100 protein-coding genes and 1 tRNA gene (1 of these 101 running past the window's edge) are annotated in these 115,343 nt (G+C 32.9%); 35 read left to right on the plus strand and 66 right to left on the minus strand.

Annotated features, from left to right (window positions below):
* Nucleotides 1-196 precede the first annotated feature (196 nt).
* Nucleotides 197-793 carry a DUF937 domain-containing protein gene (locus tag SD960_RS08570; RefSeq protein ID WP_318802256.1) on the plus strand — a complete coding sequence of 199 codons (597 nt, stop codon included), beginning with the start codon at nucleotides 197-199 and terminating at the stop codon, nucleotides 791-793.
* A 90-nt stretch (nucleotides 794-883) separates the two neighbouring features.
* On the opposite strand, the gene SD960_RS08575 is transcribed toward SD960_RS08570, so the two are convergent.
* From SD960_RS08575 to SD960_RS08605, 7 genes are all read right to left on the minus strand, one after another.
* Complete coding sequence (locus tag SD960_RS08575) at nucleotides 884-1,792, minus strand: pseudouridine synthase (RefSeq protein WP_318802257.1); 909 nt, start codon at nucleotides 1,790-1,792, stop codon at nucleotides 884-886.
* A 344-nt stretch (nucleotides 1,793-2,136) separates the two neighbouring features.
* Nucleotides 2,137-3,093: a geranylgeranylglycerol-phosphate geranylgeranyltransferase gene (locus SD960_RS08580; protein WP_318802258.1), complete on the minus strand. Its 957-nt coding sequence runs from the start codon at nucleotides 3,091-3,093 to the stop codon at nucleotides 2,137-2,139.
* 63 nt (nucleotides 3,094-3,156) lie between these two features.
* Nucleotides 3,157-3,747: a DUF502 domain-containing protein gene (locus SD960_RS08585; protein WP_318802259.1), complete on the minus strand. Its 591-nt coding sequence runs from the start codon at nucleotides 3,745-3,747 to the stop codon at nucleotides 3,157-3,159.
* Nucleotides 3,748-3,820: 73 nt separating this feature from the next.
* Nucleotides 3,821-4,759: a mevalonate kinase gene (locus tag SD960_RS08590; RefSeq protein WP_318802260.1), complete on the minus strand. Its 939-nt coding sequence runs from the start codon at nucleotides 4,757-4,759 to the stop codon at nucleotides 3,821-3,823.
* Nucleotides 4,760-4,761: 2 nt separating this feature from the next.
* On the minus strand, nucleotides 4,762-5,067 hold the full coding sequence (locus SD960_RS08595) for a type II toxin-antitoxin system RelE/ParE family toxin (protein ID WP_318802261.1): 306 nt from the start codon (nucleotides 5,065-5,067) through the stop codon (nucleotides 4,762-4,764).
* The gene (locus SD960_RS08600; protein WP_318802262.1) at nucleotides 5,067-5,285 is read right to left on the minus strand and encodes a hypothetical protein; all 219 of its coding nucleotides are present in this window, start codon (nucleotides 5,283-5,285) and stop codon (nucleotides 5,067-5,069) included. Before SD960_RS08600 ends, SD960_RS08595 begins: the two co-directional genes overlap by 1 nt.
* Nucleotides 5,286-5,315: 30 nt before the next feature.
* Nucleotides 5,316-6,416, minus strand: a complete 1,101-nt coding sequence (locus SD960_RS08605) for a diphosphomevalonate decarboxylase (RefSeq protein WP_318802263.1) — start codon at nucleotides 6,414-6,416, stop codon at nucleotides 5,316-5,318.
* 142 nt (nucleotides 6,417-6,558) lie between these two features.
* On the opposite strand from SD960_RS08605, the gene SD960_RS08610 reads away from it, so the two are divergent.
* Nucleotides 6,559-7,035, plus strand: coding sequence for a TspO/MBR family protein (locus tag SD960_RS08610; protein WP_318802264.1), 477 nt, complete (start codon nucleotides 6,559-6,561; stop codon nucleotides 7,033-7,035).
* A 3-nt stretch (nucleotides 7,036-7,038) separates the two neighbouring features.
* Here the strand turns inward: SD960_RS08610 and SD960_RS08615 are convergent, their stop codons facing one another.
* The 17 genes from SD960_RS08615 to SD960_RS08695 all read right to left on the minus strand — a co-directional run bounded on the left by SD960_RS08615 (nucleotide 7,039) and on the right by SD960_RS08695 (nucleotide 28,378).
* Nucleotides 7,039-7,785 carry a hypothetical protein gene (locus SD960_RS08615; RefSeq protein ID WP_318802265.1) on the minus strand — a complete coding sequence of 249 codons (747 nt, stop codon included), beginning with the start codon at nucleotides 7,783-7,785 and terminating at the stop codon, nucleotides 7,039-7,041.
* Between the two features lie 20 nt (nucleotides 7,786-7,805).
* A complete protein-coding gene (locus SD960_RS08620; RefSeq protein ID WP_318802266.1) occupies nucleotides 7,806-8,543 on the minus strand; it encodes a hypothetical protein in 738 nt (245 codons plus the stop codon).
* Between the two features lie 292 nt (nucleotides 8,544-8,835).
* Nucleotides 8,836-10,209, minus strand: a complete 1,374-nt coding sequence (locus SD960_RS08625) for a hypothetical protein (RefSeq protein WP_318802267.1) — start codon at nucleotides 10,207-10,209, stop codon at nucleotides 8,836-8,838.
* Between the two features lie 51 nt (nucleotides 10,210-10,260).
* Nucleotides 10,261-11,337, minus strand: coding sequence for a hypothetical protein (locus SD960_RS08630; RefSeq protein ID WP_318802268.1), 1,077 nt, complete (start codon nucleotides 11,335-11,337; stop codon nucleotides 10,261-10,263).
* Between the two features lie 60 nt (nucleotides 11,338-11,397).
* Entirely contained in the window at nucleotides 11,398-12,045 is a 648-nt protein-coding gene (locus tag SD960_RS08635; protein ID WP_318802269.1) for an HAD family hydrolase, read from the minus strand.
* A 4-nt stretch (nucleotides 12,046-12,049) separates the two neighbouring features.
* A complete protein-coding gene (locus SD960_RS08640; protein WP_318802581.1) occupies nucleotides 12,050-13,258 on the minus strand; it encodes an NAD(P)/FAD-dependent oxidoreductase in 1,209 nt (402 codons plus the stop codon).
* A gap of 111 nt (nucleotides 13,259-13,369) precedes the next feature.
* On the minus strand, nucleotides 13,370-14,047 hold the full coding sequence (locus tag SD960_RS08645) for a glycerophosphodiester phosphodiesterase (protein WP_318802271.1): 678 nt from the start codon (nucleotides 14,045-14,047) through the stop codon (nucleotides 13,370-13,372).
* A 174-nt stretch (nucleotides 14,048-14,221) separates the two neighbouring features.
* Nucleotides 14,222-15,811 (minus strand): alpha-amylase family glycosyl hydrolase, encoded by a 1,590-nt coding sequence (locus SD960_RS08650; RefSeq protein ID WP_318802273.1) that lies wholly within the window; start codon nucleotides 15,809-15,811, stop codon nucleotides 14,222-14,224.
* 463 nt (nucleotides 15,812-16,274) lie between these two features.
* A complete protein-coding gene (locus tag SD960_RS08655) occupies nucleotides 16,275-18,143 on the minus strand; it encodes a glycoside hydrolase family 13 protein (protein WP_318802274.1) in 1,869 nt (622 codons plus the stop codon).
* A 32-nt stretch (nucleotides 18,144-18,175) separates the two neighbouring features.
* Complete coding sequence (locus SD960_RS08660) at nucleotides 18,176-18,721, minus strand: hypothetical protein (RefSeq protein ID WP_318802275.1); 546 nt, start codon at nucleotides 18,719-18,721, stop codon at nucleotides 18,176-18,178.
* A 47-nt stretch (nucleotides 18,722-18,768) separates the two neighbouring features.
* A complete protein-coding gene (locus tag SD960_RS08665; RefSeq protein WP_318802277.1) occupies nucleotides 18,769-19,593 on the minus strand; it encodes a hypothetical protein in 825 nt (274 codons plus the stop codon).
* A 51-nt stretch (nucleotides 19,594-19,644) separates the two neighbouring features.
* Nucleotides 19,645-20,340: a prolyl oligopeptidase family serine peptidase gene (locus tag SD960_RS08670; RefSeq protein WP_318802278.1), complete on the minus strand. Its 696-nt coding sequence runs from the start codon at nucleotides 20,338-20,340 to the stop codon at nucleotides 19,645-19,647.
* 127 nt (nucleotides 20,341-20,467) lie between these two features.
* A complete protein-coding gene (locus SD960_RS08675; protein ID WP_318802279.1) occupies nucleotides 20,468-22,582 on the minus strand; it encodes a glycoside hydrolase family 97 protein in 2,115 nt (704 codons plus the stop codon).
* A gap of 19 nt (nucleotides 22,583-22,601) precedes the next feature.
* Nucleotides 22,602-24,905, minus strand: coding sequence for a glycoside hydrolase family 65 protein (locus SD960_RS08680; protein WP_318802280.1), 2,304 nt, complete (start codon nucleotides 24,903-24,905; stop codon nucleotides 22,602-22,604).
* Between the two features lie 234 nt (nucleotides 24,906-25,139).
* The gene (gene pgmB, locus SD960_RS08685; RefSeq protein WP_318802281.1) at nucleotides 25,140-25,793 is read right to left on the minus strand and encodes a beta-phosphoglucomutase; all 654 of its coding nucleotides are present in this window, start codon (nucleotides 25,791-25,793) and stop codon (nucleotides 25,140-25,142) included.
* A gap of 21 nt (nucleotides 25,794-25,814) precedes the next feature.
* Nucleotides 25,815-27,167 carry an MFS transporter gene (locus SD960_RS08690; protein WP_318802282.1) on the minus strand — a complete coding sequence of 451 codons (1,353 nt, stop codon included), beginning with the start codon at nucleotides 27,165-27,167 and terminating at the stop codon, nucleotides 25,815-25,817.
* 179 nt (nucleotides 27,168-27,346) lie between these two features.
* A complete protein-coding gene (locus tag SD960_RS08695; RefSeq protein ID WP_073394810.1) occupies nucleotides 27,347-28,378 on the minus strand; it encodes a LacI family DNA-binding transcriptional regulator in 1,032 nt (343 codons plus the stop codon).
* 234 nt (nucleotides 28,379-28,612) lie between these two features.
* On the opposite strand from SD960_RS08695, the gene SD960_RS08700 reads away from it, so the two are divergent.
* The 4 genes from SD960_RS08700 (at nucleotide 28,613) to SD960_RS08715 (ending at nucleotide 37,042) form a co-directional block, all read left to right on the plus strand.
* Nucleotides 28,613-31,588 carry a TonB-dependent receptor gene (locus SD960_RS08700; RefSeq protein WP_318802285.1) on the plus strand — a complete coding sequence of 992 codons (2,976 nt, stop codon included), beginning with the start codon at nucleotides 28,613-28,615 and terminating at the stop codon, nucleotides 31,586-31,588.
* A 36-nt stretch (nucleotides 31,589-31,624) separates the two neighbouring features.
* Entirely contained in the window at nucleotides 31,625-33,250 is a 1,626-nt protein-coding gene (locus SD960_RS08705) for a RagB/SusD family nutrient uptake outer membrane protein (RefSeq protein WP_318802287.1), read from the plus strand.
* Between the two features lie 17 nt (nucleotides 33,251-33,267).
* Nucleotides 33,268-34,089, plus strand: a complete 822-nt coding sequence (locus tag SD960_RS08710; protein WP_318802289.1) for a SusE domain-containing protein — start codon at nucleotides 33,268-33,270, stop codon at nucleotides 34,087-34,089.
* Nucleotides 34,090-34,165: 76 nt separating this feature from the next.
* Nucleotides 34,166-37,042 carry an alpha-amylase family glycosyl hydrolase gene (locus tag SD960_RS08715; protein WP_318802290.1) on the plus strand — a complete coding sequence of 959 codons (2,877 nt, stop codon included), beginning with the start codon at nucleotides 34,166-34,168 and terminating at the stop codon, nucleotides 37,040-37,042.
* Between the two features lie 254 nt (nucleotides 37,043-37,296).
* Here the strand turns inward: SD960_RS08715 and SD960_RS08720 are convergent, their stop codons facing one another.
* The 3 genes from SD960_RS08720 to SD960_RS08730 all read right to left on the minus strand — a co-directional run bounded on the left by SD960_RS08720 (nucleotide 37,297) and on the right by SD960_RS08730 (nucleotide 39,452).
* The gene (locus tag SD960_RS08720; RefSeq protein ID WP_042563404.1) at nucleotides 37,297-37,521 is read right to left on the minus strand and encodes a DUF6814 family protein; all 225 of its coding nucleotides are present in this window, start codon (nucleotides 37,519-37,521) and stop codon (nucleotides 37,297-37,299) included.
* 11 nt (nucleotides 37,522-37,532) lie between these two features.
* On the minus strand, nucleotides 37,533-39,029 hold the full coding sequence (locus SD960_RS08725) for an MFS transporter (protein WP_318802293.1): 1,497 nt from the start codon (nucleotides 39,027-39,029) through the stop codon (nucleotides 37,533-37,535).
* A 347-nt stretch (nucleotides 39,030-39,376) separates the two neighbouring features.
* Nucleotides 39,377-39,452, minus strand: a tRNA-Phe gene (locus tag SD960_RS08730).
* Nucleotides 39,453-39,556: 104 nt separating this feature from the next.
* Here SD960_RS08730 and SD960_RS08735 point away from each other — a divergent pair.
* From SD960_RS08735 to SD960_RS08765, 7 genes are all read left to right on the plus strand, one after another.
* On the plus strand, nucleotides 39,557-40,291 hold the full coding sequence (locus tag SD960_RS08735) for a type III pantothenate kinase (protein WP_318802295.1): 735 nt from the start codon (nucleotides 39,557-39,559) through the stop codon (nucleotides 40,289-40,291).
* Nucleotides 40,284-41,510, plus strand: coding sequence for a hypothetical protein (locus tag SD960_RS08740; RefSeq protein ID WP_318802297.1), 1,227 nt, complete (start codon nucleotides 40,284-40,286; stop codon nucleotides 41,508-41,510). The genes SD960_RS08735 and SD960_RS08740 overlap by 8 nt, the downstream gene beginning before the upstream one ends.
* A 52-nt stretch (nucleotides 41,511-41,562) precedes the next feature.
* Complete coding sequence (gene lptC / locus SD960_RS08745) at nucleotides 41,563-42,114, plus strand: LPS export ABC transporter periplasmic protein LptC (protein WP_042566073.1); 552 nt, start codon at nucleotides 41,563-41,565, stop codon at nucleotides 42,112-42,114.
* Nucleotides 42,115-42,124: 10 nt separating this feature from the next.
* Complete coding sequence (locus SD960_RS08750) at nucleotides 42,125-42,319, plus strand: hypothetical protein (RefSeq protein ID WP_318802301.1); 195 nt, start codon at nucleotides 42,125-42,127, stop codon at nucleotides 42,317-42,319.
* Between the two features lie 3 nt (nucleotides 42,320-42,322).
* Nucleotides 42,323-43,582: a hemolysin family protein gene (locus SD960_RS08755; protein WP_318802302.1), complete on the plus strand. Its 1,260-nt coding sequence runs from the start codon at nucleotides 42,323-42,325 to the stop codon at nucleotides 43,580-43,582.
* Nucleotides 43,583-43,690: 108 nt separating this feature from the next.
* Nucleotides 43,691-45,790 carry a peptidylprolyl isomerase gene (locus SD960_RS08760; protein WP_318802303.1) on the plus strand — a complete coding sequence of 700 codons (2,100 nt, stop codon included), beginning with the start codon at nucleotides 43,691-43,693 and terminating at the stop codon, nucleotides 45,788-45,790.
* Nucleotides 45,791-46,196: 406 nt separating this feature from the next.
* Nucleotides 46,197-46,634, plus strand: coding sequence for a hypothetical protein (locus SD960_RS08765; RefSeq protein WP_042566077.1), 438 nt, complete (start codon nucleotides 46,197-46,199; stop codon nucleotides 46,632-46,634).
* 21 nt (nucleotides 46,635-46,655) lie between these two features.
* Here the strand turns inward: SD960_RS08765 and SD960_RS08770 are convergent, their stop codons facing one another.
* Entirely contained in the window at nucleotides 46,656-47,570 is a 915-nt protein-coding gene (locus SD960_RS08770; RefSeq protein WP_318802304.1) for a GYDIA family GHMP kinase, read from the minus strand.
* A gap of 141 nt (nucleotides 47,571-47,711) precedes the next feature.
* On the minus strand, nucleotides 47,712-49,025 hold the full coding sequence (locus tag SD960_RS08775) for a hydroxymethylglutaryl-CoA reductase, degradative (protein ID WP_318802305.1): 1,314 nt from the start codon (nucleotides 49,023-49,025) through the stop codon (nucleotides 47,712-47,714).
* Nucleotides 49,026-49,206: 181 nt separating this feature from the next.
* On the opposite strand from SD960_RS08775, the gene SD960_RS08780 reads away from it, so the two are divergent.
* The 6 genes from SD960_RS08780 to SD960_RS08805 all read left to right on the plus strand — a co-directional run bounded on the left by SD960_RS08780 (nucleotide 49,207) and on the right by SD960_RS08805 (nucleotide 56,507).
* On the plus strand, nucleotides 49,207-51,378 hold the full coding sequence (locus tag SD960_RS08780) for a S9 family peptidase (protein WP_318802306.1): 2,172 nt from the start codon (nucleotides 49,207-49,209) through the stop codon (nucleotides 51,376-51,378).
* A gap of 36 nt (nucleotides 51,379-51,414) precedes the next feature.
* Nucleotides 51,415-53,091, plus strand: coding sequence for a peptide MFS transporter (locus SD960_RS08785; RefSeq protein WP_318802307.1), 1,677 nt, complete (start codon nucleotides 51,415-51,417; stop codon nucleotides 53,089-53,091).
* Nucleotide 53,092: 1 nt separating this feature from the next.
* Nucleotides 53,093-54,580: a peptide MFS transporter gene (locus tag SD960_RS08790; protein ID WP_318802582.1), complete on the plus strand. Its 1,488-nt coding sequence runs from the start codon at nucleotides 53,093-53,095 to the stop codon at nucleotides 54,578-54,580.
* Between the two features lie 56 nt (nucleotides 54,581-54,636).
* Nucleotides 54,637-55,104, plus strand: a complete 468-nt coding sequence (locus tag SD960_RS08795; RefSeq protein ID WP_318802309.1) for a thioredoxin family protein — start codon at nucleotides 54,637-54,639, stop codon at nucleotides 55,102-55,104.
* 220 nt (nucleotides 55,105-55,324) lie between these two features.
* A complete protein-coding gene (locus SD960_RS08800; protein WP_318802310.1) occupies nucleotides 55,325-55,783 on the plus strand; it encodes a thioredoxin family protein in 459 nt (152 codons plus the stop codon).
* A 271-nt stretch (nucleotides 55,784-56,054) separates the two neighbouring features.
* Nucleotides 56,055-56,507, plus strand: a complete 453-nt coding sequence (locus SD960_RS08805; protein WP_318802311.1) for a thioredoxin family protein — start codon at nucleotides 56,055-56,057, stop codon at nucleotides 56,505-56,507.
* Between the two features lie 8 nt (nucleotides 56,508-56,515).
* Here SD960_RS08805 and SD960_RS08810 read toward each other — a convergent pair whose 3' ends face one another.
* The 5 genes from SD960_RS08810 to surE form a co-directional block, all read right to left on the minus strand.
* Nucleotides 56,516-58,552: a ComEC/Rec2 family competence protein gene (locus SD960_RS08810; protein WP_318802312.1), complete on the minus strand. Its 2,037-nt coding sequence runs from the start codon at nucleotides 58,550-58,552 to the stop codon at nucleotides 56,516-56,518.
* Between the two features lie 53 nt (nucleotides 58,553-58,605).
* Nucleotides 58,606-59,091: a C40 family peptidase gene (locus tag SD960_RS08815; protein ID WP_318802313.1), complete on the minus strand. Its 486-nt coding sequence runs from the start codon at nucleotides 59,089-59,091 to the stop codon at nucleotides 58,606-58,608.
* A gap of 10 nt (nucleotides 59,092-59,101) precedes the next feature.
* Nucleotides 59,102-60,217 carry a lipid-A-disaccharide synthase gene (lpxB, locus tag SD960_RS08820; RefSeq protein ID WP_318802314.1) on the minus strand — a complete coding sequence of 372 codons (1,116 nt, stop codon included), beginning with the start codon at nucleotides 60,215-60,217 and terminating at the stop codon, nucleotides 59,102-59,104.
* Nucleotides 60,218-60,283: 66 nt separating this feature from the next.
* On the minus strand, nucleotides 60,284-60,556 hold the full coding sequence (locus SD960_RS08825; protein ID WP_042566086.1) for a hypothetical protein: 273 nt from the start codon (nucleotides 60,554-60,556) through the stop codon (nucleotides 60,284-60,286).
* Nucleotides 60,549-61,328, minus strand: a complete 780-nt coding sequence (gene surE / locus SD960_RS08830; protein WP_318802316.1) for a 5'/3'-nucleotidase SurE — start codon at nucleotides 61,326-61,328, stop codon at nucleotides 60,549-60,551. Before surE ends, SD960_RS08825 begins: the two co-directional genes overlap by 8 nt.
* 215 nt (nucleotides 61,329-61,543) lie before the next feature.
* On the opposite strand from surE, the gene SD960_RS08835 reads away from it, so the two are divergent.
* Both SD960_RS08835 and SD960_RS08840 read left to right on the plus strand, forming a co-directional pair.
* Entirely contained in the window at nucleotides 61,544-63,727 is a 2,184-nt protein-coding gene (locus SD960_RS08835; RefSeq protein ID WP_318802317.1) for a carboxy terminal-processing peptidase, read from the plus strand.
* Nucleotides 63,728-63,814: 87 nt separating this feature from the next.
* Nucleotides 63,815-64,612, plus strand: coding sequence for a DNA/RNA non-specific endonuclease (locus SD960_RS08840; protein ID WP_318802318.1), 798 nt, complete (start codon nucleotides 63,815-63,817; stop codon nucleotides 64,610-64,612).
* On the opposite strand, the gene rpe is transcribed toward SD960_RS08840, so the two are convergent.
* The 11 genes from rpe to SD960_RS08895 all read right to left on the minus strand — a co-directional run bounded on the left by rpe (nucleotide 64,589) and on the right by SD960_RS08895 (nucleotide 78,646).
* Nucleotides 64,589-65,251, minus strand: coding sequence for a ribulose-phosphate 3-epimerase (gene rpe / locus SD960_RS08845; protein WP_318802319.1), 663 nt, complete (start codon nucleotides 65,249-65,251; stop codon nucleotides 64,589-64,591). The two genes, SD960_RS08840 and rpe, sit on opposite strands and share 24 nt — an antisense overlap.
* A 338-nt stretch (nucleotides 65,252-65,589) precedes the next feature.
* On the minus strand, nucleotides 65,590-66,453 hold the full coding sequence (locus tag SD960_RS08850; protein ID WP_007804760.1) for an RNA polymerase sigma factor RpoD/SigA: 864 nt from the start codon (nucleotides 66,451-66,453) through the stop codon (nucleotides 65,590-65,592).
* A 141-nt stretch (nucleotides 66,454-66,594) separates the two neighbouring features.
* On the minus strand, nucleotides 66,595-68,349 hold the full coding sequence (locus SD960_RS08855) for a hypothetical protein (protein WP_318802331.1): 1,755 nt from the start codon (nucleotides 68,347-68,349) through the stop codon (nucleotides 66,595-66,597).
* Nucleotides 68,337-69,512 carry a DUF4249 domain-containing protein gene (locus SD960_RS08860; protein WP_318802332.1) on the minus strand — a complete coding sequence of 392 codons (1,176 nt, stop codon included), beginning with the start codon at nucleotides 69,510-69,512 and terminating at the stop codon, nucleotides 68,337-68,339. The genes SD960_RS08855 and SD960_RS08860 overlap by 13 nt, the downstream gene beginning before the upstream one ends.
* Before the next feature lie 61 nt (nucleotides 69,513-69,573).
* On the minus strand, nucleotides 69,574-70,770 hold the full coding sequence (locus SD960_RS08865) for a DUF4249 domain-containing protein (protein WP_318802333.1): 1,197 nt from the start codon (nucleotides 70,768-70,770) through the stop codon (nucleotides 69,574-69,576).
* Entirely contained in the window at nucleotides 70,771-73,551 is a 2,781-nt protein-coding gene (locus SD960_RS08870) for a TonB-dependent receptor domain-containing protein (RefSeq protein ID WP_318802334.1), read from the minus strand.
* Between the two features lie 5 nt (nucleotides 73,552-73,556).
* Complete coding sequence (locus SD960_RS08875) at nucleotides 73,557-74,300, minus strand: hypothetical protein (RefSeq protein WP_318802335.1); 744 nt, start codon at nucleotides 74,298-74,300, stop codon at nucleotides 73,557-73,559.
* 347 nt (nucleotides 74,301-74,647) lie between these two features.
* A complete protein-coding gene (locus tag SD960_RS08880; protein ID WP_115843934.1) occupies nucleotides 74,648-76,783 on the minus strand; it encodes a polyribonucleotide nucleotidyltransferase in 2,136 nt (711 codons plus the stop codon).
* 176 nt (nucleotides 76,784-76,959) lie between these two features.
* Nucleotides 76,960-77,226, minus strand: coding sequence for a 30S ribosomal protein S15 (rpsO, locus tag SD960_RS08885; protein ID WP_042566099.1), 267 nt, complete (start codon nucleotides 77,224-77,226; stop codon nucleotides 76,960-76,962).
* 252 nt (nucleotides 77,227-77,478) lie between these two features.
* On the minus strand, nucleotides 77,479-78,090 hold the full coding sequence (locus SD960_RS08890; protein WP_318802336.1) for a hypothetical protein: 612 nt from the start codon (nucleotides 78,088-78,090) through the stop codon (nucleotides 77,479-77,481).
* Between the two features lie 100 nt (nucleotides 78,091-78,190).
* The gene (locus SD960_RS08895; protein ID WP_318802337.1) at nucleotides 78,191-78,646 is read right to left on the minus strand and encodes a GAF domain-containing protein; all 456 of its coding nucleotides are present in this window, start codon (nucleotides 78,644-78,646) and stop codon (nucleotides 78,191-78,193) included.
* A 71-nt stretch (nucleotides 78,647-78,717) separates the two neighbouring features.
* Between SD960_RS08895 and xrtF the strand changes: the two genes are divergently transcribed.
* The 6 genes from xrtF (at nucleotide 78,718) to SD960_RS08925 (ending at nucleotide 83,479) form a co-directional block, all read left to right on the plus strand.
* Complete coding sequence (xrtF, locus tag SD960_RS08900; protein WP_318802339.1) at nucleotides 78,718-79,254, plus strand: exosortase family protein XrtF; 537 nt, start codon at nucleotides 78,718-78,720, stop codon at nucleotides 79,252-79,254.
* Nucleotides 79,244-79,690 carry an exosortase F system-associated membrane protein gene (locus tag SD960_RS08905; protein ID WP_318802340.1) on the plus strand — a complete coding sequence of 149 codons (447 nt, stop codon included), beginning with the start codon at nucleotides 79,244-79,246 and terminating at the stop codon, nucleotides 79,688-79,690. The genes xrtF and SD960_RS08905 overlap by 11 nt, the downstream gene beginning before the upstream one ends.
* Before the next feature lie 45 nt (nucleotides 79,691-79,735).
* Entirely contained in the window at nucleotides 79,736-80,134 is a 399-nt protein-coding gene (locus SD960_RS08910) for an HYC_CC_PP family protein (RefSeq protein WP_318802341.1), read from the plus strand.
* Nucleotides 80,135-80,240: 106 nt separating this feature from the next.
* Nucleotides 80,241-82,247: a TonB-dependent receptor plug domain-containing protein gene (locus SD960_RS08915; protein WP_318802342.1), complete on the plus strand. Its 2,007-nt coding sequence runs from the start codon at nucleotides 80,241-80,243 to the stop codon at nucleotides 82,245-82,247.
* A gap of 79 nt (nucleotides 82,248-82,326) precedes the next feature.
* Nucleotides 82,327-82,668, plus strand: coding sequence for a heavy-metal-associated domain-containing protein (locus tag SD960_RS08920; RefSeq protein ID WP_318802343.1), 342 nt, complete (start codon nucleotides 82,327-82,329; stop codon nucleotides 82,666-82,668).
* 130 nt (nucleotides 82,669-82,798) lie between these two features.
* Nucleotides 82,799-83,479, plus strand: coding sequence for a DedA family protein (locus tag SD960_RS08925; protein WP_318802344.1), 681 nt, complete (start codon nucleotides 82,799-82,801; stop codon nucleotides 83,477-83,479).
* 264 nt (nucleotides 83,480-83,743) lie between these two features.
* On the opposite strand, the gene rodA is transcribed toward SD960_RS08925, so the two are convergent.
* The 6 genes from rodA to purH all read right to left on the minus strand — a co-directional run bounded on the left by rodA (nucleotide 83,744) and on the right by purH (nucleotide 91,011).
* Nucleotides 83,744-84,979 carry a rod shape-determining protein RodA gene (rodA, locus tag SD960_RS08930; RefSeq protein ID WP_318802345.1) on the minus strand — a complete coding sequence of 412 codons (1,236 nt, stop codon included), beginning with the start codon at nucleotides 84,977-84,979 and terminating at the stop codon, nucleotides 83,744-83,746.
* Between the two features lie 15 nt (nucleotides 84,980-84,994).
* Entirely contained in the window at nucleotides 84,995-86,968 is a 1,974-nt protein-coding gene (gene mrdA / locus SD960_RS08935) for a penicillin-binding protein 2 (protein WP_318802346.1), read from the minus strand.
* Nucleotides 86,965-87,471 carry a rod shape-determining protein MreD gene (locus SD960_RS08940; protein ID WP_318802347.1) on the minus strand — a complete coding sequence of 169 codons (507 nt, stop codon included), beginning with the start codon at nucleotides 87,469-87,471 and terminating at the stop codon, nucleotides 86,965-86,967. Before SD960_RS08940 ends, mrdA begins: the two co-directional genes overlap by 4 nt.
* Complete coding sequence (mreC, locus tag SD960_RS08945) at nucleotides 87,464-88,288, minus strand: rod shape-determining protein MreC (RefSeq protein WP_318802348.1); 825 nt, start codon at nucleotides 88,286-88,288, stop codon at nucleotides 87,464-87,466. The genes SD960_RS08940 and mreC overlap by 8 nt, the downstream gene beginning before the upstream one ends.
* 111 nt (nucleotides 88,289-88,399) lie before the next feature.
* Entirely contained in the window at nucleotides 88,400-89,428 is a 1,029-nt protein-coding gene (locus tag SD960_RS08950) for a rod shape-determining protein (RefSeq protein ID WP_007804822.1), read from the minus strand.
* A gap of 56 nt (nucleotides 89,429-89,484) precedes the next feature.
* On the minus strand, nucleotides 89,485-91,011 hold the full coding sequence (gene purH / locus SD960_RS08955; protein ID WP_318802349.1) for a bifunctional phosphoribosylaminoimidazolecarboxamide formyltransferase/IMP cyclohydrolase: 1,527 nt from the start codon (nucleotides 91,009-91,011) through the stop codon (nucleotides 89,485-89,487).
* Between the two features lie 164 nt (nucleotides 91,012-91,175).
* On the opposite strand from purH, the gene SD960_RS08960 reads away from it, so the two are divergent.
* Complete coding sequence (locus tag SD960_RS08960; protein WP_318802350.1) at nucleotides 91,176-92,423, plus strand: ABC transporter permease; 1,248 nt, start codon at nucleotides 91,176-91,178, stop codon at nucleotides 92,421-92,423.
* A 421-nt stretch (nucleotides 92,424-92,844) separates the two neighbouring features.
* Here the strand turns inward: SD960_RS08960 and accD are convergent, their stop codons facing one another.
* The 3 genes from accD to SD960_RS08975 all read right to left on the minus strand — a co-directional run bounded on the left by accD (nucleotide 92,845) and on the right by SD960_RS08975 (nucleotide 97,490).
* A complete protein-coding gene (gene accD / locus SD960_RS08965) occupies nucleotides 92,845-93,699 on the minus strand; it encodes an acetyl-CoA carboxylase, carboxyltransferase subunit beta (RefSeq protein WP_042566115.1) in 855 nt (284 codons plus the stop codon).
* A gap of 107 nt (nucleotides 93,700-93,806) precedes the next feature.
* Nucleotides 93,807-94,874, minus strand: a complete 1,068-nt coding sequence (fbaA, locus tag SD960_RS08970; protein ID WP_318802351.1) for a class II fructose-bisphosphate aldolase — start codon at nucleotides 94,872-94,874, stop codon at nucleotides 93,807-93,809.
* A gap of 60 nt (nucleotides 94,875-94,934) precedes the next feature.
* Nucleotides 94,935-97,490: a BamA/TamA family outer membrane protein gene (locus SD960_RS08975; protein WP_318802352.1), complete on the minus strand. Its 2,556-nt coding sequence runs from the start codon at nucleotides 97,488-97,490 to the stop codon at nucleotides 94,935-94,937.
* Between the two features lie 37 nt (nucleotides 97,491-97,527).
* Between SD960_RS08975 and SD960_RS08980 the strand changes: the two genes are divergently transcribed.
* Complete coding sequence (locus tag SD960_RS08980; protein WP_318802353.1) at nucleotides 97,528-98,256, plus strand: RNA methyltransferase; 729 nt, start codon at nucleotides 97,528-97,530, stop codon at nucleotides 98,254-98,256.
* A gap of 9 nt (nucleotides 98,257-98,265) precedes the next feature.
* On the opposite strand, the gene SD960_RS08985 is transcribed toward SD960_RS08980, so the two are convergent.
* From SD960_RS08985 to SD960_RS09000, 4 genes are all read right to left on the minus strand, one after another.
* Nucleotides 98,266-98,979: a porin family protein gene (locus SD960_RS08985; protein WP_073394883.1), complete on the minus strand. Its 714-nt coding sequence runs from the start codon at nucleotides 98,977-98,979 to the stop codon at nucleotides 98,266-98,268.
* A 1-nt stretch (nucleotide 98,980) separates the two neighbouring features.
* The gene (gene ubiE / locus SD960_RS08990) at nucleotides 98,981-99,712 is read right to left on the minus strand and encodes a bifunctional demethylmenaquinone methyltransferase/2-methoxy-6-polyprenyl-1,4-benzoquinol methylase UbiE (protein WP_318802354.1); all 732 of its coding nucleotides are present in this window, start codon (nucleotides 99,710-99,712) and stop codon (nucleotides 98,981-98,983) included.
* A 589-nt stretch (nucleotides 99,713-100,301) separates the two neighbouring features.
* The gene (locus SD960_RS08995; protein ID WP_318802355.1) at nucleotides 100,302-100,784 is read right to left on the minus strand and encodes a dihydrofolate reductase; all 483 of its coding nucleotides are present in this window, start codon (nucleotides 100,782-100,784) and stop codon (nucleotides 100,302-100,304) included.
* Between the two features lie 8 nt (nucleotides 100,785-100,792).
* Nucleotides 100,793-101,137, minus strand: a complete 345-nt coding sequence (locus SD960_RS09000; RefSeq protein WP_318802356.1) for a 2TM domain-containing protein — start codon at nucleotides 101,135-101,137, stop codon at nucleotides 100,793-100,795.
* 239 nt (nucleotides 101,138-101,376) lie between these two features.
* Between SD960_RS09000 and SD960_RS09005 the strand changes: the two genes are divergently transcribed.
* Complete coding sequence (locus SD960_RS09005; protein WP_042566124.1) at nucleotides 101,377-101,673, plus strand: isoamylase early set domain-containing protein; 297 nt, start codon at nucleotides 101,377-101,379, stop codon at nucleotides 101,671-101,673.
* A gap of 36 nt (nucleotides 101,674-101,709) precedes the next feature.
* Here the strand turns inward: SD960_RS09005 and SD960_RS09010 are convergent, their stop codons facing one another.
* The 4 genes from SD960_RS09010 to SD960_RS09025 all read right to left on the minus strand — a co-directional run bounded on the left by SD960_RS09010 (nucleotide 101,710) and on the right by SD960_RS09025 (nucleotide 105,287).
* Entirely contained in the window at nucleotides 101,710-102,561 is an 852-nt protein-coding gene (locus SD960_RS09010; protein WP_318802357.1) for a thymidylate synthase, read from the minus strand.
* 85 nt (nucleotides 102,562-102,646) lie between these two features.
* Complete coding sequence (locus tag SD960_RS09015) at nucleotides 102,647-103,270, minus strand: bifunctional nuclease family protein (RefSeq protein ID WP_059114911.1); 624 nt, start codon at nucleotides 103,268-103,270, stop codon at nucleotides 102,647-102,649.
* Nucleotides 103,271-103,434: 164 nt separating this feature from the next.
* On the minus strand, nucleotides 103,435-104,403 hold the full coding sequence (locus SD960_RS09020; protein WP_318802358.1) for an electron transfer flavoprotein subunit alpha/FixB family protein: 969 nt from the start codon (nucleotides 104,401-104,403) through the stop codon (nucleotides 103,435-103,437).
* 137 nt (nucleotides 104,404-104,540) lie between these two features.
* Complete coding sequence (locus SD960_RS09025; RefSeq protein WP_318802359.1) at nucleotides 104,541-105,287, minus strand: electron transfer flavoprotein subunit beta/FixA family protein; 747 nt, start codon at nucleotides 105,285-105,287, stop codon at nucleotides 104,541-104,543.
* Nucleotides 105,288-105,727: 440 nt separating this feature from the next.
* On the opposite strand from SD960_RS09025, the gene SD960_RS09030 reads away from it, so the two are divergent.
* From SD960_RS09030 to SD960_RS09050, 5 genes are all read left to right on the plus strand, one after another.
* Nucleotides 105,728-106,705, plus strand: a complete 978-nt coding sequence (locus SD960_RS09030) for a pyruvate dehydrogenase complex E1 component subunit beta (protein WP_042566137.1) — start codon at nucleotides 105,728-105,730, stop codon at nucleotides 106,703-106,705.
* A gap of 70 nt (nucleotides 106,706-106,775) precedes the next feature.
* Complete coding sequence (locus SD960_RS09035; RefSeq protein WP_318802360.1) at nucleotides 106,776-109,277, plus strand: DUF5686 and carboxypeptidase-like regulatory domain-containing protein; 2,502 nt, start codon at nucleotides 106,776-106,778, stop codon at nucleotides 109,275-109,277.
* A gap of 255 nt (nucleotides 109,278-109,532) precedes the next feature.
* Complete coding sequence (locus SD960_RS09040; protein WP_318802361.1) at nucleotides 109,533-110,132, plus strand: DNA-3-methyladenine glycosylase 2 family protein; 600 nt, start codon at nucleotides 109,533-109,535, stop codon at nucleotides 110,130-110,132.
* 110 nt (nucleotides 110,133-110,242) lie between these two features.
* The gene (locus SD960_RS09045; RefSeq protein WP_042566140.1) at nucleotides 110,243-110,773 is read left to right on the plus strand and encodes an inorganic diphosphatase; all 531 of its coding nucleotides are present in this window, start codon (nucleotides 110,243-110,245) and stop codon (nucleotides 110,771-110,773) included.
* 111 nt (nucleotides 110,774-110,884) lie between these two features.
* Entirely contained in the window at nucleotides 110,885-113,431 is a 2,547-nt protein-coding gene (locus SD960_RS09050; RefSeq protein WP_318802362.1) for a sodium-translocating pyrophosphatase, read from the plus strand.
* 46 nt (nucleotides 113,432-113,477) lie between these two features.
* Here SD960_RS09050 and SD960_RS09055 read toward each other — a convergent pair whose 3' ends face one another.
* The 4 genes from SD960_RS09055 to SD960_RS09070 all read right to left on the minus strand — a co-directional run.
* Nucleotides 113,478-113,846: a DNA-binding protein gene (locus SD960_RS09055; RefSeq protein ID WP_318802364.1), complete on the minus strand. Its 369-nt coding sequence runs from the start codon at nucleotides 113,844-113,846 to the stop codon at nucleotides 113,478-113,480.
* A 1-nt stretch (nucleotide 113,847) separates the two neighbouring features.
* The gene (locus tag SD960_RS09060; RefSeq protein WP_042566143.1) at nucleotides 113,848-114,144 is read right to left on the minus strand and encodes a type II toxin-antitoxin system HigB family toxin; all 297 of its coding nucleotides are present in this window, start codon (nucleotides 114,142-114,144) and stop codon (nucleotides 113,848-113,850) included.
* A gap of 180 nt (nucleotides 114,145-114,324) precedes the next feature.
* Nucleotides 114,325-114,939, minus strand: coding sequence for a deoxynucleoside kinase (locus SD960_RS09065; protein ID WP_026983862.1), 615 nt, complete (start codon nucleotides 114,937-114,939; stop codon nucleotides 114,325-114,327).
* Nucleotides 114,939-115,343, minus strand: the 3' portion of a protein-coding gene (locus SD960_RS09070; protein WP_318802366.1) for a hypothetical protein. The gene runs 405 nt beyond the window's last position; 405 of the gene's 810 nt are visible here — the last part of the coding sequence; the start codon falls outside the window, past its right edge — the gene reads right to left on this strand; the stop codon is at nucleotides 114,939-114,941. The genes SD960_RS09065 and SD960_RS09070 overlap by 1 nt, the downstream gene beginning before the upstream one ends.

Consider the following 115,343-nt stretch of genomic DNA (forward strand, 5'->3'; position numbering starts at 1 on the left):
TGTGTATAAGAGACAGGGGTTATGTTCATTGAGACTTTTAGAATTCAGACAAAAAAAGCGTTAAAAAAACATTTCTTGTTTTTAACTTAATTTTTGGAAATGTTAAAATATTTTATATTTTTATCACGATAAACGATGAAAAGCCCCACTTAGTCGATTATTTTGAATGGATTTAAATAATTTTAAAACTAAACATATGACTCCTAACCTACAAATCGAACTTAGACGTTTTATTTCTTCTAATGTTGTTTCTAAATTAAATAAGTTTTATTTCGAAAATGATGCCCTGTTAATAAAGGGAATTGATGTTTCAATCGGAACCGTTCTAATGGGATTATACAATAAAGCCGAGGAGTCGGGTTTTTATAAAAACATAGTCACACTAATAGAAGATAATTCAACATTTTACGGTGAAGTTGACTTTACTTCAGGAAGAATTTTATCAGTAGATGATTGTTACAGAATCGAAGGAAACGAGTTACTTAAAGAAATTTTCAGCAATAAAAAAGGAAGAATTTCTGAAATGATCTCAAATGAAGTTGGAATTAAAAGTGAAACAGCACGTGAAATCCTTAATTTTTCTGCACTACTAGTTGTTTCTTATCTTAAAAACAATTCACAGTTAATTAAAAATCTGAAATTATTGTTAGAAGATCAAAAACGTGATATTTTAAACAGTATTCAGCCGGGAATAAAAATTATACTTGGATTCTCTTGCCACGAAACTGTTGAAGAAAAAAACCAGGCAATGGGAAGATCTGTTTTCACACTTTTTGGACATAATTTTTTCTAGATTTCCGTATACACATCCTATACTTAAATAAAAAAAATCCCATTTTACCAAAGTAAAACAGGATTTATATTGCTTAATTTGAAGCGTTTCTTAGACGTTCTTCAAATTGATAATTTCTTGCTCGGTCAAAAAACGCCAGTTACCTCTTGGTAAATTCTTTTTGGTTAAGCCAGCAAATGATACACGATCGATACGTAAAACATCATAGTCAAAGTTTTCGAAAATAGCACGAACCACTTTTACATTTGATGAACGCAGTTTTAAGCCAATTTCGCTTTTAGGTTCATTATCAATATAACTAACCTCTTCAACAAACACACGATGTCCGTCAAGAACTAAACCTTTGCTGATTTTTTCTAAATCTTCAAATTTTAAATTTTTGTCTAAAGAAACCTGGTAAATTTTAGACGATTTCTGGCTCGGTAAAGTAAATTTACGAATCATATCAGTATCGTTCGTAAATAATAATAAACCGGTTGTATTCTTGTCCATTCTTCCAATCGGAGCAATTTTTGCCGTAGTTGAACCACGTACAAGTTCCAGAACGTTACGATATTCCTGACCTTCATCAAGAGCAGTTGTAAAGTTTTTAGGTTTGTTTAACAAGATGTATTCTTTCTTTTCAGGAGTCAAAGTAACGCCGTCAAAATTTACAACATCGTTTAATTTTACTAAATAACCCATTTCAGTAACCGGAACGCCATTTACTTTAACATTTCCAGACTGAATATATATATCGGCATCACGACGAGAACAAACACCTGAATTTGAGATGTATTTGTTCAAACGAATTTCGTCAGATGCTTTTTGTCTTTTCGGAGCCTGATTCTGTTTTTTGATTTTTTCTGCCTTTTCTTCTTCAGCAGCCTTAACAGCAGGTTTCACTTTTTTCGGCCCTTGCGCACGTTTCGCCATAGGAGGTTTTGGCTTGCTAGAGTTTGATCTTGAGCTATTTGGTCTCGATCCGCCTCTTTTATTATTGCCTTCCTTATTGTTCATAAATTCTGTAATTTGTGCAAAGATAGTTTATTCTTGCTAAATAATCCTAAGTTCATTGTTCTTAGATTAATAGCTACCATTTTAAGTGCTTCTGGAGCATCACAAAAGGCTTTTTTTAAACATGGTTTCCCGCTTTTCACTTCAATCTTTTATTTTTTAAAGGAAAAAATAAAAGGATTTCCGTTTCAATCGGGGCTAGTTTCAAACATTAGGCTTCTTTTTAGATATTTTGAAAAAGCTATTTCACAAAGATCCACAAAGTATTCCACGGAGATTCACAAAGAGCAAAAAAAAATCCGAGTAAATCTGCCTAAATCCGCATCATCCGCGTGCCATTTAAAACCCTAAAACCGGGAAATCAAATTCTTCCCATGCCACAAAACACTAGGATTAATTAAAACAATGCAAAAAACACCCGAAACAATCAGGAATTTTAAAACATTATGAAGCAGTAAATATTGTTCCTTAGAGTTTGATTTCCATAAATAAATCAGAAAAAACAACATGGCAATAAAACAGATATAAAAGTAAATGTCCATATAACCCACATCATAAATATTAACCAAAACATAAACCGGAATCACGGTCATAAAAGTCAAAACCGTAATAATTTGTTTTGAAACCGTTTCGTTATACAATATCGGAATCGTTTGATAATCGTTTGCCAAATCACCTTTCAGATTTTCCAGATCTTTGATCATTTCCCGAATCAGTAAGAGCAAAAACAAAAACATGGCATGTGCCGAAATTACAGCAAAATGACTCATGTGATTTTCGATTTCTTCAAATAAAATCTTGTTATAGAAGTACAATAAAATCGCAAAAAAAGGTACAACAGCCAGCAAAGCCGAAGTTAAATTGCCAATAATAGCGTATTTTTTTATTTTATGAGAGTAAAACCAAATCAGGAAAATATAAGCTGAAAAGAACAAAAAAGCACGCCATGAAACAATTAGGGCCATTAATACAGCCAGGAAATTCAAACTAAAATAAACCGATAGTTTTGTTTTCTGGCTCACCAATCTATCGAGCATAGATTTGTTTGGCCTGTTGATTAGATCTTTCTGACTGTCGTAAAAATTATTTATAATATAGCCGGAAGCAATTGTAACCGCAGAAGCAAAAACAATTAAAAACAAGTTGAAATCCAGTAAAATATCAAGGGCTCTTTTTTCCGGAGCCAATATAAAAATGGCCGATAAATATTGCGCCAAAACAATAATAGGAATGTTGTAACCTCTTACTACAGAGAACAGACCAACAATTTTCATTACTAAAAGTTTGTGCTGTCTGCTTAACATTTTTTGATTTAAATTTTGGAATTGAGGTCTAATTTAAGATTTTTTACTGTAGGAAACAGGAGATCAAAGTTTATTTTTTAATAATTCTTTAGAACCGTAGCCTAATTTTCTAATACAGGCCAAAGCTTGTTTTTGCGAGATTTCAACTTCTTTGATATCTTTTTTTTCTACAAAAACCACAGAACCACTCCACGGATTTGGAGCATCGGGAATAAACACGGCAGATTTGTTTTCGTCTATTTGCTCAATCAAAAATGCAAATTGCAAGCCCGCATCTGTAGGAACTAAAATGACTTTTAAATCCTCGTTGGATTCAAATCCCATTATGTTCTCATTCATTTTTTTCATGAACGAATAACCGGGAACAAAGCTTAAAATTCCATTTTCTAATCTGTGAATCAATTTTTGTGCGTAGGTAGTTTTAGCGATTAGACCAGCAGCAAAACAAATAATCACAATAATTAAAATCGCGACAATTTCTTCTATTGCCAATCCTAAAACTTTTACTTTTGGAAATTGATTTACAATTGGATTTGTAATTTTTTGAATAATACCAAATCCCTTTTCTAAAAGAATAAGCAATAAAATTAATGGCGCTAAAAATAGAATTCCTCCTAAAAAAGTTGCTTTAATAATTTTTAAAATGCTTTTCATATTAAATAACTTTTAGAGTGTAATTTAGAAAAGGATATTCAAATAAGCGTCATTTTTAAAGCGGCTTATTTTTTTAGAATTGGTAAACAACTTCTAATTTGTAATCTTTCAAAGATGCTTTAGCACGTTCTAAATCTTCTGTAAAACCCAGAATATAACCACCACCGCCAGAACCACAAAGTTTCAGGTAATAATCGTTTGTGTCAATTCCATTTTGCCAGATTCCGTGAAATTGCTCGGGAATCATTGGTTTGAAATTATTTAAAACCACTTTAGAAAGCTTTTTAGTATTGGTAAACAATGATTTCATGTCGCCATGCAAAAAGTTTTCTACGCAGGCATCGGTATATTTTACAAATTGGTTTTTAAGCATCGTACGGAAACCTTTGTCTTTTAGGTTTTCCATAAAAATGTTTACCATTGGTGCTGTTTCGCCAACAATTCCGGAGTCTAATAAAAATACAGCACCTTTTCCGTCAAAACTTTGAGTGGGAATTCCGGTTGCTTCAATATTATCTTTAGAATTTATTAAAATTGGAATACTCAAATAGCTGTTTAAAGGATCTAAACCAGAACTTTTTCCATGAAAAAAGCTCTCCATTTGAGAAAATATATTTTTTAATTGCAACAGTTTTTCACGAGTTAAATTCTCTAAAACTGTTATTTTGTGTGTCGCATATTTGTCGTAAATAGCAGCAACCAAAGCACCGCTGCTGCCCACTCCGTAACCTTGTGGGATACTTGAGTCGAAATACATTCCCGTTTCAACATCATTTTTCAACGTTGCCAAATCAAAAGAAACCAATTCGGGCTGTTCTGTCTGTAACGTTTCAAGATAAGTTACATAACGTTTTAAACTTGCGTTTGATGCGATTGCTTCTGTCGAAGGATCTTCGATTTTCTTCAAAGCACCATTGTAAAAATTATAAGGAATAGAAAGTCCTTTAGAGTCGCGAATAATTCCGTATTCTCCAAAGAGTAATATTTTTGAGTAAAATAATGGTCCTTTCATGTTTATTTTATGTCTTTCTTAATTTTATTTGGGTCTTGTCGTGTGTCGAAAATGGCGTGGATTCTAATTTCATTTGAACCAAAACTATACAAGAGACTTGATTGTTTTGTTACGACACATTTTCGATATTTTTTATTTATTGATGATTTTGGAAAAATTTCAGGATTCATGCTAATTATTGAAATAGCTTTTTGAAATTTCACCAGAAATATTTCTTTCGATTTTTTAGACCATCTTGCTTCAATAAAATTTAAAACAGCATCTAAATTCTCTTCAGCTGTTTTTGAAATATTTATTTTAAGGTTCACTACTTATATTTTTTCATCACATCTTCAAAGCTTTTAAATTCGCCTCTTTCAAATTCTAATTCACTTTGAGCGACATCTTCTTTCTGGGCTTCTGTCAAATCATCCCACCAATCTTTTTTCTCCTGTCTTAGCAATCTTGCAACAGCCATAATAAGTGACGGATCATTAGTTTGCTTCAACATATCCAGTGCCCTGAGTTTCTCTAATTGAATGTCCATAACCTAAAATTTTAATTAAAGATACAAAAATTATTGCTTCATTGAACCTTCTCCAATTTCGTCGCAAATGTACTGACCATTCTGACAAAATACAACTAATTCGTCCTGAATAAATTGAAGTGCTTTTTCGCTAACGTTTTCGGGATATAAAACATGAACATTCGCGCCCGCATCCAATGTAAAACAAACCGGAATTTTGGTTTCATTCCTGAATTTCCAGATCGCATTTATGATCTGCAAAGTGTTTGGCTTCATCAAAATAAAATACGGCATAGACGTCATCATCATGGCGTGCAAAGTCAAAGCTTCGCTTTCTACAATTTTAATGAATTCGTCTAGATTTCCACTTTCAAAAATGGAAATTAACTGATCCAGATTTTCATGCGCCTGTGCAAAACGTCTTTCGGCATACGGGTGATTGTGCATTAAGTCGTGCCCAACGGTACTGGATACTTGTTTTTCGCCTTTATCTACCAGTAAAATAGTATCCTGATAATTCTTGAAATTGTTATGAATTGCATACGGAAATTCAACTCCATACAAATCAGTACTTCCTTGAATGTTCGTCTGATTTCCCCAAACCACAACATTTCCTTTTACGCTTCGGCAGGCACTTCCAGAACCTAAACGGGCTAAAAATGATGCTTTTTGGTAAAAATATTCCTCTGTCATTTCAGGATTTAATTCTTTCTCCAAACTCATGAAATTCATTGCCAAAGCCGCCATTCCAGATGCCGAAGAAGCAATTCCGGAACTATGAGGAAAAGTGTTTTGAGTATCAATCGTAAAATGATAGTCTTTCAAAAAAGGCAGATAAACTTCTATTCTTTCTAAAAACTTCTGAATTTTTGGTTTAAAATCTTCTTTTGGTTTTCCTTCAAATAATAAATCAAAAGAAAAAGCACTTGTCATGCTGAGCGAAGTCGAAGTATCTCTCTTTTCAAAACCCAATTTCGTAATCGTTTTACAATTATTCAAAGTGAAACTTACCGAAGGATTTGCCGGAATTTGATTGTCTTTTTTCCCCCAATATTTTACTAATGCAATATTGCTGGGAGCGCTCCATTCAAAGTTTCCGTTTTCGATTGTCGAAGTATATTTTTTAGGAATAAAATCAGTTGCTGTAAACATTAATTATAAAATTTTGGCAAAGATAGTTTTTATACTATTTCACCATATAAGTTATATAAGAAAATGTAAGTAAGGTTCAAACTAAAATGAACTATATGGTTTCAAATATCTTTTAACTATTTTTGATGAAAAATAAATTAGAATGAATAAAACAGTCAAAATCGCTATAGCTCTAATCGTTTGTTTATTGGTAGGATATTCTGCAAGTGTGGTTACAAGACCAAGTGTTGAAAGTTGGTATCCAACCTTAATAAAACCAATTTTTAATCCGCCAAATTGGATTTTTATGCCAATGTGGACATTGCTTTATATTTTAATGGCGGTTGCTGCGGGACTGGTTTGGGATAAAATAAAAGAACAAAACGAAAAAGTTAAAAAAGCTTTAGCTTTCTTTTTAATTCAATTGACCTTGAATGCTATTTGGTCCTATTTATTCTTCGGCCTTAAAAACCCGATGTTGGCTTTAATTGAAATTGCGCTTTTATGGTTGATGATTTATGAAACGTATTTAAAATTCATCAAAATAAATAAAACTGCCGGTTATTTATTGATTCCGTATTTGGCCTGGGTTGCTTTTGCTGGGATTTTGAATGCTAGTATTTGGTGGTTGAATAGGTAAAAATTAGTTTTTAAATTCTGTTTTTAATTTCTTAAACATTTCATTTTTAGCATACAAAAAATCCATTGTAGTCAGGATATTATTATTTTCTATAAGTTTTGCTGATCTTGGGTCGGCGTCACAGAACTCAATAAATAAATCAACTTCTTCGGGTTTTAATTTTAGATCTTTGGTGAAAAAATCACGAGGAATTGATGCTGCTATAAGTTTTTTGAAAACAGTTTCCTCAGTTTTCTTTTTGACTTCTTCTTTATCTTTTTTAAATAAATTTATAAGTCCGGTTCCCATTCTGGTAAAGTCCATTCCATTTGCAATAGTTCCGTCGTAAACACCGGTATATTTTTGCAAAGATCTATTGTCTTTAGCAAATTTTATATCGTCAATGTCTTGTTGAGAAGAACTTATTTTATCAAATTTTATATTGGTTACAACAACTTCATTTAATTCCTCGGCTTTTATATTCATATTGACGGTAATATTGTTTTGGTCAATATTTTCCTGTGCTATTTTTAGTCGTGTAAAAAAGTAATCTTTAGCGAAAAACAATAAACTATCTTTTGCCTGAACAGCAATCGAAAATTCTCCCATTTTATTTGTTCTTGTACTTGTTTTGGCTGTTTTATTTATAACTTCTACCTTATCAAGCGGATAGTTGTTGGAAAAGACTCTTCCGTGTAATAATTTTTCTGTTTGAGAAATGGAAAGTTGGTAAATCAAAAAAGAAATTATAGTAAGTAATTTTACTTTCATTTGTATAAATTTATATCGTCTTAGTTTTTAGAATCCATTTTCATTTTCAAAAACTCTTGATTTTTAGCGATTAAAAAATCCATTAGAGACAAAACATTCGGGTGTTCTAATAGTATTTTAGATTTTGGATCGGTATTACAAAAGTTTATGAAAATTTCTTTTTCTTCTTGTTTTAGTTTTAAATTTTTGATGAAAAAATCTAGAGGACAAGAAGCGTTGACAAGTTTCTTAAAACGGTCGTCACGCGGCTCAATTTTTTTCTTGGGTTTATCAAAAATGGGGTAACTGAAATCTAATCCATTTTTAATCTTACCGTCATAAACAGTCACTTTTGAAGTTACTTCATCAAATTTCTTTCGAATTATAATTTTATTTATTTCTTCCTTATTATTAGCGATATTTTTAATTTCAGTTTTATTAAAAACAGATCTAGAAACTACGACATTATCCAATTCTTCGGCTTTCGGAGTCATTTCAACAACCAGATTGTTTTTTTCTAAATCTTTCAAGGTTACTTTCAATCTTGTAAATAAGTAATCCTTTGAATAAAACAACAAGCTGTCCTGCTCTTTTACCGAAATAGCAAACTCACCCAATTCATTTGTTCTTGTACTTGTTTTGGCAGTTTTGTTTATGACTTCAACATTTTTAAGTACCAGTTCTTGATAAATGACTTTTCCATGAAGTAATTTTTCAGTTTGAGAAATACTAACTTGATAAGTGAAAAAAGAAATTGTAGTGAGTAATTTTACTTTCATCTAATAGTTTTTAGTTGAAGTAAAATTATTAGAATCGTCTTAAGGAAAACTTAGCAAACCTGTAAATTCTTGTTAATTATAGTTTACTTACAAAGTTTTCGAGGACTAGTTCTTTAATAATAAAAAGATTTTGTTGCTGATTTTCAGATAGTAGAAGATCTGTTTTTGCACCAATTTTTTCATATTCAAAACACACAGCGATTGTCTCTATTTCATTTTTAGAAAAGGGATAATCGCTGTGATTTGTTTTTGTAATAAATGTTATTATTTTTAAATCAGATCAATAATAGATTTATTCTATACTTATTTTTTCTATTGCCCATTCTTTGGCTAGACCTGCTCCGGTTGCTTTTACTATTACAAATAAATTATTTCCAGCAGAATTGCTAAATACAAAAAATGGCTCGGCATCGTAAAACACTTTATTTGATTCACTTTTTGATACAAGAAATTGCTCTAAAGGTATCTTGTTTTTAAAACTAAGATTTGAGTCATTATACACATAAATGTAGGGAAGTTTCTTCTGAATCCAATTATTATCAGCTACTAGTAGTAAATAAAGATTGTTTTTTACTGATGAATGATCTAACCATTCAATAGGGGAGTATTCGTTCGTTTCAGTATTAATTGTACCGTTATATATCATATCCTGACTTCTAAGTTCGGAGGTTTTAAATACAGTTTTTCCTCTGGTAAATATTCTATTTCCATCTTCAGAAAACCATAGATTTCCGTTCATAATATAATCTCCATGATAAGGGGAATCGTAGCTGTATTCTGCATTTCCATTTTGAATATCATATTTCTCTATATCCATTGGAGATAAACCATTTTCTGCTCCGTATATATATTTGCCTGAGGGATGTAATCGTGCTTTATTGCCTTCGTAAATTTTTTCACCAATATGCTCATATTCATTATCATTTGTTAAGCTTAAATTTATGGATCTTATAACAGTCCATGCACCTTTCGCAGGAAAAACATATGCCCATTTATTGTTTCCAAGTACAATATCATTTGCGTAACAAGATACAGGATAAGTTTTTGTAATAGTTTTGTTAGTTAGATTGATATAAGAAATATGTCCATCATGTCCGGCAACTGCTGTTTTTCCATCAGGGGATAATGAAATGCATGTAGGCGTATATAATAACGGTATGCTTTCAGTTAAGCCAGTATTTGTCGATAGAATATTTACTGCAGCAGGACTTGCTGAGACATATATAAGCTGATTAGTAATTTTAGAAAATTCTGCATCGACAACATCAGAATTTAGTGTTACTTTTTGCTCTACAAAATTGGTTATGCTTACTACTATTGAATCTTTTTTATTATTGATATTTAGATATAATTTTGAATAAGATTTGCCATTTGGTAAGTTTTGTTTATCAGCCGTAACCCCAATTTCATCATGATTTAAGGAAGTAATAGCTCCCTCTTTTTTAGAAAGCTCGACATAGTTTTTTGAACTTGTTATAGTATAATTTAAAGGTGTTTCGCCTTGATTTTCAATATTAAGAACAAGTTTGTTATTGAAAATAGTAAAATTTAATGTGTCAGGTATCGAATAATTTGTCTCTTTTGTTTGTTCATTTGAATCATTAGTAGGACTAGAGCAACCAGTAATCGTTAACAATGTGATTAAGGCTAGTATAATTTTTTTCATATTTAGATTAAAAAGGAAATGTGAATATTAAGTGATTTTAATTTAAAAATATTAGTTGATATTGATCTTTTGAATTGCCCATTCATTAACTAAATCAGAATCAAGTGCTTTTGTTACTACAAATAAACGATTCCCAGTTGAGTTGCTAAAAATAAAATAAGGCACAGCATCATAAGTTTTTACGCTGTTTTTTTTCGTTTGATTGAAATATTTTTCCAAATCAAATTTATTTACATAACTAAGATCAGCATCGTTAAAAACATAAATATTATTCAATTTTACTGGATTCCATTGATCGCCATTTGAAAAGATTACATATAATTTTCCTTTTGAAGAAGAATGATCTAGCCAATTAACTTTATAATTATTTTCAGAAGGAATTTTACCATTATAGATACCATCTAAATTATTAAGTTCAGAGGTCTTTAAAACACTTCTTTCTCCAGTAAAAAGCCTATTGCCGTCTTCTGAAAACCATATGCCGGGAATAGAGTAGTTTTCTTCTTCGAAGTTAGATTCGTATCGATCATCAATATCTCCATTTTTAATTGTAAGTCGTTGAATATGACCTCTTGATGACGGATTTTGTGAATAAATATACTTGCCTGACGAATGCAGTCTTCCTTTAGTTCCCGCATAAACTTGATTGTATATACTTATAGGCATTTCGTAATTATATTCCAAATTCATATTAACGCTTTTTATATACGTCCATTGATCTTTTTCTGGAAAAACATATGCCCATTTATCATTTCCAAGAACAATATCAAGTGCAGAACAAGAAATACTATAAGTTTGGATTATTGATGGGTTTTTTAAATTAACATGTGTGATATGACCATCATGACCTACTACAGCGGTATTGCCATTTTGTGAAATAGAAATACATGTAGGGGGATAAGCTAGGGTAATTTTTTTTAATGACTCTGTATTAGAATCAAAAATGTTTACTTGAGCGGGATTTGATGAGACATATACTAACTGATCAGTTTGTTTTGAATATTCAGCATCTATAACATTTGTTTGTAATATTATTTTTTCTTCTTTGATTTTTTCAGAATCATTAGAGTCATTTTCACAGCTGTATATTGTAAACAAAAGTATAGCACCCAGTAATATTTTACGCATTTTTATGTAAGTTTTATCCTGTTTTAAAACGCAAATATAGACAAGTCTTTTGTAAAATAACTATAGAATTTCAATTAATTCTGAGGGATTATTTATTACTACTTTCGCACCGCTGGCAATTAATTCCTCTTCAGTTCTATAACCCCACGAAACTCCAACGGGAAACATATTTGCATTTACTGCTGTTTGCATATCAATATCAGAATCTCCAACAAACAGAATTTCTTCGGGTTTTAAATTCCATTTTTTGCTTATTTCTAAAGCTTCAAACGGATTTGGTTTTTTAAGCTCTTCAGTACTTAAACCAATGGCTGCATTAAAATGTCCCGGAAATATTTCTAGAGCTATTTTTTTGGTAAGTTCATCGGCTTTGTTTGAAAAAACGGCTAATTTAATATCACGTGAGACCAAGTCGTCTAATAATGCAATAATTCCTTCGTATGGTTTTGTTTTTATAGTACAAACTTCGCGATATTCGTTGATCATACAATCAAAACAAATTTCAATTTGTTCGTCAGAATTGTTTGATGCCGGCAATGCTTTGCTTACCAAATTTCGCAAACCGCTTCCTATGAAATATTGATAAGTATCATAAGTGTGAGTGGGATAATTTAAACCTGTAAGTACAGTATTCATTGCATCCGAAATATCTTCTAATGAGTTAACTAACGTTCCGTCTAAATCAAAAATAATTCCTTTAAATTTCATTCTATTAAATATTATTGGCCAAAATAAATCCGCTTGTCCAGGCATTTTGAAAGTTGAAACCTCCGGTAATAGCATCAATATTGACAATTTCCCCTGCAAAATAAAGGTTTTGGTGAATTTTACTTTCCATGGTTTTAAAATTGATTTCTTTTAAATCTATTCCGCCGGCAGTAACGAATTCTTCTTTAAAAGTACTTTTTCCGTTTACCTGAAACTTGGCTTTTGTCAATTGAGAAGCTAAATCTTGCAATTGAATTTTAGATAAGTCGGCCCATTTTGTTTCCGCTTCAATTCCCGAAGCTAAAACCAAACTTTCCCACAAACGATTAGGGAAATCAAATGGTGATTTTTTAGAAACTGCTTTTTTGGCGTGTTCCTGTTTTAAATCTTTTAGGATTTTCTCTGCATCTTCAGTTTCAACATCATTTAACCAATTGACGAAAATCGTAAACTGATAATTTTTATCGAATAAAATACGCGCTCCCCAAGCTGAAAGTTTTAAAATCGCAGGTCCGCTCATTCCCCAATGGGTGATTAATAAAGGCCCGGTCGATTCGAGTTTGGTGTCTTTTACGTTAACGGTAACCTGTGCCGCAACGCCCGGTAATTCTTTTATGCGTGAATCTTTAATATTGAAAGTAAATAGGGAAGGAACAGGGCTAATAATCGCATGTCCTTTTTCTTGAAGCATTTCCCAGATTTTAGGGTTGCTACCGGTTGCCATGACTAATTTTTCTGCAATAAATTTATCATTTTGCGTATCAATTTTCCAATGATTTTCTGCTTTGTAGATTGATTGTACGCTTTGTCCCGTTAAGACTTTTATGCCTAGTTTTTCGGTTGCTTTTAAGAAACAATCTATGATGGTTTGAGAAGAATTTGAAACCGGAAACATCCTTCCGTCATCTTCTATTTTTAATTCTACGCCACGTTTTTCGAACCATTCAATCGTATCTCCGGAACAAAATTGATGAAAAGGCCCTCGAAGTTCTTTTTCGCCACGCGGATAAAATTTGACCAATTCATTCGGTTCAAAACAAGCGTGTGTTATATTGCATCTTCCACCACCGGAAACGCGGACTTTAGAAAGCACTTCTTTTCCTCTTTCTAAAATGGCAATTTTTAGTTTCGGATTTTTCTCTGCAATATTAATCGCTGTAAAAAATCCTGCAGCGCCTCCGCCAACAATTAGTATGTCGAAATTTTGAATCATATTATTTGGTTTGCCACGAATTACACGAATTGGCACTAATTTTTTATTTGCCACAGATTTGACAGATTAAAAAATCTGGGTTAATCTGTGAAATCTGTGGCTATTCTTTAATTATAATCTATCTGGAAAATCACTAATAATTCCGTCTACTTTATAGCTTTTTATTTTTTGAATGTCTTCATCAGAATCTACTGTCCACGGTAAAACCAGAAATCCTTTTTCCTGAATTTCTTTGGTGTTTTCCTGATTTAATAATTGATAATCCGGATGAATGGCATGCGCTTTTATTTTTTCGGCGAAAGCCAAAGCTGTATCGAGATTTTCTTCTGTTAAAACACCAATGGCAATATTGGGATTTAGATTTCGAACTTCCTCCAACATATTCCAGTCAAAACTTGAAATAATGAAATGCTCATAATTCCAATTTTCATCCGAAATGTATTCTTCAATTAAAGACACAACCTTATTTGAAGTTCCGGTGCCTTTCAATTCAATATTGATTAGGCATTTTTTGTCTATTAAATCAAAAACTTCCTTTAAAGTCGGAATTTCGTATTGGTCGTCAATCAAAAACGATTTTAATTCGGTCAAAGATAAAGTATTTACAAAACCTTTTCCATTGGTTGTTCTGTCGATGGTTTCGTCGTGAATTACGATTATATGTCCGTCAGCGCTTAAGTGTACGTCGAGTTCAATTCCGTCAGCATTTAATTCTAATGCTTTTTGAAAAGATTTTAAAGTATTCTCGGGTTCGTATCCTTTTGCGCCGCGATGTGCTATTTTTAGCATTTTTTTTGTGAGTAAGTTTAACCGCAAAGGTCGCAAAGATTTACGCAAAGTGCGCAAGGTTAGGTAAAAAAAGTTGCCACGAATTTCACAAATTTACACCAATTAAATTCGTGATAATTTGTGTAATTGCTTCGCCTGTTCGCTAGCGCTCGGGTCGTGGCGAAAAATTTTCGGTTAAGCAAGTTCCAATAATACAAGTCCGTATTCAGAATCGATAATAGCTTTTCCATTTTGGACTTCTGTTTCTTGTTCTGAAAAAGCGTCTTTTAATTTGGTTCCATCTTCAAAAATAGAATCAACCGGAAGTTCTTTTCGACCAGTTCCTAAATCCAGGCCAATTACAACTTCATCTTTATAATTAACTTTAGTAAAACTTCGTGAAAAAATATACGGCTTATCTGAAATCATATTGTGTATTCCCGCTCCAACTGCAGGATGATCTCTGCGGAATTGCCCTAGTTTTTGCCAATGCCAAAGTATTCTTTGCGTTTCAGGATTACTCTGAACATCTTCCCAATTCATGAATGATCGTAAAGTGGCGTCGCCTTCTGTGCCTTCAATTTCTAAAGAACGACCCGTTTCGTCGCCATAATAAACCTGAGAAATTCCGGGAGAAAGCAGGAGTTTTGTTCCGGCTTCGAAAGTTCTGTTTCGATTTCCATCAAAAGGAGTGGGATCGTCGTGTGATGATACGTAATTTAGAACGCTAAAACTTTTCAGTTCATTTTGAAGTTTTGCTGAATATTTCGAAAAGATAAGTTCATAATCGTTTTGAGCATCGAGTTTAAATTCAAAATTAATCATGCAGTTAAAACCATTCTCGAAATAGTTTACTTTTCGATCTCCAAAATCATAATCCAGTCCGCTGCTTATTTCATAACCATAAACTTCGGCAATGGTATAAAACGGATTCTGATCTAAAACTTCAAGCGGATGATGCTTTTTCCAGGTTTCAAATGCATAATCGCATTCTTTTCTAAAGTCGACCCAAACATTTTCTTCAGTATGTTTTACGGTATCAGCTCTGTAACCGTCAATTCCGAATTCCAGAATATAATCGGTTAACCACTTTATGATGTAATATTTAGGTGTTCTGGGATAATTTGTTCTTTTGAAGAATTCATTTAACGAATTTATTTCTTTGTCATAACGGCCTTCCTTTTTCCATTTTTCGATTAAAAAAGATGGCAATTCAACTTCCTGATTACTTTCGGTCCTTACATCCGGAAGATTATCGACCAAAGTACACATCGTTGTATTTTCGAATGATTTATAATCGCAGACAATTCCGGTTCTAACCCAGTCTTCCGGCCACATCGGGTCTTCTTCCGTGACAGGTCCGGTGTGATTGATAACGCCGTCGAGCATAATTCTAATGCCTTTTTTGTGTGCTTTTTTAACCAGATTAGCTAAATCTTCTTTTGTTCCGAAGTTAGGATCTAATGCCGTCCAGTCTCTTGCCCAATAACCATGAAAACCATAACTAAGCCCGGTTCCTTCGTCAACGCCATCGTGAATTTGTTCGACAATCGGCGTAAGCCAAATGGCATTTATTCCCAATTCATCAAAATAACCTTCGTCGATTTTTTTTATAATTCCGATGATATCGCCGCCTTCAAATCCGCGTAATTTTCCCGGAGTTTTGGTTCGGTTGAAGTTTAAATCGTTCGATGGATTTCCATTGTAAAATCGATCGGTAAGTAAAAAGTAAACATTTGCTCCTTCCCAAACGAAAGGTGTTTTTGAAGTATTGTCTTTATTCATTGAAACTGATTTTGAGCCAGAATATTAAAGATAAAGAAAGGAAACCATATAATGTAAAAAACCGCCACGAATTCATGAATTTATTATCAGATATAATATAATGAATCTGCCGTAATCAGTGTAGTCCCAACGGGACATTTTCTGTAGTGTCTGTTGTTTTTACCAATATATAATCTCTACGAGATATACTCCGTAGGAGTTAAATATTGGTAGAAATATAATTTGTAAGTTCTCTAATGTCCCGTAGGGACTACACAATTTTAATCAAAAACAAAAACCGCCACGAATTCACGAATTTTATAAACAATAATTCGTGAATTCGTGGCGGAAATATAGTGTGTTAGATTTTACCGTTGTTAGACCTGACAGGTTTTAAAAAGCTGTCAGGTCTCTTTGAACATAAAAAAGACGCACTGCTGTGCGTCTCTACGATATGCGTTGTGTGAAAAAAAACTTTGATGTTTTATTCCAATTCTAAAACGACAGCCGATTTTGGCTCTAAAGTAATTTCAGTAGCTAAATCAAATGTTTTTCCGGTTAAAACATCTTTTCCTGACTTAAAGTTTTTGATGTTTTCTTTAAAACGATTGGTTTTAATAGTTTGGGCTGTAGCATTATTATTAAAAACCACCATCACCGTTTTAGTATCTGTATATCTGAAATAAACGTAATTATTATTTTCCGGAATATAATGTGTCATTTTTCCGAAGTGAACTGCTTCGTTTGTTTTTCTCCAATTGAATAATTTAGAGGTAAAATCGAAATATTTAGCCTGTTCAGGAGTTCTTCCTGCTGCAGTTAAGGCATTGTTTTTATCGCCTGCCCATCCGCCCGGAAAGTCCTGACGAATGTCTGCATCACCTTTGCTTTTATCACCGCCCATTCCAATTTCTGAACCATAATACAATTGTGGAATTCCGCGAACTGTAGCCAATAAAGTCATAGCCAGTTTGTATTTTGGGAAATCGTATTTAAACTTATCATTCATACGATCGGTATCGTGATTTTCGGCAAAAACTAAAATGTTATTGGTATTAGGATAAAGATAATCCATTGCAAAATTGTTGTAGAATTTAATCATTCCGTTGTCCCAGGTTCCTTCGCTTTCATTAAATGCAGAAACCATCTGACTTTGAAGTGTGAAGTCCATTACACTTGGCAAATTCGAATTGTAGTTTTCGATCGCACCAATTTTACTGTCTTTTTGCCAATACGCCAAATTCGCCTGATTGTGCATCCAGATTTCACCCACAATATTAAAATTTGGATATTCTGTTGTAATTGATTTTGCCCAATTTGCCATCGCCGTTGCATCAGAATAATTATAAGTATCTACTCTAAATCCGTCAAGATTGACAAATTCGATCCACCAGATTGCGTTTTGAGTTAGGTATTTTGCTACCAAAGGATTCCTCAAATTTAAATCTGGCATCGAAGGCACAAACCAGCCGTCAACACAAACTTCCTGATCTATTTTTGAAGCGTGAATATCTGTAATAACTTCGCGTCTATGGTGTGTTTGGGTAAAGTTTTCGAACTGATTGAACCATGTTTTAGTCGGAATATCTTTCATCATCCAGTGTGTAATTCCCCAGTGATTGGTTACATAATCCATAACTAGTTTCATGTTCTTTTTGTGCATTTCGGCAGATAAACGAGCGTAATCGTCATTTGTTCCGTAGCGAGGATCTATTTTGTAAACATCAGATTGCCCGTAAGTATGATACGAATGCTGTTTGTCATTGTCTTCGCATAAAGGCGTGCTCCAGATTGTTGTTGCTCCAAGAGACGAAATGTAATCTAAGTTTTTGATAATTCCTTCGATATCTCCTCCGTGACGTCCGCCTGGTTCCTGGCGATTTCCCTTTTCTGTTAAAGATGCGTCGCTGTCATTTTTAGGATTTCCGTTAGCAAAACGATCCGGCATGATTAGGTAAATCATATCCGAAGCATCGTAACTTTTTCTGTCTGCCGAATTTGCTCTTCTTTCTTTAAGCGAATATTTTTGCGTAAAAGCAACTTTATTTTTGATTTTGAAAGAGAAAACTAATTCAGAAGCTTTTAGGTTTTGCGTATCAATTGTAACAAAAAGATAGTTTGGATTTTCTGTTTTTTCTACGTTTTTAATCACAACATTGTTTGAAACTGAAGCTTCGTATTGTGCAATGTTTTTTCCGTAGAACATAATTTGCAACTCAGGATTTTTCATTCCTGCGTACCAAAATGGCGGTTCTACTTTTTGGATTTGCGCTTTCGCGGAAGCGGAAAATAATAGAACTAATAGGATTATTTTATAAAATGAATGATTGAATATTGTTTTTTTTGTATTCATAGTTGGTGTTTTTAAATTGTTATGTACAATTATTATTCATTATGCGGTAATGGCGGAGGAGGTGGAGGTATTGGTGGCATTGTTACTTCAGCACTTCCAAAAAAGAGTTCTTTTTTAGTTTCTTTTAACAAAAGACTTTGTTTTATATTATTTATCCATAGAGAAAGCGAATCTAATTTTTTTGGAGCTTCATAGCTGTGAACAAATATGATCTTACTTTTAAAATCTTTTTCAATATTTATAGCGTACTCACTTCCGTCGCAATAATCTTTGTAATATTCAGATTTATATTTAAATAGATTAATTTTCGCGATGTAATCAAATAGTTTTAATTTTTCTTTTTGATTGATAAGCGCGTAATAGTTTGTGTTATTTTGCGGTTTAGAAATGCTATCGTTGAATCTTCTTCGAATCCAATATTGTCTTACAAATACGGTATCTGATTCTGTAAATTTAATTGAATATAATTCGCTGAATGTTCCTGAAAAACTATAGTCAAATGAATCGAAGGCTTTATTTTTCTCATTGCAACTCAAAAGAGATAAACTTAAGAAAATGGCTATTGGTAAGGTTTTCATGATTTTAGATTTAATTACTTAGTTTGCAATTGAGAACGTAAGATTATTTAATCACAAGGAATTCCAAATAAATCTAAGCCATCAACCCAGAATTTTTTTATGGGTTTATCCTTTTTTACGATATAGATTGTTCTTCCGGGAAATTTACATTTGCTTTTGTCAGGATTTCTTCCCCACATAAAATCATCATTATAGGCAAAATAAGCATCTCCAATGTTGGCAAAAACCTTCGTTTTGATGTCGTCTTTATAATCATAATTTTTGCTTTCCTTTTCATCAAATTCCTGTATTTTTTTTTCAATGTCGAAATAACTTTTTTGATAGTTTATTTTTAATAATTGTTTTGAGCAAAGAAGAGGTTTGCCATTTTTTGTTGTATCAAAATTTTCGATTGGAAAAGCAATTATATTGGTGCGGCATTCATCGAGTCCGCAAACAACTTTGTTTATGGTTACTTTCGAGAATCCTTTTGTGCCATAAACGTAATAGTTTTTGTCGGTGATTTTTTTAATCTCGTTTTCTAATGTTTTGTTTCTTATGAGTTTATAAATCCCTAAAGTGTCATAATATTCAAAATTTTGAACTCTGGTGGTGTCTTGGTATAAAACATTATATAAAGAATCTTTTTTCTCTATTTGATTGAAAACTTCGTCAAATTTAGCGCCGTTATACGTGTTCTTTTCATGTAGATTGACTACAATTGCAGTTGTTGTTTTCGATAAAGCGTAAACACAATGAAGCGTTTTATCAATATCAATTTTATCTAAAGAATCTGATTCTGTGTGCTGAACAGCTGTTTTAGGAATCGTTTCGTTTTTCTGATGACAGGAAATCAATAAAAGACTTAAAAAGAGAGTTGTAATGTTTTTCATTTTATATGAATTGGTTAGGAAAGGCATGTTTTGATATAAATTCTTTACATGTTATTTTGTCTGCTTCAACATCCATTTATATATTTCAGGTTTTTTCTCATATAAATATTCAATTCCGTGACCTTCATTTTCTAAACGAGTAAACTTGAAATTACTTTTGGTTTCACATGATTCAAGACCTTTGGCAATTCTTTCTGTTTCGGTAATTGAAATTTTATCATCAGCCGTTCCGTGAAAAGTCCAAATAGGAATTTTACTCAGATTACAGATTCTTGATAAATCGCTGTCGTTAATTCCTCCACAGAGAGGTACAATTGCAGCAAAAACTTCAGGAAAATCCAAAGCTGTAATATAGGTGCCATAACCGCCCATGCTAATTCCTGTAATGTAAATTCGACTCGTATCTATTCTGTATTTTGCAGATAACTCGGCATATAAAGTTTCAAACCAATTTTCTGTCGACCAATATTTATTGTCAGGACATTGGGGAGAAGCAATTATAAAATCAAAATTTTCTCCTTTTTCGACCAGATAAGGTAAACCGTAAGATTTTAGCTTGTTTAAATCGTTGCCTTTTTGTCCTCCTCCATGAAGATAAATTACAAGTGGATATTTTTTTGTTTCTTTTGAATACTCTTTTGGTAAATACAACAGATAATCATATTTCGCAGCAATCTTTGTTTGAGAATAAATAGTAATTCCAGAAAGCGCGATCAAAAGAATCAAAAATTTCAACTTGTAGTTCATCTTATTAATTTGGGTTTGATGTTATAAAAATCTTGTGAATTTACTTCATCCCAAATTTAATATAGTTTGATAATCTTTTAAAAAAAAGACAAGCAATCTCGGGGAAAATTGCCTGCCTTTTAGAAAATTATTTGGTTTCGATAATACTAATCGCATAACCTCCGCCTGGAGCAGAAAGCTGCGATAATTTTGATTTGTTTGTTACAGCAATTTTCTTGATGGTGTAAGCCTGCGGATTAGTTTTGTAATGCGCATCTTTTGCATCAGCATAAATAGTTGCTGTGTATTTTTTACCTTTTTCAAGGAAACTGAAATCGATGCTTGATGTACGAGGAGTTTCTCCGTTTACGTTCCCAACAAACCAGTTATTTGTTCCTTTTGCTTTACGGGCAACGGTAATAAAATCGCCTGGTTCAGCTTCGATATATTTGCTTTCTGACCAATCTACAGCTACATCTTTAATGAATTGAAATGCATCCGGAAAACGGTTGTAGTTCTCTGGAGTATCAGCAGCCATTTGCAACGGACTGTACATGGTAACATATAAAGCCAATTGATTTGCAATTGTACTGTTTACATGAGATGTGTTTTCAGGATTCATTTTGCTGATATCCATTTCGAAAATTCCCGGAGTATAATCCATTGGTCCACCAATTAAACGTGTAAATGGTAAAACCGTAACGTGATTTGGTTTAGAACCTCCAAAAGCCTGGTATTCTGTTCCTCTTGCTGCTTCGTTTCCAATTAAATTTGGATATGTTCTTGCGATTCCTGTTGGGCGAACGGCTTCGTGAGCGTTTACCATAATTTTGTAATCAGCTGCTTTTTCGATTGCGTATTGGTAATGGTTTACAATCCATTGATCGTAATGGTTTTCACCGCGAGGTAAAATATCTCCAACATAACCGCTTTTTACAGCATCATATCCGTTGTCATTCATGAATTTATAAGCAGCATCCATGTGGCGCTCGTAGTTACGAACAGAACCTGAAGTTTCATGGTGCATGATAATTTTTACACCTTTAGATTTTGCGTATGCATGCAAACCTTTTACATCAAAATCAGGATAAGGTGTTACGAAATCAAAAACATAATCTTTTGAGTGTCCAAACCAGTCTTCCCAACCTTCGTTCCATCCTTCGACCAAAACAGCATCGAAACCATTTGCAGCAGCAAAATCAATGTATTTTTTTACGTTAGCATTGTTTGCACCGTGTGTTCCGCTTGGTTTTGCTTTTGAGAAATCAGAAACTCCCAATTGTACCGTTGGAAAATCGTTTGTGTACGACCAAGAGCTTTTTCCTGTAATCATTTCCCACCAAACACCAATGTATTTTACCGGTTTAATCCAGGAAGTATTATCAATTTTTGACGGATCGTTTAAGTTATATGTCATTTTTGAAGCTAAGATTTCTCTCGCGTCATCGCTTACCATAATGGTTCTCCAAGGTGAGTGACTTGGTGCCTGCATATAACCTTTGTCTCCTTTTGCATCTGGCGTTAACCAAGAAGTGAAAGTCATGTTTTTATCATCTAAATTCAAGTGCATACAAGAATAGTTGATCAAAGCAGCTTCATGTAAGTTGATGTAGATTCCGTCATTTGTTTTTAACATCAAAGAAGTCTGAACTCCTGTTGGTGAAAAGTTTTTTTGCGAAACATTTGCTGTATATGCTTTTTGAGATAAACCTCTGATTTCAGATAATTTCGATTTTGTATAATCGTATTCCTGAGTATCATAATCTCCCGGAATCCAGAAAGCAGTATGATCGTCGGTCATCGCAAATTGAGATCTTTCTTCTTTGATTACGAAATAAGTCAGGTTTTTTTGAGCAGGGAATTCATATCTAAATCCAAGTCCGTCATCAAATAAACGGAAACGAATTATGATTTGTCTGTCAGTTCCTTTTTGGTTTAAAGTTACAGCCAGTTCATTATAATGATTTCTAATGTTATCAACTTCTCCCCAAACCGGTTTCCAGGTTTCGTCAAAAGTGGATGTTTTTGTATCAACAACAGTAAAGTCATTCAATAAAGATTTTTTATCATCTTTAAGTTCAAGACCTAATTTACTGGTTTTTACAACTTCTTTATTTTTGTATTTTAAATTATAAGTTGGAGTTCCGTCGTTTTCCAGCGAAAATTCCATTACGAACTTTCCTTCGGGTGATTTTAATTGCTGTGCATTTGCGATCGAGCTAAATGCAAACAAGATTAAACTTGCGAAAAATAAGTTTTTCATGTTTTTTATTTTTAAGATATTAATCAATTTGTACAAATTTACTTGCAATTACAGGATTTCCATTCACTATAATTGTTAAATCTTGATCGCCATCAACCGTAAAAGTTGTTTCGTCATGATTTACAGCTACTTTCAAAATTTGATTTCTGAAATTAATTTTAAAAGAGTAACCTTTCCATTCTTTTGGAATTTTTGGTGAAAAATGAAGCTGGTCATTTTTAACACGCATTCCGCCAAAACCTTCCACAATACTCATCCATGTTCCGGCCATTGACGTGATGTGACAGCCTTCTTCTACTTCTTTGTTATAATCGTCAAGATCAAGACGAGAAGTTCTTAAATAGAAAGTATATGCCATATCCATTTTGTCTAAAACGGCTGCCTGAATCGAGTGAACGCAAGGCGAAAGCGAACTTTCATGAACTGTAAATGATTCGTAGAATTCGAAATTGCGTTTTAATTCTTCTTTAGAAAAATGATCTTCAAAAAAGTAAAAACATTGCAAAACGTCAGCTTGTTTGATGTAAGGCGAGCGTAATACACGATCCCAAGACCATTTTTGATTGATTGGTCTTTGCGAACGATCTAAATCTTTTACGGGAACTAAATCTTTGTCTAAGAAACCATCTTGCTGCAGATAAACTCCTAATTCCTTAGAAGTTGGGAAATACATATTATCTGCTACTTTTTTCCATTCCTGAATTTCATCGCCGGAAAGATTTACTTTCTCTAAAATGCGTTTGTGATCTGCAGGATATTCAACAGCGACTTTCGTAATTTGTTCAGCGGCATAATCAATACACCATTTTGCAATATAATTGGTGTAGAAATTATTGTTGATATTGTTTTCGTATTCGTTTGGACCTGTAACGCCAAGAATTACGTATTGATTTTTTTCTTTAGAGAAAGAAGCTCTTTGGTGCCAAAAACGCGCAATACCGATTAAAACTTCCAGACCTTTTTCAGGAATATAAGAGTAATCCCCGGTAAAACGATAGTAGTTGTAAATCGCAAAAGCAATCGCTCCGTTTCTGTGAATTTCTTCGTGCGTGATTTCCCATTCGTTGTGGCATTCTTCTCCATTCATGGTCACCATTGGATAAAGTGCCGCGCCGTTTTTGAAACCTAAATTGTCTTTGGCATTTTCAATCGCTTTATCCAATTGATTGAAACGGTAAGTCAATAAGTTTCTCGCAACCTGCTGATCTTTAGTTGCCATGTAAAACGGAATACAATAAGCCTCAGTGTCCCAATAAGTAGATCCGCCGTATTTTTCTCCCGTAAAACCTTTTGGTCCGATATTCAAACGAGAATCTTTTCCTAAATAAGTTTGGTTTAATTGAAAGATATTGAAACGGATTCCCTGTTGTGCTTTTACGTCGCCATCGATTGTAATATCTGACATTTCCCAGATTTTTGCCCAGGCATCAATTTGATTTTGAAGTAAAGTATCATATCCTAAAGTAACGGCAGCTTTTATTGTTTTTTCGGCTGCAGCCAAAGTATTTTCGTGGTTTAAAGAAACTGTATATCCACCAATTTTCTGAATTGCTGAGGTTTGTCCTTTTGCGATAATTGTTCCGTAAGTAAACTGAACTTTATCTGAAGTTGAGTCGATTGTTGAAGGTGAAATGTTTACGTTTTCTCCGTTTGCAAAAATCGTATTGTGCATGAAAGTCGTAACTTTAAAATGCGTTTTGAAAGTCTGAGCGGTTACAAAAGCTTCGTTTGTTCCTTTTTTTACTTCAAGAGGTTCCCAGAATTTTTCTTCCCAGTTGGCGTCTTCATTCGTAACTCCGGCATCAATATAAGGTTTGTAAACAATTTTGGCGTCTTTGTTTAAAGGCGTAATTTCAAATTTGATAATTCCGGCTTCATCCAAATCCAAAGAAAGAAAACGACGAACATTTACGGCGATTTCAGTTCCGTTTTTTAATGTTGCTTCAAAAGAACGATTGTACCAGCCTTCTTTCATATTCAATTCTCTGCGGAAATTTCTAACCTCGGTACAAGTGTTTAAATCAAGATTTTCTTCGTTGATTTGAACATCGATCCCAATCCAGTTTGGCGCGTTTAATACTTTCGCAAAATATTTAGGATATCCGTTTTTCCACCAACCCACTTTCGTTTTATCCGGATAATAAATTCCGGCAATATAACTTCCCTGAAAAGTTTCGCCAGAGTATGTTTCTTCAAAATTAGCGCGTTGTCCCATCGCACCGTTCCCGATACTAAAAAGACTTTCAGACGATTTGACTCTTTCTACATCAAATCCTTCTTCTATGATAGACCAATTGTCTGGTTTTATATAATCTTGATTCATTATTTCTTAATTAGATAATGTGGCAATTTGATAATTAGATAATGTGTCAATTAGAAAATGAGATAATTATTTTCTGTGAGTGATTATTAATCTGATTAATTGCTCTTTGTTTACTATTTTACTTTTTAATTAGATGATTTGTATTTTTAAATTATCCGATTGATTTGTTAAATGTGATAATGAGTCATTTTTAAATTATCTAATTATCAAATTGACACATTGCCACATTCTTAACTAACCGATTAATTTCTCGATAAACTGTGAATCGATTTCGGTAAAATCTTTAAAAATATAATCAGCTTCATGTAAAATTGTTTCCTCACCAATTCCTACACTTACCATTTCTCCTATGTTTGCCGCCTGTATTCCGGCAACTGAATCTTCAAATACAATTGCATTTTTTGGGTCAATGTTTAATAATTGAGCCGCTTTTAAGAAAACTTCCGGATCCGGTTTTGCATTGGTAACATCGTTTCCGTCAACAATAACATCGAAATATGAAAGAATTCCTGTTTTCTCCAGAATTGGTCGGGCATTTTTACTCGCAGAACCCAACGCAATTCCCTGATTTTTTTCTTTTAATAGCTGAAGAATTTTAAAAACTCCGGGAAGAATCTCGCTTTCGTCCATGTCAACTAAATAAGATAAGTAATCTTCGTTTTTTTGAATCAGCCATTTGTCTTTGTCTTCCTGCGAAGCCTGAACGTTTCCTAATTCAAGAATTATATCCAACGAACGAACACGGCTCACGCCTTTTAAAAGTTCATTGTTTTCATGTGTGAAATTTATATTTAATGACTGAGCGATTTTCTGCCATGCCAAAAAGTGGTATTTAGCGGTATCGACAATTACGCCATCAAGGTCGAATATGAATGCTTTTTTGTTCATTATATGAAAAATTCTTCTTTATTATTTTTGAATAGTATCGTCTACATCTTTTACTTTGTAAACTAAAAGAGCAGCGATTAAAAAACTAACTCCACTTGTAATTAAGGCATAAATAGCATCGCCATTGTAAAGATATTTTACAATTGGGCCACCAATTAATGCGTTTACAATTTGAGGAATTACAACAAAGAAGTTGAAGATTCCCATGTAAACTCCCATTTTTTTAGGAGCAATAGATCCTGCAAGAATCGCGTAAGGCATTGCCAGAATACTCGCCCAGGCAACTCCAATTAAAATCATTGGCAATACAACCCAGTCTTCATTTGGCATGAAGTAAATGGAAATTAATCCGATTCCTCCAATGATTAATGAAAGTGCATGAGTTGATTTTCGTCCGATTTTTTTTGCGATGTAGGGCAGAAAAAACAATGCAATGATAGCAGAAACTAAGTTGTAAACTCCAAATAAAATTCCGACCCAGTCTCCGGCGTCCTGATATTGCTGACTTGAAGTGTCGCTTAAAGGCAATCCGTAAATGTGATGCGCAATGGCAGGAGTTGTAAAAACCCACATACCGAATAATCCAAACCAGGAGAAAAACTGTACCCAGCTTAGCTGACGCATTGTTGTTGGCATTTTTGCAAAGTCAGTAAAAATGTCTGTAAGTTTTGACTTTTCTTCAGAAGGAATATCCACTTCACTTTGCGGATCTTCAAAATTGGCTAATTCTTCAGGAGTGTATTCTTTTGTTGTAAATAATGTCACTAAGATCGAACCAATTAAAACCGCTGCACCAATGATAAAAGATAATTTCAGATTTAAAGGAATATTTCCGGGAACGGCATTGTTTGAAATGTCAAAATAGTTGGTTAAAACATAAGGCAAAGCCGAACCAATTACCGCTCCAAAACCAATTAATGAAGTTTGAATACTGAAACCCGCTGTACGCTGATCTGTTCTTAAATTGTCACCAACCAAAGCGCGAAACGGCTCCATGGCAATGTTGAAAGAAGCATCCATGATCATTAACATTCCTGCTCCAACCCATAAAGCAGGCAATACAGAAATGAAAATATTAGCCTGCGGCATTAAAATTAATCCAACCGAAGCCAGGATTGCACCAACGAGAAAAAACGGTTTTCGTCTTCCGAATTTGCTCCAGGTTTTATCACTGTAATGACCAATAACGGGCTGCACTATTAATCCCATAAGGGGAGCAATAATCCAGAACCATGAAAGTTCATGTACGTCGGCACCAAAAATTTGAAGAATTCTGCTGGCATTTGCATTCTGAAGTGCAAACCCCATTTGTATTCCCAAGAAACCGAAACTCATGTTCCAAATTTCCCAGAAACTTAATTTACGCTTTTCCATTATCGTAATTAAAAAATTAATTAGACGATAAGCGCTTTGCTTATCAAAACTTACTGTTTTTTTCGAAGTAAAAGTAAAAGCCTTGACGGCCGTAAAAGTATAAATTATTTTTAGATATATGCTAACAAAAAAGCCATAAAAATTAATTATGGCTTTGGAATGTGTTGATTTTAAGAAATTTAGTCAGTAGATTCTCTTTTTATAAGATGTGTTTCTATGACTTCGGTAGTATAATTTTCGTTTTCTTCTTCATCATCGTTGTGTTCTGCTTCGAGTCTTTCGATCAGCATTTTAGCTGCTTTATTCCCCATTTTTTCGCCACTTTGGCTTACGGTTGTAATACTTGGCGTTGAATATTTTGAGATGATTCCGTCTGTAAATGCAATTACAGCTAAATCTTCCGGAACTTTTAATCCCATTTTTGATGCAGTTTTGATAATTGTTACTGCAAAAAGCTCATTTACTGCAAAAACAGCATCAAAAGCTCTTGCATGCAAAAGCTCAGATATGGTTATTTCGCAAGTATCTACGTCTTCAATTTTAATAATTAAATCTTCGTTGAAAGGTAATCCATTGTCTAATAAGGCTTTTTCGTAACCGTCGGTTCTTAATTTTCCGACACTTACGTAGTCAACAGTGGTAACAAGAGCGATCTTTTTTCGGCCATTATCAATCAAACTCTGAACGGCTTCATAAGCTGCCGCTTTATCATCAATAATAACCTTGTCGCATAAAATATCGTTGGTGACGCGATCGAACATTACAACCGGCATTCCTTGATTTATAACTTCTGTAATATGGTGAAAATCACCTTTATATTGTGTTTCTTTAGAAAGGGACATAATAAAACCGTCAATGCTTCCGTTGGCCAGCATCTCCATATTCAGGACCTCTTTATCGAAAGAATCATCAGATAAACAGATCACAACGCTATAACCATTTTCGTTGGCAACCTGCTCAATTCCGTTGATTACTGTAGAGAAAAAATAGTGTACAATTTCGGGAATAATAATACCAATACTTTTGGTTTTTCGGTTTTTTAAACTAAGGGCAATATTGTTTGGTTTGTAATTGTAAAACTTTGCAAAAGCCTGCACTTTTAAGCGTGTTTCTTCGCCAATTTCTAAGCTGTTTCGTAATGATTTTGAGACAGTTGAAATAGATACGTCGAGTTCCTTTGCAATCTGTTTTAGGGTGATTTTGCGTTTCATCGTAATATTGAAAAAAATCTAATTATTAATAAAGGTATCTTTTATTTTCTGATTTATCATTTTTTGACTGAAAAGATTACAAAATATAGAAAGTTTTCAACACTACCACGTTTTCGTAACTCAATAAAAATTGGTTCTGGTTGTTCATGTTAATAAATTCCTAATTTTGAAATTCGAAGTAAAATTAAAAACTTAACTAACAATCACAAACTCAAACTAATTTAAACAAAAAGTATGAAAACAATTTACAAAAAGTTGTTATTTTTATTCCTCTTGTTGCCATTTACTGTACTAGCTCAAAGTACTTTAAGCGGAACTGTTGTAGATAAAACTACAGGACAGCCAATACCGGGAGTAAATGTAAATGTACAAGGTGCTCCAAGTGGCGCATCAACTGGATTTGATGGTAATTACCAATTGTCAAATGTTAAAAGCGGAAACAAAATTGTGGTATCTTTTATTGGATACAAAACGCAAACGATTGATTTCACTGGACAAAAAACGCTAAACGTTTCTTTAGAAGAAGATACTAACCAACTTAAGGAAGTTGTTGTACAGGTAGGTTACGGTACTGTTAAGAAAAAAGATGCAACAGGATCTGTATCTCAAATTTCTGCTAAAGAATTTAATAAAGGAATTAACGTAACTCCGGAGAGTTTAATTAGCGGTCGTATTTCGGGTGTTAATGTAACTGGTGGAGGAGCGCCAGGGGCAAAAGCTGATATTAGAATTCGTGGAGGATCTTCGTTAAATGCTTCAAACGAACCATTAATTGTATTAGACGGTCTTCCTTTAAGTAATACTAAGCCAGAAGGTTCTACAAGTATTTTATCTACAATTGATCCTAATGATATTGAGTCTTTTACAGTTCTTAAAGATGCTTCTGCTGCTGCAATCTACGGATCGAGAGCTGCAAATGGTGTAATTGTTATTACAACTAAAAAAGGTGCAAAAGGTGGTGTAAAAGTTAACTTTAGTTCTCAGGTTGGTATCAATACTGTTGCGAATACTGTTGATGTAATGAATGCAGACCAATTTCGTGAATTGGTAAATACAAAAGGTTCTGCTGCTCAACAAGCTTTATTAGGTACTGCAAATACAAACTGGCAAGATGAAATTTTTCATACTGCTTTAACAACTAACAATAATATCTCTGTAAGCGGTTCTTTGTTTAACAAATTGCCTGTACGTTTATCTGTTGGTAATGTTGATAATCCTGGAATCTTAAGAAACACTTCTTTTGAAAGAACTACGACATCGTTATCGTTAAATCCGGTTTTATTTGATAATCATTTAAAAATTGATATTAGCGGAAATTTATCTTTCGGTAAAAACCAATTTCAGGACGAAGGTGCTGTAATTGGAAGTGCTATCGGATTTGACCCTACACAATCTGTTTACGAAAGTGGTTCTCGTTACGGAGGATATTACGAATGGCTTGAACCTAGTGGAAATTTACCATTATTGCCTGCAAGAAATCCTGTAGCAAGATTAAACCAGGATAACAGAAGAGCTACTTCAACAAGAAAATGGGGTAATGTTAGATTAGACTATAAACTTCATTTCTTTGAAGATTTAAGAGCTGTTGTAGAAGCAGGTATTGATAGATTTGACAGCAGTGGATATACTGAAGTAAGTACTCAAAGTGCTTTAGGATATCAGCCAAAACCTTTTACTGAAGCAGGTTATGTAAACTTAGGAAACTACTCTAGTTATACGGATGCACTTCAAAATAAAAACTTAAATGCTTATTTTAATTATACTAAAGATTTAGGAAAAATTAAAATTGATGCAACGGCTGGTTATAACTACCAATTGTTTCAAAGAGAAAAATATCAATCTGGAGAAACCAGACAGCCAAATCCTAATGAAGATGTTACTACTGAGCCGGATGTTAATTTACAATCGTTTTTTGGACGTTTGAATTTAGGATATGACAGTAGATATTTATTGACTTTAAATTATAGAAGAGACGGAACTTCTCGTTTTTCTGAAGATAACAGATGGGGTAATTTTGGTGGAGCTGCTTTTGCATGGAATTTATCTGAAGAAGCTTTCTTAAAAGATAACGCTACTTTTTCGACTTTAAAATTAAGAGTTGGTTACGGTACTACTGGTCAACAGGATATCTCTGCTCAATACGATTATTTACGTAGGGTAACTATTGGAACAATCAATTCTCAATATGTTTTTGGTAATACTGTTTATTCAACAGCGAGACCAGAAGGTTATAATCCTGATATTAAATGGGAAGAATTAGCTGAGACTAACGTTGGTATTGATTATGGATTTTTCGGCGACAGAATTACAGGAACAATCAACTATTTTGATAAAAAATCAACAGATTTATTAGCAGATATTGCGGTTCCGGATGGTGCAAATATTAGAAATCAAGGTTTCTTTAATATTGGTAGTGTAAGAACAAAAGGGGTTGAGTTTAGCATTGCTTCTGATATTGTTAAAAATGACAATTTGACTTGGAATGTAGCTTTCAATACTACTTACATTGATCAGGAGATATCAGAACTAGGAACTACAGTTCCAGGTTTTCAAGGTTATTTAACTGGTGATAATATTGCTGGTGGTAACGGAAATAAAATCCAGATTAACTCAGTAGGGTATGCGCCAAATTCATTTTTTGTATACGAACAATTATATGATGCAAACAAAAGACCAATTGCAGGAGCTTATGTAGATAGAAATGCAGATGGAAAAATTGATGCAGGCGATCGTTACAGAGCTGGTAAAACTGCTCCGGATTACACTTTCGGTTTGTTCTCTACATTAAACTACAAAAAGTTTGATTTTACAATGAACTGGAGAGCAAGTGTTGGAAATAAGATTTTTGACAACGTAAGTTCAAACTTAGGATATTCTGATGCAGGTTTAAGAAGACAAACAGATTTGTCTAACGTAAGTTCAGATTATTTTAATACTGGTTTTACTTATGAAGATAACGGAACACAACGTTATTTGTCTGATTATTTTGTGAAAGATGCTTCTTTTATTAAGTTAGATAACGTTACACTTGGGTACACTTTTGATAAAACGATTATCAAAGCTGCTTCTTTAAGATTTACAGCTGGTGTTCAAAATGTTTTCATTCTTACAAAATATGATGGATTAGATCCTGAGAAATTCAACGGAATTGATAATAATGTTTACCCAAGAGCAAGAACTTTCTTGTTTGGAGTTAATGCCAATTTCTAATAGTAGACTGAAATCAAAAATTTAAAAATAAACAAAATGAAAATATCATTTAAATATATATCTTATTTTTTCCTATTCGTTTTAGGAATAAGTATGACGCTTACTTCGTGTACGGACGATTTAAACGTGACCCCAAAAGACGATGATGAATTTTTGTCAGAAACCTTTTTTCAGGATCCGGCATCGTACAAACAAGTATTAGCAAAATTATACGCAGGTTTGTATGTTGGAGGTAATGATGGAGATGGTGATGCTACAATACCTGGAAGAAACCCGGATATTGCCGGACTAGGAGGAGATTTTAGCAGTTACTTAAGATTACTTTTTGTAACTCAGGAATTTTCTACAGATGAAGCTATTATTGCTTGGGCAGATGGTACTTTACCAACAATAAATGCTCAAACATGGGCTCCTGCTAATGAATTTTTAGAAGGAACATTTTCAAGAGCGTTTTACCACATTAGTGTTGCAAATGAGTTTTTAAGACAAACTACTGATGAGAAATTAACAGCAAGAGGTGTCGATGCAAATTTAAAAGCTGAAATCGCTACATTTAGAGCTGAAGCACGTTTTTTAAGAGCTTTTTCATACTATAACTTAATGGACTTGTTCGGAAATGTGCCAATCACGACAGAAAATGATCCTGTTGGATTTTTCTATCCGGTACAAAAATCAAGAGCAGAAGTTTTCGCTTTTGTTGAGTCAGAATTGAAAGACTTAGACAATAGTTTAATGGCTTCAAAAGCAAATGAATATGGTAGAGTAGATAAAACGGCTGCTAAATTTTTATTGGCACAAATTTATTTAAATTCTAAAGTATATACAGGAGTAGAAAGAAATAACGAAGCAGCTACAATGTGTACTGAAGTGATTAATTCAGGATATACTTTTGCAAATGTTCCTTACCGTTATTTGTTCTCTGCAGATAATAATAGAAATGGTGCTCAAAGCGAGTTTATTTTTCCAATTGTTGGAGATGGGAATGCTATTAGAGCTACCGGTGGAGGTATGAGTTTTATTATGCACGCTTCTATTGGTGGTAGCATGAATGCTGCATCAAGAGGTATGGATGGTGGATGGCAGGGGATCAGAACTCGTAGAGAGTTTGTAGATCTTTTTCCAGACGAAACTGCAACAGCAGATAATAGAGGAACATTTTACACAGATGGTCAATCAAAAAACATTAATAATGTAGGAACTTTTACAGACGGTTATGCTGTAACAAAATACATTAATATAAATTCAGATGGTTCTGCAGCTCAAAGAAATGATATTCCGGATATCGATTTTCCAATGTTTAGGTTAACTGATGCTTATTTGATGTATGCAGAAGCAACTCTTAGAGGTGCTACTACCGGAAACATTAATACTGCTTTAGGTTATATCAATCAAATAAGAGCCAGAGCAAATGCTCAGGCAGTTACAGTTCCTCAATTAACTCTTGATTTTATTTTAGATGAAAGAGGAAGAGAATTATTTTGGGAATGTAAAAGAAGAACTGATTTAATTCGTTTTGGAAAATTCACAGGCGGATCTAAAATCTGGCAATGGAAAGGTGGTTCTATCAATGGTAATGCTACAGAGTCGTACAGAGACTTAATGCCAATTCCTGCAAGAAACATTCAGGCAAACCCAACATTAGAGCAAAACACTGGATACTAATTTTATAAAACATTAAAATGAAAAATATATATAAAATTTTAATTGCATTTATTGGTGTATTAGCGGTCTCGTGTAATGCTGATGATGTAGAAAACAGACCTGTTATCGGGGTGGGAACTGCTCCGGTATTGTTAACACCACAATCTGATTTTAGTATTGTCCTTTCAAAGGAAACTGAGAAAGAAATTGCTACAACTGTTACGTGGAACAAAGCAACTTATGCAGGAAATCCTGTAGTTGTAAACTATACGATTCAAATTGCAAAAGCAGGAACTAATTTTAAGAGTCCAGTGACGGTAACAAATACTACTGCAGTTTCTCAGGAACTAACTGTAGAGGAATTAAATTCTGCTTTAGTTAACGGCGGTTTTATCGAGAAAGAAGTAAACAATGTTGATCTTCGTATTAAAGCTGTGATAGGTGCAGATGGGCTTCCGCAGTATTCTAACTCAGTTACTTTTAAAGCGACTCCTTATCATGCGCCACTAGCCAGTTCTCACTGGTTAGTAGGAGGTGCTACTCCTGGAGGATGGTCATGGGATGGAGATGCTGAAACTGAATTTCCATTAGTTGCCGGACAAACAAAAATCTATGAGGTTAGTCTTGTTCTTAAAAACGGAGAAGCTTTTAGAGAGTTTTTATCTAATGACTTTACAAGTGGAGGTAACTGGGGCTCAGATAATAGTCATAACTTCGAATATTATGCTAACGCAGGTTATACTATCGATCCAGAATTAGAAAATGCCAATGATGGAGATAAAAACTTCAAATATACCGGAGCAACCGGACTTAGAGTTTTTAAAATTGACAACGTTGCAAAAACAATAACATTAGATTAATTTTTAATGTACATACTGAAAAGGCTATCTCTATGATAGCCTTTTTTTATAATACTAACTAAACCAAAACCACATTATGAAAAAAATTATACTAGTATGTTTATATCTGATTTTTGTCACTGCCAATGCTCAACAAATAACAGTATCGCCTGCTATATTTCAGGTAAATGAACCCATAACAATTACAGCTTCGTTTGCATCACCAACTTGTAATGAAATGGGTGCCAATCCTTCAAAAGTATATATGCATTCAGGAATTGGAACAGAAGCTAATCCCTGGGCAACCGCAAAAGGAAATTGGGGAAATGATGACGGAATTGGCTTAATGAACGACAATGGAAATGGCACGTGGAGTATTACCATTACGCCAAGTATCTATTTTGGACTTACTGCAACGCAACAAACTGATGCCACAAAAATGGGTCTGGTTTTTAGAAATGCAAATGGCTCTCAGACATTAAAACAAGCACCATCTTGTTCCGACTTTTTTATTAAAGTTGGCTCTTTGCAGGCAACTTTAACTGCACCATCTGAAAATAGTACAACAATTATAACTTCAGGTACAAATTTTAATATTACTGCAACCAACACAAACGGGGCAGCAAGCTATACGCTTAAAGCAAATGGAACTACAATCGATACAAATGCGAGCACATCTTCTTATTCGTTTAATCATACCAATATATCAAATAATCAAAGTTATGAGCTGAGCATCGTTCAGGGAGCGACAACAATAGTGAAAAAGTTTACGGTTGTTGTAAATCCCAATACAATTTCTCAGGCAATGCCAACTGGTTTAGTTGATGGAATTAATTACAATTTGAGTGATGTAACAAAAGCGACCTTGGTCCTTGATGCGCCTTTAAAAGATTTTGTTTACGTTGCAGGAAGTTTTAATAACTGGCAGCCTTCATTGGCGTATGCCATGAAAAAAGATCCTGCTTCAGGTAAATTTTGGTTAGAATTAACGGGATTAATTTCGGGAGAAAACAATACCTATCAATATTGGGTGGTTGATGCGACACCGCTTGTCAATTCGCCTTCATTGATAAAAACAGCAGATCCTTATTCAACTTTGGTTTTGTCGCCTTATGATGATCCATGGATTCCTGCAACTTCGTATCCTAATATGCCAGTTTATCCGGCAGGACAAAATTTTGAAGTTTCTGTTTTAAAAACAGGGCAAACTCCATACAATTGGCAGGTTACGAATTTTACAAAACCCGAAAAAGAAAAATTAGTAGTTTATGAAGTTTTAGTTCGTGATTTTGATGCGGCCAGAAATTATCAGAGTCTAATTGATCGAATCGATTATTTTAAAAGTCTAAAAATAAATGCAATCGAATTAATGCCGGTAATGGAATTTGAAGGCAATGAAAGCTGGGGTTATAATACTTCATTTCATATGGCTTTGGATAAATTTTACGGAACTTCGGATAAATTAAAAGAGCTCATTGATTTATATCATCAAAACGGAATTGCGGTTATTCTTGATGTTGCCTTAAATCATACGTTTGGAAGAAATCCGATGGTAAGAATGTGGATGAACGATCCTGATGGAGATGGTTTTGGTTCACCAACAGAGGAGAATCCCTATTTTAATACCGTTGCAAAACACACCTATAGTGTAGGTGAAGATTTTAATCATCAGTCATTAAAAACACAATATTATGTTGAAAGAGTTGTAAAACAATGGATTGAAGAATACAAAATTGATGGTTTCCGTTGGGATTTAACTAAAGGATTTACTCAGGCATGTACTGCATCTGATGAAATTTGCACAAACGGTTATCAACAAGACAGAGTAGATGTTCTAAAGAAATACGCTGATTATTCATGGAGTTTAGATCCGACTCATTATACAATTTTCGAACATTTAGGAAGTGATACAGAAGAGAAAGAATGGGCCAATTATAAAATTGATGAAACGCCAAGTAAAGGTGTTATGATGTGGGGAAAAATGACCGGACCTTATAATCAATTGTCTATGGGATATGCATCTGAAAGTGATATTTCGAGAATGGCGAGTTCAAGTCACGGTTTTGTGGCAAACCGATTAATGGGTTATGCCGAAAGTCATGATGAAGAACGTTTGATGTATAAAAATGTACAATACGGAGCTTCAAACGGAACTTATAATGTAAAAGATTTAAACACAGCTTTGTCAAGAATGTCTGCCATTGGTGCTGTTTCTTTACTAGTTCCCGGGCCAAAGATGATCTGGCATTTTGGAGAATTAGGCTGGGAAAACTCCATTTTTACCTGCAACGATAATTCTGTAAATAATGATTTCGATACCATTTCCGGAGATTGTAAATTAGATACAAAACCACAACTACAATGGACAAATAACTGGTTAGGAGATTCAAATCGAAATAAAATTTACAACGATTGGGCAAAAATGATAACCCTTAAAACGACCGAGCCGGTATTTTTAGGCACGCCAACAATAGCAAGCGTAAATTCGTTATCTGTAAATATAAAAATCACCAATGATAATTTACCTTCCACACAATTAAAAGATGTATTGATTTTAGCCAATTTTGATGTTACAGCTCAAAATGTAAATACAGGTTTTCAATATACAGGAACTTGGTACAATTTAATGGATAACACGGCTATAGAAGTTACAGATGTAAACGCAACCCTAAATTTACCTGCTGGTGAATATAGAATTTATGGTAACAAACAAGCTAACTTAGCGATAGAAGACTTTGAAAAAGGAAATACAGTGAGTTTGTATCCAAATCCGGTTTCTAATTATTTTACCTTAAACATTGCTGCAGTAAAAGTTCAGGTTTATGCAATATCCGGGCAATTGGTAAAAAATTTTATGCCTAATGGAAATGTTGATTTTCAATTTAGCGTAAGCGATTTAAAAGCGGGATTATATGTAGTAAAAGCTTTTGATCAGAATGATAAAATTCAGGTAATGAAGTTCGTTAAAAAATAACGAATAAAATATAGTGTAATTGGTAAAAAAATTAAACACATAGAAACATAGATTTATGTGTAAAAAAGTATACTAAAAAGAAACACATTTCTTCACATAGCTAACTTTGTGTATTTAAACAAGTGAAACGTCTTTTTTTGAGGATGTAAATCTATGTTTCTATGTGTTAAAATAAATTGTACGAACTTAAGATTTTGTTTTTGTTAGTAATGCGAAAGGGTTGTCTGGAAACAGGCAACCCTTTTATTTTTCTTTTATTTCTTCTCATTGTATTCGCCAATTACGGCAAAATAACCAAAAGTTCCCAGGCCTAAAACAATTAAAGGTGTCAGGATAAATAAAATGATGATTCCAAAGACTAAATCGTCTTGTTTGTCTGATAATAGTTTGGGTAAGCCAAATTCAAAGACACAAAAATAAGCTGCAGCCACAGCTAGAATAACCCATAAAACACCTAAAATTTGTTTGATTGCATTCATATTATTTAATATTAAAGGTGATTCGTTTTGTTTTTATTATCTATATATACCATTCCAATTACAAAGCATATCGAAGCGATTATAATAGGGTACCAAAGTCCGTCAAGATAAAATTCCGGTTTTCCTGCCTCTTTAGAATGTGTTACAAAATAGGTTGAAATTGCCGGAAGCAAACCTCCAAAAATTCCATTTCCTACATGATAAGGAAGAGACATCGAAGTGTATCTGATTTTCGTTGGAAACATTTCTACTAAAAATGCTGCAATTGGTCCATACACCATCGTAACAAATATAACCTGAACGAAAATTAAAAAAATCAAAGTCCATTCGTCATTTGTATTGATACTAATCGAAGTATTAACCTGTGCTTCTTTTTTGTTTTTAGTATACGTTTTTTTCTCTGTTAAGGTTGTGCCGTCAGTATATTTTTTTTGAGTTGTAACTATAGAATCATTGATTTTACTGGTTTCAACAACTTTTTTCGTTTCCTGTACAATTTCAGTTTTATTTTTTAAATCAGTTGTTTCGTACATCGTTTTATAAATAGGCCTGTATAATAAAATGGCGAGCAGCATTCCGCCCATCATAATATATTTTCTTCCTATTTTATCACTAAGCCATCCAAAAACAATAAAAAACGGAGTTCCTAATAATAAAGCGATTCCAAGTAATTCATCAACCTGAGAAGAGTCAACATTCATTACCGTTTTCATAAAACTCATCGCATAAAACTGTCCGGTATACCAAACCACACCTTGTCCCATTGTGGCACCAAATAAAGCCAGTAAAACAAATTTTAAATTATATCGGTTTCCAAAACTTTCTTTTAGAGGATTTGTACTGGTTGTACCTTCTTTTTTTGCTTTTGCAAATACGGGAGATTCGTCCATGTTTTTTCGAATCAAATACGAAACTCCAACCATCACAATAGAAACCCAAAAAGGTACACGCCATCCCCAAGAATCAAAATCTTCGGCTGAAAGCACATTTTTTGTTGCCAGAATTACCATTAATGAAATGAATAAACCAACTGTAGCCGTGGTTTGAATCCATGATGTCCAATATCCTTTTTGCCCGGCAGGAGCGTGTTCTGCAACATAAGTCGCCGCACCACCGTATTCTCCTCCAAGTGCGAGACCTTGTAATAAACGAAGAATTAAAACTAGTAAAGGGGCTAGAAAACCAATCGTTTCGTAGCTTGGAATACAGCCTATTAAAAAAGTAGAACCACCCATCAATAATAAGGTAGCCATAAAAGTATATTTTCTACCAATAATATCGCCAAGTCTTCCGAAGAACAATGCTCCAAACGGTCGAACTACAAATCCTGCCGCAAAAGTGGCCAATGTAGATAGAAAAGCTGCTGTTGGATTATCGCCTGGAAAGAATTTTGTTGAAATTACAACAGCTAAACTTCCAAAAATGTAGAAGTCATACCATTCAATCATTGTACCCATTGATGAGGCAGAAATTACTTTCCAAATGCCTTTTGTAGAAGTTTTACCCATAAAATAGCTCTTGTATTCTTATTAACAAATAAAAGTATAAAGTATTATTTTACGAATATAAAAGATATTTTTTTATTTAATTGATACTTTTTTAACAAAATCATATAATTGTTTGATTTACACTTTTTGGTAATTGAAAGTTTACAAATTGGAGTGTTTTTTACCGCAAAGGCACAAGGAAAAAACGCAAAGTTCGCAAAGCTCTGATAATTAGCTTTGCGAGCCTTCGCGTAAATCTTAGCGTTTCTTTGTGGTAAAATTTTATTGGAATTTAAAATTTAAAAAATTGGAATTTAAATTTTCCAAAAGATATTAAAAACAAAAAACCCACTCAGGTGAGTGGGTTTTGGTGGTACCTCCAGGGATCGAACCAGGGACACATGGATTTTCAGTCCATTGCTCTACCATCTGAGCTAAGGTACCGTTGTGCGGTTAATGCGGGTGCAAAGATAGAATCATTTTTCGTTTATCCAAAACATTTTTTTAAAAAAATCAATTCGTACCTTCGCATTGGTAAATAAAAAAATATGGTTTTAACTGTTGATATTGGAAATACTCGAATTAAAGCGGCTGTCTTTGAGGGAAGTAAAGTTCTTGAAAATTTCGTTTTTGAGAAAAATGAGCTCGAAAAAAAAATTGAAGAAATTTTAAAAAAGTTTCCAAATTGTTCTGATTTGGTTGTTGCATCGGTTGGAAACATCGAAAAACAATCTTTTTTGGCTTTCGAAAAAGAACTCAATATTCATTTTTTAACACATGAGGATGTTTTTCCCTTTATAAATAAATATGCAACACCAAAAACTTTAGGAATCGACAGAATGGTTTTGGCTGCGGGAGCAACTTTACAATTTCCAAAACAAAACAGATTAGTAATCGATGCAGGAACTTGCATTACCTACGATTTTATCGACGAAAACGACAATTATTTGGGCGGAGCTATTTCTCCGGGCCTGCGCTTACGTTATGAAGCTTTACATAATTACACGGCCAAGCTGCCTTTGCTGGCTTTAGAGTTACCTGATTCCTACATCGGAAACTCAACCCAACAAGCCATTCATTCTGGAGTTGTTAATGGTTTCGTCTATGAGATTGACGGTTTTATCGATGAATATCGCACAAACTTTTCAAATTTTATAATAATTTTAACGGGTGGCGATGCAGAATTTTTGGCTAAACGATTAAAAAATACCATATTTGCCAATTCAAATTTCCTTCTGGAAAGTTTGAACCAAACATTTCAATATAAAATCGACAATGATTAAAAAAATTATAATAAGTGCTTGTTTACTTATCTCGTTCGTTTCATTTGCTCAGCAAGGTACTTCGTCACCCTATTCTTTTTACGGAATTGGGGAATCAAGATTTAAAGGAACCCTTGAAAACAGATCAATGGCCGGGGTTGCGGTAGAACAGGATAGTATTCACTTGAATATTGAAAATCCGGCAAGTTATGCCAGTCTTGGACAAACGACTTTTACAGTTGGAGGAACTTTTGGAACAAATAATATAAAAAGCAGTACTGAATCTTCAAAAGCGCAAAGATCAACTTTTGATTATTTAGCATTAGGAATTCCAATGGGTAAATTTGGAGCAGGTTTTGGTTTAGTGCCTTTGTCTTCTGTAGGGTATAAAATCTCAGATCTAAACCCGACACAAGGAGGAGTAAACAGTCAGCTTGAAGGAAAAGGCGGCGTAAACAAAGTTTTCCTTGGTTTAGGTTATAAAATTACTCCAAAATGGAATATTGGAGCAGATGTACAATATAACTTTGGTAAAATTTCAACAACTACTATAGAAGCCGTTACCGGAGTTCAAAGTGCTACAAGAGAAACCAATGCTTCTGAATTATCAGGTGTGAATTTTAATATTGGTACCATGTATCAAACTAAAATTGATAAAAAATTAAACCTATACACTAGTTTAAACTACACTTTTGCAAGTACATTAACATCAAATAGCTCAAGAGTTATTGAAGTTGACGGTGATCCGGATGATGTAACCGGAGATCCTGTTGAAAATACTTTGAAACTGCCAAACAAAATAACATTTGGTGCCGGTGTTGGAGAAGCCAGAAAATGGTTGGTAGGTACAACAATAGCTTTTCAGGGAGACGGGAGACTTAATAATTATTACAATTCAAGTGATAATGTTCGTTACGAAAAGTATTCTAAATATGCAGTTGGAGGATATTATGTGCCAAATTACAGCTCTTTTTCAAGTTATTTTAGCAGAATCACTTATAGAGCAGGTCTTAAATTTGAAAAAACAGGATTAATAGTAAATAACGAATCAATTAATGATGTTGGAATGTCTTTAGGTGCAGGTTTTCCAATTACCGGAACTTTTTCAAACGTAAACTTCGGAATCGAGTTTGGTAAAAAAGGAACAACATCTGCAGGTTTAGTTCAGGAAAACTATTTAAATTTTAGCTTAAGTTTCTCTTTTAACGATAAATGGTTCGTGAAAAGTAAATTCAACTAAGCATAAAGTTTTATGTTTTTTTAAGCTCACTACAATTTACTACATTTGGCAAATGAATTTACCAAAGAGATATATAATAAACGCTGTCACAGTTTTTGCTGTGACACTGTTTTTTGGATGCGAAAGTAATTTTAAAGAAGTTCAGAAAATTAACTTTTCAGAGTTTGTTCCGGGAAGTGATGCTGATACTGTCGATATAAAATATACAGATTCAGGACGCATAACCGGAGTTCTAAAAAGCCGAAAAATGCTGGATTATTCGAATCTTGATTTTCCGTTTACGGAATTTCCTGAAGGAATTGACGTCACTTTGTATGATAAAAATCAAAAACGTACTTTTATAAGATCGAATTATGCTGTTTCGTATAAACAAACCGGAATTATTGATTTGCAGGGAAAAGTAAAAATTACTTCAGAAACCGGTCAGATGTTAGAAACAGAACAGTTGTATTTTGATCAGAAAAACGAATGGTTTTATACCGAGAGAAAGTTTAAGTTAACAGATGCAAAAGGAGTTTCCTACGGTCAGGGAATTGACTTCAGCAAAGATTTTAAAGTAATAAACTCACAAAGAGTAACCGGCGAATTAGAAGCCGAAGAATAAAGACAGAATCATGAATTATTTAAAATACACACAATACGTTTACATATTATTTGCCGTTTTTTTTATTTACGACGGTATCATGAAGTTAAATGAAGGAAACGACAATTCGACTTTAAGTTTTATCATTGCAGGATTGGCAGTTTTTATGTTTTTCTTTAGAAGAAAGTTTGCAAGAAAATTTGACGATCGTAACAAAAAACAATAAAAGATGGAAAGTAGTATTATAATACTAAGTTTAATACTATCAGCCTTTTTTTCAGGAATGGAAATAGCTTTTATTTCCTCTAATAAAATTTATCTTGAAATAGAAAAAAAGCAAGATAATTTTCTTTCCCAAATTTTAACCAAACTTACCCAGAACCCGTCAAAATTTATTGCTGCTATGCTTATTGGCAACAATATAGCTCTTGTCGTTTATGGTTTTTTTATGGGTGATGTAGTCCTGAAATGTATTGCGCATTTAGGATATCAGTTTTCAAATATTACCAGCTTATTGGTTCAGACCGTGATTTCTACTTTTGTAGTTTTGGTAACGGCTGAGTTTTTTCCTAAAGTTTTTTTTCAGATTTATGCCAATTCCCTGATTAAGATTTTTGCTATTCCGGCCTATTTATTTTACAGGTTGTTTTATTATATTTCGACTTTTTTTATCTGGATTTCAGATTTTATTTTAAGAAAGTTTTTTAAAACAGAAGGCGACCAGGTTCAGTTGTATTTTAGCAAAATAGAATTAGGAAATTATATAACAGAACAAATGAGTTCTGTAGAAGAAAATGATGAAGTAGATTCAGAGATCCAGATCTTTCAGAATGCTTTAGAATTTTCGGGTGTTAAAGCACGAGATATTATGACGCCTCGTACAGAAATTGTTGATATTGATATATTTGCAAGTATTTCAGAGCTGAAAGAATTATTTATTGAAACCGGTTATTCTAAAATTGTAGTAAGCCAAAACTCACTTGATGATATTGTAGGTTACGTGCATTCTTTTGATTTGTTTAAAAAGCCTAAAACAATTAAATCGGTTTTAATGACGGTTGAGTTTGTTCCTGAAACAATTTCGATAAAAGACGCTTTAAATTTACTAATCAAAAAACGAAAAAATGTTGCCGTTGTTTTAGACGAACATGGTGGAACTTCGGGAATTATAACAATAGAAGATATTGTAGAAGAGCTTTTTGGTGAAATTGAAGATGAACACGATTTAGATGAAGAGTTAATAGAGCAGGAGCTTGGTGATGGTCAATATTTGTTTTCGACACGTTTAGATGTTGAATATTTAAACGAAACATATAAATTGGATATTCCTGAAGAGGATTCTTACGGAACATTAGGTGGTTTTATTGTAAATTCTACGAAAGAAATACCTCAAAAAGGGGAAAAAATCGTGATTGATCGCTTTCATTTTGTAGTTGAAGAAGCATCAAACAAGAAAATTGAATTGGTAAAAATGACGATAAAAGAGTGATTTTTTCATTAATTAAAAAAAAATGTCGAAAATAAAACACTAGTTGTATTGTTATTAACTAGATAATTGTATTTTCGCAAACTGAATATAAAATTAACGATAATAAAAATGGCAGTTTTAGCAAAAATTAGACAGCGTTCCGCTTTATTGATAGGAGTTATTGCACTTGCATTATTTGCATTTATAATACAAGATCTTTTCACAAGAGGAAGCTTCGGTCAGAGTTCAAAAGATGTAGGAAGCATCGATGGAAAAGATATTTCATTTGAAGACTTTAGAGTTAAAGTTAGTAATGTTGAAAAAAGTGGGCAAGGAATTACTTCCACTGAAGCTGCAAACAGAGTTTGGGATCAAGAGGTTTCAATCGCTTTATTGTCATCTCAGTTTGACAAATTAGGATTGAGAGTTGGAGAAAAACACCTTTTGGAAGTTTTAAAAACTGACCCAAATATTGGTAAAAACCCAATGTTTTTAAACGCAGCAGGTGCTTTTGACGTAGCTAAATTCAAAGAGTACTTTAAAACAAATCCTGAAGCAGCACAATATATTTCTGCAAAAGAAAAAGATGCTGAATTAAACGCAAAATTCCAAATCTACAATACATTAGTAAAATCAGGTCTTTACACAACTGCTAGTGAAGGGAAATTGAAATATGAAATGGAAGCTAATAAAGTAAACTTTGCGTATGCTGCCGGATTATATTCTTCTATTAAAGATAGCGATGTAAAAATTTCTGATGATGAAATTGTTGATTATATGAAGAAAAACGAGAAAAAATTCAAAGCGGATGAAACTCGTGAAATTCAATATGTTTTAGTTGAAGACAAAGCTTCAAAAGAAGATGAGGCTGAAATTAAAGCTAAAATCACGGCTTTATTAAACGGAAGAGTAGAATATAATGCAAAAACAGGTAAAAACGATACTTTGCCAGGTTTCAGAAACGCAACAAACATTGCAGAATTTGTAAATGCAAATTCGGATGTTCCTTACGATTCTACTTATGTAGCTAAAAATGCTTTACCGGCTGTTGATGCTGATAAATTATTCAGCTTGCCTGCAGGAGCTATTTATGGTCCTTATGTTTACGGAAGATATTACGCTATTTCTAAATCTTTAGGATTTAAATCTGGTGTTAATGCAAAAGCAAGTCATATTTTAATTGGCTATGAAGGATCTCAAACTCCTAACGCAAAAGAAAAAAGAACAAAAGAAGAAGCTAAAGCTAAAGCTGAAGGAATCCTGGCTCAGGTTCAGGCAAATCCTGATAGTTTCATGATGTTGGCTTTTACAAGTTCTGATGATTCATCTGCACAACAAGGTGGTGATTTAGGATATTTTGGTCCAAACCAAATGGTAAAACCATTCAATGATTTTGTATTCAATAATGGAATTGGAAAAGTTGGTTTAGTTGAAACTCAATTTGGATTTCACATTATCAAAATTACTGATAAACAAGACGGAATTCGTTTAGCTACAATTGCTCAAAAAATTGAGCCATCTGAAGCTACTTCTGATAAAGTATTTACATTAGCAACTAAATTCGAAATGGATGCTGCTGATAAAGATTTTAACACAACTGCAAAAGCTTTAGGCTTAAAAGTTGCTGCTCCCGTAACTGCAAAAGCTATGGATGAAGCGTTTGGTCCTTTAGGAAACCAACGTAACATTGTAAGATGGGCATTTGATAAAGAAACAAATAAAGGAGATGTAAAACGTTTTGAAATTGCTAATGTTGGACACGTAATAGCACAATATAAAGGTGAAAACAAATCAGGTTTAGTATCTGTTACTGTTGCAAGACCTTATGTTGAGCCAATCTTGAAAAACAAGAAAAAAGCAGAAATGTTGAAAGCAAAAATGACAGGTTCAAGCCTGGAAGCTATTGCTAAAAGTGCCGGAGTTGCTGTTCAACAAGCTACTGATGTAACTTTGGATAATCCTGTTTTACCTGGTGGAGTTGGGCAAGAGCCTAAAGTTGTTGGAAACGCATTTGCTTTAGCTGCAAATAAAGTTTCTGCTCCAATTGAAGGAAATACTGGAGTTTATGTTGTAAAAAACATTAGTACAGTAAAAGCTCCTGCAATTGCTAACCATGCAGAATATGTTGCAAAATTAAAAACTCAAAGTGCATCTGATGCAAGCAGAATTTTACCAGCGTTGAAAAACAATGCTAAAATTGAAGATAACAGATTGCAATTTAACTACTAGTTTATAGTAAGTAAATAAAAAAAAATATAAAACCCGAAACGTTCATTTGAATGTTTCGGGTTTTTTTATGCATTTTAATTTTTAAGGTAATTTTTAGCCAAATTTTAAAACTAAAACTGGCAATTTCTCGTATATGATTGTGAACAAGAACTGTTATTTACAAATTGCTTAATGAGGAATTAGATATTTTTTGTTTGTATTAATTTAGACAAATTCAGAATAATTTTGTAATAAATACATGTCTATTTTTGATAGTTCTATAGGAATAATCGAAATATAATTTAAAAAATTTGTGATATTCAAAATATTGCAGTTTATTTGTCGAAATTTTCAACGCAAAATACCAATTAAAATTCCAAAACAAGAATGAGTAAGTACTTTAATAATCAGGCATTTAATTTTTGTTATGTTTAAGTTTTTGTTTAGAAGAAAAGCGAAAGTATACACCAAAATTGAGAATCACATTTTTGGGATAATTACTGAACTTTTGAAAGTAAGCAGTACTGACATCAATGTTGATGAGTTGGGAGGAAAGTACTATTTAAGTAATGAAGAACAACATTTCAAGGTTACGATATTGAGTAACGATTATGTTATCAGACTTACTAATACTCGTGATTCTGTTGCTGAAAAATATGATAAGTTTTTTGTCGAAGATGTTTTAAAGGCCGTAAAGGAAGAGAAACATCGTAGAATGGAGCTGGTTTATGATTCTATTACAAATAGTATAGAAAAAATGGCAGAACGCCTGCATAATACGCTTATAGAATCTAACGAACAAGAAAACCAAAAAGTACGCCGACTTGAAACCTCTAAACAAGTTAGGAACAAGAAAGTAAATTAATAAAACTGCAGAGAGATGATTTTATGCTTGTAAAATCATTTCATCGTAAGTCAAAATAGTTTCATAGCCTTTCGAAGCAAAATATGCTGTTGGATCTTCTTTCGAAATTACCATTACAAAATCGCCGCCCCACGCCCCAAGACTTTTTATTACGCGATTAAAATCAGAAAAGGCAATTTCTTTGATTGTTCTCGTTTCCAGTATATTACTTAAATGAATTTCATGTTTTTCTACTGCCAACGCAAATTCTTTTAAGCTCTTAGAATTTAGAATAGCATTGGTGATTTTATTGTTTTTAGCAACATTGTCTGCTAAATGCTCGTTTCTGTTGTTATAGTATGCTTTTATTGCCGCTTTGCTATTTTGTTTTTTATTCAAATAAACGAAGTAAATGTTTTCTTTAAAATCCGGATTAAAAATTACCGGTTCCACAGCATTATTTTCAACCTGATATAAAATAGGAGTGTCATTTTGGGCGCATGCAATGTCATATCCGCTTCCGCCAAAACTGTTGTTAAGTAATGTATAAGCGTTTATTTTAACCCACTGCGCAATATTGTTTATTAAGGTAGAGGAAGTCCCTAATCCCCATTTTCTTGGAAATGTAAGATGTGTGCTAACTTTAAATCCATTAGAGTTATTAATAAAATCAGGATTTAATACGTAAGCTTCGTGCAAAATATTAATTAAAGTTGTTTTTACAGTTTCTGATTCCGGAATGGTCTTATTTATAATTTCAGAAAACGAAATAACATCTTCAAACCAAAGATGATTGTCATAGTCATAACTCTTCCATTCTATTGTCTGGTTAGTTCCTTCTTCGATAATTAAATCCTGGCCAAATTTTGTAGGCAATGCAAAAGCATTAGCGCCGTCTAGAACAAGATATTCTCCTGAAATTAAAAGTTTTCCGTTACTGTAAAAGGTTGTTTTCATTCTATAATTTTTTCAAGGAAATTCCAATCTTTTAAAATTGCTTCGCCTGTTCGCTGTCGCTCGAATCCAAATTCCAATTATGTAGAGAGTTGGAATTTGGAATTTATTTAAATTTTTAATATTTGGAATTTTTCAATCAGGTTATTTTCTTAAATTCTCAATAAATTCAACTACCGCACTGTGCGAAACGGTATTCTTTTTGAAATGAGTTTTAATTAAATGGCGTTCTTCTTCGCTGGCTTCAAATTGATTAATAATATTATTCAGGTGCATTTTCATATGCCCTTCCTGAATTCCGGTTGTAGTTAAAGAACGTAAAGCCGCAAAGTTTTGTGCCAATCCAGCAACGGCAACAATTTGCATTAATTCTTCTGCAGAAGGTTTTTCGAGCATTTCAAGACATAATTTCACTAAAGGATGTAAAGAAGTTAATCCGCCAACGGTTCCTAAAGCAAGTGGAATCTCTAACCAGAAGGTAAATATTCCGTTTTCGATTTTAGCATGAGACAAACTTGCATATTGGCCATTACGTGATGCATAGGCATGTACACCGGCTTCTACGGCTCTAAAATCGTTTCCTGTTGCCAAAATGACGGCATCAACACCATTCATGATTCCTTTGTTGTGTGTTACGGCTCTAAAAGGCTCCACTTCGGCAATTTGAACTGCCTGAACAAAACGTTCTGCAAAATCCTGAGGATTTGTAATGTGTTTTTCGGTTAAATCTTCAATTGGGCAGGAAACTTCGGCACGAACAAGACAATTCGGAACATAATTAGATAAAATGCTCATAATTACGTTGATCGCTTCTTCTTCTGAAAACAAATCAGAATTTTGAAACTCCTCTTTTAAAGTCGTTGCAAATTGTTCTAAACAGGAGTTGATGAAATTTGCTCCCATACTGTCTTTGGTCTCAAAAGTGGCATGAAGCTGAAAATAGTTTTCAAGTAAACTTCTTTTGTCTTTTAATTTAATATCTAAAATTCCCCCGCCACGCTGTTGCATGTTTTTGGTAATGCTTTGCGTTTCTGAAAAGAATTTGGGTTTTATTTGGTCAAAGAAAGATTGTAGTTTTTCTGCATCTCCATTAAAGGTAAAATGAACCTGACCAATTTTTTCGGTATTAATAACCGTTGCTTTAAAACCGCCGCGAGTTGCCCAATATTTTGCTGATTTTGAAGCAGCGGCCACAACTGAACTTTCTTCAATTGCCATTGGAATGGTTTTGTATTTTCCGTTGATTAAAAAATTGGGTGCAACGCCAAGCGGAATATAAAAATTAGTAATCGTGTTTTCTATGAATTCATCATGTAGCTGTTGAAGCTTTTCATCTGAATTCCAGTAATTTCTTATTATATTAAGCGCTTCTTCGGGAGTAGAAAAGTATTCATTGGCGATCCAGTTTATTTTTTCTTTTTTGGATAATTTCGAAAATCCAGCAACAGCATTGTTCATTTTCAGTATTTTAAATAATAATGTTGCGGCAAAGATACCAATTTAAGAGTTTTGTTTATAATCTATTTAAAATTGAAAAATACGCAATCGTTATTTTTTTTAACATTTAACACTTAAAATGTGTATTATGTTTATTTTTTTCACTAAAATTGGGCTCTTTTTTATATTTAAATTAATTCAAATGAATACAAGTAAAATTACTGTTATACTTTTGTTTTTAGTTGCTACCGTTTTTGGGCAACAAAAAATTACTGTTGAGAATATTTATGGTGGAGCATTTCGTGCCAAAGGAATGGATGAATTGCAATCTTTGAAAAATACAGACCAATATACTGTATTGAATGTTGACCAGGCTAGCAGAAGTATGCAAATAGATTTATACGATTTTGCAACGCTGAAAAAAGTATCTAATTTAATTGATACCAAAAATCATAAGGAATTAGCAGACGGAATTGACAGCTATACTTTTGATGCTTCAGAAAAAAAGATTTTAATTGCTTGTAACACCAATCAAATTTTCCGTCACTCTTTTACGGCAGATTATTTTTTATATGATATTGCTACCAAATCATTAACGAAGCTTTTTGATTTTCAGGTTCAGGAACCAACTTTTTCTCCTGACGGAACTAAAATCGCTTATGCGAAAGAAAACAATCTTTATGTTTATGATGTAGCTTCAAAAAAATCAACAGCGGTTACTACAGATGGAAAGAAAAATGCAGTGATCAATGGTATTACTGATTGGGTTTATGAAGAAGAATTTGCTTTTGTACGTGCATTTGACTGGAGTAAAGACAGTAAAAAATTAGCTTATATTCGTTTTGACGAAAGTGCTGTTCCGGAATTTTCAATGTCAATCTTCAAAAAAGACTTGTATCCAACAGTTGAAACATTTAAATATCCTAAAGCGGGAGAAAAAAATTCTATAGTTTCATTACATATATATGATGCGGCTGCAAATGCAACTAAAAAAGTTGATTTAGGAAATTATAATGATTTTTATATAGCAAGATTAAAATGGACAAATGATAACAATACATTGTCTGCTCAGGTTTTAAACCGTCATCAGGACAATCTTGATTTGTTATTTGTAGATGGTACAACGGCTGCAGCAAAAGTAGTTTTAAATGAAAAAGATAAGGCTTATGTTGATGTTACAGACAACTTAACTTTCTTAAAAGACAACAGCTTTATCTGGACAAGTGAAAAAGATGGTTTTAATCATATTTATGTTTACGACAAAACCGGAAAACTTAAAAATCAGGTTACAAAAGGAAACTGGGAAGTGGTGTCTTACTACGGTTTCGACGAAAAAAATAAAACTATTTTCTATCAATCTACAGAAAATGGTTCAATCAACAGAGATATTTACAGAATTGGTTTAGACGGAAAAAACAAAGTACGTTTAACTTCAAAAGTAGGAACAAGTGCGGCGACTTTTAGCCCGAATTTCCAATACTTCATTACAACTTTCTCCAGCAATTTAGTACCAACGACTTATACTTTAAACGAGTCTAAAACTGGAAAAGAAATTCAGGTTATCGAAAACAACCAGGCTCTTGCTGATAAATTGAAAGGATATAATCTTCCTGCTAAAGAATTTTTTGTTTTAAAAACAGCAAAAGGAAACGAACTTAATGCATGGATTTTAAAACCAAAAGATTTTGATCCTTCAAAAAAATATCCAGTTTTCATGTACCAATATTCTGGTCCGGGATCTCAACAAGTAAACAACGACTGGAACAATACAGATGATTATTGGTTCCTTTCGCTTACTCAACAAGGATATATTGTAGCTTGCGTTGACGGTAGAGGAACTGGTTTTAAAGGTGCTGACTTTAAAAAAGTAACACAAAAAGAATTAGGAAAATACGAAGTAGAAGATCAAATTGATGCTGCAAAAGTAATTGGAGCTTATCCTTATGTTGATGCTTCAAGAATTGGAATCTTCGGATGGAGTTATGGAGGTTTTATGGCTTCAAACTGTATTTTTCAAGGAAATGATGTGTTTAAAATGGCGATCGCTGTTGCTCCGGTAACAAACTGGAGATTTTATGACAGTGTTTATACAGAAAGATACATGCAGACTCCACAGGAAAATGCAAGCGGATACGACCAAAATTCCCCAATCAATCACGTTGATAAATTAAAAGGTAAATTTTTATTGATTCACGGTTCTGGTGATGATAACGTACATGTGCAAAATTCTATGCAAATGATGGAAGCGTTAATTCAGGCGAATAAACAATTTGATTCTCAGATATATCCAGATAAAAACCACGGTATTTACGGTGGTAAAACGAGAATTCAGCTTTACAACAAAATGACTAATTTTATCAAAGAAAATTTATAGTACAACTTTATCAACCTTAAATAAATAGTGAATAATATGGAAGAAACTCAAGTGAAAACGGCGCATCCAAAGGGACTGTGGGTTTTGTTCGGGACGGAGATGTGGGAGCGGTTCAATTTTTATGGAATGCGGGCTTTATTGACTTTATTTCTTGTAAACTCATTATTAATGAAAGAAGAAGAAGCCTCGCTGATTTATGGAGGTTTTCTTGGGCTTTGTTACCTGACGCCGATGTTAGGAGGATTTGTTGCCGATCGTTTTTTAGGTAACAGAAATTGTATTCTTTTAGGTGGATTATTGATGGCAATTGGCCAGATGTTATTATTTACCAGCGGAAGTATTTTTGAGGCAAATCTGCCTTTGGCTAAAATTATTATGTATTCTGCTTTGGGTGTTATTGTTTTTGGTAACGGATTTTTCAAACCAAACATTTCAAGTATGGTGGGAAGTTTGTATCCAAAACAGGAAAAAACAAAACTGGATACTGCTTTTACGATTTTCTATATGGGTATTAACATCGGTGCGTTCTTGGGGCAGTCTATTTGTCCTTTGTTAGGAGATGTTAAGGATTCTGGAGGAATTAGAGATATTCACGCTTTTAGATGGGGTTTCATGGCAGCTTCTGCTGCGATGCTTATCGGAACTGTTCTTTTTTACTTCTTAAAAAATAAATATGTGGTTTCTCCTGAAGGAAGACCATTAGGAGGTTTACCATCTAAAAATGTTGCAGAAGATTTTGAAGAAGGAGAATCACAAAAAGCAAATTTTTCGAATAAAGCATTAACCATTGCGGGAATTGCATTTATCGCTTTAGGTTTCTTTTTTCATTATGTTGTAGGTCAGAATTTAATTTATACTTTGATTTATTCAAGCGGTTTGGCTCTGGCGGGATTAATTATTTCGGATACTTCTTTAACAAAAATTGAAAGAGATAGAATTATTGTAATTTACATTGTCTCGTTTTTTATTATTTTCTTCTGGGCCGCATTTGAACAAGCCGGTTCATCTTTAACTTTTATCGCAGACAATCAAACAGACAGGCATTTCTTTGGCTATCTAATGCCTCCATCAATGGTTCAGATTTTTAACGGATTATTTGTGGTTGTAATGGCTGTTCCTTTCAGTATTTTATGGGATACTTTAAGAGCAAATCAAAAAGAACCAATTTCTCCTGTAAAATTAGCTGCGGGACTAGTTATAATCTGTATTAGTTTCTTTATGATTGCCACTCAGGTTTCATATATTGGAACTTCTGGATTGTTATTGGTAAAATGGCTTATTTTATTATATTTCTTAAATACATGTGCTGAATTATGTTTATCGCCAATTGGTTTATCCTTGGTAGGTAAATTATCTCCAAAACGTTTTGCGTCATTATTATACGGAGTATTCTTTTTATCGAATGCATCTGGATATGCGTTAGGAGGAACTTTGGGTTCTATCTTACCAGCAACCGGAGATAAATTTGCAAAAGCAAAAGAATTAGGAATTGATCTTCAGGCGGTATTGGATAATAAAATTACACCAACTGCAGAACAATTAGCCTTGTTGGATAAACACCAAATTAGTGCTCATAATCACTTTTTTGCAGGATTTGAAATTCATAATTTATACGAGTTTTTCATGGTGTTTGTTGTTCTTACAGGACTTGCAGCAATAATTTTGTTTGCTTTGACTCCTTTCTTGAAAAAAATGATGCATGGAGTTAGATAAGATGGAAAACAATACAATTACATTAGAACAAATACAAGATTTTAAAGGCAGATACCCAAAACAATTATGGTATTTGTTTTTGGTTGAAATGTGGGAGCGTTTTTGCTTCTACGGAATGAGAGGCGTTTTGGCCTATTTTATGGTAGACCAATTAGGTTTGCTTGAAGGAAAAGCAAATCTTCAATACGGAGCTATTCAGGCTTTTGTTTATGCTTTTACTTTTATCGGTGGTATTTTTGCTGATAAAATTTTAGGTTTTAAAAAATCATTGCTTTTTGGTGGAATCGTGATGATTTTAGGGAATTTGCTAATAGCAGCTTCTCCACATGATTTCTTTTACTACGGAATTACTTTGTCTATTATTGGTACCGGTTTTTTTAAACCAAATGTATCTTCAATGGTTGGTGAGTTGTATCATGAAAGCGACGGAAGAAGAGATGCGGGTTATGGAATGTTCTATGCCGGTATTAATATCGGTGGTATGCTGGGTGGTGCGATTCCTATTTATTTAGGAAAAAACTATTCATGGAGTTTATGTTTCTTATCTGCGGCAATTGTAATGATTATTGGAGTAATTACTTTTCTTTTAACGAAAAAACATTTGGCGCCAATTGGAAATTCACCTCTTGAAAACCAGCCTGCAAAAAAACGTAATCTTTATGAAATCGCAGTTTATGTGGGCTCTATTGTAGTGATTCCGTTAGTTTACATAATGGTGATAAATTCTGATTTTACAGAGTATTTTATGTATACGATTGGAATTGCAGCATTATTATATTTCTTATATGAATTGTTTCAAATAAAAGACAGAAAACAACAATACAAATTATTGGCCGCTTTCATTTTTATATTCGGATATTTTATGTTTATGGCTATTTCTGAACAGTCAGGAGGGTCACTTTCGCTTTTTGCTAAAGATAATTTATCAAGTAAACTATTGTGGTTTAATATTGATCCAAACGTAGTTAATAACAGTGTCAATTCATTGTATGTTATTATTTTCAGTCCATTGGTAGGAATGCTATGGATCTTTTTGTACAAAAGAAAAATTGAGCCAAATACAGTTATTAAATTCGGATTATCGTTTATATTATTAGCTGTTGGTTTCTTTATATTTTATAGTGCCAGATTTTTTATTGATGCAAATGGCCTAAGTTCTTTAGATTTATTTGCACTAGGATATTTAGTTTATACACTTGGAGAACTTTGTATCGGACCAATCGGAATGTCTGTAATTACCAAATTATCTCCAAAAAGATTGTTTGGTATGATGATGGGGCTTTGGTTTTTATCAAGCGCATTTGGGCAATTTGCAGCAGGAAAACTAGGTTCGGAAATGTCTGATGCTAATACAGGAACGACTTTAATGTCTAAACTTATTGCTTATACAGATGGGTATTATCAATTGGCCATATATGCACTTGTTGCAGGTGTTGTTTTAATTGTAACAACTCCTTTAATTAAAAAATTAATGCAAGAAGTAAAATAGACGACATTTATCGATTCTTTTTTTGTTTAAATTTGTAAAAAATTAAAACGACCACCATGAAAAAAATATTTTTAGTTGCCTTGTTTGTATTAGGAGCATTTACTTCTCAAGCGCAGGAGTTAAAATGGTATACAGATGTAAAAGAAGCTATTACTGTAAGCAATAAAGAGAACAAACCAATGCTAATGTTTTTTACAGGAAGCGATTGGTGCGGATGGTGTATCCGTTTGCAAAATGAGGTTTTGAAAACAACTGAATTTCAGAAATGGGCAAAAGATAATGTTGTTTTAGTAGAATTAGATTATCCAAGAAGAACTGCGCAAACTCCTGAAATAAAAAATCAGAACAATGAGTTGCAGCAAGCTTTTGGTATACAAGGGTTTCCAACTATTTATTTTACCAGCGCAGAAGCTAAGGATGGTAAAGTAAATTTTAAAGGACTTGGTCAGACAGGATATGTTGCAGGTGGACCATCTGCCTGGTTAGCAGTTGCAGAAGGAATTGTACATCCGAAAAAATCTTAAGCGAAAAATTTATTCAAAAAATAGTTAATAAACTCCCTACAGTAATGTAGGGAGTTTTTTTGTTTAGTAGGAAAAGTTTTGATTTGCATTTTTGTAAATTATTATTTTAATATTTTATTGGTATTAAAAAAACATATAGTGTATTTTTTATATTAATAAAACTTGTAAAATTAAAATATTATGTTAATTTCGTCATGCTAATCTAACCAAACCTATTACTATGACTAAAAAATTACTTATCCTACTCGTTTTTTTTGGATCATTTATGTTACATTCTCAAAATTTAGTCTGGAGAACAAACATGACTGATGCTATCGCAATAAGCAATGAGCAAAATAAACCAATGTTGATTTTGTTTACTGCCTCGGGTGTACCGGAAAATCTTCAAAACGAAATCTTCAAAACGCCGGATTTTGCGGTTTGGTCTCGTGACAATGTCATTCTTGTTAAATTGGATTTATCTGATATTAATGCTTCTGATAGTGATAAAGAACAAAATATAAGACTTAAAAATGCTTTTGGTGTTGTTGAATTACCCGAAGTTTGTTTTGCAAGTGCTTCTGTTAGAAAAAACAAAACGACTTTTAGTGCGTTAGGAAAACTTGCCTACAAACCCGGCGGTGCAAAATCCTGGATTTCTGAGTCAAATTCGATTTTGCATCCCAGCGAAAGCGAATAAGAAAACTTTTTAATTACTTTCTAAATTTAATTTGTAGTAATCCCTTTTCATCACAGGTGAAAAGGGATTCTTTTTTGCTTTGTTCCAGCGATTCATTGCCATAACATTTGCGATTTAATGCACTATTTTTTTTCAAATTGATATTTTTTTATCAATTTATTGATGATTTCCTTTTTGTTAAGACTTTCTTAACTTTTTAACTCTAGCAGGATTGTTTTTTAGTGTATTTATGTTAAATTGGTTCAATTATTATAACCAAACCTTATTTTTTATGACCCAAAAATTACTTATCCTACTGTTTTTTTTAGGTTCGTTTTTTGTGCGATCGCAAGGCCTTGTCTGGAGTACAAATCTGACAGACGCGATTGCAATAAGTAACGAACAAAGAAAGCCATTGTTAATTTTTTTTACTGCCTCAAATGCACCGGAAAAAATTCAAACTGAAATTTTTAACACGCCCGATTTTCTAAATTGGTCTAATAAAAATGTTGTTTTAGTAAAACTTGATTTGTCTGATACTTCAGCATCTCAGAGTGTAAGAGAGCAAAACGTTTCCTTAAAAAATGCCTTCGGTATAGACGAGTTACCCCAAGCTTGTTTTGCAACCGCAGCTATGAGAACAGGAAAAACCAACTTTAATTCCTTAGGAAAAATTGGTTACAATTCAAGTGGTGTAAAAGCATGGATTGCTGAATCTAATTTGATTTTGAATCCGGAGGAATAACTGAAATTCTAATTCAAAGTATAGTATCCCTTTTCGCGTGTTGCGTGAAAAGGGATGTTTTTTATCAGGCAACTTGTCCTCCAGTATTTTTGTATAGAATTTGAATTTGTTGCATCTGCCACTACGATTTTTGGTTTGAATTCCCGTAAAATACGATCTAAATTTATTTTGGGTGATTGCGTTAGAATAATAATATCCGGTTGAATTTTATCTTCATAAATACCGGTACTATCTATTAAAAGGATCTTTTTGCCATTAAAAAACAAAAGATTCCTAACGGTTTTTATTTCTTTTAAAGCGGCAAAATTTCCAACTAAATAGGCGTCAGTAATGTTATTTTTTGCTTCTTTTTTTAGAAGGCTGTCATTTGTAAAAATGGAAACATTTTTTCCGGTTCTTTTTGTAATAATTGTTTTTTTGGATGCATTAAAAACGATTAGTTCTCTTTGATTTTCGGTTTCTTTTTTAGTGTAAATAAATGAAATTTGAAGCGAAATCAGCGTAAAAAGAAACGCAATTAATTTATCGAAAGTTGGTTTTTTGAGCCATATTATCGCTGTAATAATTACTAAAGAGAAGGTGAACAGATAATAAGAATTGAAAGCGATATTTCTAATTACAAAAGAATCAAAAGACGCAACATAATGAATGATAAGATTTAAGAAATAGATACTTTTTTCGAAAATTTGAACAATAAATAATGGGCAACTTTGAAATACAGAAATCACCATAACAATAATTCCTGCTATCATTATAAAGGATAAAACAGGTAAAATGAGAATGTTGGTCACAAAGAAAAGTCCCGGAAACTGATGAAAATAATACAAACAAATGGGGAAAGTACCTATTTGTGCTGCGAATGAAACGGTTAAAGCTTCCCAAATATAATGGGCAATTTTATTTTTAGGAGTCCATATATTTTTCAATAAAGGCTGAATCCATACAATAGAAAATAATGCAATGTAACTTAACTGAAACCCAACATCAAATAAGAAAAAAGGTTCAAAAAGCAAAATCAATAAAACGGAAACAAGTAAAGTATGATAAGTATTAGTACTTCTATGTAAATGATTGCCAATTGCAATAAAAGAAAACATAACAACAGAACGTAAAACGGGGGGTGAAAGCCCTGATACAATGCCAAAAAGTGCGAGCGAAATTATAATGACAATTAGTTTTGTAAATGAACCTTTTTTTGTGTTTGGAATTGGTTTTAAAATAAAAAGTATGAATATCATTATAAATCCGACATGCAGCCCGGAAACTGATAAAACATGCGTAGCTCCTGAATATTGATAATCCTTAATAATATCAGCTGAAATTTCTTGTTGCTGTCCTAAAATTAATGCCATTGCAACATCCATTTCGACTTTATTGAAATTTGCTTTTTCAAGATTGTGAATTATTCTTGTGTTTAATCGTGAAGCATAAAACCAAATATCTTTTTTGATTTTTCTGTTAATGTTAATTGCTGCTTTTGATGTATAGATTTGTGCATAAATTTGCTTGTTTGCCAAATACTTACTGTAATCAAACTGATTTGGATTTTTGGATGGAGTATTGTGGCGTAAAATTGTTTTTACCTTTATTTTGTTTCCAATTATAAGAAGATTGGGCAAACTGTCTTTTTGTACGTTTATGATAACTCTGCCCGAATATTTTTTTTGATTAATGCTGTTTACAATGGCAATGTATCGATCATTAAAGTCATTACTTTTGATTTTTTCGCGGAGTGTCAGCGTTATATATTGAGCACTTTTAAAAGCTTTTTCGTAATGTGTATAATTAGATTGCTGAAGAGAATCGGTATTGATCAGGAGAGTCGTAATTCCGACACAAAATGAAAGGTAAGTAATGCTTATTCCAAAAAGAGTATTTGCTTTTTTGCTCTTTTTTGAAAGAAAATATAAGATTGAAATTAAGAATATGCCAAGACCAAGAGATGTTGTGGCTAATAGAATTGAAGGCTGCCAAAAATAGCAAACCAAAATTCCTAGAATAAAGCTGATGGTAATTTTAACCAAAGGAAAATCTAATACTTTCATGAGCTAAAAGTATTAAAAATTTGTAAGAAAAATAATATTTTTAATGGGTAATATTAATCGATAATTCGATTAATCTGTGTAAAAGATTTTTGATAATAAGCTTCTTTGGTTGATGAAATTATTACACCTTTTGAAGTTGAAGAATGTACAAATTTTATTTCGTCAGAACGGACTTCGGTAATTAAACCAACATGATTTATTTGGTTGCTTTTATTGGTTTTAAAAAAGATTAAATCGCCTTTTTGTGCATCATTCAATCTAATTATTTTACCAATTTTAGATTGTTCATACGAGCTTCTTGGCAGTTTAATGTTCTGAGAATCAAAAGTGGTGAAAACCAAGCCAGAGCAATCAAAACCATTTTTGGTTGTTCCTCCGGCTTTGTATCGCACGCCAATATTATCTGTGGCAGTTTCTATTAAATTGCTTACAATATATTTGTTTTCTCGTTTTGATTCAGTTTTGTTTACTGCAGATGATGTCGATTTACACGAAATAAACAGCAAAGACAACAAAGATAAAACGAGTATTTTTTTCAAAATAAAAAGGTTAAGATTTTAAATCGGCAACAATAAGTTTTGCAGTTTTTTTACTCGCGCCAATTCCGCCTAGTTTTTGTTCCAGAATATCATAATTTTTTAGCAGATTTTGACGATAATTTGGGTTTAGTAATTTTTGTAATTCTTCTTTAATACGTTTTGGATTGCATTCGTTCTGAATCAATTCTGTTACAACTTCCTGATCCATAATTAAATTGACAAGCGAAATGTATTTTAAGGTAATAATGCGTTTCGCAATTTGGTAAGAAGCCCAGCTTCCTTTATAACAAACCACTTCGGGTACTTTAAAAAGTGCAGTTTCTAAAGTTGCTGTTCCGGATGTTACCAATGCAGCTGTTGAAGAACGCAGCAGATCATAGGTTTTATTAGAAATAAATTTGATGTTTTTATTGGTGATAAATTGCTGGTAAAATTCATAATCCTGACTTGGTGCGCCGGCAATTACAAACTGATAATCCTGAAAATCATCAACAACACTTAACATCAAACTTAGCATTTTGGTGATTTCCTGCTTGCGGCTTCCGGGTAATACAGCAATAATAGGTTTTTCACTCAATTGATTTTCTTTTCTAAAAACAACTTCATCAAAAGGCGGCTGATTTTGAATAGCATCAATTAAAGGATGGCCAACAAAATCTACCGGGAAATTGTGCTTGTCTTCATAAAAACTTTTTTCGAAAGGTAAAATCACAAACATCTTGTCAACATCTTGTTTGATGGCTTTGATTCTGTTTTCTTTCCAGGCCCAAATTTGAGGAGAAATATAATAGTATGTTTTGTAATTTAATGCTTTGGCCCATTTTGCAATACGCATATTAAAACCAGGATAATCTATGAAAATAATGACATCTGGCTGGAAATACGTAATGTCTTTTTTGCAAAAAGCAATATTGCTGAAAATGGTTTTTAAGTTAAAAATAACTTCAACAAACCCCATAAAGGCCAGTTCACGATAATGTTTTACCAGAGTTCCTCTGGCTTTTTGCATTAAATCACCTCCCCAAAATCTAATTTCTGCCTGAGGATCTTCCTCATATAATGCCTTCATTAAATTTGAACCGTGTAAATCTCCAGAGGCTTCGCCAGCTATTATGTAGTATTTCATAAAAGTATTTTTGAGATGTGTTTTATTTTAAAAACACAACAAAATTTTGCAATGCAAAGATAGAATTTAAATAAACAAAGTAGAAATCGCCAAAACAATTACAGCAAAAATCACTCCTCTTGCCATAAATTCTTTATTGATTTTTAAAAGAATTGTAAAAACAACTAAATTTAAAGTGGCTCCTAAGGCAATCACTTTTCCCAAATAGCCATATTGTTTTATCGTTTTAATTCCGGTTGAAATTTCAAAATCAGTAAAGATTTTTATAAATAAAAAACTTCCAAGTAAAGCGACAAAAATTCCGATAAGAAAACCAATAATAATATCCTTTTTATTCATTTAAATTCCACGTATTAAGTTGTTGCATAGTGTGATGTGCCGTTAAATCAAATTGCACGGGAACTACAGAAATATAACCGTTTTCCAGAGCCCATTCGTCAGTATCTTCTCCCTGGTCTTCGTTTGTAAACTTACCTGTAAGCCAGTAATAATCCTTGCCAAAAGGAGTTTGACGTTTATCGAATTTCTGGGCATAATAAGCTTTCGCCTGACGACAAATTTTTACACCCTTAATTTCATTTTCTTTTAATTTAGGAAAATTGACATTCAAAACTACGCCTTTTGGTAGTCCGTTTGCAATTGTTTCCAGAGTAATTCTTTTGACAAAAGATTTTACAGGTTCAAAATCGGCATTCCAGTCAAAATCTAATAAAGAGAAACCAATTGCCGGAATTCCCTCAATTCCTGCTTCAACCGCGGCACTCATAGTTCCGGAATAAATAACATTTATAGAAGAGTTTGATCCGTGGTTGATTCCTGAAACACACAAATCAGGTTTTCTTTTCATGATTTCATTTACTGCCAGTTTGACGCAATCAACCGGAGTTCCAGAGCAGCTATATTCGGCAATTTCGTCGCCTTCTTTTGAAATTTTATCAAGATAAAGAGTATTGTTGATGGTAATGGCGTGACCCATGGCACTTTGTGGCTTGTCTGGAGCTACAACTATTACCTCGCCAATAGTTTCCATAACACTTATTAAAGCTCTGATTCCCGGAGCCAGAATTCCGTCATCATTGGTAACTAATATAAGGGGCTTTTCTTGTTTCATAATTTAGAATAAGTTTTGTTATACGGCTACAGAAGCTGTATTTTATAACAAATGTAATGACAGATTTTGTAGAATAGTAACAAATAAAATAAAATTTGTCAACTAAAGTAAACATGGCTTTGGTACTTCAAACATTTTTATATCTTTAACAAAAAATTATAGTGAGCTTGGCTTTGTTGGCACAGTTTTTACCGTAACTTAGATTAAAAAATTTGATGAATGCTATTATTAAGTTTATGAAAAGAAATTATAAAATACTTATAGCCGTATTATGCTTGTCCTTAACCTTGTTTGCTTTTAAAATTAATGCAGATAAGCAAGATGATCCGGATCCAAACAGAGATAAAACGCTTTTAGAATTGCTTGCTTTTGTTATTGAAAAAGGACATTATAGTCCTGCTGAAATAAATGATGAGTTTTCTAAAGGAATTTTCAAGGATTATATTGATGCGCTTGACCCTTCAAAAAGATTCTTTCTGCAGTCTGATATTGATGAATTCAAGCAATATGAATTGATGCTTGACGATCAGTTTTTAAATAAGGATCTTACTTTCTTCAATCTTACTTATACAAGATTGATGAAACGTATGGAGGAAAGCAAAAAACGCTATAAAACTATTTTAGCTCAACCTTTTAATTATAATGTTGATGAGACTTTTAATGCGGATTATGAGACGTTGCCTTATGCAAAAAATCTAACAGAAATTAATGAAAGATGGAGAAAGCAAATTAAATTATCTACGCTTTCATCTCTTGTTACAAAACAAAAGCTAGAAGAAGATAAGAAAAAAACAGATCCTGCTTATAAAGTAAAATCGTTTGAAACTTTAGAGAAAGAAACTCGTGAAAGTTCACTAAAATCTTTAGATGATAACTTTAGTCTTATTAAAGATTTAAATAAAGAAGATTGGTTTTCTGTGTACGTAAATTCTATTATGACACGTTTTGACCCGCATACAAGTTATTTTGCACCAGAAGAAAAAGATCGTTTTGATGTGAATATCAGTGGAAAATTAGAAGGTATTGGAGCAAGATTAACCAAGAAAAATGATTTTACTCAAATTGATGAATTAATTTCAGGAGGTCCGGCATGGAAAGGAAAACAACTTGAAGCGGGAGATTTAATTTTGAAAGTAGCACAAGGAAACGAAGAGCCTGTAGATGTTGTGGGAATGCGTTTGGATGATGTTGTGAAAAAAATTAAAGGACACAAAGGAACGGAAGTAAAACTTACCGTTAAAAAAGTTGACGGGAGCATCAAAGTTATTTCTATTATAAGAGATGTTGTTGAAATCGAAGAAACATACGCAAAATCAAGTATCGTAGAAAAGAATGGATTGAAATACGGAGTAATTTATTTGCCTAAATTTTATATCGATTTTGAAAATAAAGATGGTCGCGATGCAGGAAAAGATATCGCTCTTGAAGTAGAGAGATTAAAGAAAGAAGATATTAACGGAATCGTACTTGATGTTCGTGATGATGGTGGTGGATCTTTGTCTACAGTTGTTGATATTGCAGGTTTATTTATTGAAGAAGGACCAATTGTTCAGGTAAAATCTGCAGGAAAAAAGAAAGAAGTTTTATACGATAAAGATAAAAAGATAGAGTGGGACGGACCATTAGTAATTATGGTGAACAGTTTCTCAGCTTCGGCTTCAGAAATTTTGGCTGCTGCAATTCAGGATTATAAACGTGGTATTATCATTGGAAGTAAGCAAACTTACGGAAAAGGGACAGTACAAAACGTTCTTGATTTGAATCAATTTGTTCGTAATGCAAGTTATGGAGATTTAGGCGCGCTGAAAATTACAGGCCAAAAATTCTACAGAATTAATGGAGGTTCAACCCAATTAGAAGGTGTTCATAGTGATGTTGTTATGCCAGATCGTTATGCATATTTAAAAATGGGAGAACGCGATATTGATAATGCAATGCCTTGGGATAAAATTGATCAGGCTGATTATAATACATGGACAGGAAACCAAAAATTTAATCAGGCAATTGCCAATAGTACAACCAGAATTGCTCAAAGTCCTCAATTTAAATTAATTGAAGATAATGCAAAATGGATTGATATTAAAAACAAAGAAAACACTTATAGCTTAAATATCAATAGTTTTAAAGCTACACAAGAGCAAGTTGAAAACGAGGGTAAAAAATATAAACCAATTTCAGAATACAAAAACAATCTGGTTTTTAAATCACTTCCTTACGAAGAGCTTGAAATTAAAAATGATGTAACTTTAAAAGAGAAGAGAGAAGCCTGGCACCAGGCATTATCAAAAGATGTTTATGTAGAAGAGGCATTAAATGTTTTAGATGATTTACAAACTAAAGGTAATGTTGTAAAAGGTACTTCATCTAAAATGAAAAAAGATAAATTAGTAAAATCTTAATTTCTTAGAAAATTAATTTGTTATAAAAACGCTCCGAAAGTTTATATTTACGGAGCGTTTTTTTTATGAACTTTAATTAAAAATAATATGATAAAAAGTCTTGTGTTTAGTTTGATGGGCTTGGCATTGTTTTCTTGTAAAAGTGATGTGAAGGAAAAAAATGAAATTATAGTTGAAGAATCTGAAAAAGATAATTCACCATCTTTTGTTTCAAGTCAAAGTAGTACAGATTCGTTTTATAATACTTCTTATTTGCCAACCTCTACAACAAATCAAATTGTAAAGCATAAGTATTATACACTATCATATAATGAAAAATATGAGCAGGCTGAATGGGTTGCCTATGAATTAAAGAAAGAATATTTAAAAAATAATGATTTTAAAAGACCTTATTTTGTTGAAGATCCAAATGTAACAACAGGTTCTGCTGATTGGAGAAATTATAAAAATTCAGGATATGACAAAGGCCATTTATGTCCGGCTGGAGATATGGAGTTTAATAAAGAGGCTTATAATGATACTTTTTATACCTCTAATATTTCGCCTCAAAAACACGATTTTAATAGTGGGATCTGGAATAGATTAGAACAGAAAACACGTTATTGGGCAGGAAAATACAATGATGTGTATGTCGTTACAGGAGGAATCCTGAAAGAGTCGGATAAAAAAATAGGAACAGAAAAAGTATCTGTTCCTAAATATTTTTATAAAATCATTTTGGCTAAATCAGGAAAAGAACATAAAGCAATTGCTTTTTTAGTTCCGAATGAAGATAGCGATAAGTCACTTTATGATTTTGTAGTTTCTATTGAAACTGTAGAAAAAATGACCGGTATTGATTTCTTTCCGAATTTGAAAAATTTAAAAAGTAGTAAGGACTTTTAAGTCAGCGATAGTTTGCGTTGGATTTTCGGCTTTAAAAACAAAGCTTCCTGCAACTAAAACATCAGCTCCGGCCTCTACTAATTGTTTTGCATTTTTATTGGTTACACCACCGTCAATTTCAATAATTGTCGAAGCGCTTTTTCTTGTAATTAAATCTTTTAGCTTTGTAACTTTAGCATAAGTGTTTTCGATGAAAGATTGTCCTCCAAAACCAGGATTAACGCTCATAATACAAACTAAATCAATGTCATTAATAACATCTTCTAATAGATCAATATTAGTATGAGGATTAATGGCAACCCCTGCTTTCATTCCTTCAGCTTTAATGGCCTGAAGTGTTCTGTGTAAATGTGTACAGGCTTCGTAATGTACACTTAAAATATTGGCACCTAAATCAGCAAAAGTTTTGATGTATCTGTCAGGGTCTACAATCATCAAATGTACGTCGATTGTTTTTTTTGCATGTTTAGAAATTGCTTCCAAAACTGGCATTCCAAAAGAAATATTCGGAACAAAAACTCCATCCATAATATCAATATGAAACCAATCAGCCTCGCTGTTATTGATCATTTCGATATCACGTTGTAAATTGGCAAAATCAGCTGCAAGAACAGAAGGAGCAATAAGTGTATTCTTCATTTTGTGTAGTTGTGTGTGTTATTTTTTGCAAAGGTAGATTTTAGTTTGCTTAAAATGAAATTAGATTTCATTTTTGAACCATTAAGAGGTTAAGAAAATTAAGTTTTAGATGCTTAATTAGCTTGCTTTTCAATTGATTGGATTTTTCTTAATGAATCTTAATCTCTTAATGGTTCAAAAATTAAAAATAAAAAACTCCGGTAATCAGCCGGAGTTTCAATCATCAATCAAAAAACGAACAGTCAATCAAACTGTTGTTTACGTTAAAAAGGTTTCAAGTTTCAAGTTTCAGGTTACTCAAAGCAACCTGAAACTTGAAACCTGAAACAAAATATTATTTATCCTAAATAGGTTTTAAGAATTTTACTTCTAGAAGTGTGTTTTAATCTGCGGATTGCTTTTTCTTTAATCTGACGAACACGCTCACGAGTTAGGTCGAAAGTTTCTCCAATTTCTTCTAAAGTCATTGGGTGTTGATCTCCAAGACCAAAATACAAACGAACAACATCTGCCTCTCTAGGAGTTAATGTTTCTAATGAACGTTCAATTTCAGTACGTAATGATTCATGAATTAATTCTCTGTCCGGGTTTGGAGATTCTCCAGAACGTAAAACGTCGTAAAGGTTAGAATCTTCTCCTTCAACAAGAGGTGCATCCATTGATAAGTGACGACCAGAGTTTTTCATAGACTCTTTTACGTCATTTACAGTCATGTCAAGTTCTTTTGCAATTTCTTCAGCAGAAGGCGGACGCTCGTTAGATTGCTCTAATAACGCATACATTTTGTTGATTTTATTGATAGAACCAATTTTGTTTAATGGTAAACGAACAATACGTGATTGTTCTGCCAAAGCCTGAAGGATCGATTGACGAATCCACCAAACTGCATAAGAGATAAATTTGAAACCACGAGTTTCATCAAAACGTTGAGCTGCTTTAATTAAACCTAAGTTTCCTTCGTTAATTAAATCGGGAAGTGTTAATCCTTGATTTTGATATTGTTTAGCAACCGATACTACGAAACGTAGGTTGGCTTTTGTAAGTTTTTCTAAAGCTCTTTGATCACCAGCCTTTATTCTTTGTGCTAATTCTACCTCTTCATCAGCGGTAATTAGGTCAACTTTTCCGATTTCTTGTAGATATTTATCTAACGATGCAGTTTCACGATTGGTTACCTGCTTGGTGATTTTAAGTTGTCTCATTGTATTGTCTCCTTATTTTTAAAGTGTACAATTAGTTATACGTAATAAGTTATGAAAAAGTTACAAATATTTTGAAAAAAAATAAAAATTCCCGTTTCTAAAATGTAGAAACAGGAATTTTTATTTTAATAATTTGGTCTTTTAGTTTGATTTTGAGTCTTTTATCTCGATAATTTCTTTTAAAGAAACCGGTGATCCGTTTTTCGCAAAACCTTCAAGTCTTACTTCAAAAGTTCCTGAAAGATCTGATGTGTAAAAAGAATTATTATTCTTGCTGTTTAAAGCCACTTCAGGATTCCAGAACAATTGATTTCTGAAATCTGGAATTCTTGCGTTATCACTAGAATTAGTATACTCTATTTTGTTGTATAATTTCTTCGGCTGTGATCTTAGTATAGTAGGTTTTGCGATAAAGCTTCCTTTTTGTGTGCTTTTAAAATCTTTATCAAAAGTGGTGAAACTCACCAAACCGTTAAAAGATTTTGAACCTACATAATATCGTCCAATAATTACATCAATTTTATAAACGTTCTTCATGTTGTAAATCATCAAATCATTTTGATTTTCTAAATACAATCCATCAACCAAAACTAATGCAGCATCAGGTAATTGAGGAAAAACGCTAGGATCGTTTACGTGTAAATAAGTTTTGTCGCCAACTTGTTTATGGTAAACTTCTGTAGCTACCTCGGTCATTGTTTCTTTTAATGTTTTAAATCGGGTAAAATCATCCAAAACATATTCTTTTGCAAGAGGATAATAAAACGTTTCCAGTGTTGGTGTTTTTTCAATGTTATCAACTTTTTTATGATAATAAGCATTTTCAACCTGACTTGAAACCGATCTGTCCAGAAGGCTTTCTTTAATTACATAAGATAAATTAGCGTTTTGCTCATAAGATAGTTTTGAGTAATCTATTTCCGGAGCATTATTTATAGTTAGGTTATAATTAATCGCTTTTTCATCAATTATCTGAACAATAATATCCGGAGTGTAATATGTTTTATTTATGTTGAAAATAAAATTTCCTTCAGCATCTGTTTTTACTACTTTAAATGCAAAAGATTTTCCCGGAAGTGATAAACCAACGCTTATATCTGCGATTTTATCGCTGCCATTTTGTGCTCTGATTTTTCCAGAAATAGTTTCCCCTCTTAATTCAGGCAGAATTATTTTCTGATCTTTATTTTGTAAATCAAGCAATGCCGGATATGATGACTTTGTCGCAAAATCTGTGGCAGAGATTTGACTTTTAGTAGGTATATTGTCTAGCTTTCTAACGGATAAAGAATAATTTCCATCTGCAAAAACTGCATTTGAAGATTCAATTTTCAAATCAACTAATTCACGATTTGAAAATGTTTTTTTATTCAAATTAAGTTTAACATTTTCGTTTGTGATACTGCTTTGATTTGATGCGGTTTCTGAACTGTTTGAAGAACTAACGGCGCTTGAAGTTAAAGCATTTTCAGAAGTTCCTTTTTCAGTTATTTTGTATGGATTAACGATATTGATCTCTAGCTGAAATAATTCAGAAACAGGTTTGTTTAACATCCAGTTTGTGTAGCCAATCAGTTTGTAATTTCCGGTTTTTAAAGTTGTAGCAATAAAATAATCCCCTTGGCCAACCGAGTTTTCCAGCGAAACTTTGGTTTTAAATACCGATTTTTTATTGTTGTCTACAAGTTCAACATAAGCTACTTTACTAATATTGCTGGGTGTTTTATCTGTAGATTTTAAACAGTAAATTTTATACAATAGGGTTTCACCCGAAACAAATGTTGTGGCATTTGAATGAATGAAAACAGTCTCATCTAAAGAGATGGTTTGCTGTGCGCCGACGAATTGTGTACTCACGAGTACAAACAATGCTATAAGGTGTTTTATTCTGTCCAAAATGAAGGTATTATGTTAGATGAAAATGATGTGCAATCTCCGCATTCTGCGTCTACTAGTCTATAATTTAGTGCGCTGTTACCAATGTACGTCATGAGGTTTCTATTGATGTTATAAATCATACTTTCTCCTTCACATCCTTCTCCTCCAAAACAAAACAAAAAAGGAATGTCTTCACATGTATTGAAGTAAGGTGCTGGTTTGGCAGGAAAAAAATCATTATAATTAAAAAATATCCTGGTTTCAGAGTAAGAAGCAACATCAAAAAAGCCAATGACTTTGGTGTTAGAATCACTAATACATTTTATATTCCCTGATAATAAACCAGGCTGTTTTGGAGATAAAATACTTGATGATCCTGCTATATCTCTTAATATTCTATGGAAAGTATAAGCTTCTAAGTTTTCAATGTATTGTTTAACCAGTATACTGTATCTGTGACCAATGATATAATTGTCTTCTTGTATAAAACGAATTGGCAAGTTTACTCTGTCTTCTGTCTGATTGTTAGTATTGACTAAAATAATATCGCTCGATTTTTGAGTCGAATAACAAATTCTTGTACTTGGATCATTATTAATCAACGCAACTGTTTGTGGTCCAGTTGTTATAATTTTTAAAGAATTCCATCTTGGCACAACAATTTTATAAGTTTCTTCATATTCATAACGATAATATTTTGAACTCTTGTTTTCATCATAACTATTTACATTAATCTGAATTCCTGTTTCATTATTCTTATTTGTTGCAAGTGAAGGCACAACGCTTTCAATTGGATTTACAGCCGTTAATGTTTGTGGAGTTGATTGGTAAATTTTTCCATCTTTTGTAGTGATATCCAATGTGTATTGTCTGTCAGGAGCTGCCGCAAAAACAGTTTGAGATTTGTAAGTTCCTGCATTTTCTTCAAACAAATATTCATTGTTCTGATCATCTTTAACGACAACTTTTGCACCAGTTTCTGTTTGAACTCCTTCATCTTCAAATCGGGAAGTTTTGGTAATTTTTATTTCCTGGTTCTTAAGTTCATTCGTTAAAGTGGCTTCAACAACAATTATTTCTTCATATGTATTAGTCAAAAGCGGATACGTTTCTGTGCACCCCGTAATCAGGATGGCAAGAAAACTAAAAAGGATTATGTTTTTTATTTTATGAATTTTCATTACTTAAATTTTGCACTTTTTGATTTAGAAACTTTTCATTTTTTTATTAGAATCGAAAATGTTAATCTGTCCAGAAAGTTGGTTTTATATTCGATGCAAAAGTGGTACAATCTCCACAAGGAGCATTAACCCAATAGCTAAATGAACCTCCGTCATCTAAACCTGAAAAATAGCTTATAATATTACGCCCTAAATCTTCTGTAAAAGGAGCGACGTGTGTACATGGTTCAGGAACAGTTCCATTTTCAGGACTTCCATAACAATATTCCTGACAATCAGCAACATATGGGGGTGCGGCCTTACCAGGGAATAAATCATTATAATTAAAATATATTCTTTCTGTTGATACTGAAGCAACATCGAAATATCCCACTATTTTATTATTTAAATTGTTGACAGATTTTATGTTTCCCTGTAAAAGTCCAGGTTGCGTAGGAGATAAAATGCTTTCAGGACCTGATAATTTTTTTAAGGTTGTATAGTAATTAAAGGCAGCTAAATTTTCTATATATTGTTTTACCAGAATACTATATCTGGTTGTCATTATATAATCCTGATCACTAATGAATCGTGCGAGAAAATCAACACGATCTTCACTTAAATCATTTGTATTAACTAAAAGAATGTCTGTGTTTTTTTTACTACCATAACAAACTTTTGTATCTGGTGAATTTGTAAGGAAAACGAGAGAACCAGTATTGCTTAATACCGCTTTTGTTGGTCTCCATTTTGGAGTGACAATCTTATAGGTTTCCTCATATTCATATCGGTAATAGGTTGATGCGTGTGAAGCATCATAACTTTTTATTCTAATACCTACTCCATTCACATTATCTTTAGCTTCAACTGCAGCAGTTACCTCTTGCATCGGGTTTATGGTAGTTAAAGTTTCGGGAGATGATTCAAAAGATCTTCCATCTTTGGTATTAATATGTAGTTGATATTTTCTTTCTGGTATAGCCTGAAATTCTACTGTAGAAATATATTTTTCAGCATCTTCTTTAAAGTTATACTGATTACCGGAATCATCTGTTATAAAAACCTCTGCGCCACTTTCAGGAAGATAACTTTCATCCTCAAACTTGGCAGTTTTAGTGAGTTTTATTTCCTGTGTTTTCAATTCATTAGTTATAGTAGCTTCTACGACTAATGCCTCTTCATAACTATTAGTTAGCAACGGATATGCTTCTGTACAGCTATTACAGAAAATAACTAATAGAGTGAAAACCAGAATATTATTTAGTTTATAATTTTTCATTTAAAATTTAAAATTATAAGTAATACTTGGTACAGGTATTGAGAAAATAGATGTTTTATAACCTTTTACTTTTCCACTTTGGTCAGTGACAAAATAAATTGAGTACGGATTATTTCTTCCTAAAACATTATAAACTGATATGTTCCAGAAGCTATGAGCCAGTTTTTTTATTTTATGGTTTCCTTCAATATTAATTCCTATATCCAGACGAATGTAGTCAGGAATTCTATAGGCATTTCTGTCACTATACAATGTATATTGTGCATTTCCGTATTGATAAGTTCCAATAGGATAAGTAATAGGTCTTCCGGTTTGATATAAGAAATTGGTTGATAAACTATAACGTCTTGTAAATTTATAATTTAAAATCGCACTTAAATCATGAGGCTTGTCAAAATTTGCAGGGAAATAATTTCCGTTATTTACTTTTTCTGAACTAAACTGGCTGTCAAGTTTAATAAGCGTGCGTGAGTACGTGTAGCCAATCCATCCGTTTAATCTTCCGGTTGTTTTCTTCAATAAAAGTTCAACTCCATAAGCTTTTCCTTCGCCTTGCAATAATTCTGTTTCTACATTTTCGTTTAAAACAAGTTGTGCTCCAACTTTGTAATCAAGAATGTTTTTAGATCTTTTGTAGTACCCTTCAAGACTAATTTCATATTCTTCATCTTTTAGATTTTTAAACAAACCTAAAGAAACTTGTTGGGCAGTTTGTGGCGCAACATTCGAATCTGATAATTTCCAGGTATCTGTAGGTGATTGTGTTACATTACTTGATAAAAGGTGAATATATTGTCTGGTCATGTCATAACCAGCTTTTATCGAGAAATCTTCGGTAATAAAATAACGTGCTGCCAAACGAGGTTCGAGGCCGCCATATGTTTTTATGACTTCATTTTTTTTATAATGCGTAGTTCCGGTTACAGTTTCGTTGCTTAAAGGCAATCCGTCCTGGTAAGAATTTATATTGGCTTCTCCCAAAGCTGCATAATAAGAATATCGCAAACCTAAATCAAGCAATAATTTATCGCTTAATTTATAGCTGTCGGCTAAATAAATGGCAGATTCTAGTGCCCTTTCTTTTTCAATGTCGGTTGAAAGTAAAAGAGATTCAGGGTTTTTAGGATGTTGGTATCCTGGAGAAATATTATATAATTTACTTGCAATACCGTATGATAAATTGTGTTTTGGAGTTAATTGATAATTAAATTTCAATTGTACTTGCGATTCATTTACTTTATATCCAAAATCAAATGAATCAACGTTATCCGAATCATAGTCAATATTAAACTTGTATTCACTGTTTGTGAAAATCAAAGCTGCTTTGCTTTTTTTGTTGAAAGTATGATCCCATTTTAATGAAGCAAGTCTGTTGCTGTATTTATAAATAGAATCTGTATCCAAACTAAAACGGTCATGGCTATAATAAGCAGTAGCTTCAAGATTGTTATTGCTGTTAATGGCATTGTTGTATTTAAGGATTCCGTCATAAAAACCAGCTTGGCTATTTTTAAGATTTTCATCATCTAAAGATTTTAAAATCCAATCTGAATAAGTTGCTCGACCTCCAAAAATAATACTTGATTTGTTTTTTTCGATTGGTAAACTAAGTGTAAGGTTTGATGTAATTGGACCAATTGCCCCTTCACCTGAAAACTTTTCGGGATTTCCGTTTTTTGTACTAATATCAAATACAGATGAAAGTCTTCCACCAAAATCAGCAGGAATACTTCCTTTATAGATGTCGGCTTTTTTTGCAGTATATGGGTTTATGGCAGAGAAAAAGCCCAGAAAGTGTTGTGGATTATAAAGTACAGCATTGTCTAAAAGGATTAAGTTTTGATCGTCTTTTCCTCCTCTGACATTGAATCCCGCCGATCCTTCTCCCGTAGTTTTAATACCCGGAAAAGTAGTTGCAACTTTTAAAATGTCTCTTTCACCAAGAATTAAAGGAACATTTTTTATTCCTTCAATATCAATGGAAACCAAGCCCGAAACAGCAGTTTCAGTTTGTTTTCTTCCTTTTTTATTAATTACAACTTCATCTAACTGATTTGATTTGTCGTTAACATTAATATCAAAAGTACCATCATCATAAACCATTAAAGTTTTGGACACATCCTTGTGGCTTAATGATTTTATTTCGATAACATTGATTCCTCTTGGAAGTTGTAAGGTATAATTTCCATCAGGATCACTTGAAGTACTGATGTTTTTATTTTTTACTTTAACATATATGTTAGCTTCGGGTTTACCGGTTTCGGCATTTTTTATCGAACCAGAAACAGTATAATTTTTCTTGGTTACATCCTTATTTTCCTTACCAATAAAAACAATTGAAGCTTTTTTTGTAACGCTGTAACTGTTTAAAGAATCATATTGTTGATAAAAAACAGGATTGTCAGTATTATTATCGTTGCTCGGAGTCTCAATTGGAGCGTCAGAAAAATAATTAGCAGGCAAATCATCGTGAATTGTGCTGTTAAGTGTTAGAATGATTTTGTTTTTTAAAATGATAAAATTTAAATCCGTTTTATTTAGAATTTTATCCAGTATCTCATCAATTTTAACATCGGTATAAGTTCCGTTTATCAATTCTTTATTGGCGCCAACCCATGTAGGATCGAAATAAATCTTGTAAGATGTTTTTGTTTCAATTGCTTTTAAGGCACTCTCTAAAGTTTCATCTTTAAAAGTAATAGATATTTTCTCATTCGAATTTTGGGCAACAGATAATTGAAATGAGAATAAAATAATTAAGGCGAGTAGAAATTTTTTCATTTGTCTTATTTGGTTTGAATGGAAAGAGAATTACTAATATATTTCATCAAATTTCTCATAAATTGATTTTCATCAGATTTTCTAAGTTCTCTATTCATTAAATAAAACCCATTGATTTGTTTTTTTTGATCTGGAAACAGTTTGATGATATCGTTTTTGCTTTTTATAGAATAAATTTTACCTTTTAAATCAAGAAAATATGACATGCTTTCTTTAAAAGTATAAAGTAATACACCTTCATTTATCGATTTTATTTGGTTTTTATGATGTTTAATGTAAAATATAAAATCAGGCGAAATTTTGTTTTCTTCATAGTAACCTGCTGTAAATTCAGGAACCGCCGGATCTTTTTTGTCAATATTTACAAAGTTTTTATCTTTAATAGAAAAAGAACTAACTTTTGTAGTGATAACATTTATACCAACACTTTCTGATTCTCCAAAAGGATTTAAAACTAAAATATCTCTATAAATATCATATTTTAGTTTTACGTTGTAATATAATTGACCTTCATAATTAAGGGTCCCTAATTCGTATTGGTCAATATAATACAAATGACTATCTCCGGTTGTTCTGTAAGGATTGGTGTGCGGGATGCCGTTAATGATGTCCAGATTCTCTTTCCCTATTGTTTTGTCAAACCAATTGTAAATAGCAACATCGTTGCTTGTTTGACTGTGAATAGTGAAAATGTTTAAGAATAATCCAAATAAAATAAGGAATGCAGATTTTTTTTGATAATTTTTCAAAGGATTGTGTGGTTTTAATGTTTTGTTTTGGCGATTCCAAAAGTATCAAAAAAATGTTACAAATTTCACGGATAAGTGTTAAAATGTCATTTATTGTTTATTCTTTTATAAGGAAAATCCCAATTCAAATAAGTGAATTGGGATTTTATATGAATAAATTACGTATTTAATATCTTTTCAAATTGATGAATTACTCTTGTAAATTTATCATTATAATGGTTTAAAAACTTATTTATAGTTAAAGCTTGGTGATGCCCGGAATAATTTAGTGATAAAACGAAAAACCCCAAGTCAAATAAATGAATTGGGGTTTTCTATGAATAAACCTTTAGTAAACTAAGATCTGATTACTCTTTTTTGTCCTCACGTGGAGGTCTTTGTAAAAGTGCTTTTCTTGACACTTTTTCTTTTTTAGTTTTAGGATCAACACCTAAGTATTTCACTTCAAATACATCACCCATGTTTACAACATCAGTAACATTTTCAGTGCGTTCCCAAGCTAATTCAGAAACGTGTAATAAAACTTCATTTCCTGGTGCAGAAGTGTATTCTACTACAGCTCCAAAATCTAACATTTTAATTACTTTTACTTCGTAAGCTTCTCCCATTTGTGGTTTAAAAGTGATTGACTTAATTTTAGCCAATACTGCTTCAATTCCAGCAGGATCTGTACCTAAGATTTCAATAACACCTTGCTCATCAACTTCATTGATTACGATAGTTGTTCCTGTAGCTTTTTGTAATTCCTGAATTACTTTTCCACCAGGTCCAATCAATGCTCCAATAAAGTTTCCAGGAATAGTTCTGGTAATGATTTTTGGTGCATGAGCTTTAACATCAGCTCTTGGTGCAGCGATAGTTTCAGTTAATTTACCTAAAATGTGTAAACGTCCTTCACGAGCTTGTCCTAAAGCTTGTTCCATGATGTCATAACGTAAACCGTCAATTTTGATATCCATTTGACAAGCTGTAATACCATCAGCAGTTCCGGTTACTTTAAAGTCCATATCTCCTAAGTGATCTTCATCACCTAAAATATCAGACAATACAGCAAATTTCTCTCCGTCAGTAATCAATCCCATAGCAATTCCAGAAACTGGTTTTACCATTTGAACTCCAGCATCCATCAAAGCCATTGTACCAGCACAAACTGTTGCCATAGAAGAAGAACCGTTAGATTCTAAAACTTCAGAAACAATACGAATTGTGTACGGACAATCTGCAGGAATCATATTTTTTAAAGCTCTTTGAGCTAAGTTACCGTGACCAACTTCTCTTCTTGAAGTTCCTCTTAGTGGTTTTGCTTCACCAGTTGAGAAAGGAGGGAAGTTATAGTGTAAGTAGAATTTCTCTTCTCCTTGTTCAGATGGAGAATCTATTTGGTTAGCTTCTCTGGAAGTTCCTAAAGTTACAGTAGCCAAAGCCTGAGTTTCTCCACGTGTAAATAAAGAAGAACCGTGAACTCTTGGTAAATAATCAATTTCACACCAGATTGGTCTGATATCAGTAGTTTTTCTACCATCTAAACGAACTCCTAATTCTAATACTACATTACGAACAGCTTCTTTGTTTGTTTTGTAAAAATATTTAGAAACTAAATCTCCATCAGCAGCTAATTCTTCTTCTGTAAATAAAGCTTTTACTTCTTCTTTTACTTCAGCAAATGCAGCGCTTCTTTCATGTTTAGCCGATCCAACTTTAGCGATATTATAAATTTTATCGTATGCTGCAGCTTTTACTTTTTTGTAAATTTCTTCGTTTTCTTTCTCACCTTCGTAAGTACGAATTTCTTTTTTACCAAAAGCAGCCTGCAAACGTAATTGTGCCTGAATTTGAACTTTAATAGCTTCGTGAGCAAATTTAATTGCTTCAACCATTTCAGCTTCTGAAATTTCTTTCATCTCTCCTTCAACCATTGCTACAGAGTCCAAAGAAGCACCAATCATCATATCGATGTCTGATTTTTCTAATTCTGTTCTGCTTGGGTTGATTACAAATTTTCCGTCGATACGTGCAACACGAACCTCAGAAATTAAGTTATAAAAAGGAATATCTGAAACTGCTAATGCTGCAGATGCAGCTAAACCAGCTAAAGCGTCTGGCATAACTTCTTCGTCATGAGACATTAACTGAATCATAACTTGTGTTTCAGCATGGTAATCATCTGGGAAAAGCGGACGTAAAACACGGTCTACTAATCTCATTGTTAATACTTCGCTATCACTTGGACGAGCTTCTCTTTTAAAGAAACCTCCTGGAAAACGACCTGCTGCTGCAAATTTTTCGCGGTAATCTACCGTTAATGGTAAAAAATCAACCGCTGGGTTAGCGCTACGTGCAGATACTGCTGTTGCAAGTATCATCGTGTCGCCCATTCTTACTACTACCGAACCATCAGCCTGTTTTGCTAAACGACCCGTCTCGATTGTGATGCTTCTGCCATCACCTAAATCGATCTTTTCTACAAATAATTGTGGAATCATAATTTTTCCTTATTGGTTATACAATGGGTTTTAGTTGTGTTGTAGTTGTTGTGTGTGTAGTTGTTGTTTCTAAAACCCAATGAAAAACCAAACTTTTTTTCTTATATAAATGCTTGTAATTAAATACAATCTGTAAAAACAAAAAGAGGCACTTTCGCACCTCTTTTCTATATTGATTATTTTCTGATATTCAATACTTTGATAATCTCACGATATCTGTTGATCTCTTTCTTTTTCAAGTAATCCAACAAAGATCTTCTTTTACCTACTAATAGGACAAGAGAACGCTCTGTGTTGTAATCGTGACGATTTTTTTTCAAGTGCTCAGTTAAGTGTGAAATTCTGTAAGTGAACAATGCAATCTGACCTTCTGCGCTTCCAGTGTTAGTTGCACCACCGTGTTGTGCGAAAATCTCTTCTTTCTTTTCTTTAGTTAAATACATTCCAATATTATTTAATGATTTTTATGTATGTCATACATCTTTTGTAAGACGGGTGCAAAAATAAGGTAAAAAAACAAAAGAATCAAACAAAAATAAGAGAATCTAAAAAAAGAATATCGTTTTTTGTTTTTTGAGCAATATTCGGTCTTTTTTTAGATTGTTAATTGGTTACTAGAGTAGATTCCATACAATGCTATAACTATTATGGATTATAATTATTCTTATAACTTTATAAGGTATAAATAATTAGGATTATTTTCTGCCGGCTTGTTTCTTATTTAAAGAAGAATACGAAGATTTTATATTGTTTTCATCGATACTTACGCCAGAAATTAAAACGCCCCGATCATAATTGTCAATAAAAGTAATTTTGCGCAAAATGTCAGTTCCTTGCCACGTACCTTGTTTTAGTCCGTTTTTAATAGTTCCTTTTTGTGTTGTATAGTTATCTGTTTCTTCATATTCTCCATTTCCATCAATTACAGTTTGATTTTTATTTTCATCCCAGTAATTAAGAATTAAAGTTTGGGATTTTTTTGTTTTTGAATCCCAGAGATTCTGTTTTTCAGATTTCTTACTTTGGTTTTCGTACCAATTAATTTCTTTCCCTGATTTATGATCTTCTAAATAATTTATGACAGATTCTTTTGCCCCATTTTTATAATAACAGATAAACTCTCCATCTTTTTTTAGAATATCCCTGTCCAAAGTAGCACCTGTCATTTTCCTTCTTCCGTTTTTGTAGAAATCGGTAACAACATATCTTGCACTTTTTTGAGAATAATTTGTAATTACTCTAGTGTAACTGTAGTTTTCGGGCGTCGTTTCACGATTTAATGAGTCAAGAAAAATTTTCTTAGACATTACATTAATTTGTGAAAACACATTAGCTGAAATTATCAGAAGCAAAAGGAGTAATATGTTTCTCTTCATTCAGTTCTATTTTTTATTAAAAATAGCCCTTTTAGAATAGTTTAGCAACTTCTTGATTTACAAATTCTAAAAATCGTTCATCAGACTCTGTAAAAGGATCTATAACATGGCTGTCAATATCAATCTGGCCAATATTTACACCGTTTACAAATAAAGGAACAACGATTTCAGATTTTACTGTAAAGCTGCATGCAATATAATTGTCCTGGGCAGCAACATCTGGTACTACAAAATTGGCATTACTTTCTGCAACCTGGCCGCAAATTCCTTTTCCAAACGGAATTACAGTATGGTCCGTTTCTGCACCAACGTAGGGACCCAAATGCAAGGTTTTGTTTTCGTGATTGGCAAAATAAAAACCAACCCAGTTATAATATTCTACATTTGCATTTAATAGTTGACAGATTGCTAAAAGCTTTTCGTCTCTAACAATGTTGTTTTCAGCTACTATAGCGCTTATTTTTGGTTGTAATTCCTGAAATGTCATGGTATAAAAATTTTATACAAAAGTATTTAAAGAGGGAGTTAAAAAATATATAAATTTGAAAAAAAAATCTTTTGAGAAAATATTTATTACAATTCAAACCATTTCTAATTTTTATTAGCACTTTTTTTGGTGTTTATATATTGCTGACAGTAATTTATAAATTCTATTTGAATAGTTTTGAAATCAATGATGTAGACGGAATAACAAGTGTTGTTGGTCATAATGTTAACCAGTTAATGGATTTGTTTAATTGTGATATTAAAATTTTCAAAAGTATCGCGAATCCATATTTAGAGGTTTGGTACAACAAAAAATATACATTGAGAATTATAGAAGGCTGTAATGCCATAAGCGTTATTATATTATTTGTATCTTTTGTAGTTGCATTTTCAGGAAAATTTAAAACCACTTTGTTTTTTATTCTTTTTGGAATTTTTATCATATATCTGTTAAATGTAATTCGAATTGCATTGCTAACGGTGTTGTTATTTCATTTTCCCGAAAAAGAACATATTTTACATGGAGTTCTTTTTCCGTTAGTCATTTATGGAGTAGTTTTTGTTTTGTGGATCATTTGGGTAAATAAATTCTCAAAATATGCTAAATAAAGTATTCGAACATAAGTGGAAAATTATAATAGCATTTATAATTGTAACCTGTTTCGGAATTATCAGAGCTTTTGAAAATCAGCTTTTTTATGATCCTTTTTTAGTTTATTTTGAATCTGATTTTAAAAGTTTGCCTTTTCCTGAGGTTGATCTTTTAAGGCTTTTTGGAGGGTTGTTATTTCGGTATTTTTTGAATACGGCATTGTCTTTAGTGTTAATTTATTCTTTGTTTGAAGATGGTGAAATAATTAAATTCAGTTCCATTTTATACGTCTTCTTTTTATTGCTGCTTTTCGGTATGTTTTTAGCAATCCTGAAATTTTATTCTGATGGAAGTTGGATTCTTTTCTATGTAAGACGATTTATTATTCAGCCAATATTTGTGCTGTTATTTATTCCGGCTTTTTATTATCAGCAGCAAAATCTCAAAAAATAACATTTTATTATCGCTTTTTCAAAGCTTTTTAAATAGTTTTGCAATATGAATTTAAAAAAGTGCACAGGATTATTTTTAGCTTTCCTATTGTTGGTTTCCAACATTGGGTTTGCTTTTGATGTGCATTATTGCGGAGGAAAAATTGCTTCTGTTTCATTAAACACTACAGCTTCAGTTTCTCCCGAAAAGAAATGTTGTGGAGCATCCGAAAAAAAATCTTCTTGTTGTAAAGACAAAGTAGTTCATTTTGAAAAAAAATCAGATGATGCGACTATCAAAATGTTCTTTTTTCAGATTGCCTTTCCTGCAATAATTCAGGAATTTAAACCAATTGCTTTTTTATCAATTCCTGTTTTCAAAAGCAATCAAATCACTTCGTATTATTCTGATGCGAATGCGCCGCCTTTATATCAATTATATCAACAATATATTTTTTACGCCTGATTTTAATGTTTAGAATCAAGCCTGACTTTGGCTTGTAATCTACTGTTTTTTTATTTCTCTTGAGAATTCAAAAACAGCATTTTCTAAATAATTAAAATCATTTTTTATGCAAAAAAATATCATGCTTTTTGTGATGATTTTGCTTTCTGTTTCTGTGTTTTCGCAAGAAGATTTAGAAGAAGTGAAAATTACAAAAAAGCAAAAAGGAATTAAAAAATCCTATACGCTTACAGCAAATACAACCACAATAACCAGTAAAGAATTACTGAAAGCGGCGTGTTGTAATCTGGCCGAAAGTTTCGAAACAAATCCGTCGATTGATGTCAATTTTTCTGATGCCTTAACAGGAACCAAACAAATTAAAATGTTGGGTTTAACAAGTCCGTATTTAATGATTACCGAAGAAAATATTCCTTCGGTTCGTGGTGCCTCTCAGGTTTACGGATTATCATTTACGCCCGGAACCTGGATAGAAAGCGTTCAGATTACCAAAGGAGCAGGAAGTGTTATTAACGGTTACGAAAGTATTTCGGGACAAATAAACACAGAGCTTTTAAAACCTTTAAGCGACATCCCGTTTTTTCTGAATGCTTATGGATCTACCGATTCCCGTTTTGAACTGAATATCCATTTCAATAAAAAATTATCTGATAAATGGGCGACAAGTTTGTTGGTGCACGGAAATACGCGAGTAGCAAAAAATGACATGAACGATGACGGATTTTTAGATAATCCTTTAGGGAAACAAATTAATGTTTTAAACAGATATCAGTATTATGATCCCGAAAGTGGATTGGTGAGTTTTATCAATTTCAGATATATGAATGATAAAAAACAAACCGGAGAAGTCGATTTTGATAAAGACAGAGATCGCGGGACAACGAATTACTGGGGATCAGAAATTAATACCGAACGTTTTGAGGTTTCTACCAAAATTGGTTATGTTTTTAAAGATATGCCTTATCAGAGTATCGGTTTTCAAAATGCGTTTAATAGCCATAATCAAGATTCGTATTTTGGTTTAAACCAATATGATATTAAGCAAAATAGTTATTATTCGAATTTAATTTTCAATTCGATTATCAATAATACCAAACATAAATTTACAACGGGTTTAAACTTCACTTACGATCAATATCAGGAATTTGTGAATGTAAATGACTATAGCCGAATTGATAATTCAGTTGGAGCATTTTTTGAATATACATATGACAATACCGATAATTTTAGTTTGATTTTAGGAGGAAGGGTTGATAATCATAACCGCCTTGGTTTTTTCGTTACGCCACGTTTACACCTGCGATACAATCCCTGGAAGAATGGAGTAATTCGTTTTTCTGCAGGAAGAGGAAAACGTTCTGCCAATATTTTTGCCGAAAATCAACAGCTTTTCGCAAGTTCAAGAACTTTTTCAATTTTAGATCATAACGGAAAGACCTATGGATTAAATCCTGAAATTGCATGGAATTACGGGATTAGTTTCTCTCAAAAATTCAAACTTTTTAATAAAAATGCCGATGCGGGTTTTGATTTTTACAGAACCGATTTTCAGAATCAGGCCATTGTCGATTTAATGCAAAGTCCGCAGGAAGTTTTGTTTTATAATTTAAAAGGAAATTCATTTGCGAATAGTCTTCAGGTTGAGTTTAATTATGAGTTAGCACATAATCTGAATTTGCGTACGGCTTATAAATATTATGACATTCAGACCGATTACTTGCGAGGAACTTTTCAGCGTCCGCTGCAGGCCAAACATCGTTTTTTAGGAAATCTGGAATACGAAACCAATCTTAACGATGATAAACAATGGAAATTTGACTATACTTTTAACTGGTCAGGAAAACAGCAATTGCCATACACAGCTACAAATCCTGCTGCAGATCAATTTCCTGATTTTTCTCCTTCTTATGCTGTAATGAATATTCAGGTAACAAGAGTTTTTTCTCCTGTTTTTGAAGTTTATATTGGTGGAGAAAATATTGGAAACTATAAACAAGAAAAAGCTATTTTAGGAGCAGATGATCCTTTTGGTCCAAATTTTGACGCTTCGATTGCATATGCACCTATTTACGGACAAATGTATTACGCAGGATTAAGATTTAAAATAAAATAATTCAATAACAATTTCAATATCAAAAATCAAATTCAATAACAATTTCAATATCAAATTCAATAACAATAAATAATAATATATGAAAAATTTAATTTTAATTGCCATGATCACTTTTTTAGGATTTTCGGCGCAAGCCCAAACTAAAAAAAATAAGAACTTAAAATATACAACAGAGGTAAACGGAAATTGTGAGCAATGTAAAAAGCGAATCGAAAAAGCGGCTTATAGTGTTCCCGGAGTAAAAATGGCCAATTGGGATATTAACACACATCAATTAAGTGTAATATTAAATGAAGAGAAATCTTCGCCTGCCGATTTAAATATAGCCATTGCTAAAGTAGGTCACGACACAAAAGAAGTAAAAGCAACTCAGGAAGATTACGACAATTTGCACTCTTGTTGTAAGTACGAAAGAGGTTAATAATGTAAAGCCCAAGTTTGATAGCTTGGGCTTCTTTAATAGTTAATTTATCTTTAAAATACCGTATTTTATTGTGGTTAAAGTAAATTATTGTTACTTTCACCAACTATAAATGTAACCAAACCATTTTATGAATAATTTTGATTGGACCCAATTAATTAACCCTGAATTCTATATTACTTTAAGCATTGGAGGTTTCCAAATTGGTTTGTATATTGTTCTGTTTATAGTTTTTGCTGAGACTGGACTTTTTGCTGGTTTTTTTCTTCCGGGAGATAGTTTGTTGTTTTTGGCAGGTATTTACAGTCGTGATTTAATTCAAAATGTAGTTTATATTCCAAGTGATTTTATAAATGTTTTTATACTTTCAATTTTGGTTGCTATAATGGGTGTTCTGGGAAATATGACCGGTTATTGGTTTGGTGCTAAAAGCGGATATTATTTATTTAAGAAAGAAGATTCTTTCTGGTTCAAAAAGAAATATTTATTACAGTCAAAAGATTTCTTTGAAAAGTATGGAGGAAAGGCTATTATCTACGCTAGGTTTTTACCTATTTTTAGAACTTTCGCCCCAATTATTGCAGGTATAGTTTCGATGGATAAAAAGAAATTTATGTTTTATAATGTTCTGAGTTCATTTTTATGGTCCTTCTTATTGATTTTTTCCGGCCATTACTTATATGGAGTGTTTTTAAAACAAGGAATAAATTTAAAAGAGCATATTGAATATATCATCATTATAATTGTAATAATCTCTACATTCCCGGTTCTTCTTAAATTATTGAAGAAAAGACCAATTGAAAAAATATAATTGAAATCATATATAAAAAAAGGTCTGAAGTTTTAAACTTCGGACCTTTTTTTATAAGCCAAAATTGATTGCATAAGATCAATTTGAAAGTCTGCGTAGGGATAAAATCAGAATGCAAAATTCATGTTCTCCACAACATTTAGTGTTTACACCTTTTCTATAGAGATGATAGATGGTTTTTAAATTCGGAAGTAAAATATAAGCATAAAAAAATCCAGTCATAGAGCCTGGATTTTTTTATATCAATTGAAATTTAATGTATGTCTACCATTCATTAACCTTGTTAGCATCCATTTTTAAGAAGATAAACAATAAAATAGTGAATCCCCAAAGTCCGGAACCTCCATACGAAAAGAACGGCAACGGAACCCCTATAGTAGGGAAGATCCCCACAACCATTGCTATATTTACAAAAAAGTGAATAAATAGAATTCCGGCAACGCAATAACCGTATACCCGGCTAAATTTTGTTTTCTGTCTTTCGGCTAAATATATTACCCTTAAAAGCAATCCTGCAAAAAGAAGAATAACAACCAGTGATCCGGCAAAGCCCCATTCTTCTCCAACAGTAGTGAAAATGTAATCGGTATGTTGTTCCGGTACAAAACCTCCTTTAGTTTGAGTTCCTTCTAAAAAGCCTTTTCCTATCCAGCCGCCAGATCCAATCGCAATTTCAGATTGATTGGTATTGTATCCGATACCTTTCATGTCAACTGATTTTCCTAGTAAAATATTAAAACGATCTCTATGGTGCTGTTTAAAAACGTTGTCGAAAACATAATCGACAGACAAAACAAAACCTGAAATCAAAGCCAAAAGTATCGTGCTTAAAAGTAGATTTCGATCTACTGCCCGGCCTTTGAAATGTATAATTATTAATACTCCTAAAGCAATTAGTATAACGACATAAGGTTCTAAGACCAGCGTTAATACAAATAATAAAATTGTTATAAAACCTGTCCAGACATACCATGATGGCAATCCTTCTCGAAACAAAACAACAATAAAAATACTATAGATTAAAGCACTTCCGGGATCGGGTTGTGGTAAAATTAAAAGTACAGGTAAAAAAACAATGGCCAATGCCTGAATTTGTCTGTTTGTTTCCTTTAAGTTAATCTGACTATCACTTAAATATTTAGCCAAAGCCAATGATGTAGCGGCTTTTGCAAACTCAGATGGCTGAATGGTGAAACTTCCAATAGCATACCAGCATCTTTGTCCGGCTATTGTTTTCCCAAAAAGAAACAATCCCGCTAAGGATAACAAGGAAACACCAAATATAATACTGGCATATTTTTCGTAAAACTTACCATCTACAAACAGAACAACAAATATTAACGGAATTGTACAGCCAATAAATATTAATTGTTTTTGATATGTACCATCAGTAGACAATAGGGAAGAGGAATATATATTCAGCCATCCCAGAGTTACTAAGGCAATGTAGATAAAGACACTTATCCAATCAATATTATTTTTTACACTTTGATTTCTCATTTGAAATAATCCTTATTAGTTCTCTTTAGTAGTGTCTACGGCTGTTTTTTTAATTTCTGTTTTCTTTACTGCTGTTGTTGGTGTTTTTGGCACCACTATTTTAGCTTTTAAAACAGAATCTTTTGGAGTTGATTCGATAGCACTTGCTTCGTTCATTCCTCCTAATTTGGCATATTCGCTTGCTAAGCTTTTGTTTAATACACGAACCTCTAAATCAGTTCTGGTAATTTTCTTTCTAAGATATTTTTCGATCATCAAACTGGCAATTGGTCCGGCAACTGTTGCGCCAAAACCTCCATTTTCAATCATAATTGCAATAGCAATTTTCGGATTGTCTTTTGGAGCAAAAGCCACGAAAATCGAGTGATCTTTTAGTTTTTCTCTTTTACCGTTTATCTTTGCATAGTTTTCTGCTGTTCCTGTTTTTCCGCAAATGTCAATACCTTCAACCCTAAGCCCATAAGCTGTTCCTCTATTATATACATCAAATAATCCTGCTATAACCGGCGGAAAATACTTTTTATCAATTGTAGTTTCGTGTTTGGTCGTGAACTTAGCGTCGATTTTTTTGCCTTCGATCTTTTTAATGATATGAGGTGTGTAATAATAACCTTCGTTTGCTACAGTGGCCATCATGTTTGCTAATTGTATTGGCGTCATTAAAACCTCTCCCTGACCAATAGCATTTGATACGATAGTGGTACTTCTCCAGCCACCATTAGGATATATTTTTTTATACGTTTTAGAAGTTGGAATATTTCCTCTTTTACCGGTAGGCAAATCATATCCCATAAATTGTCCTAAACCGAAACTTTTTACGTGATTGCTCCAAACATCTACAGCTTTTCCCGGATTGTTATATTTGTTGATCGTTAACATGTAAGACTGAGCAAAATAAGTATTACATGAGTTGTATATCCCGTTATTTAATTGATGCGGACCAAAACCGTGGCATTTCATAAAACGACCTCTACCGTAACTAAATCCGTGGTGACACATAAAAGTGGTCTGCTCGTTGATAACGCCTTCTTGCAATGCAACCAAACCGGTCAAAATTTTAAATGGAGAACCTGGAGGATATTCCGCCAAAAGTCCTCTGTCATACAATGGTTTTGCAATCGAGTCGTGATATAAAAGCGTGTAGTTTTTAGATCTTTGTCTTCCTACTAAAATTCCCGGATCGTAAGATGGAGCAGTTACTAATGCTAAAATCTCACCAGATTTAGGTTCAATAGCAACAATTCCTCCTCGTTTATTAATCATTAGTTCTTCACCGTATTTTTGAAGTTCTGCATCAATGGTTAAGTTGATGTCTTCTCCGGCAACGGCAATGGTATCGTATTTACCGTCTTTGTAAGAACCAATTTCTCGGTTGTATTTATCTTTCTGAATGTATTTTACACCTTTAATTCCGCGTAGAATTTCTTCGTAACTTTGCTCAACTCCTTGTTTTCCTATTAAATCTCCACTATTATAATATGGATTTTTAGCAACTAATCTTTCGTCTACCTGTGTTATAAAACCAAATATATTGGCACCATAATCTACTTCGTAATCACGAAGCGATCTCTTCTGAAAATAGAAACCTTCATATTTTCTGATCTTTTCCTGAAAAGCAGCAAATTCTGATTTGTTTAACTGTGCAAGAAAAACAGATGGTAATCTAGGGCTATAAACTTTTGCCTTTGCAATTCTTTTATAATATTCTTCGGGAGTAATGCTTAGTAAATTGCAGAATTCAACAACATTAAGGTTTTCTTTGATTTCTCGAGGAATAACCATAATGTCATAAGAAGCCTGATTGGCCACTAATAATTTTCCATTTCGGTCATAAATATATCCTCTTTCCGGGTAATCGTACGCTTTTTTAATTGCGTTATTTTCTGATTTTAGTTTGAAAGAATCATCAACAATCTGGAGATAAAATATCCTGATCACTAGCAAAGATGCTGCAATAATAATTAAAGAGGGCAGCAGAACTTTTCTCATCGTCTATTAGGCTTAATAAGATATATGATTATGATTGAAATAATTATAGTAAATACTGAACTGAACAAGGTTCGAAGTAAAATATCCCAAATAAATTTAAACTGGAAAGCTTCAAGTATAAATAGTACAATGTGATGTAATACAACGGATACTAAAATAAATGAAAACCGTTCAGGAGTTAGAGATTCGTTTAGTTTTATGGTTTGATATTCGTAACTCAAACCAAATGAAAACTTAAAAATATAAGGCCTGTAATACGCCAGAATAACACAAGCTGTTGCGTGAATTCCGCCAGAATTACAAAACATATCCATGGTAAGACCAAGTAAAAAACTGGAAATTATTAAACCCGATTTGTTACTGTTTACCGGATAAAGAATGATATAAAGAATATACGGAAAAGGACTTATGTATCCTAAGAAATTCATATTATTAAAAATAACAACCTGAATTGCCAGTAATATAATAAATCGAAAAATATTGACTAACAATGCGCTATTCATCTTTCTCCTTTTTTTCTAAATTAATAAGTTCTTCTCGGTCTTTACTTTTAATAATATAAACATGGCCAAGATTGGTCATGTCGTTAAACAGTTTTACGTTTATGACATAAAAACTTGTTTTGTCTTTAATGTAAATTTTATCAACTGTACCAATGTTAATTCCTTCAGGGAAAATTACAGATTGCCCTCCGGTAACAATTGTATCACCTTTTCTTATAGAAGCTAATCTTGGTACATCTTCTAACTGAACATAGCCGGTACTTTTACCATTCCAGGTTAAAGAACCAAAGTGATTTGATTTTTTGATTTTTGCATTAATCTGCGATTTCATATTCAAAATACTAACCACAGTAGAGTAGTTTTTTGATGTATTATCAACCACACCAATAATTCCTAAACTGTTGATTACACCCATATCCTGTTTCACTCCGTCTTTTGCTCCGGAATTTAAGGTAATATAGTTTTCGTGAGTGCTGTAAGAGTTATGAATTACTTTTGAAACAATGATATCAGCAGGTTTTACTCCTTTTATACTGTCAGCCAAAGGTATTTTTGAGGTGTCTTTTTTATTAAATAAAAGGCTTTTTAATCTTGCGTTTTCAAGTACCAATTCGTCATTTTCGGTTCTTAAATTCAAATATTCATTTATGTGATTGATTTTTTCATAAACACCTCCGCTTAAAAAATTAGCCGAACTGATTACTCTGCTTCTGTGATAGGAATGAGATTGAATTGTGAGAGCCAACGAAATACCTAAAAGCAGCAAAAACAGCAATCGATTACTGTTTCGTATAATGAAATTAAAAATTTGCTGCATTTCTTGTTCGGTTATTTTGTTTCAGGATATGCTTTAGGGCTTCAAATTTTATAAGAGCCGAATGATTCAATTCGACTCTCATAAAAATATTTTGATTTGTTATTTTGAATCTTATTTTATTAAGATACTTTTAAATTTTGCAATGTTTTTAAGTGCCATTCCAGTTCCACGAACTACTGCTCTTAATGGATCTTCAGCAATGTAGACAGGTAAATCTGTTTTTTGCGAAATACGTTTATCCAAACCTCTTAACATTGATCCACCACCAGCTAAATAAATACCTGTATTGTAGATATCAGCAGCTAATTCAGGAGGTGTTTGAGATAACGTTTCCATTACAGCATCTTCAATACGCTGAATTGATTTGTCTAATGCTTTGGCAATTTCACGGTAAGAAACATCTACTTGTTTTGGTTTACCAGTAAGTAAGTCTCTACCCTGAACTGACATGTCTTCAGGAGGTCCGTCTAAATCTTCGATAGCGGCTCCAATTTGAATTTTTATTTTCTCTGCAGTACTTTCACCCACAAAAAGGTTGTGTTGAGTACGCATGTAATAAACGATATCATTTGTAAAAACATCACCTGCAATTTTTACAGATTTGTCACATACAATTCCGCCTAAAGCGATAACGGCAATTTCGGTAGTACCACCACCAATATCAACAATCATGTTTCCTTTTGGCTGCATGATATCGATACCAATACCAATTGCTGCTGCCATTGGTTCGTGAATTAAGTAAACTTCTTTTCCGTTTACTCTTTCACAAGATTCTTTTACAGCTCGCATCTCAACTTCAGTAATACCAGACGGAATACATACTACCATTCTTAATGCTGGAGTAAACATTCTTTTCTTTAATGCTGGTATGCTTTTAATGAACATATTGATCATTTTTTCTGAAGCATCAAAATCGGCAATTACACCATCCTTCAAAGGCCTTATGGTCTTGATGTTTTCATGTGTTTTACCCTGCATCATGTTAGCTTCTTTACCAACAGCAATGATTTTGCCTGATATTCTATCACGTGCAACGATTGATGGACTATCAATAACAACTTTATCATTGTGAATGATTAAAGTGTTTGCGGTACCAAGGTCTATCGCAATATCCTCGGTCATGAAATCAAAAAATCCCATAAGTTTTTTAGGGGTTTAAAATGTTATAAATAATTTATCGAACAAAGTTAAACAAATTAATGTTTAAAATGACGTGTTCCTGTAAATACCATTGCAAGATTATTTTCGTTGCAATAATTTATACTTAATTCGTCTTTTATTGAACCTCCCGGCTGAATTACTGCTGTTATTCCTGCTTTTTTGGCTAATTCAACACAATCCGGAAAAGGGAAAAATGCATCACTGGCCATAGAAGCACCGGTTAAATCAAAGCCAAAAGCTTTTGCTTTATCAACAGCCTGCACTAAAGCATCAACTCTTGATGTCTGACCTGTTCCTGACGAAATTAATGTTCCGTTTTTAGCAAAAACAATCGTATTTGATTTTGTGTTTTTGCAAATTTTTGAAGCAAATATCAAATCTTCTATTTCCTGAGCTGTAGGCTCTGTCGTAGTAACGGTTTTTAAATGCTCTTTATTATCTGTAATATTATTTCTGTCCTGAATTAACAAACCATTAAGACATGTTCTTACTTGTCTTGAAGGTAATTCAACTTCATTTTGAACTAATATAATTCTGTTTTTCTTTTCTTGTAAAACTTCAATTGCATCATCATCATAACTTGGAGCAATTACAACTTCGCAAAATAATTTGTTGATTTCTTGTGCTGTAGCCAAATCAATTTTAGTATTTGCAATTAAAACTCCACCAAAAGCAGATGTTGGATCGCAAGCCAAAGCTGCCAAATAAGCTTCACTGATTGTTTTTCTTGAAGCCAGACCGCAAGCATTATTATGTTTTAAAATAGCAAATGTTGGTCCGTCAGTTTTAAACTCGTTAATTAAGTTTACAGCCGCATCAACATCTAATAAATTATTGTAAGATAACTCTTTTCCGTGTACTTTTTTAAACATTGCATCAAAATCTCCAAAAAAGAAACCTTTTTGATGTGGATTTTCGCCATATCTCAAAACCTGACCGCCAGCAATACTTTCTTTGTAGATCGTTTCGTCAGTATTAAAATAGTTGAAAATAGCACCATCATAATGAGAAGAAACATGAAATGCTTTTGTAGCAAACAATCTTCTGTTTTCAAGAGTTGTTGCTCCGTTTTGCTCTGTAATCAAATCCAAAAGCAAACTGTATTCGTTTACAGAAGCTACAATTACAGTGTCTTTGAAGTTTTTAGCACCGGCACGGATCAATGAAATTCCGCCAATATCAATTTTTTCGATAATTTCCTGTTCACTTGCACCAGAAGCAACAGTTTTTTCAAACGGATACAAATCAACAATCACTAAATCAATTTGAGGAATATCAAATTCTTTCATTTGCTGAACATCACTTTCGTTATCCTGACGATTTAAAATTCCGCCAAAAATTTTCGGGTGTAATGTTTTTACTCTTCCGCCAAGAATTTCAGGAAAAGAAGTAATATCTTCAACAGGAACTACAGGAATACCAAGGTTTTTAATAAAATCTTCTGTTCCTCCAGTTGAGTAAAGTGTTACATTTTGTTCGTGTAATTTTCTAACGATTGGCTCTAGTCCATCTTTCGAAAAAACAGATATTAATGCCGATTGTATTGTTTTAGTTGTGCTCATTGTGTAGTTATGATTTTCAGACTGCAAAAGTAGTTTTTTTAAATATTATTTTAAAGGATTTAATGTAACATTATACTAAAAAAATGTACTCATGAGTAAGTTGATTTTTATTAGGTTTTTGATTTTAATTTATTGAATTTTACTTTATTGAAAAATATAAACATATGCTACTTTATCTTCGGTTATTAAAAGAAAGTCTGAGCTTTGCCATTAACGCTTTACGAAATAATAAATTGCGAACTTTATTATCATTGTTAGGTGTTACAATAGGTATATTTTCAATTATTGCTGTTCTTGCTGCTGTTGATTCTTTAGATCGAAAAATTTCTAAAGATTTGAGCAGTTTAGATAAAAATACGATTTATTTAATGAAATATTGTTTTGGGCCGTCAGAAATTCCGCAATGGAAAAGAGAACAATTCCCGAATGTTAAATATGACGAGTATGTGATCTTAAAAAATTCACTTAACAATACAGAGCAGGTTGGTTATCAGTTATTCGTAAATCGTGAAAGTTTAAAATATGATTCAAAAACCGTTGCCGATGTCAATATGGTGCCGTCATCATTTGAAATGGTCGATATTGACGGATTAAGTTTTGATAAAGGAAGATTTTACAATGAATCTGAATCCAATTCAGGAACTCCGGTAATTGTTTTGGGATATGATATTGCCAACGGTCTTTTTGGAGAAAGTGACCCTGTCGGAAAAAGCATTCGTTTATACGGACAGCGTTTTACCGTTATTGGCATAATGAAAAAACAAGGAGCGGGATTTTTTGGAGACAGTAATGATACTTCGGTTTATTTTCCGGCAAATTTTCTTCGCAGAATGTACGGCGACAGCGATGCTATGACGCCTGTAATAGTTTTAAAACCTGTAAAAGGAATTGATATGGATGCTTACAAAGCCGAAGTTGCACAAAAATTAAGAGTAATTCGCGGTATGAAAGCAGGGGAGATGGATAACTTTTTCATTAATGTACTTTCCGGATTTACCGATTTTATAGATGGAATTTTAGGTCAGATGAATGTTGTGGGATGGATTATTAGCGGATTTTCTCTTTTGGTCGGAGGTTTCGGAATCGCTAATATTATGTTCGTTTCTGTAAAAGAAAGAACCAATTTAATCGGAATTCAGAAATCTCTTGGAGCCAAAAACCGATTCATTTTATTCCAGTTTTTATTTGAAGCTATAATTCTTTCTGTAATTGGAGGAATCATTGGTTTGTTGATGGTTTGGGGAATTGCATTGATTCTAACAAAAGCGCTCGATTTTGAATTCGTCTTAAGCTTTGGAAATATAATTTTAGGAACAACGCTAGCCGCACTTATCGGATTAATTTCAGGGATTTTGCCTGCGATTTCAGCAGCAAATTTAGATCCTGTGGAGGCGATTAGAACGGGAATGTAATTTTAAAGTTTCTAAGATGCTAAGTTGCTAAGGTTCTAAGTTTTTTTTATGAAAGGTTCTGAGATACTTAGTTGCTAATTTTTTTATGATGAATTGCCTCCAGCTTTAGCTGGAGTTATAAATTAAGAGAGAGAATTGGCTTTAGCCGAATAATTTTAAAGTCATTTTTTTATCTCCACTATTTGCCGTAAAATTTATTATATATGAAAATCCCGAGAAAATATTCTTAGGGTTTTTAGAAATTTGAATGTCCAATATCAGCATGTTCCGTAGGAAGTACATATTGGTAGCAACGGAATTTATTCCGTTGAATTTAAATCATCCGGTTCAAAAAGTCCCGTAGGGACGACATGTTTGTAGAATAAAAAAATCTCACCTGCAATAAGCGGATGAGATTTTAAATGTTTTTAGAAGTTTAAAACTATCTAATATTGTTATTCTGAATCAAATCAATATATAAGTTGATCTTGTCTTTTAAATCTTTTCTTGGTGTAATAAAATCAAGGAATCCATGCTCTAAAAGAAACTCAGCAGTTTGAAAACCTTCAGGTAAATCTTTTCCTGTAGTATCACGAACCACACGGGGACCAGCAAAACCAATTAAAGCACCTGGTTCAGAGATGTTAATGTCTCCTAACATGGCGTAAGATGCAGTTGTTCCTCCAGTAGTTGGATCAGTACATAAAGAAATGTAAGGTAAACCAGCCTCAGCAAGCTGCGCAAGTTTAACAGATGTTTTTGCTAATTGCATTAATGAATAAGCAGCTTCCATCATACGAGCTCCACCAGATTTAGAAATCATTACAAAAGGCATATTGTTTTTTATCGCGTGATCAATACCTCTGGCAATTTTTTCACCTACAACAGCTCCCATAGATCCACCAATAAAGGCAAAATCCATACAGCAAATTACAAGCTCTTTTCCTTTAGATTTTCCTACTCCCGTACGGACAGCGTCTTTAAGATGCGTTTTTTCCATTACATCTTTCAATCGCTCTGCATATTTTTTTGTATCCACAAAATGCAAAGGATCTTTTGATGTCATGTTTTTATCTAACTCAACAAATTCGTTGTTGTCGAATAAAATTTCAAAATAGGTTGCGCTTCCAATTCTAACGTGAAAATCATCTTCCGGACTAACAAATAAGTTTCGGGCTAATTCGTCAGCGTCAATAATTTTTCCAGTAGGAGATTTGTACCACAATCCTTTCGGAACGTCCATCTTATCTTCTGTAGCGGTCGTAATCCCTTTTTCCTGTCTTTTAAACCAAGCCATCTCTCTAAGTATTCAGTGTTCAGTAATCAATTTCAGTAATCAGTTTTTAGTAGCTTTAAGTATTCATGGTTTTTCAACTGAATACTTAAAGCTGAGACTGAATACTCTTATAAAGTATTTACATTATTCAAGTCTGCAAAAGCTTGCTCAAGTCTTGTGTTGAATGTCACTTCGCTTTCACGTACCCATTTTCTTGGGTCATAATATTTTTTGTTAGGAACATCAGCACCTTCAGGGTTACCAATTTGTGTTTTTAAATAGTCAATGTTTTTAACCATATAATCACGAATTCCTTCTGTGTATGCAAATTGTAAATCTGTATCAATATTCATTTTGATAACTCCGTAGCTAATTCCTTCTCTGATTTCTTCAAGTGTAGAACCTGAACCTCCGTGGAAAACGAAATCTACTGGATTTGGACCAGTTTTGAATTTGTTTTGAACGAAATCCTGAGAATTTTTTAAGATTTTTGGAGTCAATTTCACGTTTCCTGGTTTGTAAACACCGTGAACGTTTCCAAAAGCTGCAGCGATAGTAAATTTAGGACTTACTTTAGATAACTCTTCGTAAGCATAAGCTACTTCTTCTGGCTGCGTGTATAATTTAGAGCTGTCAACATCAGAGTTGTCAACACCATCTTCTTCACCACCTGTAATACCTAGCTCGATTTCTAATGTCATACCCATTTTACTCATTCTTGCTAAATACTCTTTACAGATCTCGATATTTTCTTCGATTGGCTCCTCAGACAAATCGATCATATGAGAACTGAATAATGGTTTTCCTGTTTCTGCAAAATGTTTTTCAGATGCATCTAACAAACCATCAATCCAAGGTAATAATTTTTTTGCGCAGTGGTCAGTATGTAAAATTACTGTTGCACCGTATGCTTCTGCTAAAGTGTGGATATGCAATGCTCCAGCGATTCCACCAGCGATTGCTGCTTTTTCACCTGCATTAGATAATCCTTTTCCAGCGTTAAATTGTGCTCCTCCGTTTGAAAATTGAATGATAACTGGCGCGTTTAGTTTTGCTGCAGTTTCAAGAACTCCATTGATTGTGCTAGACCCTGTAACATTTACTGCTGGTAAAGCAAAACCTTTTTCTTTCGCATAATTAAAAATCTCCTGAACCTGATCTCCTGTAGCTACTCCTGGTTTAATATTGTGTGCCATTGTAATTTTTTTTATAGTTGTTTTTAGTTTTTAGGTTGCAAAAATAAGAATTAATTAGCATTAGAAAGGATAATTTATTCCAAAATTTAAAACCGAGTGCCCAAAATTGTATTCTTTAAACCAACGATCTCCCTCTGGATGCGCCGGATTATAGGTCTTAAAGCCTAAATCTAAACGAATAACAAAAAAGCTTAAATCGTAACGTAAACCAAATCCTGAGCCCAAAGCAATTTCTTCTAAATCGTTTAAGTTGTTGAATTTTGCTTTGTCATCGGTCACATTATCGAGTACATTCCAGATATTTCCGGCGTCTGCAAAGATAGCTCCTTTGACATCTCCGAAGATTTTGAATCGAAATTCGGCACTCATTGCAATTTTCATATTGGCCTCATTAAAATCGTTCAAAGCGTTTGTGCTTCCCGGACCTAACGAATAAGGCTGCCATGCACGATTATCATTAGAACCTCCCGCATAATAACTTCGTGAAAACGGAATGTAGTTTGAGTTTCCAAACGGAATTGCGATTCCAAAAAAGCTTCTTACTGCCAAAACTTTTTCTTTACCAAAATCCCAGTGTTTAATATAATCTAATTCGGTTTTAATGTATTCTGAGTATTCCAAATTAAAAATTTCGTAGTTGCCGTTTGTATTTTTAGGTAAACTAGCAATGCTAGAAACAGCTGATAATAAAGTTCCTGCAGATTCTATTTTTGTTTTAAACTGATAAAAAGTATTGTCGGCAAGATCTTTTTTTGTTGTTGTAGTAAAAGTATAACTTGTTGCCAGAATAAAATCATTTTCTGTCAATCTTACTCTTCTTTCTTCAATACTTTCAACATCTTTATATTGTGCATCTGCCGGAGTTAATGCTGTTTGATTGTTTAAAACTTCATTAGTAAAATTTGTTGTTCCCTGGCTAATAATTAAATTTCCATTTTCGTCTATGTTTGTAGCGTCAGTATTGTATTGATTTGCAATGCCATTTAATTCATTATAAGAAGAAGTATAAACTCTGTAATAATTGTCCGGATTTAAATTGCGTACAAACTGGGCATTCAATAAATCAAGTTTAACTGTATTACGTCGTTTTGGATTCCAGTTATAAGATAATCCACCCGTAAAGTTTTCTTTGTCTAAACCAATATTTCTTTGTTTTGAAAAACCAGCTGCAATACTTGTTGAAGGAATCATTCTTTTTGGAATAATTTTTTCAGTTCCAAACGGCATTAAGATTCTTGGAAAATTAAGTTTTGTATCAATTCCATATTCCGAAACATTAAAGAAATTATCATTTGGATTGGCCATATCTTTTGATGATCCGATATTTAAACGCGCCGAAATTTCTAAAGTTTCAGCTCTGTTAAAAACATTTCGAATCGTTTCAGAAATACTCGCTCCAATTCCAAAATCCTGAATATTAGAATGTGTAAAATCCAAAGTAGCCCCAAAACTATATTTCTTTCGTGGCGTTAAATAAACATTAGCAATTAAAGATTCTCCTGCGGGATCTCGTTTGTCGACCTCATATTGTATCGAAGGATAATTAAAAATCTTCAAATTGTTTAGATATCGGGAAGAAAGTGTTGTACGTGTGTCCGAAAAGGTGCTTCCTTTATTAATGAAAATAGCATCTGTAATGGCTCTCGGTTTATATTTTAAGGTTTTATAACTGTACAGATTAAAGTTATTGTATGTTGTGCTATCGTTAATTTTAGCTTTTGCATTCGTAGGAGAATAATCAGTATAAATATTGACATCACTGATTTTGTACAATTTAAAAGGTTCAGTACGGCTCGAATCTCTTTCCTGAATGTTGTTGTTTTTAATAAGTAAAGTTACATCTGCCTTGTTTTGCTTGCCAATTGTATCAATATTATAGTTGATATAAGTGGGTTGGAAAAAGTAAGCACCATGATTTCTAAAATAAGTGGTAATACGGCTTTTTTCTTCTTCAAAATCAGAAGTTTTAAATTGATTTCCTGATTTTAAAAGAGAAGGTTCAGCATTCGTTCTGTATAATGAATCCAGGGCAGGAGTAAGAATATTGGTTTTAATTGAATCTAAAGTATAACCAGGACCTGTTGTAATATTATAATTTACCTGAGCTTTTTTTCTGCCAACGCTATCAATATTATAATCTGTCTTTACATTAAAAAAACCATTGTTGAAATAATAGTATTTTAAACGGGTCAGGGATTTTTTTGTTTTTGCAGTGTCGATAATAACAGGAGGTTCACCGGTGTTTTTTAAAAATTCGTGAATTCCTTTATATAAAAATGATTGTCCAAGACGATCTACTTGCTTTGCAGATAAAACTTTTGCCTGACGCTCATAAAGACCGGGATTTTTTTTAAATTTTGCCTGATAAGTAGAATCAGGATTTAAATTGGCCAAATTATACATATTCAAACGTAATTTGTAGCCTAATAAAGTACCATTTGGTTTTTGGTACATTTGATTTGATGCTATTTCGTCGTTTGTAGACTTTCCATTAACCAGAATATTATTTTTTACAAGAAGGCTTTTTCCATCCGGAACTCTTTTTACGGCATTACAAGCAGAAATAAATATTGCTATTAGAATAAATGCTACTATTTTTGTGGAATTCTTTTTCAAGTGTGTTTTAATATTTAATTCAAAAGTACATTATTTTATGGTTAGTAAAAACCAAATAAAACTTATAACAGGTTTACATCAAAAAAAGCAACGTTTTGCAAATCAATTATTTTTTGCCGAAGGGGTAAAAGTAATTCAAGAACTCTTGCAATCCAATTTTGAATTAGAACATTTATACACCACACAAAATGATTTTGAAATAGTTGAACCTTCAAAACGCACGCTTATTAATGAGCAGGAACTTAAAAAAATAAGTGCTTTATCAACTCCAAATTCTTGTTTGGCGGTTTTTAAAATTCCTGCCGAAAATAAAATTACCAACTCTGGCTTAATTGTAGCTTTAGACGACATTCGTGATCCCGGAAATTTAGGGACCATTTTGCGTCTTTGCGACTGGTTTGGCATCAAACAAATTGTTTGTTCAAAAGAAACTGTTGATATCTACAATCCAAAAGTAGTTCAGGCTACGATGGGTTCTATTACCAGAGTAAATGTAAATTATGTCGATTTGAAAACTTTTATTTCGCAAACAAAATTACCGGTTTTTGGAACTTTTATGAACGGAGGAAACATTTATCAATCTAATTTACCACAAAACGGAATCATTATTATGGGTAATGAGGCCAATGGTATTTCGGCAGAGATTGAAAAAACGGTTACAAGCCGACTCACAATTCCAAGATTTGGAGAGCTACAAAAAACCGAAAGTTTAAACGTAGCTACTGCAACAGCAATTATTCTAAGTGAATTTAAACGAAATAGTTGAGAAATTGTTTTAATGAAAGGTGAAATTTATTAAAATCGCTCTTGATTTCATAGAATCAATATTATCTGTCCACGGACTTGGTCCGTTTGCAGGATTATCGCGAATTAATTCATCGGTTATACCAAACATTCCTCTGATAGAAGGTGAGAAAATAAAATATTCAGAAAAAATATCTATTCCAAAACCAAGTTCGTAAGCGGCAGTCCAGGGTTTAACCCTGAATTTCCCTTCATGGTTGTCATCCTTAGATTTTGAATTACTTGATAAGTTTAATGTTGTAGACATTCCTCCAACTAAATATGGGCGAATGTTTCCGGTACGTAATGATGAGAATTTTAATAATAAAGGAAAATGTATATAAGTACTGTTTACTTCTCTTAAATAATCTTTTTCTAAAGGCATTTCAGGATAATACAAATCTCTTTTTGTGTAATACAAACCTGGCTCAAAACGCAGATTAATGTATTCCTGCAATCTTAAATCGGCAACAACACCAACATTAAAACCAGTTGTTTTTTTTACCTGAATGTCTTGTTGAACGACATTTTTGTAATCAATTTTAAAGTCGAAACTATTGAAACCTAAATAATACCCAAAGTACAGGCGTTGTTTTTGCCAGTTTTCGAGATTAATAATAGGATCTTTGCTAAACATGTTTTTAGCAAATTGAGAATATCCTTTTGTCGTTAAGACTAATAAAAGTAAGATTACTGTTTTTTTCATACTATTTTTTAGAAGCAGAATAAATGGTTGCAACTCCAAACGTTTGTGGCATAGCCACAACATCTATAAACCCAATTTTTCTCAAAATATTGTTTAACGCTTCTCCATAAGGAAAAACAGCAGCCGATTCAGACAAATATCCATATGCTGAATTATCTTTAGAGAATAACTTTCCTATAACGGGAAGTATGTTTTTTGTATAGAATTTATATCCTTGTTTATAAGGTGTTTTATCCGGTACCGAAGTTTCTAAGATAACAAAAACGCCATTTGGTTTTAAAACTCTTAAAATTTCTGCAAAACCTTTTTCTAAATTCTCAAAGTTTCGAACTCCAAAACCAACAGTAATCGCATCAAAATAATTATCTTCAAAAGGTATGCTTTCTGAATCCCCTAAAACTAAATCAATAACATTTGATAGTTTTTTTTCTTCTATTTTCTTTTTTCCCACCTCAAGCATTCCTGCAGAAATATCCAGGCCTATGATTTTTTCAGCATTAGTCTGCGTCATTAAAATAGCAAGATCACCGGTTCCTGTCGCAATGTCAAGAATGATTTTTGGTTTTTTATCAGAAACTATTTTTAATACTTTTTTTCGCCATTTAATATCAATTCCAAAAGAAATTACGCGGTTTAAATTATCATAGTTTCCAGAGATAGTATCAAACATTTGGGCAACTTGTTCTTTCTTGCCTAGTGTAGAGTCTTTATATGGGGTTACCTTTTCAGTCATTATTTTTTATTTACGCAAATATAATACAATCTGACTTAACTGTTATGGGTTTTTTAATTTGTAAATCAAATGTTTCAGAAAAAGATTTTTGAGCAAAGAATTGTCTTTTGCTCATCACGGAAAATGGGTATTGTAAAAAAATCACGGAAAGTGGGTATTGTGGCAATAAGATTTTATTGTCACTTTTGTCCTATAAAAATATTAAAATTTTTAATGATTAATAGTTGTTGTGACTTAAATCAAATGAATACTTTTTGTGCTGGTAATTTCATTTGTTCTTGTAGGTAGTTTTGAAAGTATTATTTTTAATAATGCTGTTTTTTAAAGCGCAAAATACGTTCTTAGGATTAAATTTGTTTTTGGAAATTTTAATTTTCTTGTCTTTAGTACCTTCGTGGTATTTGGTATTAAAGACCCCTTTTTTTGAGATTTATTCTCAGAAAATCAATTCATTTATAACAATAGTTTTCAATTGTTTAACAATTGTAAATTTACGTCATGTTATCAAATACTATTTCTTGAATAAGTCCTAAGCTAGAAATCATTTTTTATTAAAGACATCCTCATTTTTTGGGGATGTTTTTTATTTTTATCTTCTAATGTAAGTTTCGTAAGTATAATGATAAAGATGTTTTTCATCTTTAAAATTTTCTTCAGATTCAACCAACAGCCAATCGCTTTCGCTAATTTTAGGAAAAAATGCATCAGCTTCAAAAGTATGATGAACCTTTGTGATTTCTATAATATCAGCATATTGCAAACCTAAATTATAAATTTCTCCTCCGCCAATAATGTATGAGTCTTCGTTTTCAGGACATATAGCAATTGCTTTTTCAATGCTATTTACAACAATGCAGCCTTCAGGGTTGTAGTTCTCCTGACGTGTTATAACAATATGGGTTCTGTTGGGTAATGGCTTTGGAAAACTTTCAAAAGTCTTTCTTCCCATAATAATGTGATGACCGGTTGTAAGTTCCTTGAATCTTTTAAAGTCATTTGGTAAATGCCAAACGAGTTCATTGTTTTTTCCAAGCGCATTATTTTCGGCTACAGCCGCTATCATTATAAGCATCGTATAAGCTAAATTTTGTTATCTGTATCCTCGTTGATTTTTGATTCTAATTGACTAATTCTTTTTTGCTGTAAAGCAACAAGTCTGTCAATTTGTTCTCTTTCCCACTTTTTATTCATAAATCTGTCTGTAATGTACACTTTTATAAAATGTAGAATAAAAATGAAAAGCCATATTGTTATACCCCAGATACACCAATTTTGATCTGTGTTAGCTCCAAAACCAAAAAATCTATTGGCTATAAATAAAAATAAACTCCCTATTAAGAAAATAACAAAATGAAAATAAAGAACTTTCTTTTGTCTTAATCTTCTTCTGGCATATTCGTATTGTTCGTGTACTTCTTTTTCCATAAGATATAAAATGAGGTCATAAAGTTAAAGTTTATTTTGAAATTCAACAATTTGAAGCATGGAATATTTCGTTAAAAACCACTGTTTAATTCTAATTGCTAAAAAAAATAGTATTAAAATTATAGATATGATTAAAATTACATACACTTTTTGTTATTGTCACAAATCGTTTTAGTACGTGTATAATGTAAGAATGATTTTGTGTAATTTAGGTGTATAAATCTAAAAACTAAATAGTTATGTCTTTAAAAAAGCAATTTATCAAAACAAAACCGGTTTGCAAGGTTACATTTTCCGTAGAAGCAAAAGATGCAAGTTCGGCTGCTGTAGTTGGAGATTTTAATAATTGGAATGCCGAGGAAGGAACTTTAAGCAAGTTAAAAAACGGGACTTTTAAAGCTACTTATGACTTAGTGAAAGATGCAATTTACGAGTTTAAATACGTAATCGATGGAAGTTATGTTAACGATCCTGAAGCAGATTCATACAAATGGAATGATTTTGCAGGAAGTGAAAATAGTGTTTTGGTAGTATAAAAAAATCCGCTTAAAATTTTAAGCGGATTTTTTTATTTATACAGCAACACTTCCTTTTATACCCGCATGCGGTTCATAATCAACAAGTGTAAAATCATCATAATCAAAATCAAAAATGTTTTTAATCGCAGGATTTAAAATCATTTTTGGTAATGGTTTTGGTTCTCGTGTTAATTGTAATTCAAGTTGTTCAAAGTGATTGTTGTAAATGTGCGCGTCTCCAAAAGTGTGAATAAACTCGCCATATTCTAAATCGCAAACCTGAGCAATCATCATCGTTAATAATGCATAAGAAGCAATATTAAACGGAACTCCTAAAAATATATCAGCACTACGTTGATATAACTGACAAGATAATTTTCCTTTTGTTTCACCTTTTTCAAGATCAGGACTTGTTACATAAAACTGAAAAAAAGCATGACAAGGAGGTAAAGCGGCTTTGTTATTGGCTACATTGTCTTCAAATGATTTTTTTGTATCCGGTAAAACAGATGGATTCCATGCAGAAACCAACATTCTTCGGCTGTTTGGATTTGTTTTTAGTTCTGTAATCAATTCAGAGATCTGATCAATTTCTTCGCTATTCCAATTGCGCCATTGATGACCATAAACAGGTCCCAAATCTCCATTAGAATCTGCCCAGGCATCCCAGATTTTTACTCCGTTTTCCTGAAGGTATTTAATATTAGTATCACCTTTTAAAAACCAAAGCAGTTCGTAAATGATAGATTTTAAGTGCAATTTTTTGGTCGTAACCATTGGGAAACCTTCACTTAAATCAAAACGCATTTGGTAACCGAAAATGCTTTTTGTTCCGGTTCCTGTTCGGTCTCCTTTTTGGTTACCGTTTTCTAAAACATGTTTTACTAAATCTAAGTATTGCTTCATAGTTCGTTTAATCGTTTAATTGTTTAATCGTTGGTTTGTTTACCCGATTTAACGAATAAACGGTTAAACGATTAACCATTAAAATTTATCTTTTCGAGATTTCGTCTCTAATTTTTGCTGCTTTTTCATAATCTTCCTGAGAAACTGCCTGATCTAAAAGTTCATTTAATTCCTGTAAACTATGCTTGGCATAAACATCACCGGATTGATTTGTTTCTTCCTCATGACCGAAAGTTTCCGGATTCGAAAGTACATCATCTATTTCCTGAGAACCCTGATCTGTTTCTGCAGTATTCGATTTTAAATAAATACCTGCTTTGTCTAAGATATTTTTGTAAGTAAAAATCGGAGCATTGAAGCGTAATGCCAAAGCAATGGCATCAGATGTTCTGGCATCGATGATTTCTTCTATTTTATCTCTTTCGCAAATTAAGCTTGAATAAAAAACGCCATCAACCAGTTTATGAATGATTACTTGTTTTACGACAATGTCAAATCTTTCTGCAAAGTTTTTGAACAAATCATGTGTTAACGGGCGAGGAGGTTTTATCTCTTTTTCTAAGGCAATAGCGATCGATTGGGCTTCAAAAGCTCCAATTACAATGGGTAATTTTCTTTCACCGTCAACTTCATTCAAAATTAAGGCATAAGCGCCATTTTGAGTTTGACTGTATGAAATTCCTTTTATGGACAATTTTACTAGACTCATATATATGGGTAAAAAAGGGCACTTAATGCCTCATTTTAATACTTTTTTTGATTGGAAAATAAAGGTGCAATTTTAATCAAAAAATATGGAACAAAAAAGCTACCTAAAACAAAGATACGATTATCTTGTTTTTAGGCAGCTATATTTTTAGAGAGAATTTTAAATTAAGAATGCTGTGCTTTAAAAGCTTTTAGTTTCTCTGTTAGCTTAGGAACAATTTCAAAAGCATCTCCAACAATACCATAATCTGCTACCTTAAAGAAAGGTGCTTCCGGATCGCTGTTGATTACAACTTTTACTTTTGATGAGTTGATACCCGCAATATGCTGAATAGCTCCCGAAATTCCTATTGCAATATATAAATTTGTTGCAACCGGTTTTCCTGTTTGCCCAACGTGTTCGCTGTGAGGTCTCCATCCTAAATCAGAAACTGGTTTAGAACAAGCAGTTGCAGCACCTAAAACAGCAGCAAGATCTTCAACTAATCCCCAGTTTTCAGGACCCTTCAATCCACGTCCGCCAGAAACTACGATATCAGCATCAGCAATAGATACTTTTCCAGATACTTTTTCAACAGACTCTACTTTTACTCCAAAGTCATTGTCGCCAATAGTTGGGTTAAAATCTTCTTCGGTTGCAGATCCTGCACTTTCGAAAATTCCGTAAGAGTTTTTAGCAAGGCCAAGAACTTTTACATCTGTAGAAATTTCAGTAATGTTGAAAGCTTTATTTGAGAAAGCATTTCTTTTTACTTGAAAAGGAGAAGTACTTACCGGCAATCCAACAACATTTGAAGCGAAACCTGCATTTAAAGAAACGGCAACTAATGATGAAAGATAAATACTGTCTGTAGTCGAAGAAAGTAAAACAACTTTTGTTCCTTCTTTTTCGGCAGCTTGTTTAATAACATCGGCATAAGCCTTAGCTGTAAATCCTGCTAATTTATCGTTTGTAACTTTTAGAACTTTATCAACTCCGTATTTTGATAATTCGCTTACATCACTAATGTTTACAGTTAAAGCGGTAACGGTTGTTCCTAAAGTTTCTGCTACTTTTTTGGCGTAAGAAGCTAATTCAAAAGCAACTTTTTTAAATTTTCCTTCTGCAGATTCTGCATATATTAATATTGACATGATAATTTTAGATTTTAGATTTTAGATTTCAGATTTTTAAAACCTGAAACTAAAATGATTATTATTTTAAATTACGTTTAAGTTGGTTTTAGATTTCATATTGCAATTCAGCAATCTAAAATCTAAACTCTACAATCTTAAATAACTTTAGCCTCGTTGTGTAATAAATTAACTAACTCATCTAAATTATCAGGAGAAATTAATTTTACTGCTGATTTTGGAGCTGGTTTTTCAAATTTCACCGCTTTTGTATTTACAGGAGCGTCAACTGGCTCAAGAATTGTTAAAGCTTTAGTTCTTGCTGTCATGATTCCTCTCATGTTCGGAATACGAAGATCTTTTTCTTCAACAAGACCTTTTTGACCACCAATAATTAATGGTAAAGTAGTGCTTACAGTTTCTTTACCACCATCGATTTCACGAACTGCTTTTACATTATTTCCATCAACAGTTAAAGAAGTACAAGAGTTTAAAAAGTTTGAACCTAAAATTCCTGCAATCATTCCCGGAACCATTCCGCCATTGTAATCTAAAGATTCTTTTCCTGCAATTACAAGATCATAACCTCCATTTTTAATTACTTCTGCCAGTTGTTTTGCAACAAAAAAACCATCAGTTGGATTTGCGTTTACACGGATAGCTTCGTTTGCACCAATTGCCAGAGCTTTACGCAAAGTTGGTTCAGTATCAGGGCCTCCAACATTCACTACAGTAACGTTAGCGCCTTGTTGTTCCTGAAACCAAATAGCACGCGTTAGACCAAACTCGTCATTAGGATTAATTACATATTGTACACCATTGGTATCAAATTCTGAGTCACCATTGGAGAAGTTAATTTTTGAAGTAGTATCAGGCACATGGCTGATGCAAACTAATATTTTCATAAGTATATATTTTGAATTTATAATATGCTTTTACAAATTTAGAATTTAATTTGGAATAATTATACTATGCACGCATAATATTTTTAAAAACTATTACGATTTCGGAGATTCCGAATTTTTTAAGCTTTTCTTTAATAAAAAAAAGCATTTTTCTTTATGGAGAAGGTTGAGATTGTTAGTTTATATTTTTAATCACTTGTTTTTGAAGCGTAATTTTGATAATTTTCTATGTTTAAAGAAATAAATCTGAATTTCTTTTTAAAATGATTTAAAGGTATAAATGGGCTATTATATCGATTTCGTAAATATCACAATAAAGTTTAAAAAGTTAAAACCTAAATATAGAAAGAACTTCGAGTGATTTTAAATTCAATTTATGCTTTTAAGTTATTTAAAATATTTATTTTTGCTCTTCAGAAAATTCAACATACAATATAAATATGAGAACAATACAATTTAGAGAGGCCATTTGTGAAGCGATGAGCGAAGAAATGCGTCACGATGAATCCATATATTTAATGGGCGAAGAAGTTGCAGAATATAACGGAGCATACAAAGCTTCAAAAGGAATGCTTGCTGAGTTTGGCGAAAAAAGAGTAATCGATACTCCAATTGCTGAGCTTGGTTTTACAGGAATTGCAGTAGGATCAGCTATGAACGGTTGTCGTCCTATTGTTGAATATATGACTTTCAACTTCTGTTTAGTAGGTATTGATCAAATTATAAATAACGCTGCTAAAATGCGTCAAATGACAGGGGGACAATTCAATGTGCCTATCGTTTTCCGCGGGCCAACTGCTTCTGCAGGTCAATTAGGAGCAACACACTCTCAGGCTTTAGAAAACTGGTTTGCAAATACTCCAGGTTTAAAAGTAGTTGTACCATCAACTCCTTATGATGCAAAAGGACTTTTAAAATCTGCAATTCGTGATAATGATCCTGTAATTTTTATGGAATCTGAGCAAATGTATGGTGATAAAGGTGAAGTGCCAGACGGAGAATACACAATTCCATTAGGAGTTGCTGATATTAAACGTGAAGGAAAAGATGTAACTATCGTTTCTTTCGGAAAAATCATTAAAGAAGCTTTTATCGCTGCTGATGAATTAGCTAAAGAAGGTATTTCATGCGAAATTATCGACTTAAGAACAGTTCGTCCAATGGATAAAGATGCAATTCTTAAATCTGTTAAAAAGACAAATCGTTTAGTAATTTTAGAAGAAGCCTGGCCATTTGCAAGTATTTCATCTGAAATCACATACATCGTTCAAGAACAAGCTTTTGACTTCCTTGATGCGCCAATTCAACGTATTACAACTGCAGATACTCCTGCACCTTATTCTCCAGTATTATTAAAAGACTGGTTGCCAAATGCTGGTGATGTAGTAAAAGCAGTTAAAAAAGTATTATACAAATAATACAAATTTAAAATACTCACAAAACTTCATCATTCATAGTTAATTGATGAAGTTTTTTTTTGCCCAGACAATGAAAAGAATAATTTTACTTAGTCTATTTTTGGTATTCGCATTTGCGGCTATTGCTACTGCACAAACGAAAGTGAGTGGAATTGTTTTGGATAAATCAAATCAGCCTATTCCATTTGCAAATGTGGTTTTTAAAGGATCAAACACAGGAATAGTTTCTAATGAAGATGGGCGTTTTTATCTTGAATCACCAAATACTTATAAAGCTTTATTGGTTACATCTGCAGGATTTTCAGATAAAGAAGTTCCGTTAGATAAAGCTGTAAATTATGATTTTAAAATTGTTTTAGGGGAAGCCGAGGCACTTAATGAAGTTGTAATTTTTACCGGGAAAACCTCTAAAAAGAACAATCCGGCATTAGATATTTTGAGGAAAATCTGGGAAAGAAAACGTAAAAACGGTTTGTACCAATTCAATCAATATCAAATGCAAAAGTATGAGAAGGTTGAGTTTGATATGAACACAATCGACAGTGCTTTTATGAAAAACAAACTCTTTAAAGGAATGGAGTTTGTGTTTGATCATGTTGATACATCTGATGTTACAGGGAAAACTTATTTACCAATTTTTATCAACGAATCGGTTTACGATGTTTATGGAGATAATAAATTAAAGAAAGTAAAAGAGAATATAAACGGAAATAAAATGTCTGGTTTTAATGGAAATCAGCAGATTTTGTCTTTCGTAAAAGACCTTTATTCCGATTATAATATTTACGATAATCACCTTAAATTTTTTGATAAAAGTTTTACAAGTCCACTTTCAAGAACCGGAATTGATGTTTACAATTATGTTTTGAAAGACAGTGCTTTTATTGATAAAAAATGGTGTTATAATATCGTTTTTTATCCAAGACGTAAAAACGAATTAACCTTTAAAGGAGATTTTTGGGTAAATGACACCACTTTTGCGATCAAGAAAATTAATATGGGTGTTACCAAAAGCGCCAATATTAACTGGGTAAAGGATATTTATATAGAACAGGAGTTTGAAGTAGAAAACGATTCAACTTTTTTACTGACCAGAGATTATATGATGTCTGATTTTGCTTTAAATAAAAAAGAAAAATCAAAAGGAGTTTATGGAAAACGTACGACATTATACCGAAATCATAAATTCAACATTCCAAAACCGGAAAAATTTTACAAAGAAGAAGTCAATTTTATAGACAATGCTGTTTATGACAGGCCACCTGAATTCTGGGAAGAAAATCGTTTCGAAAAATTAAATAAAGATGAAGCCGGAATTTATAAAATGCTTGACACGCTGCAAACCGTCAAGAGATTTAAGCAATTATATAGTCTTGTTTCGATTTTAGGAAGTGGCTATATCGAGTTTAAAAACTTTGATTTCGGACCTATATTCTCTACGTTTGGCTACAACGAAGTCGAAGGTTTACGATTAAGAGTAGGAGGCCGAACGTATTTTGGACCCAATGATCCATGGCGTATACAAGCCTATACAGCTTATGGTTTTGATGATAGTAAATTCAAATACGGAGTTTCGGGGAAATGGATGGTAGATAAACAAAAAAGAGTCATTATTTCTGGAGGAAACAGGCGTGATATTGAACAAATTGGAGCCAGTTTAACTACAACAAATGATATTTTAGGCCGAAGTTTTGCTTCTTCAGCCTTGTTTACAACTGGAAGCAACGGAAAATTAACCAATATTAATTTGAGTAATATTTCGGTTGAAATGGAACCAATGAAAAACTTTGTTGTTCAGGCGGGACTTTCCTATCGTACTTTAGAATCAGCTTCACCAACTTTTAGTTTAAATTATTATAGTACATTGCCCACTGCGGAAAATCCGGCAGGTGTTGTGCAAAGTGCCGTAACACAATCTGAAGCTAATATTCAGTTCGAATTTATGCCAAACCGTAAAACAATTGGTTTTGGAGTAGAACGAGATCTTGTAGATAGCCCTTTTAGTCATTTCTTTGTAAACTTTAGTTATGGTTTAAAAGGAGTATTAAACAGTGATTTTGCTTACGAAAAAATACAAGTATTTTACAAGCAGCCAATTATTATCGGGCCTTTAGGAAGATCAAATATTATTTTGGAAACAGGAAAAACTTTCGGAACAATTCCGCTGGGATTAATGAGTGTAATTCCGGGAAACCAGACTTATTTTACTATCGAAAATACGTTTAGTAATTTAAATTTCTACGAATTCATAACAGATCAGTACACAACTCTGCAATGGAATCATGATTTTGGAGGAAGATTATTTGCCAGAGTTCCCTTTATGAGAAAACTGAATTGGAGAGAATTTGTTGGTGTAAAAGCAGTTCATGGAACTATTTCTGCCGAAAATAGAGCAATAAATGCTTCAGACCAGCCTTACAATGCCCCAGAAAATGTTTATTGGGAATATAACGCCGGAATTGGAAATATCTTTAAAGTTTTTAGAATCGATTTCTCCTGGAGAGGAAGTTATCTAAACGCTCCGGATGCTAATAAATTTGCTGTAAAAGGATCTTTTGGATTCTATTTCTAATAAAGTTAATGCCACAAAGACGCCAAGCCGCTAAGTTTTATTCTTGCAGTTTGGCGTTTTTTATCATTTTATTTAAAAATGTAGTTCAATTATTTGGCGCAGATTTTACAGATTTAAGCAGATTTTTTTGTTTGATTAAAATTAAAATCTGCGCTTATCGGCTTAAATCTGTAAAATCTGCGTGCAAAAAACTTCGCGACTTAGCGCCTTTGCGAGATTCTTTTTTAATTTTGAATAGATTTTAAAAGCAAAGCCATGCAAGAAGCCATTGATTTTCTATCAACTAAAAATCCAATCTTTCAGGAAATTATAGAAAAGTACGGATTACCGCCCATTCCAAAACGCCCGCAAGGTTTTGAAACTTTGGTATTGCTTATTCTTGAACAACAGGTGTCTATAGATTCGGCGAAAGCCACATTTTTAAAAATCAAGGGGCATACAACCTGCAACCCGGAAACAATGTCCATTCTGTCAGATGAAGAATTTAGAAGTCTTGGTGTAAGTCGTCAGAAAACAAAATACATTAAAATTCTGGCTGATGCAGTTTTAAACAAAGAACTCAATATTGAAAGTTTGGCTACAAAATCGGCACAGCAAGTCCGGGAAGAATTAATTAAATTAAAGGGAATTGGAAATTGGACTATCGATATTTATCTGATGTTTTGTTTACAAGAGCCAGATTTGATTCCGTTAGGCGATATTGCAGTCGTAAATACAATCAAAGAATTACTCGATATTCATGATAAACAAGAAATGGAAATTCATGCCGAACAATGGAAGCCCTATCGATCTTATGCAACATATTTGTTATGGCATTATTACCTAAATAAGCGAAATAGAAAAATTACATATTAACTGTCTGTTATTTAAAAGAAAAGTAGGCAGATTAATGCAGTTTTTTATTGTAAAAAAGGATTGTTTAGTTACTTTTGCAATCGCAATTATAGAAATAATAAAAAACGAAAATGACCGCAGACAAACTAACAACTTTCGATGTATTAATCGAAATACCAAGAGGAAGCAGAAATAAATATGAGTACGATTTTGAAATCAAAAGAATGCGTTTCGACAGAATGTTATTCTCTTCAATGATGTACCCTGCAGATTACGGATTTATTCCTGAAACTTTAGCTCTTGATGGAGATCCTCTTGATGTATTGGTTTTAGTAAACGAACCAACTTTTCCAGGATGTGTTATGGAAGTAAAACCAATTGGTGTTTTCCACATGGCTGATGATAAAGGACCTGATGAAAAAATTATTTGTGTACCGGTTTCAGATCCAATCTGGAATTCTTTAAATGACCTTTCAGACATGAACCCACACTTAGTAAAAGAAATCGAGCATTTCTTTCAGGTGTACAAAGATCTTGAAAACAAAAAAGTAGATGTAGAAGGTTGGGGAGACGTAAACGAAGCTTTTGCAATTATTGCTGAGTGTACTAAACGTTTTAATGATATCGAAAACAAACCAGAGGGATTATTTAGTATTAAATAATTTTTACCCTATTCTATTATAAAAAAAGCAATACTCCGTCAGGAGTATTGCTTTTTTGTTTAAATTCGTTTAGTTAGATTGTTGATTATTAACCAAAACCATTACTATATTATGAATGCATTTATGATTTACTTGCCAATTGTTATGGCAATTATTGGATTACTTTTCATGGGAATAAAAAGGACTTGGGTTTTAAAACAAGATGCGGGCGACGGAAAGATGAAAGAGATTTCAGATCACATTTACGAAGGCGCCCTCGCATTTTTAAAAGCAGAATATCGATTACTAACCTTTTTTGTAATTGCTGCAAGTTTAGTTTTAGCCGGAATTTCTTTTATTGTTCCTACCACACATATATTAATAGTAGTAGCGTTTATTTTTGGCGCATTTTTCTCGGCTCTGGCCGGAAATATGGGAATGAAAATAGCAACTAAAACAAATGTTAGAACAACACAAGCTGCTCGTACGAGTTTACCGCAAGCTCTAAAAGTTTCATTTGGAGGCGGAACTGTAATGGGACTAGGCGTTGCAGGTTTGGCAGTTTTAGGATTAACAGGTTTTTTTATTATTTTCTTTCAGATATTCATGCATGGAGTTTGGACTTCATCTCAAGATATGACTAAAGTTTTGGAGACTTTAGCAGGATTTTCACTTGGAGCCGAATCTATCGCTTTGTTTGCCAGAGTGGGTGGTGGAATTTACACTAAAGCTGCCGACGTTGGTGCTGATTTAGTAGGTAAAGTAGAAGCCGGAATTCCTGAAGATGACCCTCGTAATCCTGCAACAATTGCAGATAACGTAGGTGATAATGTGGGAGACGTCGCTGGTATGGGGGCCGATTTGTTCGGATCGTATGTGGCAACTGTTTTGGCTGCAATGGTTTTAGGAAACTATGTGATCAAAGACATGGGTGGAAATATCCAGGATGTCTTTGGCGGAATTGGCCCAATTTTGCTTCCAATGGCAATTGCAGGTTTTGGAATTTTATTCTCGATTGTTGGAACTACTTTAGTGAAAATCACAGATGACAATGCTAAAGAAGCACAAGTTCAAAAAGCATTAAATATTGGGAACTGGGTATCAATTGTTTTAACGGCAATTGCCTGTTTCTTTTTAGTAAAATACATGCTTCCTGAAGTAATGACAATGGAATTTTTTGGTGAAGGATCTCAACAAATTTCATCATTACGTGTTTTTTACGCCACATTGGTAGGATTAATTGTTGGTGGTGCTATTTCATCAGTAACAGAATATTATACAGGACTAGGCACAAAACCAGTTATGGCCATTGTGCAAAAATCTTCGACAGGAGCAGGAACAAACGTTATTGCAGGTTTAGCAACAGGAATGATCTCTACTTTTCCGACCGTACTATTATTTGCTGCAGCAATCTGGATCTCATATGCTTTAGCAGGATTTTACGGAGTTGCTTTGGCAGCTTCGGCAATGATGGCAACAACTGCTATGCAATTGGCAATTGATGCTTTTGGGCCAATATCTGACAACGCCGGAGGAATTGCTGAAATGAGTGAATTACCAAAAGAAGTCCGCACAAGAACCGATATTTTAGATTCAGTAGGAAACACAACCGCAGCAACCGGAAAAGGTTTTGCAATTGCTTCTGCAGCTTTAACTTCATTGGCTTTGTTTGCGGCATATGTAACCTTTACAGGAATTGACGGAATTAATATATTTAAAGCGCCAGTTCTGGCAATGTTATTTGTTGGTGGAATGATTCCTGTAGTTTTCTCGGCTTTGGCTATGAATTCTGTTGGAAAAGCTGCAATGGATATGGTTTACGAAGTACGTCGTCAGTTTAAGGAAATTCCGGGTATTATGGAAGGAACCGGAAAACCGGAATACGGAAAATGTGTTGAGATTTCGACAAAAGCCGCTTTACGCGAAATGATGTTACCGGGAATCTTGACAATAGGTTTTCCAATTGCAATTGTGTTATTAGGGAAATTAGTTTATGCAGATAACAATCAATTGATTGCTGAAATGTTAGGAGGATATATGGCCGGTGTTACAGTTTCAGGAGTGCTATGGGCAGTTTTCCAAAACAATGCAGGAGGAGCCTGGGACAACGCTAAAAAATCTTTTGAAGCCGGAGTTTTAATTAATGGCGAAATGACTTATAAAGGTTCTGATGCACACAAAGCAGCAGTAACCGGAGATACAGTTGGAGATCCGTTTAAAGATACTTCCGGACCTTCAATGAACATCTTAATTAAATTAACTTGTTTGATCGGTTTGGTAATTGCTCCAATTTTAGGAGAAGGACATTCAACTTCAGGAATTGCAGAAAAAGGTGCTTGCTGTAAAATGGAAATGCATGCAGGAACTGCTTCTAAATGTGGAAATTTAGCAATGCTGACCAAAGAAGAATGTGTTAAAATGTGTAAAGAAAAAGGATGTTCTGCAGAAGAAACGGCAAAATGTCTGGCGCATTACGATGCAAACGGAAAATATGCACATCAAAAAACAGATTGTTTTGATACAACTAAATACAGCAAAAACAGAGTTGAGGTAAATTTATCTACAACCAATGGTATAACAGTTGGAACCGTAACCAAAACCGAAAACGGTACAACAACAACAGAAGTTTTTGAAGGTACAGAAGCTGACGTAAAAGCGAAAATAGAAGCTGTAAAATAGAAGACAACTTGATAGCTTTGTCAAAATTTAAAACTTTGACAAAGCTTTATTTAACTAAAGCATATTCCTTAATTAAAGTTGAGGCAGGAATATTAAGTTTTTCATTTAAAACCCTAATTTGTGTAATTGTTAAAGCTCTTTTTCGTTTAAAAATTTCCGATACTCTAGAGCGGCTATTTAATATTATACCTAAATCAGCATCAGTAAGTCCATTTTGTTCCATCATAAATTTAATAGCTTCAATTGGGTCTGGTTCTGGAATTGGATAATGTATTTTTTCGTATTTTTCTATAAGAGTTACCAAAATGTCTAATTCGTCAGCCTCATCTGTATTAGGCCTAGCATCAAAAAGAGTATTTACTCTCTCTAAAGTTAAATCATAATCTTGTTCTGTTTTAATTGGTCTTATATCCATTTTACAAGTTTTTAATATCTTTTAAATCGTCATATTCATTGTGGGTTCCAACAAATAGAATATAGACAATTTGTGTTTCATAATTAATTTTCACAATTAAACGATAATGGTTTCCACAAATATTAAAAACCACTTTGTTATTCCCTATAAAATCTGCAGAACCAAATAAAGATTTTATTGAATTAGAATTATCAAAATTGTTTTTATCAAAAACCTGATACCAAGATAATAATTGTTGTTTTGCATTTGGAAATCTTTCCCAAAAATTCTGCAAGGTTCTTTTGGCTATTATTCTCATAATTAACTATGGCAAATATACTGAATTTTCCCAAAACGGGAAATTTTTTTTAAACGAAATAAAAGTAAGAAATTAATTATAAATAAAATTGTCTTTTAAAATTTTAGAAACAAAAAATGCCTCTAAAATTTTTAGAGGCATTTTTTCTATTATTGTAAATCCGTGAAATTCGTGTTTTTTCTAAAACAACCCATTCAATTCAGCATCAATTCTGTTAATGATGTTTCCTAAATCTTCGGGATTATCAACGAAATTGATATTATCAACATCAATAATCAATAATTTTCCTTTGGTATAAGTCTGAACCCAGGCTTCGTATCTTTCGTTCAAACGGCTTAAATAATCGATAGAAATTGAATTCTCGTATTCGCGTCCGCGTTTGTGAATTTGTCCTACTAAGTTTGGAATAGAGCTTCTCAAATAAATCAATAAATCAGGGGCTTTTACCAATGATTCCATCAATTCAAAAAGTGAAGTGTAATTTTCGAAATCGCGGCTTGTCATCAATCCCATTGAATATAAATTGGGAGCAAAAATATAAGCATCTTCATAAATGGTTCTGTCCTGAATGATTTTCTTTCCGCTTTCGCGAATTTGCTGCACCTGACGAAATCTGCTGTTTAAGAAATAAATCTGCAAATTAAACGACCAACGCTCCATTTGATGGTAAAAATCATCCAAATACGGATTATCAACAACATCTTCGTAATGTGGTTCCCATTTAAAATGTTTGGCTAATAATTTAGTCAAAGTAGTTTTTCCAGCGCCTATGTTTCCTGCTATTGCTATGTGCATTACGGTGTTACGATTTTATAATTGGTAATTTCTTTAGTTGTAAAAATAGATAAAATTTGGTCTTTGTAGCAGAATTTATCAAAGGTTTTTTCTAAAACTTCGATTTCAGAAACGGTATTCGAATTTGTATCAGAAATGTCTTTAAAATACAACAAATTAGCACTGCTAAAAATGTATTGATGATTGTTTATAATTTCAAAATCATCAAAATCGTATACTTTCCCTAAGGCGGTTGTTTTTCCGAAAATATCACACGAAAACCAATTATTCTTTTTATCAATCCAGTAAAAAGTATTAAAATCGGTTTGATAATATTTAATGGTTTCTGTTAATGGCGTAGAAACTGTTTTGTATTCATTTTTTAAATAATCAAAAAGACCAATTTGCTGGTTTAAAGTATTAAA

The organism is Flavobacterium sp. MMLR14_040, from assembly GCF_033657265.1.
In the GTDB taxonomy this organism is placed as follows: Bacteria; Bacteroidota; Bacteroidia; order Flavobacteriales; family Flavobacteriaceae; genus Flavobacterium.

What these genes read in the sequence shown, in the direction of transcription:
- SD960_RS08775 (WP_318802305.1), bottom strand. Translation starts at nt 49,025, where the DNA reads ATGAACAATGCTGTTGCTGGATTTTCGAAATTATCCAAAAAAGAAAAA.
- SD960_RS08695 (WP_073394810.1), bottom strand. Translation starts at nt 28,378, where the DNA reads ATGAAACGCAAAATCACCCTAAAACAGATTGCAAAGGAACTCGACGTA.
- SD960_RS09015 (WP_059114911.1), bottom strand. Translation starts at nt 103,270, where the DNA reads ATGAGTCTAGTAAAATTGTCCATAAAAGGAATTTCATACAGTCAAACT.
- SD960_RS08580 (WP_318802258.1), bottom strand. Translation starts at nt 3,093, where the DNA reads ATGTTAAGCAGACAGCACAAACTTTTAGTAATGAAAATTGTTGGTCTG.
- SD960_RS09005 (WP_042566124.1), top strand. Translation starts at nt 101,377, where the DNA reads ATGTCTTTAAAAAAGCAATTTATCAAAACAAAACCGGTTTGCAAGGTT.
- SD960_RS08600 (WP_318802262.1), bottom strand. Translation starts at nt 5,285, where the DNA reads ATGGACATTCAATTAGAGAAACTCAGGGCACTGGATATGTTGAAGCAA.
- SD960_RS08920 (WP_318802343.1), top strand. Translation starts at nt 82,327, where the DNA reads ATGAAAAATTTAATTTTAATTGCCATGATCACTTTTTTAGGATTTTCG.
- SD960_RS09000 (WP_318802356.1), bottom strand. Translation starts at nt 101,137, where the DNA reads ATGGAAAAAGAAGTACACGAACAATACGAATATGCCAGAAGAAGATTA.
- SD960_RS09010 (WP_318802357.1), bottom strand. Translation starts at nt 102,561, where the DNA reads ATGAAGCAATACTTAGATTTAGTAAAACATGTTTTAGAAAACGGTAAC.
- SD960_RS08725 (WP_318802293.1), bottom strand. Translation starts at nt 39,029, where the DNA reads ATGGGTAAAACTTCTACAAAAGGCATTTGGAAAGTAATTTCTGCCTCA.
- SD960_RS08665 (WP_318802277.1), bottom strand. Translation starts at nt 19,593, where the DNA reads ATGAAAAACATTACAACTCTCTTTTTAAGTCTTTTATTGATTTCCTGT.
- SD960_RS08790 (WP_318802582.1), top strand. Translation starts at nt 53,093, where the DNA reads ATGGAAAACAATACAATTACATTAGAACAAATACAAGATTTTAAAGGC.
- SD960_RS09055 (WP_318802364.1), bottom strand. Translation starts at nt 113,846, where the DNA reads ATGGATATAAGACCAATTAAAACAGAACAAGATTATGATTTAACTTTA.
- SD960_RS08765 (WP_042566077.1), top strand. Translation starts at nt 46,197, where the DNA reads ATGTTTAAGTTTTTGTTTAGAAGAAAAGCGAAAGTATACACCAAAATT.
- SD960_RS09040 (WP_318802361.1), top strand. Translation starts at nt 109,533, where the DNA reads ATGCAAGAAGCCATTGATTTTCTATCAACTAAAAATCCAATCTTTCAG.
- SD960_RS08910 (WP_318802341.1), top strand. Translation starts at nt 79,736, where the DNA reads ATGAATTTAAAAAAGTGCACAGGATTATTTTTAGCTTTCCTATTGTTG.
- SD960_RS08950 (WP_007804822.1), bottom strand. Translation starts at nt 89,428, where the DNA reads ATGGGATTTTTTGATTTCATGACCGAGGATATTGCGATAGACCTTGGT.
- SD960_RS08795 (WP_318802309.1), top strand. Translation starts at nt 54,637, where the DNA reads ATGAAAAAAATATTTTTAGTTGCCTTGTTTGTATTAGGAGCATTTACT.
- SD960_RS08750 (WP_318802301.1), top strand. Translation starts at nt 42,125, where the DNA reads ATGAATTATTTAAAATACACACAATACGTTTACATATTATTTGCCGTT.
- SD960_RS08645 (WP_318802271.1), bottom strand. Translation starts at nt 14,047, where the DNA reads ATGCTAAAAATAGCACATCGCGGCGCAAAAGGATACGAACCCGAGAAT.
- accD (WP_042566115.1), bottom strand. Translation starts at nt 93,699, where the DNA reads ATGGCTTGGTTTAAAAGACAGGAAAAAGGGATTACGACCGCTACAGAA.
- SD960_RS08880 (WP_115843934.1), bottom strand. Translation starts at nt 76,783, where the DNA reads ATGATTCCACAATTATTTGTAGAAAAGATCGATTTAGGTGATGGCAGA.
- SD960_RS09060 (WP_042566143.1), bottom strand. Translation starts at nt 114,144, where the DNA reads ATGAGAATAATAGCCAAAAGAACCTTGCAGAATTTTTGGGAAAGATTT.
- SD960_RS09065 (WP_026983862.1), bottom strand. Translation starts at nt 114,939, where the DNA reads ATGCACATAGCAATAGCAGGAAACATAGGCGCTGGAAAAACTACTTTG.
- SD960_RS08680 (WP_318802280.1), bottom strand. Translation starts at nt 24,905, where the DNA reads ATGAATCAAGATTATATAAAACCAGACAATTGGTCTATCATAGAAGAA.
- SD960_RS08740 (WP_318802297.1), top strand. Translation starts at nt 40,284, where the DNA reads ATGATTAAAAAAATTATAATAAGTGCTTGTTTACTTATCTCGTTCGTT.
- SD960_RS08870 (WP_318802334.1), bottom strand. Translation starts at nt 73,551, where the DNA reads ATGAAAAAATTTCTACTCGCCTTAATTATTTTATTCTCATTTCAATTA.
- SD960_RS08610 (WP_318802264.1), top strand. Translation starts at nt 6,559, where the DNA reads ATGAATAAAACAGTCAAAATCGCTATAGCTCTAATCGTTTGTTTATTG.
- pgmB (WP_318802281.1), bottom strand. Translation starts at nt 25,793, where the DNA reads ATGAACAAAAAAGCATTCATATTCGACCTTGATGGCGTAATTGTCGAT.
- SD960_RS08895 (WP_318802337.1), bottom strand. Translation starts at nt 78,646, where the DNA reads ATGACATTTCAGGAATTACAACCAAAAATAAGCGCTATAGTAGCTGAA.
- surE (WP_318802316.1), bottom strand. Translation starts at nt 61,328, where the DNA reads ATGAAACAAGAAAAGCCCCTTATATTAGTTACCAATGATGACGGAATT.
- SD960_RS08785 (WP_318802307.1), top strand. Translation starts at nt 51,415, where the DNA reads ATGGAAGAAACTCAAGTGAAAACGGCGCATCCAAAGGGACTGTGGGTT.
- SD960_RS08925 (WP_318802344.1), top strand. Translation starts at nt 82,799, where the DNA reads ATGAATAATTTTGATTGGACCCAATTAATTAACCCTGAATTCTATATT.
- lptC (WP_042566073.1), top strand. Translation starts at nt 41,563, where the DNA reads ATGAATTTACCAAAGAGATATATAATAAACGCTGTCACAGTTTTTGCT.
- SD960_RS08655 (WP_318802274.1), bottom strand. Translation starts at nt 18,143, where the DNA reads ATGAATACAAAAAAAACAATATTCAATCATTCATTTTATAAAATAATC.
- SD960_RS08590 (WP_318802260.1), bottom strand. Translation starts at nt 4,759, where the DNA reads ATGAAAGGACCATTATTTTACTCAAAAATATTACTCTTTGGAGAATAC.
- fbaA (WP_318802351.1), bottom strand. Translation starts at nt 94,874, where the DNA reads ATGGCACACAATATTAAACCAGGAGTAGCTACAGGAGATCAGGTTCAG.
- SD960_RS08980 (WP_318802353.1), top strand. Translation starts at nt 97,528, where the DNA reads ATGGTTAGTAAAAACCAAATAAAACTTATAACAGGTTTACATCAAAAA.
- SD960_RS08635 (WP_318802269.1), bottom strand. Translation starts at nt 12,045, where the DNA reads ATGAAATTTAAAGGAATTATTTTTGATTTAGACGGAACGTTAGTTAAC.
- SD960_RS08650 (WP_318802273.1), bottom strand. Translation starts at nt 15,811, where the DNA reads ATGAATAAAGACAATACTTCAAAAACACCTTTCGTTTGGGAAGGAGCA.
- SD960_RS08985 (WP_073394883.1), bottom strand. Translation starts at nt 98,979, where the DNA reads ATGAAAAAAACAGTAATCTTACTTTTATTAGTCTTAACGACAAAAGGA.
- SD960_RS08705 (WP_318802287.1), top strand. Translation starts at nt 31,625, where the DNA reads ATGAAAATATCATTTAAATATATATCTTATTTTTTCCTATTCGTTTTA.
- SD960_RS08835 (WP_318802317.1), top strand. Translation starts at nt 61,544, where the DNA reads ATGAATGCTATTATTAAGTTTATGAAAAGAAATTATAAAATACTTATA.
- SD960_RS09050 (WP_318802362.1), top strand. Translation starts at nt 110,885, where the DNA reads ATGAATGCATTTATGATTTACTTGCCAATTGTTATGGCAATTATTGGA.
- SD960_RS08995 (WP_318802355.1), bottom strand. Translation starts at nt 100,784, where the DNA reads ATGCTTATAATGATAGCGGCTGTAGCCGAAAATAATGCGCTTGGAAAA.
- SD960_RS08630 (WP_318802268.1), bottom strand. Translation starts at nt 11,337, where the DNA reads ATGCGTAAAATATTACTGGGTGCTATACTTTTGTTTACAATATACAGC.
- mrdA (WP_318802346.1), bottom strand. Translation starts at nt 86,968, where the DNA reads ATGAGAAAAGTTCTGCTGCCCTCTTTAATTATTATTGCAGCATCTTTG.
- SD960_RS09035 (WP_318802360.1), top strand. Translation starts at nt 106,776, where the DNA reads ATGAAAAGAATAATTTTACTTAGTCTATTTTTGGTATTCGCATTTGCG.
- SD960_RS08755 (WP_318802302.1), top strand. Translation starts at nt 42,323, where the DNA reads ATGGAAAGTAGTATTATAATACTAAGTTTAATACTATCAGCCTTTTTT.
- SD960_RS08860 (WP_318802332.1), bottom strand. Translation starts at nt 69,512, where the DNA reads ATGAAAATTCATAAAATAAAAAACATAATCCTTTTTAGTTTTCTTGCC.
- ubiE (WP_318802354.1), bottom strand. Translation starts at nt 99,712, where the DNA reads ATGACTGAAAAGGTAACCCCATATAAAGACTCTACACTAGGCAAGAAA.
- SD960_RS08615 (WP_318802265.1), bottom strand. Translation starts at nt 7,785, where the DNA reads ATGAAAGTAAAATTACTTACTATAATTTCTTTTTTGATTTACCAACTT.
- SD960_RS08840 (WP_318802318.1), top strand. Translation starts at nt 63,815, where the DNA reads ATGATAAAAAGTCTTGTGTTTAGTTTGATGGGCTTGGCATTGTTTTCT.
- SD960_RS08890 (WP_318802336.1), bottom strand. Translation starts at nt 78,090, where the DNA reads ATGTCTAAGAAAATTTTTCTTGACTCATTAAATCGTGAAACGACGCCC.
- SD960_RS08700 (WP_318802285.1), top strand. Translation starts at nt 28,613, where the DNA reads ATGAAAACAATTTACAAAAAGTTGTTATTTTTATTCCTCTTGTTGCCA.
- SD960_RS08690 (WP_318802282.1), bottom strand. Translation starts at nt 27,167, where the DNA reads ATGGAAAAGCGTAAATTAAGTTTCTGGGAAATTTGGAACATGAGTTTC.
- SD960_RS08865 (WP_318802333.1), bottom strand. Translation starts at nt 70,770, where the DNA reads ATGAAAAATTATAAACTAAATAATATTCTGGTTTTCACTCTATTAGTT.
- purH (WP_318802349.1), bottom strand. Translation starts at nt 91,011, where the DNA reads ATGAGCACAACTAAAACAATACAATCGGCATTAATATCTGTTTTTTCG.
- SD960_RS08905 (WP_318802340.1), top strand. Translation starts at nt 79,244, where the DNA reads ATGCTAAATAAAGTATTCGAACATAAGTGGAAAATTATAATAGCATTT.
- mreC (WP_318802348.1), bottom strand. Translation starts at nt 88,288, where the DNA reads ATGCAGCAAATTTTTAATTTCATTATACGAAACAGTAATCGATTGCTG.
- SD960_RS08805 (WP_318802311.1), top strand. Translation starts at nt 56,055, where the DNA reads ATGACCCAAAAATTACTTATCCTACTGTTTTTTTTAGGTTCGTTTTTT.
- SD960_RS08720 (WP_042563404.1), bottom strand. Translation starts at nt 37,521, where the DNA reads ATGAATGCAATCAAACAAATTTTAGGTGTTTTATGGGTTATTCTAGCT.
- SD960_RS08810 (WP_318802312.1), bottom strand. Translation starts at nt 58,552, where the DNA reads ATGAAAGTATTAGATTTTCCTTTGGTTAAAATTACCATCAGCTTTATT.
- SD960_RS08660 (WP_318802275.1), bottom strand. Translation starts at nt 18,721, where the DNA reads ATGAAAACCTTACCAATAGCCATTTTCTTAAGTTTATCTCTTTTGAGT.
- SD960_RS09030 (WP_042566137.1), top strand. Translation starts at nt 105,728, where the DNA reads ATGAGAACAATACAATTTAGAGAGGCCATTTGTGAAGCGATGAGCGAA.
- SD960_RS08620 (WP_318802266.1), bottom strand. Translation starts at nt 8,543, where the DNA reads ATGAAAGTAAAATTACTCACTACAATTTCTTTTTTCACTTATCAAGTT.
- SD960_RS08710 (WP_318802289.1), top strand. Translation starts at nt 33,268, where the DNA reads ATGAAAAATATATATAAAATTTTAATTGCATTTATTGGTGTATTAGCG.
- SD960_RS08570 (WP_318802256.1), top strand. Translation starts at nt 197, where the DNA reads ATGACTCCTAACCTACAAATCGAACTTAGACGTTTTATTTCTTCTAAT.
- rpe (WP_318802319.1), bottom strand. Translation starts at nt 65,251, where the DNA reads ATGAAGAATACACTTATTGCTCCTTCTGTTCTTGCAGCTGATTTTGCC.
- SD960_RS09045 (WP_042566140.1), top strand. Translation starts at nt 110,243, where the DNA reads ATGACCGCAGACAAACTAACAACTTTCGATGTATTAATCGAAATACCA.
- SD960_RS08585 (WP_318802259.1), bottom strand. Translation starts at nt 3,747, where the DNA reads ATGAAAAGCATTTTAAAAATTATTAAAGCAACTTTTTTAGGAGGAATT.
- SD960_RS08605 (WP_318802263.1), bottom strand. Translation starts at nt 6,416, where the DNA reads ATGTTTACAGCAACTGATTTTATTCCTAAAAAATATACTTCGACAATC.
- rpsO (WP_042566099.1), bottom strand. Translation starts at nt 77,226, where the DNA reads ATGTATTTAACTAAAGAAAAGAAAGAAGAGATTTTCGCACAACACGGT.
- SD960_RS08850 (WP_007804760.1), bottom strand. Translation starts at nt 66,453, where the DNA reads ATGAGACAACTTAAAATCACCAAGCAGGTAACCAATCGTGAAACTGCA.
- SD960_RS08800 (WP_318802310.1), top strand. Translation starts at nt 55,325, where the DNA reads ATGACTAAAAAATTACTTATCCTACTCGTTTTTTTTGGATCATTTATG.
- SD960_RS08625 (WP_318802267.1), bottom strand. Translation starts at nt 10,209, where the DNA reads ATGAAAAAAATTATACTAGCCTTAATCACATTGTTAACGATTACTGGT.
- SD960_RS08915 (WP_318802342.1), top strand. Translation starts at nt 80,241, where the DNA reads ATGCAAAAAAATATCATGCTTTTTGTGATGATTTTGCTTTCTGTTTCT.
- SD960_RS08960 (WP_318802350.1), top strand. Translation starts at nt 91,176, where the DNA reads ATGCTACTTTATCTTCGGTTATTAAAAGAAAGTCTGAGCTTTGCCATT.
- SD960_RS08675 (WP_318802279.1), bottom strand. Translation starts at nt 22,582, where the DNA reads ATGAAAAACTTATTTTTCGCAAGTTTAATCTTGTTTGCATTTAGCTCG.
- SD960_RS08640 (WP_318802581.1), bottom strand. Translation starts at nt 13,258, where the DNA reads ATGATTCAAAATTTCGACATACTAATTGTTGGCGGAGGCGCTGCAGGA.
- rodA (WP_318802345.1), bottom strand. Translation starts at nt 84,979, where the DNA reads ATGAGAAATCAAAGTGTAAAAAATAATATTGATTGGATAAGTGTCTTT.
- SD960_RS08575 (WP_318802257.1), bottom strand. Translation starts at nt 1,792, where the DNA reads ATGAACAATAAGGAAGGCAATAATAAAAGAGGCGGATCGAGACCAAAT.
- SD960_RS08770 (WP_318802304.1), bottom strand. Translation starts at nt 47,570, where the DNA reads ATGAAAACAACCTTTTACAGTAACGGAAAACTTTTAATTTCAGGAGAA.
- SD960_RS08760 (WP_318802303.1), top strand. Translation starts at nt 43,691, where the DNA reads ATGGCAGTTTTAGCAAAAATTAGACAGCGTTCCGCTTTATTGATAGGA.
- SD960_RS08735 (WP_318802295.1), top strand. Translation starts at nt 39,557, where the DNA reads ATGGTTTTAACTGTTGATATTGGAAATACTCGAATTAAAGCGGCTGTC.
- SD960_RS08670 (WP_318802278.1), bottom strand. Translation starts at nt 20,340, where the DNA reads ATGAACTACAAGTTGAAATTTTTGATTCTTTTGATCGCGCTTTCTGGA.
- lpxB (WP_318802314.1), bottom strand. Translation starts at nt 60,217, where the DNA reads ATGAAATACTACATAATAGCTGGCGAAGCCTCTGGAGATTTACACGGT.
- SD960_RS09020 (WP_318802358.1), bottom strand. Translation starts at nt 104,403, where the DNA reads ATGTCAATATTAATATATGCAGAATCTGCAGAAGGAAAATTTAAAAAA.
- SD960_RS08715 (WP_318802290.1), top strand. Translation starts at nt 34,166, where the DNA reads ATGAAAAAAATTATACTAGTATGTTTATATCTGATTTTTGTCACTGCC.
- SD960_RS09025 (WP_318802359.1), bottom strand. Translation starts at nt 105,287, where the DNA reads ATGAAAATATTAGTTTGCATCAGCCATGTGCCTGATACTACTTCAAAA.
- SD960_RS08940 (WP_318802347.1), bottom strand. Translation starts at nt 87,471, where the DNA reads ATGAATAGCGCATTGTTAGTCAATATTTTTCGATTTATTATATTACTG.
- SD960_RS08780 (WP_318802306.1), top strand. Translation starts at nt 49,207, where the DNA reads ATGAATACAAGTAAAATTACTGTTATACTTTTGTTTTTAGTTGCTACC.
- SD960_RS08825 (WP_042566086.1), bottom strand. Translation starts at nt 60,556, where the DNA reads ATGAATAAAAAGGATATTATTATTGGTTTTCTTATCGGAATTTTTGTC.